The sequence below is a fragment of the Candidatus Neomarinimicrobiota bacterium genome (assembly GCA_021157965.1).
Taxonomy (GTDB): Bacteria; Fidelibacterota; Fidelibacteria; order Fidelibacterales; family Fidelibacteraceae; genus Fidelibacter.
The window spans coordinates 1-81,821 of the sequence record JAGGVO010000004.1 but is presented as its reverse complement, the minus strand read 5'-3'; the positions used below and the strand labels follow the sequence as shown (position 1 = coordinate 81,821).

The window sequence follows — 81,821 nt, the reverse complement described above, 5'->3', positions numbered from 1 at the left end:
TCTACCCTCTGAATACACGTGGGAATATCGTGTTGAGGTGAGTTCACAATCGTTGAAACCGGGTGAAGGCAGATTTTTACATCCGGTATTTTAAGGGCGTCGGGGAGAAGTTTTCCTTCGATCCAGGACTGAATTTGTCCGGTCTTCAGCAAAGCAGGCATGCGGTTGTGAATACGGGTCAAATCATTCCGGGCATCGGTTGTGATAATGGTGAAAGTATACAAAGGGGACATATCCGCAGTATTCCATACATCCCAAAGACCGGCCAGGGGCAAAACAGATCTCTCTGTGGGATAAATGTACCACGGTTGTTTTCCTGAACCAATCCGTTGCCATTCAAAATAACCGCTGCTCAGCACCACACACCGGTTATGGGCAATAAGATGACGGTAAGCCGGTTTATCCCTTAGGGTTTCGATTCGGGCATTGATCATGCGGGATGCAAAACTCTCATCCTTTGCCCATTTTGGAATGAATCCCCACCGGAAAGCATCAAGGAGAATCCGCTTCTCCTCTTTCCATAAAACAGGTGCAAATTGCATGGGTGCTACATTATAGCGGGGCAATGTCAGGGGATAACGATACTCAAACCACTCCCCCCCGTTCAGTTCCTCAACAATCACATCCTTTGTAAATGCCAGGGCAAAGCGGCCGCACATTTTACTCTCCTTTGAGCCAGTCTTCCATAAAACGGTAGATCTGTGGATCCTCCTGTCCCAATCGCCAGAAACAAACACCCTGCAAACCCAGTTCATCGGCGATGTCCAGTTTTTTCCGCACGCTGAGACCATCTTCAAAATACACCGCTTCCCCCTGAATGTAGAAAAAGGGCTGATTATATGCATTTCTTTGGACATGGGATTCCGGCAGTCCGGCCGCTTTCAGAATATCCACCACTTCAGTCCAGAAAAGAGCATGTTCCCCATCCACCTTACCCCGGTGACCATACAAAGGCAGGGCCATCACAAGCTTTTCAGGCGGTATGCCTCCAGAATCACTCGTAGCAAAGCGCATGACGTTCCGGACCCAGGTATAGTCCGAATGATAAGGTGGAACGGGTTTTCCCCAATGATTATCATAACACATGATCCGGACAAGATCCGCTGCTTCCCCGATGGCTCGATAATCCTGTCCGCCACCGGTTTGAAGTTTCGGTTGGAGGGTCACCGACAGGCCAAGTCCGTATGAATGGAGCGTGTCTGCCAATAAGCGGACAAAGGTAGTAAAATCGTCCCGTTCAGCCGGATTAATCCCTTCAAAATCCAAATCCACCCCTTCAAAGCCAAACCATAACATTTGCTGGGCAATACGATGGATTTGCTCATCACGGATATCCGGATTGAGAATCATATCCCGGACAATGGAGGATCTGTAATCTGCTCCCAGAGAAGGATATATGGCGATGGAATATTTATAGGATATTTTCTGAACAGAGCGAACCTCCCGGTCCGGATTCCAGTGAATACTCCCGTTTTCTACAATCCGGTACGCCATAGGTGATATGTGTGTGAATAGATAAACATAGTTTGTAAAACTTTCGATTCCTTCCTTAAAAACCGGTGTACTGATCCACGCACTCACTGTTTTCCGCTGTTGTTTTATTGGAGAGAGGTAGAAGTCGGAACTCACATTGCCGGATGGTATGCCGATTCTTCCGGTACTTTTATAGCCAACCCGGTTACAGGTGAGAAATTTCCGTCCCGGACCATCGACAATGTAAAAAAGATACCTTCCGTCATCCTGAATTCTTTGCCTGCCGACAATTGTGTCCTGCCTGAAAAGGGTTACAACCGCTCCGCAAGGGCCATTCCCCTGGATTTTGACCCTCGTTTCACTCCATGCCGGAGGAAAATGGCAAAAAATCAGCAGAAAAAAAACAAAAAGGTGATTCTTGAAGTGTGTCATATAAGATAATTTATAGAAGACATACAAGGAAGTCACTAAACTTTGAGTTCTCATCATTTTCTTTTAGATTCCGTCCGGAACAAGGAGACGGAATGTCACTTTTTTCTTTGTTTGTTATTGCTGTCGGACTCGCTATGGACGCCCTGGCCGTATCTGTGTCAGGAGGTTTGAATCTTGAGAAACACCACTTGGGAAAATCTCTGAAGATGGCGACATTTTTCGGTTTTTTTCAGGCCGGCATGCCGGTTATCGGTTACTTTGCCGCGTTTGGATTCAAATCCTATATTGAGCATGTGGATCACTGGATTGCTTTCGGACTGCTGGTTTTTATCGGTTTAAAAATGATTCGGGAAGCTTTTCATGAGATTCCGGAGGGGGAAAAAACCGATCATTTTGAAACCCGTACCCTTTTAATTCTTGCCGTTGCCACCAGCATAGATGCTCTGGCTGTAGGTATCAGCTTTGCCTTGCTGGATATACACCTGCTGACAGCCGTGCTGATGATTGGGATAACCACCTTCATCCTCTCTTTTCTGGGGGTATTTATCGGCTACCGCGTTGGATGTCATTTTAGCCGGTGGGCCGATGTTGTCGGGGGCGTGATTCTGATTGGGATTGGTCTTCATATATTAATAGAGCACATGGTTAAGATTTAAGTAACGAATGATGAGCCGTAGCAATCTGCCGGAGTTTTTCGCACATCACCTGCAATAAAAGTGGCTTTTTTCTCAGGAAATTTCTTTAAGAATTCTTCCCTGAGCCTGCACCGGATATCGATTCCCGTCACATGGTCCCGGCTTTTCAGTTCACCACACAGTTCCACGGCTGTATGTCCGCCGCCGCAGGCGATATCCAGAATCCGGTCGCCATGAATTTCTTTTAAATTTATCATCACACGCCTTCCGGGAGAATGGACCGGAATCAGGGATAAAGGTTGTCCAATTTTTTTGGGGAATTTTCAGAAGGCAAAAACCACTCCGCTTCCCGGCAGCAACCATTCCTCTTCAGGTGTAATCAGGCGGATCGTTCCCTTTTTACGGTGAATCTCCGGCTGACCTGCAGGAAAAAAAGGAATTACATCCATGGACGGAACAACTCCATCAAAATCTACTGAAATTTCTGCTCCCCGGGTAAGTCCGGTAACATAAACCGTCAGCTGATGGGATGATTTCGGATAATAGGTTCGTGTATTGATGGTAAAACGGACCTGTTTTCCTACCAGTCTATGCAGTTCTTCATGGGTACAGGTAAGTTCCAGACAGGTCCCGGAACCTTTGCTTTGGTATATCAGATCCAGATCATCCACCCGGACCGAGGTGACAGTAAAGCTCTGGTCGTCTGGCCGGAGCGACCCGTCCAAAAGCCAGCGGTATTCCACGTCATCCCTGCGGAAATAAGCTTCCAGTTCCCTTTCATTTCCGGCACAGGCAATGATAAAATAGTCACGTTCCAGTTGTTTTCTGAAAGAGAGCTCCGTATCGATCTGGAAATATTCTCCGGCGAGACTTTTTTCCAAGGGTTGGGAAAAACGAAGGCGGTGGTAGAAACGGTTCCGGTGAAAGAGGGGGCGGGATTCTTCCCGGAAAAGACGTTGCAAAACCGTATCAAAAATCAGCCGGGCAATATCCCGGTTTCCCGTCTTTTCCCCGATAGCCGATTCAATAACCCGCGATAATTCCTCAGGTTCGTAGTCACTGGAAATGAATTCACGCCGGGCAAGGGGACGCGCTTCAATGATATCACCGTCCTTTAAATAAAAGCGCCGGGCTCTGCGTCCAGTCTGGCACAAAAGTTCATAAGGAGATCCGTGATAGGATTTGCACAGGGTTTCCACCCGGACTCCGGGGTGTTCATCTCCGAAAACAACGACTTCGTCCCCCGGCCGGACCTCCTCCGGTACGGAAGAAATATCCACAGCCGTCATATCCATGCTGACTTTTCCAATCACAGGGCATGGTACCTGATGAATCAGAAGGGTTCCCCTGTTGGATAACAGATAATCATAGCCGTCGGCGTATCCTATGGGGACAATGGCATAGGGAGTTTCTTGTTGGGCAATATAGGTCCGGTTGTAACCGACAGATTCTCCCTTTTCAACCCGGTTTACGGATGATACACGGCTCTTGAAGGTCATCACCGGTTTAAGACTGATCTTTTCGCAAAGGGATGTATCGGTGTAAATCCCATAGGATAAAAGCCCAAGCCGGAACAAATTACTTATATCATCCGGACAATTCACCAGTCCGGCACTGTTGGCGATATGAATCCATGGCGGATGTTCAGGGATTTTTTTCAGCAATTTCTTGAATTTATTCAGTTGATATGCCGAATATTCGGGGTCGTTTTCACTGGATGCATAATGAGTGAAAAGTCCGTTAAAACAAAGTCCTTTGATGTGAATCAGCTCCCGGATAAGTGTTTCTGCCTTTTCATAACGAACCCCGCTGCGCCCCATACCTGTATCCACATTCACATGAAAAGGGAGAATTTTTCCTTTTTCACGGGTTACACGTCCCAAAATCTGACCGAAGTGAAGGTCACCGATGGTTGGGGTCAAATCATATTTCAGGATAACCGGAATTTCTTCCATCAAAGAGGGCGATAAAATCAGTATCGGAACCTGAATTCCCTGAACTCTCAAAAGTCTGCCCTCATCAGCATTGGCCACACCCAGCATCGCGGCCCCCTGCCGGATGGCTTCCCGGGCAATCTCCACGGCACCATGTCCGTAAGCATCGGCCTTTACAATCTGCATAAAGGACGCTTTTTCCGGCATAAAACGCCGGAGCTCACTGAGGTTATGGATAAAATGATCCAGGGAAATTTCAATCCAGCTTCGTTCAGTTTTGGTCCCGTTCATGACGAAATTTACACAGCTCTTGCCATCCAGTGCACAAAAAAGGTAGAAAGATGTCCCTGTCAGAAAAATCACATATTGCAATTACGATTTATCTGCCTCAAATTCCGTTAAATTCTGATAACCCTGTCAATAAGATGGATGTATGACACAAATCCGGCGAGAACTCAGCATGAGTCATGTTTTAAGCATCATCATCGGGACCGTCATCGGGTCGGGGGTTTTCATCAACCTTCCCATTGTTCAACGGGCTACAGGAAGCCCCCTGCTGGCTGTTCTGGCCTGGTTTATCGGCGGACTCATCTGGCTTCCTCAAATTTTTATCCTCAGTGAAATGGGCACAGCCTATCCGAAACAGGGATTTGGATATCTGTACCTTCAGAAAGCCGGGAGTCCGTTTCTCGCCTTTTTATATGTCTGGACCGTCTTCTGGACCAGTGATACGCCTTCCATTACTATCCTGTCCATGGCATCCGTTGCCGCACTGGATATTTTTTTCCCCGTCCTCACAGATTCTATCTGGACACGTATTTTTGCCATTCTGATTGTTATCGTTCTTACGCTGGTCCATATTAAAAGTGTCCGCCAGGGTGGTCGGCTCCAGCTGGTTTTGACAGTCTTGAAAATCTCCCCCCTTATCCTGTTGGCTTTTATCGGACTGGGTTTTCTGAATTCAGACACGCTCTTTTTCTATCCTGAGGGATTTACAAAGGGTGAGACCATGGGTTGGTTTTCTCTCCTGGCCGGCGGGGTTTCGGCTACAATCTGGAGTTATGCCGGTTTTCCAAATATCCTCTACATGGCCGGTGAAATCAAAAATCCCCGAAAAACCCTTCCCAAAGCCCTTTTGGGAAGCACCATCTTCGTTACCCTTACGTATACAGCCGTTGCCTTTGCCACCGGCGCCATTGTGCCCCACGAGGTGTTGGTTGCCATCTCGGGGGGATTTGCCAATCCATTCCGGTACCTGCCCTTTTTTGCCGCCTTTGCAGGAGGATTTCTGGCCATTGCCGCCTTTATCTCTATGGTGGGAGCGACCAATGCCTGTATCATGGTCCAGCCGAGAATTCAATACGCTATGGCTAAAGATAAACTTTTTTTCAGTGTTTTCGGAAAACTCCACCCCCGATTCGGTACGCCTTACATGTCCATTCTCCTCCAGTCGTCCATAGCCATCCTTCTTATTTTTACACCCGGCGGCATCGGCAACTTACTTGGCTATTTTACCCTTTCTTACATTCTCCAGAATCTTCTTGTGTATGCTTCCATTTTCTGGTTGAAACAAAAGGAGGATTACCACCCGTCTTATCATGCACCGGCATGGCAAATCATGGCTGCTTTGTCCGTTCTTTTTCAACTGCTTCTGTTATATGGGACCTTCAAAGCCTATCCCATCAGCGGCATTCTGGCGGCTGCATGTCTCATTCTGACAGGCGCTCCGGTGTATGCCTATTTCCATAGCCGCCAAAAAAGGAAAGCCGAAACCATTTGATCTCCCGGATGCATGATTGTAAATTTGTTTGTAGCCATTTTAAAACAATGCATAAAAAGATAACAACACTACTACTGCTTCTGCTCACCACCACAGCCTTTGCCCAAATGCCGGATGTGGTTGTCAGAACGCTGGAAAATAAAAATATCCATCTGCGGGATTACGTAGGCGAACCCCGCCTTCTCCGCCCGAACGCACCCCGGTATGGAGCGATTCTTATTTTTTTCAGGACCGATGATCCCACCCTTGAATCCTGGTTTGACAAAATCAATGATCTTATCAAAGAAACCAACACCCCAAAACGGAAGTTTTTCTATATCGCCGTGGATCAGGATGCTGAAGTTCTGAACTCATTCAAGAAATCCCGCAAGCTTTCTGCTCCCCTCTATATGGATGTATTCAATGTGTATGCCAGTCTTCTCGAGAGGGTACCCGGCATCCTGACATCCGGCCCGGGGATTGTAATCTATCAGCCGGACGGGACTTTTGTGGAAAAATTCGTCCCCTTTCAAAGTTATCAGACTGACAATCTTAAATCTGCCATAGGTCGCCTTCCCTGAACCGACGCTTTTCAAATTTGTTTTAAGCTGCCTTTATCATAAATTCCGGTCGTGAAACCAACACAAAAAATACGAGTAGGCGTTTTTGGCGTCGGGAAATTCGGCACCTATCACCTGGAAAACTGGCTGGCCATCCCCGAAGTCACGGTGGTTGGCTTCTGCGATATCGATCCCCAAAAACAAAAAGAGATTCCAAAAAAATATCATATCCCTTCCTATACTCACGACGAACTGATCGATTTGTGTGATCTGGCAGATATCGTGGTACCGACCATATCCCATTACGAAATTGCTAAAAAAGCACTGCTTGCCGGTAAACACGCCTTTGTGGAAAAACCCTTCACCGAGACACTGGCTCAGGCCGAAGAACTCATTTCTCTCACAAATCCTGATAAAGGGCCATTTTTAACCGTGGGATTCATTGAACGATTTAATCCCATCTTCAGGAAAGTGCTGAAATCTTTTCACCTGAAACCGGTCTTCATTGAATCTCACCGTCTGGGACAGTTCAATCCGTTCCGGGGAACGGATGTACCGGTTGTGATGGAATTGCTGATCCATGATATTGATATCCTGCTTCACATCGTCCGGAGTCCCGTCTCGGGGATTCGTGCTTCCGGATCGCCTGTATTATCCCCCCGGACCGACATCGTCAATGCCCGTGTGGAATTTGAAAATGGTACTGTTGCCAATCTCACCTCGAGCCGGATATCTCCAAAAAAGATGCGAAAAATGCGTTTCTTCCAACCCAGCGGATATGCCTCTATCGACTTTATGAGCCAGAGTGCCGATTTATATCAGCTTGAAGAGAGCTCAAAAACGATTGCCAAAGACAGCGAACGGATTATGGTGAATATTCCCAAAGATTTTGAAAAAGGCTTCCGTTACCAAAAACTGACAGCCGATAAAGAAAACGCCCTTCAGACGGAACTCAGGGAATTTGCCCGAACCTGCGCGGAAGGCACACCCCCGGTCGTGAGCGGGATGGATGGCTATCAGGCACTCAAACTGGCCATAGACATTCAAAATGCTGTAATGGCCCATTATAATAAATACTCTTCCGACCGGTAGATATGACCGCACACTCCAAAGCCCATGAAAACATCCGTTCTTTTTGTATCATTGCAGGGGATCATTCCGCCGACGAACCCGGTTCACGTATTATTCGTGCCCTGAAAAAAGCCTGTCCCGGGTGTTCAGTCTTTGGTATCGGCGGAAATCAGATTGCCGCTGCTGGAACGGAACTTTTATTTCACTCCAGGGACACGGGATTCATGGGGTTTTATGAAATCCTTATAAATATTCCCTTTATCCGTACCATGTTCAAAACCGTCAAAAAAACCATCCGGACGCGAAAACCTGACGGTATCCTTCTGATTGACTACCCCGGATTTAATCTGAAAATCGCCAAATGGGCCCATAGACGAAAAATTCCGGTTTTCTACTATATCGCCCCCCAAACCTGGGCCTGGAAAGCAAAACGAAACAAACAAATCAAAAAGTACGTGACCCATCTTTTTACCATTTTCCCATTTGAGGAACGCTATTTCAGTCAATTCGGCATAAAAACAACCTTTGTCGGGCACCCCTTGGCAAACCGGATTTTGTCCGCCCAATATCCTCCATTGGAAAGCTTAAATCTGCCGGTAGATCCCACACTCCCTATCATCAGCATCCTTCCTGGGAGTCGAAAACAGGAGCTGATCCGGCATATTCCCATACTGAAGGACGCAGTGGAAATCCTCAAGAAAAAATTTCCCACATGGCAGTTTGTCATATCTAAAGCGTCCTCCATTGATGACAGTTTCTGGCAGAATCTGTGCCGTGATTTTCACATTCCCGTCTACACCGGCGATGTAAACAAATTGATGGCCAATTCCAGCGTCATTGCCGTCTGTTCCGGAACCGCCAGTCTGCAGGCAGCCATTCACAACAAGCCTATGGTTATTTTTTACAAGGCGGCAGGACTCACATATCATTTGGGACGGCGACTGACAAAGATGCGTTTCATCGGAATGATTAATATCCTGGCCGGTCAACCACTCGTGCCGGAGCTTTTGCAACATGAATTTACGGCTGAACGCCTGGCCCGGGAAATACAGGCACAAATGCTGACCTTTTCCCAGCGAACCATCAAACGGGTGCAGATAGAAAAACAAATCCATCAACTCCGGGTAAAACACGGCAGCGATAAAATTGTGGAGCTCATAATGCAGGATATCCGGTCATGAACTTCTATAGCAGATTGGCCGAAGCATACATCTGCAGGCGTCACAGGGCTTTTGATTCAGGAAAAAAAGAGATCAAGCGAGTTGACACACCCATCCTGTCCACCGGGAGCCTGACACTGGGAGGTGCCGGCAAATCGCCTTTGACACACTTTATCGCCAAGCTATTGATATCCCAGGGAGTATCACCGGCCATTCTCAGCCGTGGTTATGGCAGACAATCCAGGGGTGTGCATGAAGTGCACCTGTCCGGTAATCTTTCCAAGGATGCAAAACAGTTCGGAGATGAACCGGTCATGTTGAAAAGCCTTTTGCCCCATATCCCGGTTGTTGTGAGTCAGGACCGCTATGACGGCGCCCGGTTTCTTGAACAAAGATATCAACCCCGTGTGATTGTTTTGGATGATGGATTTCAGCACCGCCGTCTGCATCATGATCTGGATATCCTCATCTTCAAGAAAAATTTTAAAGGAATGAAGGCCTCCTATTTCCCTTTTGGGGATCTGAGGGATTCTTTGAGCCGCCTAAAGAAAGCAGATTTCATATTTCTGGAAGACGGAGCATCTCAAAAAGTAACGGAATTTTTATCCTCACAGGCAGCCGTAATTCCCTACACGCTGACCTATTCTCTGGATAAACCAATCCGGCAGACAGGCTCTATCTGTGCTTTCTGCGGTATTGCCGGGCCGGACCGTTTTCAAGAAACACTCCAAATGCTGAATATCCATCCCCGCATATTTATCCCTTTCAGGGATCATGTCAACTATAATCCGGCAAAGCTCAAACGGCTGATCCGTACAGGATGTGAAACCTTTGTTACAACCCAAAAGGATGCCGTAAAACTGCCGGAATCATTTTTAAAGACACACGATGTTCATCTGGTTATCATGGATATCGTTCCGGACATCCCGGTGGATAAACTTATCATGAATCAGTTCAAGCTCAAATAGTCTCTTTCGGAATGCGATAAGAGTGAAATAATTAATTTAGATAAAGTGTACACCTTTTTTTTTCAATTCCTTCCGGATAACGAGAAATTGATTATCATCCAGGGCTTTCACCGCCTGAAGGATAAGGGAAACGGAAAATCCTTCTTCCAAAGCATCCCGGATGGTGTATGCCACACAGATATCCGCAGCCAACCCGCAAACATGGAGTTCCCGGCATCCCTTTTCCCTGAGATAACCTGTTAGTCCGGTGCGCTTAAGGCGCCCGTTGTCATAAAAACCGCTGTAGCTGTCAATACCCGGATCCGTTCCTTTGCGAATCACTGCTGACACGGCATTCATATTCAGGTTTGGATGGAAATCCGCGCCTTTCGTCCCCTGCACACAATGGTCCGGCCAGAGAATTTGCTCCAATCCATCCAGATTAATCGTTTCGAAGGGTTTTTTATCCTTGTGATGTGACGCAAAACTGATGTGATTCCAGGGATGTCAGTCCTGTGTGACCACAACGGTTTCATACGATTCAATCATGGTATTGATCACCGGAATAATCCGGTCACCCTCGGGGACTTCCAGGGCGCCTCCCGGCATAAAATCATTTTGGGGATCTACGATCAACAGAGTTTTCATCATCTTCCTCCCTCAGTCGTGTGTATCAAAGTATCCCGGATTTCTTTCAGAGAATCACTGATGCCGATTTTATAGATGTGGGGATTGACAAAGCGCTTGTATTCACCGGGTAACCGGTTAATTTGTATACACCATCCAGGGCAGCATCCGGAGCTCCTGTGACCAGGCTGGTTCCGATTCCCAGTAAATCCACCGGAGCATCCTGTTCGACCAGACTTTTCACGATGATTTCATCCAGCTGGTTGGAAACAGCAATCTGCACATAATCCAGTCCGACAGCATCCAGGCGTTTACGACATGCTTTGGACAGCCAGGCCAGATCGCCACTATCCAGGCGAATGCCCTTCAGCCGTTCTCCTCGCTTTTCCATCTCTTTCGCCAACTGAATGGCATGGGGCAGTCCGCTTTTCAGGGTATCATAGGTATCCAGCAAAAGGATACAATTTTTGGGGTGACAACGGGCATATTCCCGAAAGGCTGTCAGTTCATCGGAATAACTCTGGATAAAAGAGTGGGCCATGGTCAGTTCATATAAATCTGTATAGCTTCCGGAATAGTGTATCATAAAATATCCCTTGCTTTCTCCTTATAAATGTGCAGATCGCCCGGACTAAAAAGCACAAAGCGAATCAGCCGAATGCTGTGTAAACCATGGAGCGATTGTTTTATACAATGTAGAACTACGTCTGCAGCATCATCGATAGGATAACCAAAAACTCCTGTAGAAATAGCCGGAAAGGCAATGGAACGGATGTGCTTTTCTTCTCCCCGTTTTAAAGCATTCAGGTAACATCGTGAAAGCAGTTCATCCTCCGGTTTATCCGCACCGTATACCGGTCCAAGACAATGGATCACAAACTTATTCGGAAGGTTGAAGGCTGGTGTTATGACGGCTTCCCCCGGCAGGATTGGAACAAATGGTTTGCAAGCCTCTGCAAGCTTTGGCCCCGCGGCACGGTGAATAGCTCCTGCCACACCACCTCCCGGTATCAATCGGGCATTGGCTGCATTAACAACAGCATCTATATCTTTTTGAGCGGCTATATTTCCCTGAAAAATTTCTATGATCACATGATTTATAATTTTCTTTATAAGTCACCTCGGTTTTAATGTAGGGCAAACACATTTCACTCTTAAGAAAGTTTGTATTAAAAGTAGAATCCGAATTTTAACAATTCAATATTTCCATAACGATCACGGGTTAAACCAATTTCATCCTTCTCCAGCTCTTCATAGCTATCAAACACATAAATCCCAACATAAAAACTCCACCCCCAATAAAGGCCATACTCAGAAAAATAACGGGCTCCCACGCCAAAAGCCGGTCCATATCTGTTGATGCTTCGCATGCGATTGGATAATTGTCCTTTACCATACTCATTGGCATACCGGAAATTGACACTTAGATAGATACCTTCCTGTTTCTCTTGCAGGTAAAAACGGGGTTGTATGTCAAAAATGACAGCTTGATATTTTGTTTCTGTTTCATTTATATATTGATAAGGAAATGCTATTTCAAGAAAATTTGTTACATTAAAACGTGTAAATGTCCCAGTTATCCAGATGTCGCCGGTTGTAGACATTAAAAGACCCGCCATGTTTATTTCTACACCATATCTTTTTTTATCCAACGAATCTTTATTAACAGAAGTAATCGCATCTTTTTTATTCATTCCCAAAAGAGAACCAGGCAATATCTGAATAAAAAATATAATAACCATAAATTTTTTTATCATCTCAAAGCCCTTTAAACTATTTACGAATTGATAAAATCAGATATCTTTTTTTATCCTCTCCGCAAAATTCTGAATTGCTTCAAAATCAATTTGAGAAACAGTTTTATCCACACCTGAAATTTTTTTGATAATTACCCGCTGGAGAAAATTCATTTTATCCATGAGGAATTCCCCTCCGAAACAACCGTGAGCGATGGCATGTTTTTTCAGTGTCTCGGGATACACAGCTTCAAATTCATCCCGGGCCTTGTGGTCTTTCTCCATACAGCAGATAAACAATCCAAGCTTCTTTTGTAGAATCACAGATTGATATTGGGCAAGATATTTTTTGATTCTCCCCTGAATCCGGCCGGCATGGATGGATCCTCCTACAATGATGACATCAACGTTTTCAGGATCCGGCGGTGTTTCCTTTTTGATATTCACAGAGCGGACTTCATGGTTTTCCAGGTGACGGGTTAACAAATCCACGGCTTTTGCCGTTGTCCCATGGGTCGTGGCGTAAATAATGAGAATTTTCATACATCATCTCCTGAATTCACATATTCCTGACTGTTAAACAGATTTTGACGTAAGATCCTTACACCTTATCTGAATCCTGGCTTAAAACCTGTCCAGCCAGTTCACGGATCCGCTTTTTATAGGACTCCGGTGCCTCTAACTGCCCCCACCCCATTTGCATCTGAAACATCCCATCGTATGCCGAATCATGAAAAGAGCGGATCCGGTGTGGAATACCCTCCTTATTCAACACATCATCCAGAATCTGTGCTTCGATCTCATTGGTAAAACGGTATATGGAAATCATGTTGCCGGAATCACTGTCCATTTGATCTTTTATCATCTGAAAATACCTCACAGTCGTTATTTGAATTTAGCGTAAGTTCCGGGTGTTTTCGAGGACATTTTTTTCATACCCCGAAAGGCACTGCGGATTATTCTCGTCTCCCGGGAGATAATAAATACACTGTATATTGCCGGAATTGTGCACCGGGTGCATGCATCCCGGAGGAATCTGCCGCAGGGACTGCAAGCGGTGCATTGGGTGCTTACCTTGTAAAGTATGGGTCCCCGAACCCAAATTACATGGTATTCCGCCAGGAAGATGCCCTGAACCGTCCATCGGAAATTCATGTCAGGACAGAGAGTTCTAAAAGCCCACAGATAAACATCCGCGTAGGTGGACAAGTCATTCCCTTCGGTAAAAGAATCATTTCAATATAAAAAAGAAACAGAATAAAAAAAGGGGGATCATAATCCCCCTTTTTCATTTGTTATATTTATTCCTTTCAGACATTGAGGCCCTTTTCCTCAAACTCATTCAGGGCTTTAAGCGCTTGCGAGCCATACACGATAGCCGGGCCGCCACCCATGAGAATCGCCACACCGATCGTTTCCACAATCTCTTCACGGCTGGCACCTGCTTCCAGGGCATCGTGGACATGGTAGGATATACATCCGTCACAACGCACGCTGATACCAATAGCCAGGGCTATCAACTCTTTAATCTTCGTACTCAGAGCCCCTTCAGCAAAGCTTGATTCATGAAGCTGTACAAAAGCCTGCATCACTTTAGGGCTCTCTTTTCCGTATTTTTCCATGAGCTTACGAACTTGTTCATTTAGTTCCGGATAACTGTGTACCATAATTTTACCTCATTTGTTTATAATTAAGACAGATACCACAAAAAACGTTACAAATAATTATTTCTCAACATCTGTCAGGTGCTACTTAACAAGATTGCCATTTTTCCATACATGGTGGAGGTTCAGATTCTGGTCGACGAGAAGAAGATCGGCCACAGCCCCGGTTTGAACATAATCATGAAAAGGGTGAGTTCCCAGAACCCGGCAGGGATTTTCGGTAACCGACCGCACAGCTTCTTCCAACGTACAACCCGTATACCGCATAAAGCGGGCTGCTATGTCCAGAACACTCAGGCTGGTCCCGATAAGTCCGTGGTCGAGGACATCGCGGGCTTCTCCATTTTGAGCCCGGAATGCCTTGCCCTGATACACATACTCCCCATCCGGAAGACCTGTACTCAGCATCCCGTCTGTAATGCATACACATCGTGAATAACCCAGAAGGGAAGCAAGGAATCTGACCATCCGGGGTGACAGATGCACACCATCGGAAATGATTTGCACCGAGGCACGGGAATTCACAATTTCCGGAATGGGCCCTGTTTCCCTGTGATGAATGGGACGCATGGCATTGCATATATGGGTCACATGATCGACACCTAATTCCAATGCCTGCCGTGTTTCTTCGGCAGTAGCATTGGAATGACCCAAAGAGGTGATTACATCCCGGGATTTCAATTCCCTGATCAGGGATTCCGTCTTATCAATTTCCGGTGCGATTGTCATCATTTTCAGGGCATTTCCGCACGTTTTCATAATATCTTCGAGGATATTTTTCTGATAGGGAGCAATCCGGTCCGGCTGGATTCCCCCTCGCTTTTCCGGCGAGATAAAAGGCCCCTCCAGATGAATCCCTTTCATGCCGGGGCACCGGCCGGAATCAAACAGATCTCGGAGGACTTGAAGATGATTGTTCGGACCATCCGGGAGGTAAAAAGTTGTAGCAAGATACGATGTGGTCCCCAGGCGGGTCAGCATGAAATCTGCCTGAATCAGTTTCTCCGCTTCCCCGCAACTAAAATCTGCTCCGCCGGCGCCATGGACATGAAGGTCCGTGAATCCAGGAACAAGGAAATGTCCGCCACCGTCCATACCCTCTTTCTCAGCCGGATCAGCTGGATATACATCCATAACCATACCGGATTCCAGCCGGACATGAACCGGATTTTCCTCATAAAAAACGCGGACATTTCGTATAAGCATCATAACCCTTTCTGTATGATGATCGGAATGATATACATCTCTCAGGGGTTCTTAAAAACCGAAACCGGCACTGAAAGCATGGACATCCCCGAAATTTCCGAACTCCTGAAATCCATAATCAAAAACAAAATGGGTTTTGCCCAGGGAGGTTCTGATACCGATGCCGGCAGTGAGTCCCCGTTCATCATAATTTATAAGATATCCGGATCGAACGAAAAAGCTTTTATGCAGGGCATATTCCATTCCAAACTTGATCCGTTCCTTAAAATCCCGGGGATGGAGGGATTCAACTCCAAAGCGCAGGGTATGGGCATCCACCATATCCGGGGCAAGGAGTGTCATCAGATTCATATCTGCACTGAAACTAACCCGGAAAGGCATGGGAAATTTTTCCCGTTCAATTTGAATTTCCCGGGAAAAATTCTGGATGACGGCACCGAAACGTATCCCATAAAAACCGAACGCGTAGGTTGTACCGATATCAATGGCCGGTGCCCCCTGGTTATAATCCCGATCAATAATGACGAGGGTCGTATCTGACAAATTTCTACCCTCTGTCGCAATTTGGGCGGTCCCGTAATCCTGGTAAGCATATTTGATGCGCAATCCATAGGAAAACCTGTCGCTGACCCGTTGAGAAAGGGTGAGTCCCGCAACCCAGGCAGAAGGTGAAAAAACCCCAGTTTCCACAAACCCATCATCATTCTCAGCTCTGCGAGTCCCGTGAAAATCACCGTAATCCATGGACATATAATCCACACCAAAGATCATATTCATGGGACCTCTCAGGGCGGCACTGACAGAACTATATCCCATATCTGCAATCCAGGTGGTCCGGGAAAGAGTGACATCGGCCCTTCCGGGCATCCAGGCTATGGCCGAGGGATTGGAATAAACACCGTCTGCACCGGTGAGTCCGAGGACTCCGTTATCGCCCCGTCCCAGGGCCGCAGCGGACACGGGATTTTCCAGGAACCGGAATCCCACCTGCGCTTTTTTCTCCACGCCTGCCAAAGACGCCGGTGACAGCAATCCGGCCAGGATCAACATTGTGAGCCATAAATGACATATATTTCTTTTTTTCATCGTTTCACCTGTCCTTTTATCGGATAACCACAAATTTGACGAACTGGTCATCCAGTTTATTTCCATCCACATCTTCAGCATCCGTGACGGCAAGGATATAAATCCCCGTACTAATGTACTGATTGGTACTCGTTCTCTGATTCCAGATAAGTTGATCGGTCCCGATATGGTCAAAGTGTGTAACTTCGTCACCGGTTTCCGTATAAACTGTTAATGTACATTTATAGGGTAGTCTTGCAAACATCAGCTGATTGCTTTCGCCGGGGAAATTGAGAATACCGGCATCCACAGAATAGGGATTGGGAACCACACGAACCTCTTTCGATGTGGCCAATCCGGCTTTGAAGGGCCGTGCCGGAAGTTGTGAACGGTTTACATAACGTGAACTTTCCAATTTCTGGCCGGGATAAAGCCCGAAAGTGTTCTGGCTTCCATCATCCATTGCCGTTACCGCATAATAGTAGGAAACACCCCGAGTAACATCTGTATCGATATACTGCGTTTCATTCCGGTCCTTGGTTTCATAAATCAGCTCCCAATTTTCCTTGGAAACCAATTCAGAGGGAGCACCGACAGTTGCTTCACCCCGCTTGCGATAGACCCGCCAGGCATACCAGTCGTCCACACCCGTGTCCGGGTCGTTATAGTAACTTGCATCCGGATAAGACCATTCAACAATCACCTGGTCTGCGTCACTGGTCACTTCCAAATCGGGCGGAGGTGGCGGATCCGGGACATTCAAACCATTTTTATAAGCCCAATATGCCCGGTTCATGACTTTAGCCAGAGAATCCTTACCGGTAAGAATTGCCGCTTCTTTTTCTGCATCCGTGATTTCACCGTTAAACCAGGCCCTTCCCACGGAATCAGCAGCTTCCCGGGAAAGGGAACCGACACCAACGGCATACACGGCACAGATAGAATCCTGAATACCCTGTTCATGATCCAGTGTGAGGTCATAGGGACCAATGGTGATAAAGCGCATGGGACCTTTTTGTTTTCCTGAAGCTGCAATAAATCCCTCGGTGATGGGATCGAGTGGGAACCGGCCCCGATTGTCTTCTCCAATGTAGGTATCCCGGATTCCCGGATCGCCTCTGCCCCATAAGTCGTTCACAATATCCGCATGGGGTATGGCATAGGGTTGAGACACATCGTCAGCCGTCATATCGAAGGTGTTTTTTGAGGAATAAAGCAGAGCATATCCCGGAATCTGCGGGGAATGGAGATAACCGGTTTCCCGATCCGGATCACCTGTATCATCGGCACTTAACGTAATGACACTATCCGGATTGGATTTGTTTTTATAAACCTCTCCACCCGGCGTTTTGGCATCCCAGTAATAGGCTATTTTCAGGGTATCCCGGGGTGCATCGGAAGCAAGAGTCACAGGAGTGGCAAACCAGCTGTCCAGATCATCTTCCCCCTCATACGCAAAATAGGAATGGGCCATATACTCGCCGGCTTTGCTTGGGCCGAAACTAAAAGATATGGGCCACCATAAACGCACGGATTGCGATGGAAAGAAATCGGAAGAGTCAGGATTCTCAATGGGTCGCATGGTTTCGCCGGTGAATTTATACGTGGCCTTGTAGATGATGTAGTCCTGATGATTGGGATTACTGAATGCATAGACCTGCACTTTACTCCGAATGCCGTAGGCTCTCAGGATATCCTCCCATTCAGCCACAATATCGGCATTTAAATCCGGATCCACATCCCATGTGTAATCCTGATTCTGGCGGACACCATCGACAGTTACATAAGGGGTCCGGTAGCGCCTTTTCTCCCAGGAGTAGTCATTTTTTCCCTTATTCACGCATTTGTAGGGAATGATTTTATGCTGACCCGTCTCATCGGTAAAGCCGTTATCGTCAGGACAGACAGGATTAAATATCTGGTACAACATCTGGGAATGCCAGTTATCCGCAGGATAGTACCATTCCTCCGTCTGTTCCGGGCCGGTGCCGGTCAGCATCCAGCTATACTGATTTGTAAACTGTCCCTCCCCATTCACCTTGTTCATCGTCAGGTTGATCTTATTGACATTGATGAACATGGGAGGTCCGGTAAAATTTTTCTGGGCATTCAGATCAGGTGCCAGAAAAAGCAATACCAGGAGCAGGGAAAGGAAAGAATAGGTATACTTTATAAATATGTGTTTCATATGACCCCCGATTATTTAAAAACTGAATGAAATATTAGCCACAATCCGGCGGGGATTCAGGAATATAGGTGCATCGAACCAGCCGGTGTCGATATGATCCTTATCCCATTCGCCCCATTTATCATCGCCGTGTTCTTCTCCCTCTTCAAAGGGAAATTTGAGAGATTCCTGATACCGGGAATACTGGGCTGTATTCATGCCGCCGATATAGAGGCGTTTCTGATTAAGCAGATTAAAGACCGTCACACCAATTTCGCAGGTCAATCCGTTAATATTGATATCTTTGGTCAGTTTGGTGTCTACATTGGTATAATCCACCACATCCGCCTTAAACTGTTCACCTGTAACCATATCCTGCTTGATAACAATTTCTCCGCGATCATCCCAGTTTCCGCGGAAATTCAGATGCCATCCGCCCAGGGGATAAATACCCATCATGGGGAAACCGAATTTTTCCGGAGAATGAAATGTCAGACTGATATCCGCCTTGGGATAGGATTCCACTGTGGAAATATTGGCTGTTCGGCTTGCCTCACCAGCCGTCACCTGGTTTTCATAGACATAACGTAAACCACTTTGTCCCCAGCTTTTCAGCATATAATCCAAATTAGCCCAGAAGGTAAACCATTTCCCGTAATTCTTTTCAAAACGGAGTTCAATTCCTCTGACATCGGAAAAGGCATCAGGAAAATATTTGGTGATGGCATAATCTTCCCAGTAGTTCACATATGTCCGGGGTAACGGATCATTTTTCACATCTTTGTAATAGAGAACAATATTGAAAAGGTACTGTCGTAAGAGCTGCTGTTCGTATCCAAATTCATAGGACACCGTTTTACCAAAGGGGAGTCCGGGTGAAGGAATGTTGGCATAGTCCACGGCAATGGATTGATTATAGAGGAAAGAGTAGGACGGTCTTTGATAAAAATGTCCGTAATTGAAGTACATTTTGCTGCCCACGGCAATGGGGTAAGAAACGCCCAGGCGTGGAGAGAGTTTGAACTGAGATTCCACACCCTTTGTAGGCCATCCGGGCGGTTCTTCCAGCATATCCCTGAAGACTTTCCATCGTTCAAAGGAGCCCCAATCGCCGGGGATATATTCATACACAAGGTTATAAAATGCAGCATAATGGGAATCAAAGGGATGGGAGAGTTTATAGGATTTTCGCATGGGGTTAAAATAATCCCCCCTGAGTCCGATCATGGCGATCAGTCCCTCAAATTCCATTTTATCCTGAATATACAAGGCTGCTTCAATGGGATTAATGGTATAGTACTGCCAGGTATCCGGAGTAAACATTTTTTTAGACTGGAGCCAGGTTCCGGCATAGACTTTAGAATGGGTATAGTTGAAAACGAACCCTGTTTCCACCTCATGGTTTCTGCCGATTTGTACTTTCAGATCACCTTTTAACGATGAGTTGACGGAATAAGACGAATCCACATTCTGCAAGCCGCCATAAATCCAGAAATAGTCCGTAATATCTTTACCCCAGTTTGTGGAAGCATAAGGAGTACCGATTTTGGGATAATTCAGGATATACAGTCCCGAATCCAGTTTAACCCAGGATTTGTTCAGAGAGGTATCGGCACTCATACTGTACACATTGTGGTCCTGATAGGTAGCCTGGGCTTCGAGAGTAAAGAAAGCCCGGGGAGAGAGGGTATGGTTGATTTTAAAACCACCGAGGAACCAGTCCTGATCAATATACATCAGACGACTCCGGTTAAACATATTCTCCAGATTGCCACCCAGAATCCGGGCCTGTTGATACGTGGACTGGTTATTGTTATTAAGAAAACCATATCTGAGAGTATTATCCTGCAGCACGCCGCCGGCTGTAGATGGTCTGCTGCTGCTGTTACTTTCCACCCGCGCATACATGGCATTCACAGAGATTTTCGTTTTTTCCGTCAACCGGGTAGTAATTTTGAGATGAGTGTTCCAGTCCCGGTATGCATCCCGGGGACCTAAAGGATAAGCAAACTGGGATTGTTCATATTTTCCGGCCAGCATAAACGTTGACCGTTCAAAAATTTCTCCCAGAAAAGGAATCCAGGCACCCGGGACAGGTCCGGTTAAGGTTCCTTCCATATAGAAGTCCGGCTTGTTGTAAATTTCATTGGTCGGATGCTGGAGAAGCCACAACTGACGTTTTTGTTCCGGTGTCAGTTTGGCATCCAATCCGATAATCTCATAATTAGCTCGTCCTTCCCGGGTGTTATCCCAACCTCTGAAGGATTGAAATTCATTGGGGATGAGTCCACTGGTGTCATTCCGTGTACCGATATACGCCCATCCGTTTTCAGTTGTATCGGCAAAAATCCGGTAAATCAGAAAATCCTCATCCCACGGGTTTTGACCAAAGTAACGTTTTTGGCCTGCCGGGGTGTAATTAAAATTCCCGGCAAAGGAATAGCGTTCCCGCGAGCCATCTTTCGTCACAATATTTACGAGTCCGCTTCGGAAACCACCGTATTTAGCCTCAAATCCCCCGGTCATCACCTGCATTTCCTCCACAGAAGAGGCGTTAATGGCGAGATAGGCATTACCGGACCGGGGATCCCGGGAACTGATGCCGTCAATCTGAACATCTGTCTCGCGAATATCACCACCCCGAATACTCAGGCCGGTTCCTTCATCACCGGCAACCAATTCAATTCCTTTCATACTGCCGATAAATTCATCCATCCGCATGACCGGCATGGCGTCAATCCTGTCGGCATCCACAATTTCCTGACTGGAAGCCACATCAGCCCGGACCACGTCCCTCTCGGCCATGACCGTTACCGATTGCATTTCCAGAACCGTCTGGTCCAGAGGAAAATCAACCGTGATGGTCCTGTCCATATTTACCCGGACACCCTCTTTTTTCAATTCGGTATACCCGACCATTCGGGCCGAAATCGTATAGGTCCCGGGGGGGACATTCAGGATAAAATAGATGCCATCTTCCCCTGATGCTGCTCCGAGAACATCATCCAGTGGAACCATCTTATCATTGAGTTCCTGATGGGTTATTATCACATTGACGCCCGGCAAGGGTTCACCCGTCTGTCTGTCATACACCCTGCCTGTTATCTTACCCGATGCGGCATGTAAAATACCGGCAAGGAAGATACCAAACAGAAACAGGTACACTGTACTACGACTTTTACGTTTCATACATACTCCAATTCTCATTGATTATTTATTGTCAATGATCACATCTCATGCAATCTTCAGTTACATGATAATGGCCCTGAAACATTTCCAGACAGCAAAGTTGCGTTTTCCGGTACTATCTGTGTGTTTAGTTGGATTTTTTTGAATTGTGACCGGCAACAAAAGGATTGAAGCTGATCTTATTTAAGATACTTGGATTTCCCCATTGTGTCAACAGCTAATTTTAAAAGCCGTTGAATTATTTTTTCCATGTCGGATATCCACGGTTCTCTTCATAAATAATAATTGATTAATTCGCTGTTAAGTCCTACCTTGACGCACAAATTCAGGATTGATCATGATTGACCATGTTTTGGCTGTGGACATCCGTTCAGATGCCGTATCCGTCTCTGTTGTCAACAAAGAGGGGAAATGGTATTTCAGGCGGAAAAAGCATTATTCCGAACGGACAGGACTTCAGGTTTTGTCTTGCATCGGGGATCAGATTGCTATTGTTTATGAGCAGGCCAGGGAAGCCGGAATTGCAATCCGTTATGCCGGTATCTCGGTCCCCGGTATCTATAATGATGTTAGCGGAGAAATCTGGGCACCCAATATTCCCGGATGGCGCAAATTTCCTATTCGGGAAAAGTTGATTGACCTTTTTCCTCCAAAAACTTCCATTCACATTATGGCGGACCGATGTTGTTGCATCTTAGGGGAAACCTGGCAGGGGAATGCCAAGGGCATCAAAAACCTGGTTTACCTGCACATTGGTGCCGGCATTTATGCCGGATTGCTCGTGGACGGACAAATCCTCCGGGGCAATGATCATATTGCCGGGGCCGCAGGGTGGACTGCCCTGTCTCCTTCTTTTCATCCCGAATACCGGACAAGGGGATTCCTCGAATATCATGCCTCGGGGAACGGACTCGTGAAAATTGCCAAAGATCTCATCAACAATGCTCCAGGCTATGAAGGAGTCCTTTTATCCAAAGGTGAACAATTCAATATGCAGGATGTTTTCAATGCCTACAAGGAACGGGATACTATAGCCATCAGCATCATAAACCAGGCTATACAGTTCTGGGGAATGGCAATTGCCAATATGATCAGTCTGCTGAACCCTGAGAAAGTCATCATCGGTGGGAGCCTTTTTGGGCCAGCTACCCAGTTTATCAGCCGCATCCGGGAGGAAATGGCCAAATGGTCCCAACCTTACTGCCTGAAAAGTGTCAGTCTGGAACCGACTACCCTGGGCGGGTCAGGAAGCCTTATCGGTGCCGCCCGACTGGCATTTATTGAGAGTATGGAAGATGAGACGTTAAAACGTTGAGAGGGTTGCGGGTTGGGTTAGAACACAGGCATTTATAAAATTCTTATCTCACTATATAGGAAGATGTTTATACGTATATCCCCCCGGGGATAAAATAATCCCGACCGCAATCAAATGCAAGTTTATATTATTTTTAATATATTGTGTTTTTATCTCTTCGTGCTTTCGTACTCTTATCTCTCCGGACTTAAATCCGGTGCAATCTTTCTCCTCAACTCACCGTCTCCCCCTTTCTCCATCATTCCCTCACTCCGCCTCCCTCATCCGAGAGGCAGATCATGAATAATGCTTCAGCCGTTCCGTCAAGAGTCGGTTCGTTCGTGGCATAATCCCCAATCAGGTCATGGTATACCACTATCTTACTCTGAAAGTCTTTATAGGGCTCCTCATCCGGTATTTGGATATATGCGTGATGCAATTTATGGGTAGATAAATAGAGAGGTCCATCCAGGAGTCCGCCCGGTGTTTTAATTCCTTCCAGGCTTAACATGGAACCATGTGCATTCTGTGGCGTGACAATTCCTACATCAATCACCTGACTCACCCCCCAGGGATTTTTCCCGAATATCCAGTCCCGTGTATCGGCCGCCAGTTGACGAAACCGTGTGTCACCGGTCATCCGTTCATACAGGATGGATTCAACAACCAATGCTGAGGCCAGATTATTGGAGCACCAGATAAATGGGTGTCCCACATTCCAGGGGTACATTTCCGCACGCTTATGAACCGCACTTAGTTCTTTGCGGTAAAAATCCTCCAGAATATCCTGAAAACCCTCATCAACACATCCGTGAAGCACATAATGGCCCACATTCATGAATGGGTAGTATTCATAATGCCGGGCTGTATCCTTTCCAAACCAGGAGTCGGTTCCCGCCTGCAGGGCATAATTCTTCGCTTCTTCAAGATAAGTGGAATCCCCGGTTGTCAGGTACAATTCTGCAGCGCCCCATTCCATATCGTCGGCCCATGTGCTTTCATGATAGCGATAGCCGGCCTTATGGGGTACTCCTTCCTGGCTGCCGGGTTGTTTTTGCCCCATGAGGTAGACTTCTTTTCCGGCTTTTAAAAATATCTCAGCCTGCCCCGGCTGATTCAGGTCTTCTTTCCAGATACGGGCCGCCCTGGCCATAACAGCAGCATACCGGCCTGCTAAATTTGCCAGTCCCGTGGAAGTATTGATAAATCTCCCCAGTCCCTGGGGCTTGCCGGTGGCATAATAGACAACCCGGTAACTCTCGGGTCCCCACCCGTAATCCGATGAATCCTTGTATGGATACTTAAAACCGATATGATCCCGGTCATCGGCAATCTGATGAAAAAGTTGATCCGGTTCGGGGTGCATTCTCAGCATCCAGTCCAACCCCCACTTCGCTTCATCAAGTATATCCGGAATACCGTTCGGAAAAGGCTGTCCCAAAGCGTTTACCTTATCATTAAACCGGACCTCTGTTTCACTATAGGCCAGTAAGAGTCTGCCAATCGTATTGCCGCTGGTCATCATGTACTGCAAAAGGTCTGCCGCGTCGTGCCAGCCGCCAAAGACATAAACAAAGGTCCCGTCCGACATAGGACCGTAGGCAGTCCGCCCGTCTTTTGTGTGGCAGACTTCATCCAGAAAAGGATTATACCCGCATCGCTGCTGTCGGATATATCCCAGCATCTTTTCACGGGCTTCTGAATAGATCCCCGATTCCTTTATGGAAAATGTATGGGAGCGAATATCCGTCCCTGCCAGTTCAATCCAATATTCTCCCGGTTCCTGCAGCGTGGAAAAATCTATTCTGTAATGAAAAGGAAATTGTCCAAAAGCCCCTTTATTTTCCGTTACTTGTCTTTTTAATACTGTTTTCTGAAAAAGCTTTTTCGTTTTGATTTCCACCGCCCGCCCCGACAAATCTTCTTTCGAAAAGAGGATGGCAGTCTTTAACCCTTCCGCATGATATCCCAGTTGATTAATCCGAAAATAAACCTCAGGCCCTGAAGCCCCCTTCAGGCTCACCAGAAATATGGCAAGCATCAAAGAAAGATGTAATATGCGTTTCATGAGAAACCCTCTTTTTTTAACATTATTTACGAAATGGCTCAAATAGCACTGAACCCGTTTCAGGACGATGGAAAATCATTAACTGAAGATTGCCGTTGAATATATAACCATCAGTCCATCCTTTCCACACAATTTTATTCGTCAGCAAAACCGTAAGGATCGGCAGGGACATTTTACTTGACAGATTGGGGCATTGTGAATAATTTAGCTTTAACGGAATTTTCATAGACCCTGTGTTAATTCCGAGAAACAAAAACACTTACTTATCCTTTCCGGTTTAAAAAAGTTGCGGGGTCCGGAAGTTTCCGGAGAGTTTTATCGTTAATCTGAAGATTCAGAGAAAGGGAAATAATGAAATCCATTGGCGTTGATCTGGGGGGGACAAAAGTCAAAGGCGCCCTGATAGACGAAGAGGGAAAAATACTGTCCGAACATTATGAATTGCTGGCCGGTCGCTCTGGTGAAGAAGTTGTGGACCTTATCAGGCAGACCATTCAGCGACTGACAGATCGTATCAATATAAAAGATGGTGATCTGGCCGGCGTAGGTGTTTGCGTTCCCGGTATTGCAGGTCCATACCGGGAAACAGTATGGGCTCCCAATATCCCCGGATGGGATGAACTTCCCCTGGTATCTCTGTTAAAAAAATATCCGGCTTTGAAAGATACCCCGGTTTTTGCCGATGGCGACAGGACATGTTGTCTTCGGGGAGAGGCAATGCACGGGAATGCCGCCGGAACCCGCAATGCTGTATTTATCACTGTTGGAACAGGTATTGGTGCAGGCATCATGGTGGATGGTCACGTATTAAGCGGTTTTAGTGCCATATCAGGCGCAACCGGCTGGATGGCTCTGGAACGTCCTTACAAGGATAAATTCAAAGCGATGGGATGTTTTGAATACTACGCTTCGGGAGACGGACTTTCACGAAGCGGCAAAGAATACATGGAAAAAAATCCGGAATATCAGGGATATTTCAGATATCAGGACGCTCCGCCCAAATCAGAGGATATCTTTGCACACTATGATTCCGGTGATTCACTAAGCCGCTTTGTTCTGAATCAGGCCATAGAACTCTGGGGGATGGCAGTTGCCAATTACGTAAGCCTTTTCAATCCGGAAATCATCATTTTCGGCGGCGGGGTTTTCGGCCCCGCTGTCCGCTTTCTGCCGGATATTTTAAAGGAAGCAAAAAAGTGGGCACAACCCATTGCCATTCAGCAGGTTACACTCAAAGCTTCCGCCCTGGAGGGAAATGCAGCCTTATATGGTGCTGCTGCCCTCCCCTTTGATAAAAACATAAAGGAGAACCAATCATGAAAAAATCCATGCTGCAAATTCTGGCAGCGTATGCGGGAATGCTTCTATTTGGTATTGTGATGATATCCTTAGGAACGGTGAATACCTTTCTATCTGAACAATTCGGTCTGACAAATGCTCAACTGGGAAGCCTGGCTGCCTTATTGCCGGCCGGTATCCTTTTGGGAAGCCTTGTTTTTGGTCCCTTTGCCGACCGCTTCGGATATAAGTATCTGCTGATCATCAGCACCCTTCTGGTATCTGCAGGGTTTTGGATGATGGTTGCCACGGAAACTCTTTTACCTGTCCAGGCAGCATTCTTTCTTATCGGATTGGGCGGCGGTGCCATCAACGGAGGGACCAATGCCATGGTTTCCGATATCAACACAGAAAATAAAAGTTCTGCCTTGAGCCTTTTGGGTGTCTTTTATGGAATCGGAGCTCTGGGGATGCCTTTATTAACCGGCCTCCTGATGAAAATTTGGAGTCTCGCACAGATCATCCGCTTTGTGGCACTCTTTCTCATCATTCCTGTCATCTACTTTCTGATCATCCCCTTTCCCCCGCCTAAACACACGGATAAACTTCCCGTATCCCGGCTGAAATCCTTTTTCAGGGATGGTATTCTGATCGGGTTGGGATTTATTCTGTTTTTTGAAAGTGCTTTGGAAGGCATGGCCAATAACTGGTCTGCTGCATATCTGACTCATGATCAGGTAGGACTTTCCCGGACAAATGCCGTTATGTTTCTCACCTTTCTGGTGGCATCCATTACCGCCGGACGGCTGATCCTGGGCTGGGCCCTCCGGAAATTATCCCCGGTGAAAGTTCTCTATATTTGTTTTACCCTTATTCTCTTCGGCAGTATCGGACTTCAGTTTACCGGATCGGCCATACTCTATTCTGCCCCGGCAGTTACGGCTGCTTTTTCACTGATTCTGTTAGGACTGGGGTTTTCTGCCGGATTTCCGGTAATCTTGGCGAAAGTAGGCGAACGGTATCCCGAATTAAGCGGATCCGCTTTCAGTTTTGTCCTGGTAATTGCCCTGTTGGGAAACATCCTTCTGAATTATTTGACTGGAATACTCACCAATTCTTTCGGACTTACTTATTATCCGCTCATGCTGATACTCAGTGTGATCATCATGTTTGGTCTTGCCATTGGAATTTTTAACGTTCAAACAAAAAAGGAACAGTGATATGTTAGCAAAAGAATGGTTAAAAAATGCGTATGAAGTGATGAATGCTATTGAGAATACCCAGATGGATGCCATCCGGAAAGCAGCCGAAGCCATGGCCGATACCATCGAAGCAGGACGTTGGGTCCACACATTCGGATGTGGGCATGCAACCCTGCCCATCGAGGAAATGTACCCCCGTATCGGAGGATTTGTGGGATTCCATCCCATTATTGAACTTCCTCTCTCCTTTTTTACCCATATTGTGGGAGATATGGGTGTACACCAATTTGTTTTTCTGGAACGGGTGGAAGGTTACGGCACCCAGATCATGGAAGGCTACAATTTTGATTCACGGGATTGCATGTGGATATTTTCCCATTCCGGCGTGAATGCCGTGAACATTGATGTTGCCCTGAAAGCCAAGGAGAAGGGAATGAAACTGATTGTCTATGGAGCACAAAAAGCGGCTGAAGGACGGACAACCAAACATTCCTGCGGAAAAACCATGTTTGAATTGGCGGATATTGTAGTTGATTCCTGTGCCCCCGGTGAAGATGCAACCGTCCCGCTGAAAAACCATCCGGACAAAATCGGACCCGTTTCTACAATCGCATTCGTCACGGCTGTATGGATGACCATCACAACGGTTGCAGAAATATTGGCAGACAGGGGCGTAAAATTGTATATTCACCCAAGTCATAACGTGGGTGATCCCGGGGCTCATGACAGGCTGAATGAAGCCCTGAAAGAATATAAAAAACGGATTGTTGGCGTTTGACGCCCCATTGAAATTCTTTGTGTTGAGGCTGTCTTATCCCCTCCCCCCAAACCATAAGGCAGTCTCAGCACTTTTTTATTAAAGGGGGATTTCCATGAAACGAGTGATCAGTATTGATCTTTTCCGCGGACTTACTATAGCCCTGATGATCTTTGTAAATGATGTGGCTTCCGTGCCGGATGCACCGGGATGGCTGCATCATGCAGGTGCCAATACCGATGGGATGACCTTGCCGGATCTGGTATTCCCCGCCTTTCTCTTTATTGTAGGGATGGTTATACCTATAGCCCTTGAAAAACGAATGTCTCATGGCATTATTCCCTCAATCAGACATATCGGCGAACGAAGCCTGGCTTTAATCATTATGGGGGTTATGATGCTGAATTCCGGTGCGTATAATCCTCATATTGCCCTGCTCCCCAAAACACTCTGGCAACTGCTGATGTATACTTCCTTTTTTATGATTTGGAACATCTGGGAAGACAGACCCAAAGTAAAACAATATATTCCAAAAATCGGATGGATTCTGCTCCTTTTCCTTGCCATAACCTACCGCCGGGGCGATATAGCCAACAGCCAATGGCTCCGGACAGGCTGGTGGGGTATATTGGGACTCATTGGATGGGCTTATGCCGTGGCTTCCCTGATTTATCTGTTTTTTAAAGACCGTGAAGACATCATCATCCTCAGCATGGGGTTTTGCATCCTTCTTTTCATTGGTGAAGTATCCGGCCGGTTCGATGCCCTTCAGCCCCTTGTGGATTTTATTCACCCGGGGAAATTTATCGGGACCCATGTGCTGATTGTTCTGGCAGGACTCTATGCCGGCTTGCAACTGAAAAAGGGACAGGGTATTATCCTGAAACATTTGCCGGGTGAAGCCTTCGGATTATGGCTTGCCGGCTGGTTATTGCACAAGGTGTACATCGTTTCTAAAATTCAGGCAACTCCTGTGTGGGGACTCTGGAGCGCAGCCCTGTGCGTCTTGATTTTTCTGCTGATTTATCTTGTCACCGATGTAAAAGGCCTGAAAAAATGGGGCAAACCCCTTCAACCTTCGGCACAAAATCCCCTCACAGCCTATTTGCTTCCGGCTGTTTTCTATATTCTTTTTGATACCCTGGCGATTCCGTATTTTCAATGGGGGCATATCCATGCCGGTGTGGGTATCATCAGAGCCTTTCTCTTTACAGCTTTTATATTGCTAATAACTCACTTGCTTACCCGGTATAAAATCAGAATCAAGCTCTAAATGATATTTATCAATGTGATATTTTAGATTCTATACTTCTTTTTTTGAATCTCAGATTGATTTAAATTAAATAAATGATTAAAGATCGTTACAAATCCCTTGTTTCATTTTTGAATAAAGTGGTTGGAATTACAGCCATTTTTGCCCTTTTCAGCCTGATGTTTGAAAGAACACATTATGCGGCACCATATTTACTCTTTTTCAATAAATTAAATGCCGGAATCCTGATTCTGTTTATCAGCGATGTCATCATTAAAATTCTCATTTCAAAAAATAAATTTCAGCACATAAAAGGAAATTGGTACGATTTCATTGTTTTTATCCCCCTGTTTCAGCATTATCCTTTCATCCATGATGACGCCTTGTCAATCATCCTGAAACAGATCATCATCATCGTCATGATTTTTTCTCGTTTGCGGAAAGCCAGGAGTCTTATCAGCAATCTGGGCCTTCACCCCGCTCGGCTTATGATTCTCTCCTTTTTTCTGACTATCTGTGCCGGCGCCGTAGTTCTGACGCTCCCCATAGTTACTACATCCGGCGTTCAAACACCTCTTGTGGATGCCATGTTTACCTCTACATCGGCTATATGCGTCACGGGATTGATTGTCCGGGATACCGCCACGTGGTTTAATACCATCGGTCAAAGCGTCATAGCTATTCTTATTCAACTCGGCGGGTTGGGAATCATGACCTTTTCCGTATTTTTAGCTCTTGTCGGGGGTAAAAGGATGAGCATCAAGGACAGAACACTGGTCCAGAATGTTCTGGATAATGATACGCTTTCTGACGCTTTTCGAATCATCTTTTTTATCATTAAACTGACATTTATTGTAGAGTTTATCGGGGCTGTTGGACTTGTTTTTGCCTGGCGGGATTTTTACCCCACCTGGGGGCAAACCATCTATCATTCCGTCTTTCACTCCGTATCTGCTTTTTGCAACGCCGGATTTTCGACAAATACAGACAGCTTGATGCCTCATCGGTTTGATCTGGCGACAAATTTTATTATAGCCGGCCTGATTATCATTGGTGGACTTGGCTTTTTGGCTTTGAGAAATATAACCACCGCTTTTCAAAAATTGTTTTCCGGGAAGAAAAGCCGCATCCCCCGTTTGAAAGTACAAACCCGAATTGTCCTTCGAGTTACCTTTATTCTGATTGTAGCAGGTATGGCAGGAATTTACCTTTTTGAAAGACAGCATTTCGGGACAGACTCCACACGAAATGCCCTGCTGCTCTCCTTTTTCCAATCCGTAACGACACGAACCGCCGGCTTTAATACGGCACTAATCTCCACTATGTCTTCACCTACCCTGCTCCTTATGATTTTTCTCATGTTTATCGGCGCATCTCCCGGCTCCACAGGCGGCGGATTAAAAACCACTACCTTTGCCGTTTTATGGCTGACCATGATCCGGGGAGTGACGTCCAAAAACAATCTGGAAGTCATGAAACGGACCATCTCTGCCGATACCATTCAAAAAGCACTGACAGTCCTTTTATTCTATTTGGTTTTTATCGGAGTCCTTCTCCTGGCACTGGTCTATGTAGAACCTTTTCCTTTCATGGATATTCTATTCGAAACCATCAGCGCCGTAGGAACAGTGGGACTATCCACCGGAATTACCGGGGATTTATCCAATACCGGTAAAATTTTGATAATGATTCTGATGTTTATCGGACGGCTGGGTCCCCTGACCATCGGATATGCCCTGGTCTTCGGCAATAAACCTCAAAATTATACCTATGCCGAAGAACACATTATGATTGGATAGAGTTTTTAAAACTGGAGTAAGATTATGCGAAGTATAGCAGTCATCGGTTTGGGGACCTTTGGAAGAACCTTGGCACTGGAACTGACAGAACATGGTGCTCAGGTGATTGCCATTGACATTAATAAGGATCAAATCGAAGCCGTGAAAGAATCGGTTACCTATGCCGTTGCTTTGAATTCCATGGACAGAACAGCCCTGGAGGGTATCGCCATTAAAGATGTGGATCTGGCCGTTGTCTGCATCGGAGATGACGTGGAAGCCAATCTGCTCACGACACTCCTGCTGAAAAAAATGGGTATTAAAAAAATCTGGGCCCGGGCGATCAATGACCTTCAGCGGGAAATCCTCCGAATCATGGATATCGATGAGATTGTCAGCATTGAAGAACAAATGGGGAAAACAATTGCCCGGGGACTCATATCAAGCAATGTAACGAAATTTATCCCTATATCCGAAGGCCATAGCATTGCCGAAGTGAAAATACCCGATAAATATATCGGAAAAACGCTGGTGCAGATGAATCCCCGGAAAAATTACAATGTGAACATTGTAGGTATCAAACGCTATATACCGGATATTACCGAAGAAGGAGACAGAACTTTTCGGGAGGAATACAATGATGTCCCATTACCTACGGAAAAACTACAGGAAGGTGATATCCTTCTTGTTGCCGGTTCAGATGGGAATATTGAAAAATTCGCAAAGGATTAACCATGAAGAAAAAAAAGGAAAGAGACAGGAGTTTTAAACTGCCTTTGAAGATTCTCTGGTTCTTTCCGGGGTTGACAGGTTTAGGAGGATTGATTGCAGCCATTTATCTGGTTGATACCTTTTCCTTGTTTTTCTTTGTACTCGTTATTACTCTTTTATATATCGGCTTTTGGATATACTTAACTCTTCGCATTTTCCGGTTTAATAAGCGACTTGTCAATTATTTTCGTCGTCTTCTATCCGGAGATTTTTCCACAGGTATACACGATATTTCCTGGATAGACGACGAGATAACTCTGATTACAAATCTGGCAACCAAGGTGGCAGAACATTTGGAAACGTACGACACATTACGGGCAGACCGAACAGCCCTGAGTCTCCGGGCTCTGGAAGTCCTTTTCAGACGGGCAAGCCGGAAAATAATTATGGCTGATTTTGACAAATCGGTTTTCAAATTTACAAAACCCCTTCAGCAAGCTTTTGGTGTTGAACAGGATATATTCAGCTTTAATGTGATTGAAAAACAACCTAATAATGAACGTTTTTTTCGGCAATTCTTACTGGCGGCCCTGAAGGATGCCCAGGTCAAAGAATTTACAGCCACGCTGGAGCTGCCAATCAGGAATTCCTCCCTGGAACTTAAATTCAAGTTTGTTCCCATAAAAGACCGGTCCGAAAAGGTCCGTATCGCCTTTTTATATGTCGATAATCCAGACGACGACCCGGACGATTAAAAAATAGAAATTATTCATTCATTTTTATTCAGGATGGAATAGCTTTGTCCAGAAGGTTGAAAGTGTACCCCCGCTTTTTCAATACCTGTATCAAAGAATCCAGTTGATAATAAAAGGGGTCGGGCCTTTCAGGATGAACACCAATATGTAAAAGTAATATAAACCCGTTCAACCCGTTGTCTTCCTCATAATTTAGAATCCGTTCAAAGATGGTATCCGACGGGATATAACGGTTTCCCATGTCCGGGATGGTATAATCGGCATTTGAATAGGTGCCTGGACTGAAATTGACCAGAACAAGTCCTAATTCCTTTGTCCAGCGGGCAATTTCTTCGTTATACCATTCATAAGACGGCAGATAATAAGGTGCCTCTTCTTTTTGGATGCCAAAGCGGAACATCTCCCGGTAATTGTTCAGCACATCCCTTTCAAATTCTTCCCGGCTGACCAGGGTGGAATCGCGATTTTCCCAGCTGGCATATAACAAGTGCCTGTCAGAATGAGCTCCCAGGTAATGGCCATCCTCCCGCAATCCCTCAATGATGGGCTGGAAATCAGGGTTCCTATAGAAATTGCCCGTCAGAAAAAAAGAGGCTTTAATGCCATATTTGTCCAAAACTTCACGAATAACCGGTCCACCGTCGGCATACTCATCGCCCGTAAATACCAGATGGATTTGTTTCTGACTGGTGTCAGTCCGTGTAACAGCACCATGGCTGTATACCAGTGCTTTGTCTTGTTTAGATGCCGTACATCCGGCATAAACAAGCAATATCATTATCCAAATAGTCCAATTTTTCACTATAACCTCTCCGGGATACTTCATTTATTTGTGCTGCACATGATCCCTGGCATGAACCCATGTCATGACAAAACCCAGGGTGAGAGCCAGGCAAAAAGAGATTCCCCATTCGGCCATCGCCGTGCCATGAGTAATCCAACTGTAGAAAAATGTCACAATAACATTAACAATAAAAGTTACCGTGAAAATTCCGGCAAAATACACAAGAATTTTTCTCACGTTCATCATACCTCCTTTATGACAATTTTTTATTGGGAAAAACGATAGTGAAAGTCGTCCCCTTTTCATTGAAAATGTGAACCTCCCCATGAATCTGGGCTGCCAACAGATGGACAATACGTAGCCCCAGAGTGTCAGACTGTAATACGTTGACATCATGATTCAACCCTATACCGTCGTCTCCGATGACAAGTTCCAATTTTGAGTCTTCCAACGGGTGAAAAAATATATGAATTTTACCCTTGTTGCGATTTGGAAAAGCGTGTTTTAAAATATTGGTCACTAATTCATTGATGATTAATCCACAGGGGATTGCCGTATTAATATCCAGGTAGACCGAATCCACCTGAATATCCGCCTGGATATTCTTTTCCAGGTTAGTTGCCTGTAAATAGTGCCGGATAATAGTTTCAATATAATCTTTCATGTCTATCCGGGAAAAATTATCGGATTTATAGAGCTTTGCATGGACCAGACTCATGGAAAAAATCCGGTTGCGGATTTCATCAACGGCTTTCAATGCGTCCTCTTTCGTCCGGATATACCGCCTTTGCATATTCAGAAGGCTGATGATCACATTCAGATTATTCTTAACCCGATGGTGAATTTCCTTCAGGAGAATCTCTTTTTCTTTCAGATTATTTTTTAATTGGATATCCACTGTCCGGAGTTCGGTGGTATCCATACTGACTCCTTTTATAATAACCACTTCACCATTTTCAAGGACCGGAATCAGTTTGTTGTGTATATAACGGATGTATCCTCCGGGAACCACAATCCTTAATTCGACTTCAACAGGGGCTTTCTTCTTTTTGATAGTCTCCACAGTCGCCAGAAGCAAATGCTTGTCTTCAGGATGGACAACATGGACAAAATTCTCATATTTCAGCGTTTCAGATTGCCGGGAGAGACCAAAAACAATGGGGGTGTTTTCCGACCACGAAGCCTTATCGCTTTTCAAATCATATTCCCAGCTTCCCATACGGGCAATTTCCTGGGCAATATGGAGCGAAGTTTTGCTCTCCCTGAGGCGTTTTTCCATCAGTACACGCCGTTCTTCATTTCCAAGTAAGAGCCCCATCAACAGGGTTGCCACCGGAAATACAAGCATCACCGGTTTCCAGATACAGGCAATGGTGTTCAATGCCACTTCCCAGGGCAGAAGGAGCTGGCTGGCAAGCATGAATATGTGGGCAACAATTCCAACGCGCAATAAAGTCCATGGACCCATTTTGAGAGGATCATTATGCCAGAGTTTGCGAAATATCAGGCCGGTACCGGCACTGGTAATGATTGTTGCGATTCCTGCCATGGTTCCCGGGCCACCAATAAGTGTCCGGTATGTGGCGGCAATCAGCACAGATACCAGGGAAGTATATCCTCCACCGAACAATCCGGCCAGTACAAGCACAATGGATCGTCCATCATAGAAAATCCCCGACTGATAATGAACCGGCAGATTCATTCCGGCCACGGATATAATGCCAAATAACAGTCCTTTTAACAGTTTATTTCCAATGGACCCATCCCGGCGATAATGTACAACTACACTATAAAGCGAAGATAAAGCAATCAATAAAGCGGCATTGAAAATAAGCTGTACAATCATTGAGGAATGCCTTTCGGTTATTTTTAAGGGAAATTTATATAAAACGACAGGATAATTCCCAATATTTTACATAATCATCACATATTAAATATATATTTCATATCTTATCCCTGTTTAGCAGCAAATCCCGCTCCGGAAGGGCCACTGTTTCCAGATGCCAGGAGCTATACCCATCCGAACCAAAGGTATCCTGAATGAAGTTAAAAGTTTTCATCAGACGGATTTTTTCCACTTCGGCTTTATGGACATGCCCTGAACGGATTACAGAATGACTTCTAAGTGAATCAAGGATACAGGCAAAAAGATTTTCTTCCAAACCCGAAGCGTGAAATGGAGGATACCAGATAATACTATCCGGAAAATCTTCACTGAGTACGGCTGCCCCGATCTTTCTGACTTCTCCCCCACCGGTATACAAAACCGTTTTCACGTCCAATGAGTGGGGTAAAGAGCTGTAATAATAAACCAGATCTTTTCTGCTTTTCAATGAAACAAGTTTTTTTATATGGGGAAATGTTTTCAGAGATTCGGGGAAATCAAGAGGTGCCGAATCTGTATCCAGCAATTTAAAGGGGATCAGTTGAAGGGATTTCCAACGGATTTTCGGTACCTTGCTGAATTTATGAATCAGGTGATCACATTCCACCTCATAAGAGGCCATCAAACCTCCGGGAAAAATATCTCTTGCCGGCACATGGCGGACCGATATCTGTCTGAAGTTCATGGACCCTAAAAATTTTTCCAGCATCATATCCGGTCGTAAAACAGAGCACCGGACCTTATGGATTCTAAAATTTCGGGATAAAATGCGAACAAAAGGGACAATACAATGAGTGGCAAGGTCCAACCGGTATAGTTCTTTCCGGTATACAATCAAATCAAGATACAGGTATTCTCCCGGAGTATAGGATTTCCATCCGATTTCACCATATAGTCTGTCCTGTATGGTTATCAGCCATCGGGATGTCGGGGATCCGGACCATTTATCTACAACTGCTTTCTTAATGTGTTCCCTGCTTATGTGCTTCCATGCCGGATGGGTTTTTCGCATGTTCCATATTAAAGATATATGATTTTCCCGCACCGGAACAAGGGTTAGAGATTTAGGAAAGGAAAGAGTTGAATTCATGGTAAATAGGGTTTCTTCAGATATTTTTCTGCTTCCAGGACAGCCCGGGTTGTCTCTTTGGAATCCATAACCCGCTGATAATACCTAAGGGCTTTTTTACGATTCCCCTGAAGATCAGCCATTTGTCCGATTTTCAAAAGAGACCGGTTTTTCTGCCATTGATATTCAAAACAATAATTTTTTATGACTGCCTGAAACAGTGATTCAGCCTTTTGAAAATCGCCTTTCTCCATAGCATATACCGCCTGGACATATTTTTTTCTCAGTCCCCATACCCTTTTTCCCCCCTCACTAAGCCAGGTTGTATATTTGTCAAAATCCCCGAGGACTTCATCAGCCGGGTCAAAGTGGCCTGACAGAATCAGGGCTTCGGCATACAAAGAGCGGTTTTCAAGATTCCCGGGGTACTCTTTCAGCAGCTCCTCACCTATTGTGAGGGCTTTCGGATAATCACACATTTCATAGGTATAAATCAACAGAAGCAGGTGACCCGCTTCGGCTTTTGAACGTTCACCCCGATTCCAGGTCTGCCAAAAATAACCGAGTCCTCTCCGGATAGCTTCTTCAGCATCAATCACCGCTCCGACCACAGAATAATGCTGTGCCATAATACCGCTGTAAAACTCGTATGTCCCCATGGCGATAAGAGCATCCGTCAATGTAGTATCCAGTCCGTACGCCGTTTTAACCTTCTCGATTCCCCTGTAACCGTGATAATATCCCTGTAAATATTTATTCCCGGCCATATATACCTGTGATTTAAGTCCCAACAATGCTCCGTAATACATGAGAATATCGGCATATTCCGGATTTTTTTTATCCAGTGCTTTATCAAATACACTTTTTGCCTCTTCAACCCCATTCATGAGAAACTCATTTGCTTCCCGATACTGACCGTTGATTTTCAGCTTCATATATTCTGAATTCAAAAGGTAAAATATCCTCACAGGTTCGGGGACGTCTGCTTTTCTGAACAGAGATTGACCTTTGGAAAACTGATAATTCTGTATATCATGAACACCTTTTACTAAAAGACTGTCAGCCAACATGTGGCAGGGCAGTAAAGCAAAAAAAAGAGCCAGAACGGTTAGTGTACGGATTTTCCGGCTCATTTATAACGCCGGTTCGGATTGGGGACATTCACATCGCTGGGCACAATCCAGGCACCGGGATACCCGTTTTGACGGGCTTTACGTTCGACATCCATGGCATCAAGATCTCTGAGAAAATCCCCGACTCTCACTTTATAATAGGGGGATTCAAACACGATATAAACGGGCTGGTTGAAAAATTCCACGGCTCTGTCCGCCACATTTTCTGCCTGATTCACATCCTGGGTGGATACAATCTGAACGCGATATCCTCTCCGGACGGTGACGGAATCCTCAATATTCAGGCCTGTTGTATCCCGGATATAATCGATGATGGTTGAATCCGAAGCCTGAACAGTCTGATAGGAAAAAACCCGGTTATCTTTCAGGGTTTCAGGATCAATCCATTCATTCTGCCTGACCTGCGCAAAGGCAACCTTTATTATCAGCAAAAGGATAATACTCAATCGACCCATCAAATATCTCCAATCTGGTTTTGTTTAATCCAGCCTACCTTGTCATCATAATAAGAGACTTCCACCCAATCAGTCCCTGCTTTGTCCAGAATACGCACCTTCGATCCCTCATGGAGCATAAACAGGGTATTGGCCGCTTCCTGTGGAGCACTTTTCACTTCAACCTCTTTGTTTAAAAGAATACCAAAATGGTGGGTTTTATCATAATGACGTGTATGTAAGGAAAGGGACAGGCTGATGATAAACAGGATTGAGATTAAGAGGATCAGGGGATTTGAAAGGCGTTTCAACCAACGTTTTTTATAAAGTTTCCGGGAAATAAAAAAGAGGATAAGGCCGCTCATTAAAAAATATCCGGACAATCGAAAACTGAAGGATGCCCCCAGCATATCCCTCAGATCCCACCAGAGTTGGATAGGGAAAAATGCCTCAGGAAGCACCATTTTATCCGTAATCCGGAGCCTTGCCAGAGCCAGGTTGTGATTCACCTGTGTGTCTCTCGGCCGGATTCGTTTTGCTTTTTCCCAATACCGGATAGCTTGTCCGGTCTGACCAAGCCTGTAATAACAATTTCCCATATTGTAGTAAAGTTCAAAGCTTATCCGGCCTGTTTCGGCAATTTCTTCATAAAGGTCCAGAGCCAAACTATACTGTTCTGATGAATAATATGAATTAGCCTTCACAAAAAGACGTTCACGCTCTTCCTCCTGTGCAAACAGGGTCAAGGGGATGAGAATCAGCAAAATCAGATATTTGATATGCAACCTCATCTCTTTTTCTCCAGAAGACGAATCAAAGCCAGCATTTCCTTTTTCAATTGATGTGCTTTCGTAATTTCTGTTTCAGACGGTAAATAATTCAAAAATTCCACCTCTTTCCACCAGTTGTCAAACCGCTGCAAAAGGGTATCATCATCGATTTTTTTGCGGCAGTATGCCATCACGTCACTTCGGGTCAGATTTTGCCGACTGTGGCCTTTTTTATCTGCCACATACCGGGCAAAAAGTTTCGGAAGCATCATGATGATCTCTTCGGCATTCTCCGGTAATTCCCGGACAGCGGCTTCCAGGATTCTGTAAGCCGCTTTTTTTCTCACATAAGCCGGATTTCTTTCAAGGAATTTCTTCGTACAGGAAAAAATGGCCCATACAAGGCAAATCAGAAAAGATATAACGTAACCGGTCCAATCCACAGCACGAATAGTATTACGGGAATCTTCAGAGATAATCCGCCCTTCCTTGAGCTGAATAAAACGGATATCCTGAGACAAAAGTTCCACTTCCCGGCGGCTGAGCCCCTGCTGTTTTTCCCGTATCAGATGGGTATTGGGCGTTACCGTTAAAATCAGGTCGGAAACCATCTGCTTCTTATATTTTCCGTCTTCCGGAGAAAAATAGGAAAATTCAACCGGTTCAAAATAATAGGTCCCCTGATAATTGGGAATGATCACATACTCCCATGTTTTGCTGCCGGTATATCCCTGATCGGTCAGGCGGACCTTTTCCTGATTCTCCGGCTCAAAAACCATGAACTGGTCCGGAAATTCCGGCTTGGGAAATGTAAAATTCTTAAAATTCCCCTTTCCTTTCACTTCAATCTTTAAAGTAACAGCTTGATTTTCTTCAGTTTGTACTGTATCAAAAGCAGCATTCAGGGTAAACGACCCCACGGCTCCCGTAAAAGAAGCCGGCGGATCAGACGGCAGGGGACGGATATTCAGGATCAGCTCAGGTGATACCACATCCACATTTCTCAATTGGATACCCATGCCAAAAGGGTCATCAAAAATGGAGCGCCTGCCCTGGCGGGGACTTTCCACTTCCAGGCGAATAACCTGGGACGGGATAGTGTCTTTGCCGCTGATAGCCGGTGTGAGAATCACCTGCTGCAAAACCGCCGTCTGGTAGGATACTCCCTGCACTGTTTCAGTCCTGACTACAGGATTTCGCGGAACCGGCAGGAAATCGGTCAGATATCCTGTAAACAGGGTTTTATCCACGTGGTAATTCCGGATATTTTCACGAAAATAAATTTTATAAGATAAGACAAAGGGCTCCCCTACATAAGGGGTGCGGGTTGAGGGAAGGAGCTCAAAATAGAATGGTTTCAAACGAGTCTGATCGGCCCGGGTATCAGGAATGCCTTCTGGCTCCCGGACCCTGATAGTCACCGGTTCAGTTTGAAAGGACTGCCGCTTATTCTGAAATGTGTAGGATGGGATGGTCAGCCGGCCCGTTTTCAAAGGAGCCAGGGTATAAGTCACAGAATACACTTTCATGGACTGCCCGTTAATCCAGGAATACTGGTTTGATTTTGACGGACCGGATATGACGCTAAAATCTTTAAGGCGGGAAACATCCGGGTCGGGATTGCCGGAAAAGTTCTCAAAGGTGAATGTCAACAGGAACCGTTCTTTCAGAGAGATTTCATTTTCTGAAACAGAGACACTCACACGGGGGGTGGCAGCGACAAGAATTCCTGTTCCCATGACTCCTATCAGAAGCCCTGCAAAAACCCTGATACATAATAAAAACAGTTCTTTTTTTAAAATAGCCCTGCTCACCAGTCTTTCTCTCTTTCAATCTTTGACTTTTGGTACCGGTATCTGAGAATTTCTTTCATGGCTTCTTTTTCTTTTTCCCGCATGGCATCCAGTAAATTTACCATTTGTTGACGGGTGAGTTCCTCTTCTTTTTGCTCCGGCCGGGATTCTTGTTGCCGGGGTTGAGATTCTTCCGGCTCTGCCTGATCCTTGCCCTTTTTTTCCTGCTGGTTTTGATTTTCTTTATCTTCACTCTTTTGCGAATCTTGTTGATTTTCTTCGTCCGGGGATTTTTGTTCCTTTTCTTTTTCCTGTTTTTCTTTCTCCTTCTGATCCTGGCGGTTGGATTGTTGATCCTGCTGTTGCTGGAGCTGAGCCTTGATAAGCTCGTACATCACTTTGCTGTTGATATCCCGGGGATTGAGGAGAATAGCCTGTTCAAAGGCTTTTAATGCTTCATCAAGCTTTCCCTCCTTTGCCTTCAGGTGTCCCCGGTTATACCAGGTTTTTGCCAGGAACTCAGGATCTTCCGAATATCGCATTGTCTTGTCAAAATGAGTGGCTGCCAGGTCCGAGCGACCGGCCTTCAGGGCAGATGTCCCTGCATTGTAGTGTAATACCTTATTGTCCGGCTCATCCTCAAGTCTTTTCAAATAATAGGCGAGAGAGGTATCGTACTTTCCTTCATAAAATGCATTCAATCCCGGATCGGCTCCCCAAAGGACTGTTGCCAGGAAAAGCTGTATCACCACGAAATATTTACATCGTTGTGTCTGCATCATTCCTTTTTCCGTTTTCCGGTATTAGTCCACTCACAAGAAATAAAAGTAATGCCAGACCTAAAAAGATCTGAAACAGTTGTTTAAACTGACCATATTCATGGGTTTGAAATACTTTTTTATCGAGTTTGGAAATATCGTTGTAAATCTGAAGCAGGGGATTTTCCACATCCGTAAGACGCAGGTATTCCCCGCCGGTGGCATGGGCCATTTGCCAGAGGGCATCCTCGTTCAGTTGTGTGATAATCACTTTGCCCGATTTGTCCCGTTTATAATCTGCCAGTTGACCGTTTTTATATACCGGGATGGGGGCCCCTTCAAGGGTTCCCACACCGACCGAATAGATGATCACACCCTTACCGGCTGCTTGTTTCACTGCTTCTTCAATTTGTTTTTCGTGATCCTCACCGTCACTGATCAGTATCAGGACTTTGTGCTTATCATCTTTTTCGGGAAAAGCACCGGTTGCAACGGTAATGGCATCGGCAATAGCCGAGCCCTGGACAGGCAGCAGGTTTACATCCATCACATCCAGAAGCATGCGGGCGGCCCGGTGGTCCAGAGTCAACGGGCACTGAAGGTGGGCCACACCGGCAAATCCCACCAGACCTACCCGGTCCCCTTTTAAAACAGAAAACATTTTGACAATCTCAAGTTTTGCTCTTTCAAGCCGGGAGGGTTTCACATCGGCCGCACTCATACTCTGACTCAAATCCAGGACAACAAGAATATCCACTCCTTCCCGCTGAACTTCCCGGATTTCCGTCCCTACACCCGGTCCGGTCAGGGCAAAAATACACAATGCCAATCCTGTATATTCCAGAAAATAAATCATTTTCCGGCGGGTCGGATTAATATGAATAATGCGTGGATAAGTTTTTGAATGGAAAAAAACTTTTCTATGCCGTTTCCAGCGCGACGTATCCACCGACCGGATCATCATAAGAAAGGGAATCAGTAATAGAAGCCACAATGCCTGGGGATGTGTCAGTTCAATCATGGCCGCACCCTCCACAATACACGACCCAAAATCCACCCAAGAATAAAGAGAATCAATGCCGGTATCAAAAAGCGGTAAAAGAGTTCCTCCCAGTCAGTAAATTGTGAAACTTTTATCTCTGTCTTTTCCATTTCGGAAATATCCTGCCAGATCTGATTTAATTTATCTTCCGTATCGGCCCGGAAGAAGGTTCCGCCGGTTTTTTCGGCAACTTCCGTTAAAAGTTCCTCATTGACTTCAATTTGGACCGGTATCATCCGGTGGCCAAAGAGGGGATCATCCACCGGCATCCTCACCTGTCCATGCATACCCATGGCGATGGTATAGATTTTAATATCAAATTCCCGGGCAAAATCCGCTGCCGTCAGCGGATCAATTTCCCCGGCATTGTTATCCCCGTCGCTGAGAAGAATGATGATTTTGCTTTTTGCATCCGAATCCCTCAACCGGTTTACACCATTGGCAATAGCCAGCCCGATAGCCGTCCCGTCCAGGTTTTCCGGAATGATCTGTACATCCTCAATCATCCCGTTTAAAACATCATAATCCACCGTGAGGGGACACTGGAGAAAGGCTTCAGCTGCAAAAACAACCAGCCCGATGCGGTCTGTGGTACGTCCCCGGACAAAATCCATGGCAACCTGCTTTGCGGCTTCAAGTCTGTTGGGCTTAAAATCCACAGCCCGCATGGAACCGGAAATATCCAACGTGATCATGATATCTATCCCGGGCTGGGTCAATTCACGGGTTACATTCCCTCGTTGCGGCCGTGCCAGAGCCACAATCATCAGGATAAAAGCCGCATATTTTAAAATCAGGGGAATTAGGAGTTTTATAGGATACCCGGGGGCAAATTTTCGGAGTGAGACCAGAGTTCCGATACGAAGGGTAAAGCGCCTTGAAAAACGACGACGGAATTCCGTTATAATCAATGGTATCAGAAGCAGCAGAGAAAAGAAAATTTCCGGATTCTGAAATCTGAACATATTTTCCTTGAATCGTTATTATCCACCATACAAATCCTCAGGTGAGGATTGATTCACTGTTCCGGTCAATTCCGGGACATTTCAATCGTATGACCTAAACGCAAAATAGTTCCTTCATCATAGGCTCTGCCAATTATCTGACATCCTACAGGCAGTCCCCCTTTTCCAGGCTTTCCGGGAACACTCAGAGCAGGCAGACCGGCAATATTTACAGAAACAGTAAATATATCGCTTAAATACATTCTGAGTGGATCGTTGATATTCTCACCCAGTTTAAAAGCCGTTGTCGGTGTTGTGGGGAGCATGATTCCGTCCAAATCATTCAGCAGCGTGGCAAATTCCCGGGCGATTAAAGTACGGACCTTCTGTCCCCGGGCATAATAAGCCTCATAATAGCCGGATGAAAGAACGTAGGTTCCCAGCATAATCCGCCGTTTAACTTCCGAACCGAATCCCTTTGAGCGGTTTTCGGCATAACAGGAAAAAAGGTCATCGGTGCCTGTCTTCTGATTCACGCCATACCGAATTCCGTCAAACCGGGCCAGATTACTGGATGCCTCGGCCGTTGCCAGGATATAATAGACGGCAATGGCATAATCGGCATATTTCAATTCAATTTCCCGAAACATGACTCCGGCTTTTTCCAGAGTTTCCACCGCATCCCGAAAGGAATCCATCACATCCGGATTCACTCCTTTTTCAAGCAAATGCCAGGGAATGCCCAGAGTCAGTCCGTTCACTCCCTCATCCAATGCACGAACATAATTCCCGACAGGAACGTCGGCAGATGTGGAATCCCGGGGATCTTTCCCCGCAATAACTTCCAGGAGTTCCGCAGACTGTCGGACTGTCCGGGTAATGGGACCGATCTGGTCAAAGGAGGATGCAAAGGCCGTGAGACCATAACGGGATACCCGACCGTATGTGGGTTTGAGTCCCACCGTGCCCGTAAACGCCGCCGGCTGGCGGATTGATCCCCCTGTATCCGATCCCAGAGCATAATCTACGAGCCCTGATGCCACTGCAGCAGCCGAGCCGCCACTGGAGCCTCCCGGAACACGTGTTTCGTCAACAGGATTTTTTACGGCTCCTTCGGCGGAATACTCATTGGAAGACCCCATAGCAAATTCATCCATGTTTGTCTTACCAAAAATGACTCCTCCGGCAGCCCGGATTTTTTCAATCACCGTGGCATCATAAGGGGAACGGAATGTCTTTAAAATCCTGCTTGCACATGTAGTTGGCAAACCATGCACATTGATGTTGTCTTTGACTGCAATGATTTTCCCTGATAACGGGCCCTGAATAGCCGCCTGTTCTTCAAGATGTTTCCGAAGCCACGCTTTATCCACGGTGACAAATATGGGATTGTCGGACTGGCTTACCGCCTCAACCAATTCGTAAATGTGATCCTCTGCTGAACGTTTCATAAATCCCCGGTTTTCTTAACCCTTTTTCTCTTCTTTACGACTGTCCTGTCCAGCGGACTTTTCCGCCTTATTCTCCTCTTCATCATCCCCGACATTTTCCAGTTCGTCCTTTACGTCATGTGCCGCTTTTTTAAACTCCCGAAGGCCCTTTCCAAGTCCTTTGGCCAATTCAGGGAGTTTTTTCGGACCGAAAATCAATAGAATGATCACCAGGATAATAATGAGTTCCCATGGACCGAAATTCATTGTAACCTCACTTTCATCGTGTATATTTTAAGATATAAAACCCAAATACAATCCCCAAAAGACTCACCACATTCATCCGAAGTATGAGAGAAAAACTGAATTCAATGATACTCAGATCAATGGTCAGGGGATTTGTAAAACCAAAAGCATATTTCTTCAAAAGGAATTCCCTTACCACACTCTCGGGCAGAATCATTCCGAACAATTCACCAAGTATACCGCCGATGATGGCACCCAACAAGATAATTCCCAATGCTTTTCCAACCGAAAATTTTTGTTTCATTGATCTGTCCTCAACACATTGAATAAGTTTGCTCCGGAAATATCACCGATAACCTCATCAACAACCCTTTCAGGATGCAAAAGAAAAGCTGCAACCGGATATTTCTTGAATCCTACTCCCAAAATCCGCTCGTCTGCTTTGGAAACCACGATGGAATTTATGGTATCATCCCGGGAAAATGAATGAAATCTATAGGATTCAGGCCAGCTCACCTCTTCATTTATATCATACCGGGTAAGCCAGAAATTAGTATTATCGGTAATAATGGAAGAGCCGGCCGAAGGCCTTTTTTTGTCCTTGAGAGGAATGAGATCCGCGGTAAGTCCCTGGCTTGCTTTAATAAAATAATATCCTTCGGCAATGGCTAAAACCGGTTTATAATTCCTTATGACGTGGGCGATCAGATGACTGTCCTTTACATCGGAATACCCGGGAACATATAATCCGCCGGGTATGAGGAGTGCCGAGATTTCATCGGGGTTCCAGTTCCCGCTTTCCAGAAACACCGCTTTCTGACCGCAACAATTCCGGACAGCCCAGTACAGGTCGTGATCTCCGCTGGCGCCCGGATATTTCAGTATACCGATTTTTTCCATACGCTTACCTTACCTTTTGAAAACTTCTGCTGATTTATTTTCTGCCTGAAGGCTTGGCCAGGACAAGTTCGCTGTTGATTATTTTTTGATTCCGCCAGATTTCCAGATGGATCACATCTCCGGTTTTCAGGTAATTTTCATTGATAACCCGGTAAATATCCCGTGTATTCGTAATAGGTATATCATTGACTTTCCGGATAATATCTCCGACTTTCAGGCCGGCCTTATGGGCGGAACTGTTTTTCCGGACATCCGTCACAATGACACCCTGTTTAAAGGGTAAATTCAAATAGGCTGCTATATATTGATCCAGGGTTTGCACGCTGAGACCGGTTTCAAATCCCCTTTCTACATATCCACTACGGATCAATTCATCCACGACGGTTTTCATTCTGTTTACAGGGATGGCGAAGCCTACACCGACAGATCCTCCAACCTGACTTCCTCCTGTAAAAATAAAGGTATTAATGCCGATCATCTCGCCGTGGACATTCACAAGGGCACCTCCGCTATTACCCGAATTAATACTGGCATCAGTTTGGATCATTTCCTGATAGACCCTTCCACCGGCCTGTTCTCCGAAATTGACATTTTTCGAACTGACAATACCAATGGTTGCCGTGGGCTGATTGCTTATATCAAAAAGTCCGAAAGGATTTCCCAAAGCCACCACCCATTCCCCGATGATCACGTCATCACTGTCACCAATTTCAATGTTTGGAAGGTCCTTAGCCTCAATTTTCAAAAGGGAAATATCGGTCAAGTCATCTACACCTACAACCTCTGCAGGATAACGGGCACCACCACTAAGAGTGACAATCACCTTTACGGCATTCTTTCCCACCACATGGGCATTTGTAATGATGTATCCGTCGTCACTGATAATTACCCCGCTTCCCATACTTTTCACTTCCCGTTTATAAAGCTGTCCGGGAAAAAGCAGATTCCACAACGGATCATTATGGACTGTTCCGGGCGATAGAGCCCTGATTTCCGTCACATGAATACCGACTACTGCCGGTACACACTTTTCAATGGCATTCGTGATGGCATTCCGGCGGCTTTCCGTTACCTGTTGATTCAGATTGTCCGACTTTTGCGGACCGATAAATTGCGCCGGAGCTGATATCACAGTCATCAGAATAAGGGTTATACAAATGAGCCTTTTATCTTTCAGCATTATGATACTCCTGACCATTGCCATGTAATCTGCGGATTATAAATGACTTCCTCAAGCACTAATCCCCGGGCAGGGGCCGTAACAGCCCCTGAGCCATGGTTATGCTTCTTCAGAATGTTTTCAAAATCTTCAACCGTGTATCGCCCCTTCCCCACTTCTACCATGGTGCCGGCAAGAGAGCGGACCATGGAATGAAGAAACCGGTTCGCCTGCACTGTGAAAAACAGTTCCGAACCTATAACGTGCCATCCGGCAGTCTGAATATCACATTTTTTGTTTTCTGTTTCTGTCTGACTCAGGCAAAAGGATGTAAAATCATGTTCACCGGATATGACAGGCAGGCACTGTTTCATGGCAGATACATCAAGAGATTGATAGATCTGCCAGGCAAAACGGCGTTTTAAAACCGTAATTCCGTTGAATATCCTATAAGTATATCGCCGTGAAACAGCATCAAAACGGGCATGAAAGGTATCGTCCACCCGGGAAACCCCTATGATGCGAATATCTTCCGGCAAATAGCTGTTTAAAGCCATCCCCAGTTTATGGCAAGGAATTTTATCCGGCAGATCGGCATGAAAGATTTGTCCTGCTGCATGGACTCCAGAATCCGTCCGTCCGCTGCCAACAATACGTATATCCAGTTGATAAAGGGCAAGAAAAGCTTTTTCAATGGCCTCCTGAATGGTGGGCTGATCCGGTTGAAGCTGAAACCCGCAATAGGCGGTCCCTTCATATTCCGTGCGAAAGGCAAAACGTTTAAGAGCCATATTCTCCGCTCCTGCCGAACCCGCGGGTGGTTAAAGCCACCGACAATTGATCCACACGTTCAAAAGATCCTATAAAGAGGGGAATAATAAGAGATATGTAATAACGAACCTGTTTCAGAAGGCCCTTCTCTTTTTTAATCCCCAGAATCCTGTGGACCTGGATCAGTGACCGGTACTCGTCACGAATAACCCGAAAATACTGCATTCCGATAAAAAGTCCGGCAGAAAAAGGATGCTGTTTCCCGTCCCTCTTCAACAAACGGTTTTGCAACCTGGCGGACAATCCATCCATATCGGAAAGGGGATTATAATTGAACATCAGGGCCACCACTCCCATGACATTCAGGTTACGGAGCGTAAAATATCCGGCTACAGACCACAACTGCTTTTCCCTGAAAGCACCCCAGTAATCACCAACTCCGATCCGGAAAAAAAGATGAACACCAAGGGTGATTAAAAGAAAGGGAGACATGGATATGAGAAAACGGCCGATTCGGCTGGGATTGGGAGCAAAAATAATCAGGGGAATGAGCATCAAACTGAAAATCATCTGGTAAATAACTCCCGGAAACCATACGGCGATTAACATGGCAAGAAAGAGAAGAGAATACATATTTTTATACTTTGTCGGTTTCTTCATGGGTTCAGGACAATGGACAGGTTGATTGAGGTTTCTTCCGGGGTTATTTGTAAAGAGGATTCCATGGAACGGCTCAGATAGGCAACATCCAACACACTCACAAGACGATTGAATATCATCCCGCCAATCAAAAAGGTCATCCGGTGGTCTGTCCTGTCTTTCCGGATCCGGATATCCCTGAATGTGTTGGCATGATCCAAAGATTCCCAATTCCAGGCATACTGTTCATCATAGATTTTATCAGGCATCCTGTTTTCAAGCATCTCTTCCCGGTGATCCTCCCAACTCAGGTAACTGCCCATATCCACCCAATACTGGGAACTTCCATAAAAAGATGCCGCACCGGAATGGGCTTCGGCATAATGAACCATATCGTCATGCTGCACATCCCTGTACAGATACAAACCGGCATAGGAGACCCAGAGTGCAGCTTCAGCAATTATGAATCCCCGCCCTCTGCGGGATGCGTCCAGACTATGTTCACCCCAACCGGGAAGGATCAGACTTTTTAATATGGCCCTATTATCTGATGCGTGGACAATACTCATCAACATGAAAAAGAGAAAGAGACACTTTTTGAAAATTTTCACGGAATCCTCACTTCTTTATTTAAAAGCGGATGAAAAACAAACCCAGAATCACCAGATTGGTCACTGCAAACCACAGTGAAAAATTCCGGATCTGTTTAAGAACGATTTTTCCGGCGACAGGTTTCAGATAAAAAACGCCGGCTAAGACCGGACCTCCGGATTTATTTTCCAAAAGAATTTCATACCGGATGGAATCGGACAAATCCGTCATCATCAGAGAACCTTTCCAGTCTGCTGCCGTAGAGTCTTCCACCAGCAAATAATCCTGTTCATTCAATGTTTTGCAGACCTTTTCAAGATATGGTGTATCGGGCGGGAAGTAAACCCGCTCCTTCTCATCTGCGGCAAAAAGCAGAGAAATTGCCAAAAGCATACCTAAAAGCATCTTACGGGTCATTGCGATTCCTTTTTACCGGCCACAGGGGAGTGAGCAAAACCCCCATCAGAACTCCGCACAGGATAAAGGCAAAAGTATTTCCGGACTTCACATAAGGGCTTTGCATGTCAGGGACCGTCATTCGGACATCCAGGATGCCACGGGTATTCAGGGGAAGTTCTTTCAGGATGCGTCCCGTATGGTCGATGGCCATGGAAACGCCGGTATTGGCACAGCGGATGACGGGTCTTCGGGTTTCAACGGCACGAAAAATTGCCTGAGAGGCATGCTGATAAGGTCCCCAGGAATCTCCAAACCAGCTGTCATTGGTCACCAGGATGTGATATTCACCTCCGTTCCGGATTTTTATCAAGGCCTCCCGGGAAAATACCGATTCATAGCAAATCATGGGAGCCAGGGTAACATCCAGAGAATCAACTCTCAGCAACGGTTCGTTTTTTCCGGCAGTAAAATTCCCCTGTCCCAGATTCAAACGGGATAAGCGGGGAAATACATCGGACAGGGGGATATACTCCCCGAACGGAACCAGTTTTTGTTTGTTATATTTTCCACTAATCCCCTGTTGAGGTTCAAATACATACAGGCTGTTTGTTACATAGACCTTGCCGTTCCGGACAAAATAGTCGGGGACCCCGGAAATCAAAACACAGCCTGTTTCCCGGCTTAATTCTTCCAGCATGGATCGGTACTTAATCTGAGTCCGGATATAGACGGGAGTGGCGCTTTCAGGCCAGACGATGATATCCACACTATCCACCCCCGGTGCCCGGCTGAGGGATATCATGGTATCAAAAATTTCATCCCGCCTTTCTCTTTCCCATTTTTCGTGAGAATCATAATCCGGCTGTACCAGCCGAAAAACATGGGATTTAGCAGGCTCGTTCTGTTGATACAGCCGAAAAATACCATAGGTATAGGGGACAATCAGGAAAATTCCCAAAAGGACATAAAAAATTTGCCGGATTCCCCGGTATGCCGGGACCTTCATCAAAAGACAGAACAAAAGGGTGTTCACAGATACCAGAAGAAAGGAAATGAGAAAGGGTCCCCCCAGATCAGCCATCTGAATAAAGGGAAGGTTGGCCGTTTGACCATTCGCCACAAGGACCCATTGAAAGCCCAGGGCTCCAAATGAGCGGATAAATTCCACAACAGTCCACACAATAGGAAAGACAAAAAGGCCTAATCCTCCATGGCGACGGATATACAGGACAGTTATCCAGCCCATCACTCCGTAATTCAAAGCAAGAAAGGCGGCGGCCATCAAGGCAGACAGGGTGACAAGCCATACAGAAGCCCCGCTGTTAAAAGCAAGCCAGTGGACCAGAACCAATGAATAGATAAAACCGAAAAAATAGCCCCGGGCAAAGCCTTTTTCCGGCTCCATGTAAAAGACATACAGGAGGGGAAGCAGGGCAAAATATCCCAGGATCCAGGCATTGACCGGTGGAAAGGTCATGGCCAAGGCCAGGGCTGATACAAGAATCAGGATTTTGTTTTTCAGGGTGCCTTTCATCGTTTCAATCCGTAATCAAGATATTCCTGTAAAATGATCCGTGCAGACATTTGATCAACAAGGCCCTTGTTTTCCGAAGGTTTGAGCCCTTTCTGACGGAGGATATTTTTTGCTTCGACACTGGTAAAGCGTTCATCCCATAGAGTTACGGGGACGGAGATACGCTTTTTCAGGGCCTCAACAAAGCGGTCCACTTCCAGGGTTTGACGGGTTTTAACCCCCCGGAGTCCCAGGGGATATCCCACCAGTACCTGGCTTACATCCCATTTTACGATAAGATTTTCAAGTGCCTGTAACAGCAAATCCTCCTCATCCACCTGCAGAGTATCCAGCGGGGTTGCCACAACATTGAGCGGATCTGAAAGGGCAAGTCCCACCCTTTTATGACCATAATCCACGGCCAGAATTCTACTCATGGCTATTCAACGGGGTTTTCAGATATTCTTTGAGAATTTTTCCCGGTTTGAAATGGGTCTTCCTTCGGGGGGGTACGTGGACAATTTCATTGGTTCGCGGGTTCCGTGCCATGGGTTTCGCCTGGGTGGGTTTCACTTCAAACACGCCAAAATTCCTGATTTCAATGCGGACTTTCTCCGCCGTTTCGTCCATCAGCAGCTCCCGGAGGACAGAAAAAAGTCCGTCCACCATCTCTTCTGCAACATAGAGGTTTAAATCCATCAGGTTCTGCAATTTTACGGCAACGTCTTTTTTTGTGTACGTTATTTCAGTCATAATCCCTTCCTAAATACGTTCAACCGAGAGAATCCCGGGAATTTTCTTGATCTTTGCTATAATCCGTCCGGCATGACGGACATTTTCCACCATTATGGCCACCTGTCCCCTGGCCAGTTTACCTTCCACATCAAAATTTACGGACAACATATTGGTATTCATTTCACGAATTACTGCCACAATATCATACATCATGTTCTTACGGTCTTCACAAATGATATTGAGCCGGACAATAAAAGTTCGCCCGCTTTTCAAATCCCAGGTAACGTCAATCAGCCGATCCTGTTCAGACTCAATTTTCGGAATGTTTTTGCAGTTGCTGCGATGGACCGTAATGCCCCGCCCCCGGGTAATAAAGCCGACAATATCATCACCGGGGATGGGATTACAACATTTGGCAAACTGGACCATCACATTGTCCAGGCCCTGAACGGTCACCCCCTGGGTTGTCCGGGTAAAGGGACGGAGGATTTTTGCCACGGTAAATTCACTATCACCGGGTTTTCCCGAATCATCCAACAGGGTATTTACCACATCCCTGAGTGTCAGATCCCCCTTTCCCAGAGCCTGGTGAAACAGATCCAGGGTTTGATAACCCATTTCCTGATATCGTTCCCTCACCTCTTTGATCTTATCCGATTTCTTCAGCCGCCGGAGTCCCTTTTCCAGGATTTCTTCACCCAGCTTAACACTCTGTTCAAATTCATTCCGCTGAAGCCATTTGCGGATTCGGGAACGGGCTTTATTGGTACGGACGTATTTCAGCCAGTTATAGCTTGGGCTGTGGTTGGCGGATGTAATAATTTCTATCTGATCACCACTGCTCAATTCGGTATTCAGAGGAACAATTTTGGCATTGACCTTGGCACCGATGCACCGCAGACCGATTTCCGTATGAACGGCAAAGGCAAAATCAAGGGCTGTGGATCCTTTGGGAAGACTGATCAGGTCCCCCTTGGGCGTAAAAACAAAAATTTCATCCTTGAAAAGGTCGATCTTCAGGGTTTCCATAAAATCCGACTCATTGGCTGAATCGGATTTAAGCATGTCAACAAGATCTCTGAGCCACTGAATATGTTTATCCAGACTGTCATCATTTTCCTTGGATTCTTTGTACTTCCAGTGTGCCGCAATACCCACTTCCGCCTTTTTGTGCATCTCATGGGTCCGGATCTGAATTTCAATCAGTTTTCCTCCCGGACCGATAACCGTTGAATGAACGGATTGATACCCATTGGATTTGGCATTGGCGATAAAATCGCGGAAACGCTCGGGGATCGGTTTAAATAACTGATGGATATACCCCAGGGAACCGTAACATTCCGCCACAGTGTTTACAATTACACGGATCGCCAGAACATCATAAATTTCCTCAAAGGGCTTGTTCTGTTTTTTCATCTTGTTGTAGATGGAGTAAAAATGCTTCAGGCGTCCAAAGATGACGGCTTCGATTCCGTTTTCCCGGAGTTTTTTATCGATAAGTCCGGTAAAATTATTGATATAGGCTTCCAGTTCTTCCCGTTTGGCACTGACTTTCTTTTCCAGGAATTTAAAAATCCGGGGTTCCAGATATTTCAGGGCCAGATCTTCCATTTCCATTTTCAGGCGGTACATTCCCAAACGGTGGGCTAAAGGTGCGTAGACATCGCGGGTTTCAATGGCAATACGCCGTTGCTTGACCAGGGGCAGAGATCCCAGGGTGCGCATATTATGAAGCCTGTCTGCAAATTTGATAATGAGCACCCGGATATCTTCTGCCACACCCAGAAGCATTTTCCGGAAATTTTCAGCCTGCTGCTCCTGTTCGCTGTTGAACTTGATACCCCCGATTTTGGTGACGCCTTTCACTAAAAAAGCAATGGTGGGAGAAAATTCTTCGGCAATAATTTCCTCGGAAATGGCTGTATCCTCCACCACATCGTGCAACAAGGCGGCACACAAGGTAATGGTATCCATAGATAGATCCGTCAGAATCAGGGCTGTATTGTAGACATGTTCGAAGTACGGTTCACCGGAACGCCTGAACTGTCCCATGTGGGCATTTTGGGCAAATTGATAAGCTTTCCAGAGGAGGGGGATATCGTTATCGATATTATCATTATATTTCCTGACAGCATCCAGAAGCACCAAAAACTTCTTGGGATAATTTTCAGGGTCCGCTTCTGTCAGGGTCCATGTCATCAGAATGCCTCATCAATATCATAATCCCCAGCCGGTGCATTTTCAAAACGGGTGAGATGTTTTTCAAAGGTGAGGGGAATTCTTCCGATCGGGCCATTACGCTGTTTGGATATGATAAGTTCCGCTTTGCCTTCATGTTCCGGGTCTTTGGAATAGACTTCTTCCCGGTAAACGAACATTACAACATCGGCATCCTGCTCAATGGCTCCGGATTCCCGCAAATCGGACAGGTGGGGTCTGTGATCACCGGACCGGGAATCCACGGCACGGTTCAGCTGGGCAACAGCTATAACGGGGATATGAAGCTCCTTGGCCATTGCCTTGAGTCCCTGACTAATGGAGGAAATTTCCTGTTCCCGGGTAGAGGAACGGCTTGTAATGCCCCGGGCAATCTGAAGGTAATCCACAAACACAATATCGAGTCCCTTTTCCATTTTCAGGCGTCGGGCCCGGCTGCGGATATCCATGATGCTCAGACTGGGTGTATCATCCACATAAATTTCAGATTCATGTAATTTGGACGCTGCCTCAATGAGAGTGCTCCACATTTCATTGGGAATACGACCCTTCCGGAGTTTCTGGTGGTCAATACTGCTTTGCATACTTAAAAGACGCAACACAAGCTGTTCATTAGACATCTCGAGGGAGAAAAAACCCACTTTTTTCTTATAATCCACAGCCATGCGACGCATCATGCTTAAACTGATGGCAGTTTTACCCATGGAAGGTCGGCCGGCGATGATAATCAGATCCGACGGCTGAAACCCGGATGTCATTTTATCCAGACCGATAAAACCGGTGTGGAGTCCGATTACATCCTGATCATGATTTTTCAGACTCTCAATATGATCGATAGTGCCATGGATAATCTGATGAATGCCAACAAAATCAGACGGAGCAGACTGGGATTTCAGTTTATAGATTTCCTGCTGGGCCTGATCCAGAATCGCTTCCGCTTCTTCTTCTTCATTGTAGGCATCGGTCACCATCCGGGTCGAGACAGAGATAATATGGCGCAGGATGGATTTGTTTTTTACAATAGAAGCATAATAATCAATATTAGCTGCCGTGGGCATGGCTTCCGCCAGGTTGGAAACATAATAGGCACCGCCGCATTTTTCCAGGTGCTTCAACTGAGAGAGTTTCTCCGTAACGGTAAGCTGATCAATGGGTTTGCTTTCATTGTACAGAATCACCATGGCATGAAAAATCAACTGGTGAGATTCCCGGTAAAAATCATCTTCAGAGAGCAGTTCAATACCCCGGTTTGCAGCGGCATCATCCAGCATCATAGCCCCCAAAACAGCCATTTCCGATTCAATGGACTGTGGAGGGATACGTGTTACATTTTCCTGAGCCATGTTAATCCTTTAAATACATTTCTTTCAGTTTCTCAAAATCACGGAAATACTCTCCTTCCAGGCCGGCATTCCGGAGAATTGCCGCGGGATGATAAAAGGCACACAGAGGAACACCATGGTATTCGAATGATTGTTTTCGCATGGATGTGAGAGATGTATCGGACGGAAGCCGAAGCAGGGTTCTGGCGGCAATCCGTCCCAAAGCTACAATCACCCGGGGGTTCAGCAATTCAATCTGACGATGAAGATACGGCTCGCATAAAGCGATCTCATCAGGAAGAGGATCCCGGTTCCCCGGCGGGCGGCACTTCAGTACATTGGTGATAAAAATCCTGTCCCGGTCCAGACCAATATGGTGCAGGGCTTTATCCAACAGTTTACCTGCCCGGCCGACAAAAGGAATTCCAGTTTCATCTTCCACAGCCCCCGGTGCTTCACCAACAAATAAAATGTCCGCGTCAGGAGAGCCGTCCCCAAAAACAAAATGTTTCCGGGTTTGGGATAAAGCACATTTCGTACACTGCTCAATGGATTGGCGATACAGGTCCAGTTCAGTCATCTTTTTATCTCTGTTTACCAAAAGTTCTGCTCCGAATACATCCCGAACATACGTCAGGTATGAACGTATTCTTTTTTGAGGACTTTTTGGATCCATAATTATTATCCGGCAATCAATGAAAGAATTTTCTTTGCCAGTTTCCGTTTAGACATTAATGGTATTTCAACACGCAAGCCATCCTTTCCCAGTATGATACACTCATTGGTATCATGTCCGAAGGCTGCGCCTTTTTTTATGGGGTTATTGATTACAATAAAATCCAGGTTTTTTTCTTTCAGTTTGCGGAGGGATGCTGCCTCTTCATCTTTGATTTCCACACTGAATCCCACCAGAATCTGATCTGTTTTTCTTTTTCCCATCTCCCGGAGGATATCAGTAGTGGCAGATAGCTTGATCTGCGAAGGAATAGCTTGTTTTTTAACTTTTCCTTCCTGTTTTTCCGGGCGGATATCTTCCACTGCCGCAGCCATCATCACCAGGTGAGCTTTTTCATAACGGGACAACAGTTCATGGGCCATTTCATCGGCCGTATTCACCCGGATTGTCGTATACGGACCTTCAGCTTCAATATTGCCCGGCCCCAGAACCAATGTCACCTCGGCTCCGGCCAGGGCAGCAGCCCGGGCCAGGGCTATCCCCATTTTTCCTGAGGAAGGATTTGAGATGAAACGAATATCATCCAGGTATTCCCGGGTAGGTCCCCCGCTGACTAAAACCTTTTTTCCCTTCAGCATTCCCCTGAAGGTAAAATAGTCGTTCATTTCAGCAAGAATTTCCTTTTCATCCGCCAGTCGCCCTTTCCCTTCTCCTTCAGTCCGGGAAGCAAGAGGACCGGTTTCCGGTTCAATAATCCCGTAACCGGCATCGAGGAGCGCTTTCCGGTTTTTCCGGAAAAAGGGATTCTCATACATACGGGTATTCATCGCCAGGGCAAAAAAGCATTTTTCAGGAGCAACCGCCAGAATCATAGTACTTAACAAGTCGTCCCCAATGCCTGAAGCGGCTTTACCCACAATATTGGCCGTGGCGGGGACAATCAAAAGCATGTCTGCAGCAGCGACAAGATCAATATGGCGAGTTGACACCTTTCCTCCCGATTTCCACATACTGGTAAGAACCGGTTTGTCGGTAAAGGTCTCGAAGGTCAAAGGAGTCATAAATTCCAGGGCATGTTCCGTCATGACCACCTGTACATTACAGGCATAATCGTGTGTGAGTCTGCGGACGAGGGATGCCGCCTTGTATACGGCGATCCCGCCCGTTATTCCCACAAGAATCCTTTTTTCTCTCAGGGCATCCATTAAATCAGATGATCATCCATATCAAACATGGTTTCGTCTTCCAAATCTTCATACCCTTCATCAGGATCACTGTATTCATATTCAATTTCCTGATCGGCATACTGACGCATAGCCATGGTTGTTGGCTTTTCCAGGCTGTCGAAGTCGAAATCATCGTACAAAGCTTCCTGTTCAACTTCTTCTTCCCCTTCAGATACCTGATAGGGACGGAGTGTGAATTTATCAGCTCGCCGCTGGTTGATCTGACGCGCCCGTTTTGCCATAACAATGATTGCTTCAAAGATATCTTCGGGTCTGTCACCTTCGTATTTGAATCCATCTTTTGACATTTAGCACCTTTCCTTTATCTGTTTGATCAATGTTTCTGTTTTATGGACTGCCTTTTCAAGCCGTTCGTTGATAACGACTTCATCAAATGCATCCTTCATCGCTGTTTCCAGGGAGATCCTGGAAAGACGTTTTTCTATCTGTTCCGGCGTTTCGGTTTTCCGGTTTATGAGTCTTTCCCTTAATAGATTCACATCCGGGACTTCAATAAAGATGGAGAGGGATTGTTCCGGATATTGTTTCTTAATACTCATGGCACCTTTGACATCCAGGTCAAAAATGCACACCTTCCCATCTTCCAGAGCCTGACGAACCGGTTCTGCCGGGGTACCGTAATATTCACCGTGGACCTCTTCAAATTCGAGCAGTTTCTTTTCACGGATCATGTTCTGAAAAACATCCCTTGACACAAAGTGATAATCTTGTCCGTCCACTTCCCCTGTCCGGGGTCGGCGGGTTGTTGCCGAAACAGAAAAAAACCAGTCAGGATGACGTCGCAAGAGTTCCCGAATGATGGTTGTCTTGCCTGCACCGCTGTGAGCGGCAAAAAGAATGAGTACACCTTGTTTCATTGGATATTCTGAACCTGCTCACGAATTATTTCGATCCGGTTTTTAATTTCCACTACCCGCTGGGAAATATCGGCATTAGCTACCTTATTCCCCAGGGTATTCACCTCGCGATGCATTTCCTGAAGGAGAAAATTACACCTTTTCCCCACGGAATCCTGTTCATTCAGGTATGCTTTGAATTGGAGCAAATGGCTTTTAAAACGCTGGATCTCTTCAGAAACATCCAGTTTATCAGCGAGAAGGGCAATCTCCTGATACATCCGGGCTTCATCCAGGGTGTACTGATTCATCAGCTTTGCCACCCGCTCCTCCATGGCAGTTACATGTTGGTCCAGATTGATCTGCCGGAGTGAATCAATCTTATCGATTTCACGGGACATACTTTGCAGGTCCCGTTCAAACTGTTCTTTCAGGTATTCCCCTTCCTGTCTTTGCATGGCTTCCAGATGGGCCATGGCCGTATCGGTTGTATTCAGGATTGCTTTAGCCAGTGCTTCTTCTTCCACGGCTGTATCCATCAGTTCCACCACATCCTCCCGGGAGAGAATATCGGTGACGGTGAGTGTACCCTCCACATCAAATTTTTCTTTGAGGATACTTTTCAGATCCAGAAGGTTTCGGAGGAGTTTCTCATTCAATTGAAAGTAACTGATTTCACCGGTATCCCCCGTCAGATTCAGGATAAAAAGAATTTTGCCTCGTTTCAGTCTTTTCGTCAGATAGTCCCGGATGGGATTTTCAAGGAACGCGACTTTTCGGGGAATCACGGTAACGACATCCAGATACCGGCTGTTCACGGATTTCACTTCCACCGTGAACCGGATGCTGTGATAGGTACCTTCTGCTTTTCCGAAACCTGTCATACTGAGCATATCCGGGTCTCCGTCTTTTGGGGCAGAAAGTTAAGTATTTTTCCGTTACCAGGAAACGGAATTCATTTGTTTTTTAATGATTTATCCCGGGACCTGCCGGAAAATTTGTCAAATAATACGGGCGAAGCTACTAATAATAAAAGAAAAAGATGTTGGTAAATGATTTATTCCATTATTAAATTTTCAAGCTTGAAACGCAGTCCCGGAAATGTTTTGAGCACAATCACGGTGGCTCCGGGTGAAGAGAGTCACACAAACGGAGGAATTCGATTTGAAAACGTATACGGCAAAACCGTCAGAGATCGAACGAAAGTGGTTTATTGTTGATGCCACGGATCTGGTTTTGGGTCGCTTATCCAGTGAGGTTGCCCAGATATTGAGGGGCAAACACAAACCCACATTCACCCCCCACATGGATACGGGGGATTTTGTCATTATCATCAATGCGGAAAAGGTACGATTAACAGGAAACAAGGAGTCGTACAAGCAATATTTTCGTCATACAGGATATCCGGGAGGTACCCGGTATACATCTCTGAAGGTGTTGCGTTCAAGCCATCCTGAAGAGATCATCACCCGTGCCGTCAGGGGCATGCTTCCCCACAACCGTCTGGGCCGTCAGCTGATCAAGAAGCTGAAGGTATACAGCGGGCCTGAGCACCCGCATCAGGCGCAAATGCCCGAAACCCTGAATTTAAAAAAGGAGTTGAGTGACAATGCTTAAGAACGAATATATTGCCGTTGGACGCAGAAAATCAGCAGTTGCCAGGGTACGGCTTCGTCCCGGTACCGGTAAAATCACAGTCAACAAACGGCCTCTTGAAGAGTATTTCGGACGTGAAACATCCCAGATGATTGTAAGGCAGCCGTTGGAGTTAATCAAATTCGGGAACGCTTATGATATCATTGTCACCGTTCAGGGTGGAGGTCCCACTGGACAAGCCGGCGCGGTCCGTCACGGACTGAGCAGAGCTTTGACACTTGTGAATCCCGAAGCACGGCCGGTATTAAAATCCGCAGGTTTTCTGACCCGTGATCCGCGTCGTGTTGAACGGAAGAAATACGGTCTGCGTGGCGCCCGCCGTGCATTCCAGTTCTCGAAACGTTAACCGTCTTTTGGAGATCTCATGAATACAATTACCATTGAAACATTATTAGGAACCGGTGCCCATTTTGGTCACCTGGCTTCAAAATGGAATCCTGCCATGAAAGATTATATCTTCATGGAAAAGAACGGGATTCATATAATTGATTTAAAAAAAACCATTCAGGCTATGGAAGAAGCGGCTGAATTTGTCAGCAACCTTTCCCGCCAGGGAGGCGAGATCCTCTTTGTCGGGACCAAGAAGCAAGCCCGTTCTGTCATTGAAGATGAAGCCATCCGCTGCAAGAATCATTATATCACCGAACGCTGGCTTGGCGGGACTCTCACCAATTTTATCACCATCAAGCGGTCCATCCGGAGGATGATGCAGCTTCAACGGGACAGTGAAAATGAAGAGGCATGGGCCAATCTGACGAAAAAAGAGATTTTGGGACTGATGCGGGAAAAGGAGAAGCTGGAATCCCTGCACCGGGGAATCAAGGATATGAAGAAACTTCCCGATGCTCTTTTCATTGTGGACACGGTTCATGAAAAGATTGCCGTCGCAGAAGCCCGGAAACTGGATATCCCCATTATTGCCCTGATTGATACCAATGCCGATCCGTCGGTCATTGATTATCCCATCCCGGCCAATGATGATTCCATCCGGACCATTCAGCTGATTACCCGTCGCCTGGCCGACGCCGCCCTGGAAGGAAAAAGCAGCAAAAAAGAGAAAGCTGAAGAAAAAGCAGAAAAAAAGATTGAAACAGCCCCAAAAAAAAGACATCAGAAACCTGTTGAAGCTAACGTAGAAAAAGAAACGGTAGCAGATGTGGAAGAAGTTGAATAAAAAGGAGTCGCGAATATGACCATAACAGCCGCAATGGTAAAAGAGCTTCGGGATAAAACCGGTGCCGGAATGATGGATTGCAAAAAAGCTTTAAATAAAACAGATGGTGACCTTGAGAAAGCTGTTGATTATCTTCGTGCGCAGGGAATCGCCAAAGCTGAAAAGAAAGCTTCCCGCGCCGTAAACGAGGGGTTGATCCATGCCTATATTCATCAGGGCAGCAAACTGGGGACATTGGTCGAAGTCAATTGCGAGACTGATTTTGTGGCAAATACCCCGGAATTTCAGAATTTCGTAAAAAATGTGGCAATGCAGATTGCCGCTTCCGCCCCCCTGGCCGTTACCCGGGAAGATGTGGCCCCTGCAGTGATTGAGCGGGAAAAAGCCATCTACAAGGAACAGGTGATCAATCAGGGAAAACCGGAACATATCGCCGAAAAGATAGTCACAGGTAAACTGGAAAAATTCTATAAAGAAAATGTCCTCCTTGAACAGCCCTTTTTCAAAGATCCTGAAAAAACAGTTGAGACATATCTGAAAGAGACCATTGGCAAACTGGGTGAAAACATTCAGATCGCCCGTTTTTCACGGTTTGTTTTGGGAGAAAACAACTAATTCATCTCACATAAGTAAAGGAGTCTGTTGTGTCAGACCTTCCTTACCAACGGATTTTATTAAAGTTGAGTGGAGAGATCCTTGCCGGTGAAAACGGGACAGGGATCGATCCCTCTGTTGTCTCCTATTTTGCCAGAGAGATCAAAACAGTTGTCGACGAAGGCCTTGAAGTCTGCCTGGTTATCGGCGGGGGAAATATTTTCAGAGGCGGCGCCAACACCCGGAATATTGAAAGGGTGGCCGGCGATTACATGGGAATGCTGGGAACTGTAATCAATGCTCTGGCGATTCAGGACGCCCTGGAAAAATCCGGTATCCCGACCCGGGTTCAGACGGCCATCAGTATTACACAGGTTGCCGAACCTTTCATTCGCCGGAGGGCCCTGCGTCATTTGGAAAAAGGACGGGTGCTGATTTTTGCCGCAGGGACAGGGAATCCTTTTTTTACTACGGATTCGGCTGCAGCTCTACGTGCTGCCGAAATGAATGTAGATGCCCTGTTGAAAGGAACAAAGGTAGATGGCATCTATGACAAGGACCCTGTAACCCATTCAGATGCCGTACATTATACAACTATCAGCTATGAAGAAGCTATTGAACGGAATTTGAAAGTCATGGATCTGAGTGCCATCGCCCTTTGCCGTGAAAATAAAATCCCTATTATTGTTTTTAATTTCAAAAAACCGGGACATTTACTCAGAGTCATCAAGGGTGAACCAATCGGAACAATCTTAGGAGGTTAAGAATGCTGGAATCATTGTACAAGAAATGCAAAACCAAAATGGATAAATCCGTTGAAGTGATTCGTCATGAGCTGGCATCCATCCGGACAGGTCGGGCTTCAACAGCCTTACTGGACGGAATCAAGGTGGAATATTACGGCAATCCCACTCCCCTGAACCAGGTTGCCAATATTACAGTCCCCGAAGCAAGACTCCTGGTGATTCAACCTTGGGAGAAGAACATGCTTCCCATAATTGAAAAAGCGATTCTGGCCAGTTCCCTTGGACTCACGCCTGCAAATGACGGACAGGTTATCCGCCTCCCCATTCCCCCCATGTCTGATGAACGGCGGAAAGATCTCTCCCGTGTTGTGAGCAAGATAGCCGAAGAAGGACGGATCAGCATCCGGAATGTCCGCCGGGAATTCAACGAACATATCAAGAAAATGGAAAAAGATGGCGATATTTCAAAAGACAATGCTGCAGACGGACTGGATGAAATTCAGAAAATCACAGATGAACATATTGCTAAAATTGATCAAATTTTCGAAATGAAAGAAAAAGAAATCCTGGAAGACCATATTTGACCGATACATTTCATCTCAAAATCAGTTGAATCATACATTCTCCGAAGACCTCTGAAAAAATAAATAAAAAGCCCCGCGAAGTATTTTGCACGGGGCTTTTCAATATATTGTTCTTTCCTGCACAAAAAACACAACATCAAAGACGATTGAAAAAAATGATAATTTGAGTTTCTTCAAATCTTCCCTCGGCATCTGTAAATCATTTAAACAATCCTCAATGTACGGCATGATTCAGCTATTCAGAGAGCGCTTCAGGCGGGTTGACACGAATATCCGGAGGATGTTTCGTCCGATTACTTTTCCTCTTCTTTATAGTCCACATCCACGATATCCTCTTTCGGGATATCATTCCGGTATGGATCCTGCTCCGATTTCCGACACCGGATAGATGGATTTTTCTGATGTTTTTCCAGCCATCGAATCAGGTCGGGCCTGATCCAGCGCCGGTAGACAATGACCATCACATAGATGGCGATAATATATCCAAGAAGTCGTGTCATGACGGTTTCCTCACCGGCCGGTATAATTTGGTTCCCGCCGGTGGTTTTTGAATGGTTTTCAAGATTTCCGCTAAATCGTCCTCATTATGGACGAAGTCTATATCTGTTGTATTAATGATAAGCAGGGGAGTTTCATTATATCTGAAAAAAAACTGATTATACATCTGATTCAGTGCTTCAATATACTCCTCATCTATGTTTTTTTCAAAATCCCGTCCCCGTTTGGCAATATTTTTCATCAGGCGTTCCGTATCCGCCTGGAGGTAGATAACGAGGTCCGGTTTGGGAATTTGCCGGATCAGAAGATTCAGCATCTGATCATACAGCATGAGCTCCTTTTCGTTCAGATTGAGATAGGCAAAGAGCTTATCCTTAATGAACATATAATCTGTTACCAGATTTTTATGAAAGAGCTCCGTCTGAAAAAGTTCCATCTGTTGACGATACCGGCTTAACAGAAAAAAAATCTGTGTCTGAAAAGCATACCGGTCCCTGTCGTTATAAAAATCACTGAGAAAGGGATTATCCTCAAATTTCTCCAATATCAGGCGTGCATTAAGGCGTTGTGCAAGAATTCTTGCAAGACTGGTTTTACCAACACCGATAACCCCTTCAATAGCAATATAATAGGCAGGTCTTTGCATTCAGATTTTCTCCACTCGTGATTGATCAGGACACTCGTTTAAAAAGTCCCGAATTGTTTTTTCCGTCCCCGGTACGGTATAATTTAAAGCAATTTCCCCCATAGGCTCTAATACAAATTTCCGTTCTGCAAACTCCCTGTGGGGAACTATCAGATTTTTCTGACAGATTGTTTCATCGCCCCAAAATAAAATATCAATATCCAGAGTGCGGGGAGCATAACGTCGTTTTGAATTCCGGACACGTCCGAATGTTTCTTCTGTCTGGTGGATGATTCTTAGAAGGACCCGGGGAGACAAGCGGACGGCAAACCGGGCTACGGCATTGATAAAATCGGGCTGATTTGCATCATACAACGGTTCCGTCCGGTAAAAAGAACTCATTTGAATCAGAGAGATACCATCCCGGGATGTCAATGCCTCTATGGCCTGTTGAATGGTCTTTCGCACATCACCTAAATTTCCGCCAAATCCCAGAAAAACATGGCTATCAGATAATCTCATCGTGTAATTTCAACTTCCACTGTATCCAAAACCCCTTTGATCGGCACATTCGGCTTGCGAATCCGGGCCGTTACTTTCAGCACTTTCGGATATTTCTCCTTAATGGATTTACACATCTCACCCGCCAGGGCCTCAATCAGATAATATTTCCTGGATGTCACCAGGTCATAAATCAGGTTATAAATGGATTCATAATTCACGGTATCATGGAGTTTATCCGTTTTGATGGCATCCTGTAAATCACAGGCCAGTTCCAGATCCACTTCAAAGCGTCCCCCCCACTCTTTTTCATAGGCTTCCACCCCGTGAAATCCATAAAATACCATATTTTTCAAACGAATTATATCGTTCATCGTTTTCCCCAGTTCAGTTTCTGTCGTAACACATTGAAATAGCTGTAATCCGAACACCGGATGAGCCTGATTTTATGGTTTGCTTTCCGAATAATGATCTCTCCGGTTTTGCTCAGACGTTCCACATGCTGACCATCGGCTGTCAGATAGGCACCCTGGGGGACTTCCTCAAAGGTAATCCGAATTGTCCGCCCGGCATCAATAACCATGGGCCTTTGGCTCAGGGTGTGGGGACAAATGGGATTGATGATAATGGCGGGCACATCAGGTGTGAGAATTGGTCCGTTGCTGGAAAGAGAATATGCCGTGGATCCTGTCGGGGTGGAAATAATCAAACCATCCGACAGGTAACTGTTCATAAAATCCCCGTCAATTTCCACTTTCACTGTCATCATTCGGGGAGAAAGTCCTTTGAACAAGACTATATCATTGAGTGCATATTCGCAGGTACACCCTTTACCATTGCGGATTTCACCATCCAGCACCATCCGATCATCCAAAAGCATTTCCCCCTGAAGGATTTTGTCCATTTTTTCCCGGTAATCATGACGGGACAATTCCGCCAGGAAACCCAGTTCACCCATGTGAAAACCCAGAATGGGAATTTCACGCTGACCGATACGCCGAGCCGCATCCAGGATAGTTCCGTCTCCGCCGAAGGTGATAATGGCCTGGGACATTGCCAATAGTTTTTCTTGGGGTGAATGCCTGTAAGAAGAAAGTGCCGGGATGTTTTGAACAATCTCCTCATCCAGAGTAAATTCAACCCCTTTTGAGTCAAGATAGGCACAAAATTCTTTCAGGATAGGACAAATATCCCGGATTTTCCGGCTGTTTGCCACCAACCCGAAATGTGAGAATTTATTCAAGGTTTTTTTCCTTTTCTTCGCTCATTTGTTCCGATATCACCTGCAGTTTTTTCCGGGCATCCTCCAGGACTTTCCGGCAAGTTTGACTCAGGGATACCCCTTCCTCGTAGAGCGTAAGCATCTCTTCCAGAGGGACATCCTCCGTTTCAAGCCGCTTCAGAATCGCTTCCAGTTTAGCCAGGGATGCTTCAAAACTTTCTTTCTTTTCCGTCATAATCACTCCGAATTAAGGACTTCCCCCCGGAAATCACCGTCGTGCATCACCACGGTGAAACGGTCTCCGGGACGGGCATCATTTTTAGATGTATATGCTTTGCCATCAGGACCTTTTATCACAGCATACCCTTTTTTCATGACTTCTTTAGGATGGGTGAGTCGGAGGGTTGTATCCAGATGTTGCCAACGATGCCGGATTTCAGTGAAAGCCCGGTTGGTTTCATGTCTCAGTCGGCGTGTCAATCCGTCTATTTTTTCGGCATACCGGTTAATGGTTGTACCGGGCAGGCGTGTGGTATAGCGGTCGGATAGATAATGAAGGCGATCTTCCGCCTGGCGTAGGACATTTTCGGCAGCGCCTGTCAGGCGTGCTTCAGCCTGATTCAGGTACAAAATAATTTCCTTCCAACCCCTGCAGGCAATTTCAGCGGCATTCGTTGGTGTGCTGGCCCGGTAATCCGCCACAAAATCCAGGATGGTAAAATCCGTTTCATGACCGATACCCGAAATGACGGGTATGGGATAATTATAGATATAGCGTGCTAACATTTCCTGGTTGAATTCCCACAGATCTTCCATGGAACCTCCCCCCCGGATGATCAACACCAAATCCACATCCTGCATGAGAAGAATCTTTTTCAACGCCTGGATGACAGATTCTGCCGTTCCATTACCCTGCATGCGGGCAGGTACCAGCCACCGGTTCACATGAGGAGCATACTGCAGAAATATCCGTTCGGCATCCTGGAGGCCTGCCGCCGTTTCGCTGGAAATAATGGCAAGATTCCGGGGGTACAGAGGGATTGGCTTTTTATGTTCTTCATCAAAAAGGCCCTCTTTGCGCAACTGTTTTTTCAGGGCTTCAAACTGTTCATACAAATTTCCCACGCCGGCGGGCTGCATGCTGTCCACAGACATTTGATAACGTCCATGGGGCGGATAAACACTCAGGCGGCCGGAAACCACTACATGATTTCCCACATCGGGACGAAATTTCAGAGAACGGGTATAAGTCCGCCACATCACACAGGGAAGCACAGCCCCTTCATCTTTCAGGGTAAAATAGATATGACCGCTTCCATGATATTTAATCTCGGATATTTCACCTTCCAGGGTAAAAAACCCCATAGATTCCAGGCGGACTTTGATAAGCTGGGTTATGTCTGATATGGTATAAATTTTATCCATCAAAACAAAGGCAGCACCTCTGGGCTGAATATCCGAAAAAGTGCTGCACGCTCTTCGTCATGTCTGAATCGGAAAAATGTGCCGGGACCCATCGGATATCCGGCATGATTCATCAGTTCTTACGTTTTTTATGACGATTTTTTCTGAGACGCTTTTTCCGTTTATGATTACGGATCTTCCTTTTTTTGCGTTTTTTTCCACAAGGCACGAATCGTTCTCCTTATCTTGAATGTTTCATGTTTTTGTCGACTGCTTCTTTCAGCATTTTTGAGGGTTTAAAGACAGGCACATAGCGCTCAGGCACCGGAACCGCTTCTCCGGTTCCGGGATTTTGCCCGATTTTGGATGCCCGTTTTTTCACACTGAAACTTCCAAATCCTCTGAAATCCACTCGTTTTCCTTCCATCAGGGCATCGGAAACGGTGGACAGAAATCCGTTGATGACAGCTTCCGTTTCGACTTTTGTCAGGCCGGTCGCCATAGAAATGATATCGACAATATCCGCTTTCGTCATGATACAACCCCTCTTATTTATATATCATCTGAGGTGACGGGGACGGTACCAAGGAACCGATCCACCGGCTTATATCACCAAAGACCACATCGTAAAATGTAATCTTTTCCTTTTTTGGGCGAATAATGGACGGCTTATCTTTCAGGTTTAACTGCCGGGTCAGATCTTCAATTCCATCCTCCACGGTGCCCAGATGGTCTATAAGTCCAAGTTCCAAAGCCTGGCGGCCGGTATAAACCTTGCCGTCGGAAAGTTTTTTCACTGTTTCCTTGTCCATAGACCTCGCATCGGCAACAGCAGATATAAACTGGTCATACACATCATTCACCAGTTCCTGATAATAACGCCTGTCCTCTGTTGTAAAATCCCGGTAGGGTGAACCGGTATCCTTGTATTCACCGCTTTTCACCACATGCATATCCACACCGATTTTATCCATAACCTCCGTCCACTGGGGAAAATCCATGATTACCCCGATACTTCCGGTCAGGGTTCCCGGCAAAGCATAAATGGAATCCGTCGCCAGGGCAACATAATACCCGCCGCTGGCACCCAAAGAACTAAGGACGGAGATAACGGGGTAACCGTATTCTTCTTTAATGCGTTTTACGGCATAGTAGAGTTCCTGGGATGGAGCCGTTCCGCCGCCGGGACTGTTAATATGGAGAATAAGGGCTTTCAGATCACGGATGGAGCTGATTTCCTCCAAATCTTCAAGGATTGGTTCTGCGTTCAGGATGGCTCCCTGAATCTTAACAATACCAATCAGGTTGCCCCGTGTGAGGGAAACTCTCGTCCTGTCGTGACGGACAAAGGTATTGAACATCAATACCGCAGCAATAAAGAGCAGCGCTGTAATAATCCAGTCACTTCGTTTCATCGCAGTTTGATTTTATCTCCGGGATATATACGGGACGGGTTAATCCCCGGGTTTAATTGCTTTAACCGGTTTACGGAAACACCTGTCTTCCGTGAAATCCGGTGGAGGGAATCCCCTCGCTGCACTGTATAAATATCACTACCGGCCCGGGCAATGTTACTCCTGGGAATCCATAAGACCAGTTTTTGTCCGGGATAGATATATTGCCCGTAGCGAAGACCGTTCCAATGCCGGATATTGGAAGCACGGGTCCCATAGCGTTCGGCAATGTGTCCCAGAGTATCGTTCTTACGTACAGTGTAAATAATTTTTTCGTTATTTGAAGAATAATCCGGCAGGGACTGGGATGAAGCAACTGTTTCGCTGTACCCGGGATTTGGAATGGTCAGGCGTTGTCCGATAATAATGGGCTGATTGTTCCTGAGCCGGTTGGCTGTCATAATATCCCGGATCGGCACATTATACAAACGGCTGATGCGGGTCAATGTATCACCCCGACGGACAACATGAGTCGAATACTGGACCGTGTGGACCGTATTAAAAGATTCCAGTGCATTGCTGACCGTTTCCCGTTTTCCTTTCGGCAAACGAATGGTATAGCTGTAGTTGGGAGTGGAATGACGGCGAAGATCAGGATTTAACTCTTTCAGTTCCTGATATTTGATCCCTGCCACGCGGGCTATACTTTCCAGTTCAACGCTTTTATCAATGGACAGGGTGTCATAGGTCCAGTAATTGGGTTGGGTTTGAGGGACGGTAAACCCATAAGCCTGCGGATCCCGGGAAATGATGGCCGCAGCCAGAAAGGTGGGGACATAGTTCCGGGTTTGTTTGGGCAGGCTGTACATTTTCCAGAAATCCCGGGTCCGGTCCCGCTGAATTGCCCGGTGAATCCGTCCCGATCCTGCATTGTATGCTGCCATAACCAGATACCAATCTCCGAATTCATTGTACAGGTCTTTCAAATGACGTGCAGCTGCATCGGTGGCTTTAACCGGATCCCGGCGTTCATCCACCCAGTAATCCCTCTTCAAACCATATAACTTCCCCGTGGAATACATAAACTGCCACAAACCCATGGCCCGGGCATAGGAATAAGCATTGGTCTTAAAACCGCTCTCAATCATGCTCAGGTAAATGAGTTCCTCCGGCAGGTCATATTGCTTTAAAATCTGTTTGAAAAGAATTTCATATTCACCCATCCGGTTCAACCAGGCCTGAAAACTTTCCCGGCCCTGATTCTGGAAAAAACGAATCAGGCTTTCCACCCGGGAATTGGAAATGATGGGAATGTGCCCGTCCCGGTCGTCAATGACCTTGAAATTTTCAATGTTCATATCTTCAGCCAGATATTCCATGGATTCCCTGAGGTCACTTACGGAAAACTGGTCGTGAAGAGAGACCGCTTCCGGTGCAAAATCATGAAAATCATGAATCAATCGTTCCGTGAAATGGGTCATTTCCTCATATTGGATGGGATCAAGGTTATTGAAGACTTCGATATCGGACAGAGCTTCAAAGGTAAGTTTAAGTTGAAGCTGAACTTCAAAGGTATCGGCAAAATGCTCGGCAATCAGGGCGTTTGCGAAATGAATTTTCGCCTCATTAAAGAGGGCTTCAAAACGGTCTGCTTCATAGAACGTTTCAGCCAGAACCGTAGTATCGGTATAAACTGAATCAACAGATTCCACTGCTACAACAGGTTTTTCAATAGGATCGTCCAGGACTTCATGGGTAGCATACGCGTGGGCAAAAACAAAAACCGGGACACATATACTCAGGATCAATTTCGAAAACGTCTTCATAATACCTCATATTTCAGCAAAGGAAGATACCTGTAACTACTCAGAAAGTCAACGATTATGGGCGACGACCTGTCATTCTTTTTCTTACATTTTTTTCAGAATGCCGGTGGTGGATTTCCCCTCATAATAGGGTAGTGTCAACACTTTTCCGCCCCAGCTGACAACTTCCCGGGCACCGACGATGGTATCCGGTGTATAATCCCCGCCTTTGACGAGAATATCCGGTTTTAACCAGGTGATAATTTCAAGAGGGGTTTCCTGTGAAAAGGGAACCACCAAATCCACCGCCGAAAGAGCCAAAAGGATTTCAGCCCGGTCATTTTCATTCTGGACCGGCCGGCCGGGACCTTTCAGTTTCCGCACGGATGCATCCGTATTGAGACCGATGACCAAATGATCCCCAAGAGCAGCGGCAGCGGTCAGATAGCGGATGTGCCCCACATGAAGAATGTCAAAACACCCGTTGGTAAAAACAACCGTCTGCCCGTTTTGCTGCCAGGCACGAACCTGCTCACGGGCATTAGTCCAGATATCTTTCAGTTCTTCGGGAATCACACATCCTCCTTCTGATTGCACAGGGGACACAGATCTGCCAGATCCTGTGAACAAAAACGTTCATAAATATACAGAATTCCCTGCTGGTTTACCCACTTTCTCCGTAGTGAATTTTTTTTATCCACGCCATGCCGATTATAGAAACGCCGGGAGAGTCTGTATTCACCGACAGATACTGTTTCAATCCACTTCAGGATTGCATCCCGGATGCCGGCATTCGGCTCTATGGATGCCAGCAACACCGGGATCAGGGCATTCATGGCAAGTTCAACGGAAAGAGTCTCTCCCGGTTCCCGGCAATCAGCAGACCCGGACTGGAAAAAGCAGTGCCAGAAACGTTTGGAAACGCCTTTTTTCCCGAGCTGTTCCATACAATATGAAAAGATGGATTTCCCATACAATTTTTTCAAAAAAGCCGCCAGCCATGCCAGTCGATTTTCAGGGTACGAGGCAGGCCGAACGCCCAGGCGGACCCACCGGAGCTCTTGTGGTACCTGCAGATGCGAATATCTGTCGCTCAAGTGATTCGCATCATTGAATCCTGCCAGGTATTTCAGCAGGGGATCAATCTCTCCCTTACCCATTCTTCCTGATAAATAATCCTCCCAGGGAAAGGATAAAAAGAGCCGGTTAAAGGAAGAGCGGTTGGCTTTTAATCCGGAAGACTGAAAGAGTCCCCACCAGCAAAGCAGATCCAGACTGAAACGGGTCCGGCGCCGCCGGATATAATCCACCTTAAGATTCAGCCGTTTAAAACCAAATCTTTGCAGAATCCTGAAAAATTCCTCCTGATTTTTCCGGAAAGGATTACAGACGGATTCAAAGGGGATATCACTCAATGTCTCATAGTCTGCCAAACATATCGGGATCTGTTCTCCCCGGCTGTTCACGACAACCCGGGAATGGTCTATCCGGGAAAAAATCACATGGAGCACAACCCGGTTGTAGGCCGGATCCCGGTGATGCCCATGATGATACCAGTCCCCGTTTTGGTAATGGATTTCAATATCCCCCTCCCGGATTGCGTCTCCGATAAAAAGCAGGGCATCTCTGAAATCCGGGCCTTCATGGCGGTTCCAGCTCCCGGGACTGACAACCTGAATCAGATCGCCGTCGAGAGTCTCCAGCTTTTGTTTCCATAATGATGTCACCCAAAGCTTCTGAAGTCTTTGCTCAGAAATATATACCCGGTCCGGTTCAAACAACTGGGAATACAATTCAAATTTCACGGCAGATAGTTCTGTTTTCTCAAAAATTCCTTAAAGAGTGTCTCTGTTTGCTGCAGAAGCTCATCCCGGTCCTCAACAGAGAGGTTCCTTGTCTCCAGGGGAGGTAAAATATCCATAAGGATCCTTCCCGGCCGGACCCACAGGGATCCGACAGGTGTCATATCCCCTGCCCCCCGGAGAATAACCGGCAGGATGGGAAGTTGATGTTCCAATGCCAGGACAAAAGCCCCCTTTTTAAAGGGGAGAATTTTTTTTCCACCGTGGCGGGTTCCCTCGGGAAATACACAGATGGAAAGGCCGTGTTGCCGAAGTTTGACAAAGGTGGAATTCATGGATTCAATGGCTTCATCGCTTTTGGTCCGATCCACAAAAGGAAAGAGAAGTTTTTTCATGACGAATCCCACCAGGGGTAATTTCAGCATGCCGATTTTGGAGACCATTCGGAAATTGAGGGGGATTTTGGCAAAGATAACAAACACATCCAGAGCACTTTCGTGGTTACTGACAATAATATAGGAGGATTCGCGGATATTCTCCCGGCCGTGGATTTTCACCCGGATTCCTGCCGTCAGGAGATTCCACCGGGCCCAAAAACGGACAATTCTGTTAAAGACGGGATGTTTAAAAGGAAAGGGAATGATAACAAGGGATGCCAGTCCGCAAAAGAGGGTTGAAACAAGCAGATTGGTGACAGACCACAGGGACCGTAAAATGGTGAGGAAACGGAGTATCATAGCATCTCCGGCTTGGCGTGTGTCGAATCTATGCGATGGTGTCAAAGCCGGTATAGTTTTTTAGAGCTTCCGGAATGCGAATGCTCCCGTCTTTGTTCTGATAATTTTCCAGGATTCCAATGAGGAGCCGCGGAGTAGCCACACCCGAACCGTTCAGGGTATGAACAAAATGATTCTTGCCGTCAGTATCCTTGAAGCGGATCTGACTTCTTCGGGCCTGAAAATCCTCGAAATTGCTGCAACTGGAAACCTCAAGCCATTTTTCTTCCGCCGGGGACCAGAGCTCGATATCATAGCACTTTGCGGCGGCAAAACTCAGGTCGGCGGAGCACAATTCCACCACCCGGTACGGCAGTTCGAGTCTTTGTAAAATCACTTCGGCATGTTCCACAATCTTTTCCAGTGTTTCATAGGACTCGTCAGGATGGCAAAACTGGACCAGTTCAACCTTATTAAACTGATGCAGGCGCTGAAAGCCCCGTGTATCCTTGCCATAAGATCCGGCTTCACGGCGGAAACATCCCGAATAAGCGGTATATTTGACGGGAAGGTTTTCCAGGGGGATAATTTCTTCCCGGTGAATGTTTGTGACCGGCACCTCAGCCGTGGGAATCAACCACAGGTCATCATCCTCCAGATAATACATGTCATCTGCCATTTTCGGTAACTGCCCTGTCCCGGTGGCACTGGCGGAATTGACCAGAAACGGAGGATAGATTTCCGTATAGCCATGCTCCTGTGTATGCACGTCGAGCATAAAATTCAACAAAGCCCGTTCCAGCCGTGCACCTTTGCCAGTATATAAGGGAAATCCGCTCCCGCTGATTTTGGCTCCCCGGTGAAAATCAAAAAGCCCCAGGGATTCCCCCAATGTCAGATGGTCTTTAGGTTTAAAGGAAAAGTTCCGAAAAGTTCCCCAGCGGCGGATTTCCACATTATCCTTTTCCGTCTGTCCCACGGGGACTGATTCATGGGGAGTATTAGGCAGACGGATCAGGTGATCACGGATTTCTTCCTGCAATTCCATAATCCGCTGATCGTTTTCCTTGATTCGGGCACTGACCTTGCGCATTTCCTGAATTTCAGCAGACGCATCCAGTTTCTGCCGCTTTTTATCATTAATCTGTCGTGTAACCGTATTTCTCAGGTGTTTAAGATCATCGGTTTCTTTACTCAATTCCCGGTGATGTCTGTCTTTTTCCAGAAGGGTTTTCAGATCGGCGTCCACATTTTTTTTGCGAAGGGCTTCTGCAATCCGTTCCGGTTCCGCCCTGATCACATGAATATCCAGCATGCATTCCTCACTTTTTCAATTTTACAAATTTAAGGAATAATTTAAGGAATCACAGACGAAAGTTAAAAATACAAATAACAATTTTATACTTTACTTTATTTTTTGATTTAACCGGAAATCCCGTAAAAGGATTTTAAAATGCTTTTTATCGCTTTGTTTTCAGAAAGGTGTTCACTTTATCAGCGACATACCGGATATCATCCTCGCTCAGGTACTGGTTCATGGGCAGTGAAAGGACCCGTTGTGCGGTTTCGGCGGCTACAGGTGTAGGAAATCCGTGAAGCTTGAGTGCTACAATCGCAGGCTGTTTATTCAGAGGAATGGGATAATGGACAGCCGTGGCAATGCCCTGTTCAGCCAGGTAATCTTTGAGAGCATTCCGGTGATCTGTTTTGATGGTATATTGATGATAGATATGGGTATTTCCGGGGACAGTCACCGGTGTTTCCACCGAGGGATCAAGGTATTTTTTATACCACATTGCTCTTTCCGCCCGCAGCTTGTTCCACCCTTTCAGATATTTGATTTTTACATTCAGGATAGCCGCCTGCAAAGAATCCATCCGGCTGTTGAGACCGATGAGGTGATGCTCATACTTATGGGCCTGACCGTGATTGGCAATCAGAGCACAGGTTTCCGCAAGGGAGTCATCATGGGTAATCAGTCCGCCGGCATCACCATAAGCTCCCAGATTTTTACTGGGAAAATAGGAAATCGTGCCAATATCTCCAACGGTCCCGGCAAAATGTCCATTTTGAGCAGCTCCGATAGCCTGGGCTGTATCCTCGATGACTTTCAAACCGTATTTTTCTGCGATTTTCATCACCGGTTCCATGGGAACCATCTGTCCGAAGAGGTGGACAGGAATAATCGCCTTTGTTTTCTCCGTGATCCGTTCTTCAATGAGGTCCGTATCCATCAGACATGTATCGGAACGGATATCGGTAAAAACGGGCACAGCACCGGTAAAGGCAATGGTTTCCGCCGTAGCCACAAAGGTAAAGGGCGTGGTTATCACTTCATCTCCAGCCTTGATACCCAGGGCTTTCAAAGCAATCAGCAGAGCATCGGTCCCGTTGGCACAGGGAATGTGGTGTTTCACACCCAAAAGGGACTGAATATGGCCGCTCAATTCATCCAGTTGGGGTCCCATAATAAAGCGAGCTGAAGTCAGCACCTCTTCCAGGGCCGGCATGAGTTCCGGTTTCAATGTTTTAAATTCTTTTTGCAAATCCAGCAGGGGGATATTCCGTGACATAGACACCTCTTATTGTCCCTTTGCCGTAAAGACGGTGGCAAAGGTATTCATGATAATTTTAAAATCCAGTTTCAGGGACATATTTTCCAGATAGTAGAGATCATATTCCAGCTTTTTTTTCACATCCTCGAAGGATTCGTCGTATTTATGCATGGTTTGGGCCCAGCCTGTAATCCCCGGTTTCATTTTCAGCCGGTGGCGATAGAGGGGAATGGTTTTAATGAACTGATCCACAAAAACAGGCCGTTCGGGTCTGGGGCCTACAAGACTCATATCTCCCTGCAACACATTAATAAACTGGGGGATTTCATCCAAGCGGGTCTTCCTGAGAAAATATCCCACACGGGTAATCCGGGGATCCTTTTTCTGAGACCAGACAGGCCCCGTTTCTTTTTCTGCATCAGGGATCATGGTGCGGAATTTGATCATTTTAAAGATTTTTCCGTTTTTTCCCACCCGTTCCTGCCGGTAAAAAACAGGGCCTGGCGAATCAATATATATAGCCAGAACAATCAGAGGAAAAAACGGAAGGAGAATTAACAGTGTTATGGAAGAAACCACCACATCAAGCAGGCGCTTGAAAGCCTTTTCCCATTGGGGCATAAGCTGAGGGAAAATATCGATGAGGGGAAATCCGTAAATCTGGTTTGTCCGGGCCTGACCGGAAATGATGTCGTACATATCCGGGATGATTTTTAGTCCCACATCCATGCGTCCCACTTTATCCACCACATCCAGCAGCCGCTCATGATTCCCCGTATCGAAAGCAATCACCAACTCACCGATATGCCGGCTCCGGATAAGATCAGGCAGTTCTTCCAAATCCCCGATCACCTCCACATTTTTGTAGGTCTTTCCGATATTGTCAGGGTTCAGTGTCACAAAACCGACAATTTTATAGCCAAGAGCAGGGTATTGCTTGATTTTGTCATAAATGTTAAAACCGAAATCATTATAACCCACAATCAGTGTCGGTGTGAGCCCAATCCCCCGCTCAAAGCGTTTTCTTTGGAGGGTGATAAAAAAAATCCTTCCCAGGGATGTAAGAATGGATAAGAGGAACCAGTAAATCAGCAGGGTCAGACGGGTGGAAACAATGGGGTGGTTCAAATCGAAAGTAATCAGAAAGAGAACGATCATCCCAAAGAATATTGTTTTAAAGACCCGGAAATTTTCATCGGTCCGGGACGGTGCCAGAGGAAAACTGTAAAGGCCATTCCAGAGAAAGATAATAAGCCAGTAAAGGTAGAGCACGGTTGCCGGCAGAATCAGATCTGTGGTATAAAGCTCGATGGGACTGTTAAAAAGATTCAGTTTAAAGCGGAACAGATATGTGATATAGAGTGCAGCCACGGAAGCAAGGAAGTCAGAAAGCATGGTATTGATGACCAGCCGGGATTTTCTCATGATATCAAAACCTTTTTTATTTGTTCCGTTATTTTTTGGGCGGCCTGACCGTCCCCGTAATAATGCTCCCTTTCATGATCCGGGTGGAATGAGTGGATCGCCCGGGTAATTTTATCCGGATCGGCGCCGGTAATCACGTTATACCCGGCTTCCACCGTTTCAAGCCATTCCGTCTCAGTCCGGAGGGTGATACAGGGTTTGCCCATGAAAAAAGCTTCTTTTTGTACACCTCCGGAATCGGTGAGAATTTTCAATGCATGGTTTTCCAATTGGAGCATATCCAGGAAACCCACCGGTTCTATAATTTTCAGGTGTTTTGCTTTGGACAAAATATGCCGGCTTTCAGGATGATTCATCACTTTTTTGGTTCGGGGATGGCATGGAAAAACCACAGGCCATGGACTCCCGGCTACAGATTTCAGGATGGATAAGAACGTTTCGGGATCATCTGTATTGGAGGGACGGTGAATAGTCAATAATAGAAACTCTTTATTGGCCAGTCCCAATGAACGGACAATATCCGATTTCTGTTCCGAAAGGGGCAAAAAATGCAGACAGGCATCGTACATCACGTCGCCGGTGAGATAAGTATTTGATGTCATACCTTCTTTACTCAGAAGTGACACGGCATGTTCCGTAGGACAAAAAAGGTGGTCGGCAATGCGGTCGGTGGCGATACGGTTAATTTCTTCCGGCATGGACCGGTTAAATGAACGAAGTCCGGCTTCAATATGCCCCACCGGAATTTGAAGTTTTACCGCGGCCAAAGCTCCGGCAATGGTGGAATTGGTATCACCGTAAACCAGAACATAATCCGGCTTTTCTTTTATCAAAACCTCTTCAATGGCAGCCAGCATCCTGCCGGTTTGTTCGCCGTGGCGTCCCGAACCGATATTCAGATGATAATCCGGTTCAGGGATGCCCATGTCTTCAAAAAATACACGGGACATATTCCGGTCGTAGTGCTGGCCGGTATGGATGATTATTTCTTTAAAATATTTCCGGAGAGCCAGTGCCAGGGGAGCTTCTTTAATGAACTGAGGTCTGGCGCCGATAATTGTCGCAATGGTATATGTCATAGAATGATTGTCTCTTTCAATACAATGGAGAATATACTGTGATTTAAAGTTTTGTACCAAAACTTTAAGAGTTGAGAGTGATGAGTGGAGAGTAGTGAGTTAGAGTTTTGAGTTGAGAGTTGGGCTAAGTTTGTTCGTTGTGTTTTTGATTATATACTTTACAAGATATTTTACGGGATAAGTATTAACATTTGAAGAAGACCTTTTATTGCCATCATTGAATATATGATATTTAATATTATTTTGAATCTGTGTCTTAGATTAATTATCTTAATTTCATGGCTAAAAGTATTATTGCTGAAAAGACGTTGGATTTCTCGGTGAATGTTGTCAAGGCATCCCAATTTTTAAATCAGGAAAAGTATGAATATGATATATCTCGTCAACTTAAAAGAGCCGGAACATCTATTGGAGCCAATGTATCAGAAGCTCTGAATGCTTCATCCCGGAAAGATTTTATTCATAAAATGACCCTTGCTTTAAAAGAAGCCAATGAAGCCTTCTATTGGATTTAAATATTAAAACGGACGGATTACAATCATGAAATCATATCAAACCTGGAAAATCCCTGCCATGAGATCATAAAAATCTTGAGATCCATCATTCTCACATCAAAAAGCCGCCTCAATCATTCCACCCCAAAAACATAGCCAAAAATTAAAACCGTTTTAAACGCAATAAACCAAACTCAAAACTCTCAACTTGGACTCACAACTCATCACTCTCCACTCTCAACTCTTCTGGAATTTTTCAATTAATCGCTGTACAAAATATTTCCGCGTAAAGGATTCCCGGATCACAGCATAGCCTGCCTTGCCCATGGCCTTGCACTTTTCCCGGTCGGCCGCCAGATTGCTCAGGGTCCTGGCCAGATCGTGCGCATTATGATCGGGAGGTAAAACCACACCGCATTGATGATTCGTGATAAAATCCGCCGCCTCACCGGGAATGTTGGTCACCAATGGCACTTTCCGGGCCAGGTATTCAAACATTTTGCTGGGAAGGGCATTGGTAAACAGATCCACATTCTTCAGCGGTACGAGTCCAATATGGGCGGCACTGATGATAGAGGGCATTTCAGACCGTGCCTGGGATTCCACAAAAATGACATTTTTCAATTGATTCTTTTGTGCTTCTTGTTCCAGTTCGGCCTTTTTAACCCCATCCCCCACAAAAACAAACATAATCTCTTCATTGGACTTCAGCAATTTTGCCGCATCGATAATCCGGTCCAGTCCCTGGGCAATACCCATATTCCCGCTGAAGAGGACCACAAATTTTCCTTCGATGGCATTTTGAAAAAAAACCGGCCGGGCAGGTTCGGTGAGCATAAAATCCGGCACCCCGTTGGGAAGATCTACAAAATCCGGTTCCTGTTTTATTTTACCCGTTATCCGTTCCCTGAAACCGGGAACAGCCAGAGATATAACTTTCGCGCCCTTGTAAACCCACCGTTCCAGTCCTTCCAGGATACGGATAAAAAACCGGTTCTTCATGGCATCCAGTTCAATCACCGAATCAGGCCACAGATCCCGCACATCCAGAATATAGGGTATTCGCCGGAGCCGGGAGATGATCCGCCCTGCCACAGCCGTGGTTAACGGCGGCGAAGTCACCCAGATCACATCCGGTTTATCAATCCATAAAGAGCGCCAGATTCCCGAGAGCATGAATGAAAGGTAAAAAAAAGACCGGTCTTTATTGGTAGAGCGTTTATTTACCATCACCCAGGACCGGTATACGTTGATCCCGTTCCAGATCTCCACATTTTTGCTTTTCACATTCCGGCGGATAAAGTAGGCCGGGCGTTCACACACCACGCTGACCTTAAAGCCTGCATCCTTTAATAAAAGTGCGTAATCACTCATCCGGGATGCAGCAGCGCCGGCTTCCGGAGGAAAATACTGGGTAAGAATTAAGACGTGGGGGGATAAATTCATGAAAGACGGGTCACTTTATTTTCGGAGAGATGATAGGTTTTACCGCAGCTTGAACATATTGCCTTACCCTTTTCATCAAATGTAAGCCGCTTGGCGCATTCACACACCCAACCGATGCGCCGGGCGGGAATACCCACCATGAGGGCATGATCGGGAACATCTTTGGTAATCACCGATCCGGCACCGATAAAGGCATAGCGGCCGATAGTAATGCCACAGACGATGGTGGCATTGGCCCCGATAGAGGCTGATTTTTTTACCAGGGTTTTATGATAGAATTGTGAACCCCGCTGGGGAAATTCACTCCGGGGATCGAGTACATTGGTAAAGACCATGGAAGGACCGCAGAAAACATAATCCTCCAGTTCCACCCCTTCATATACACTCACATTATTCTGAATTTTTACATATTTCCCGATAACCACATTATTGGCAACGTTCACATTTTGTCCCAGGGTGCATCCCGGACCGATTTTCGCCCCTTTCTGAATATGGGAAAAGTGCCAGATCTTTGTCCCTTCACCGATTTCAACCCCTTCATCCACATAAGATGATTTATGAACAAAATATTTTTTATCTTCAGGCATACATGCTCCGTATTCAGAGAGGCAGGCTGACCCGTTTACCGGTTTTGGCGGATTGATAAATAGCCAGGATAAGTTCCAGGGATTTTCGTCCGCTACGGCCGTCTGTATTGGGTTCGCTCTCCCCTTTCAGGACCTTGATCACATTTTCATAATAGGGAATGTGCCCGAACCCGTACACATTGGGTGGATTGTAATTGCTTTTTTCAATAATGGCATCATCGTCATCATATTCGGCAAAGTCCCATTTCTCGATTTTATTTATGGCTATACCCCCAACTTTTACGGTTCCTTTTTCACCGATCACCGTTATTGATCCCTCAAAATTTTTCGGATACGTCAACATGGTTACATTCATATTACCAATCACGCCATTGCGGAAACGGAGGATGGCAGAACCTGTGTCTTCAGCTTCAATATGGCGGGCCAGGGTAGCTGTTTCAGCCATCACGTGGTCCACGGGACCGATAAGCCACTGAAGGGCATCCACATAGTGGGAGGCCTGGTTCATAAAGGCGCCGCCGTCAAATTCCCAGGTCCCCCGCCACTTGGCCATATCATAGTATTCCTGGGGACGCATCCAGAACACATTGCTCTGGACCATATAAATCTGTCCGAACCGGTCTTTGTCCAGAGCCCGTTTCAGCAGTTGCATGGTCGTGTTCAGGCGGTTTTGTTTCACGACAAACAGGTTGACTCCCTCATGATCGCAGGTATGAATCAACTCATCCACGGAAGGCAGAGTAATGCCCATGGGTTTTTCCGTAATTACATGACAGCCTGCCTTTGCCGCCTGAATACCATGTGCCGGATGGAGGCCGCTGGGTGTACAGACGGACACCACATCAATATCCCCCCGGTTCAGCATTTCAGAATAATCTGTGTACCAGTCCACCCCCTGCTCTTTTCCCGCCGTTTCTGCCTGTTCTTTCACAATATCACACACGGCTACCAGCTTTAAATCATCCGGAAAGTGTTTAATGGACGCAAAATGGTTTTTAGAAATCCGTCCGCAACCGATAAGGGCAATATTCAACATATTTCAACCTTTTCTTTCAACATGCTTCAATATCATTTGTCTGCTGATTTAACGGAGTAATTTAGTAAATATGGAGAGGATAAGATAGAATTCTTTCGAGGGAACGAGGGAGAAAATTCCTCCCGCCGGGTTCGCAGAGACGCGGAGAAAGAAAAAATACTAAATACATTACATTGCGCATCCTCTCTTCGCTCCTTGCTATTCAATCGACTATCAACTGTAACTCATGGCTGTCGACTATCAATTCCGGATACTCCGTAATACTCTGAGATAATATTTTCTGGTTATTAATTTTGTATAATTAATATGATTAAAATAGCCTTGATAATAACAAATACAATGGATATAATAAACAAAGATATAAAAACACCCCCTTAATCACTCCTTCTTAGCGGATTCTCTCTGTTGAATGTAAAAGGGTTTTCGTTCGTTATGATTCAAACAAGATGGACTAAGTAAATAAAC

General features: G+C 46.0%; 86 protein-coding genes and 2 pseudogenes. 22 read left to right on the top strand and 66 right to left on the bottom strand.

Annotated features, from left to right (window positions below; translation table 11 throughout):
• Together J7K63_00605 and J7K63_00600 are read right to left on the bottom strand one after the other, a co-directional pair.
• A partial coding sequence (locus J7K63_00605; GenBank protein MCD6233527.1) for an SOS response-associated peptidase occupies positions 1–659 on the bottom strand: 659 nt, incomplete at its 3' end.
• Between the two features lies 1 nt (position 660).
• The gene (locus tag J7K63_00600; protein ID MCD6233526.1) at positions 661–1,905 is read right to left on the bottom strand and encodes a hypothetical protein; all 1,245 of its coding nucleotides are present in this window, start codon (positions 1,903–1,905) and stop codon (positions 661–663) included.
• 92 nt (positions 1,906–1,997) lie between these two features.
• Between J7K63_00600 and J7K63_00595 the strand changes: the two genes are divergently transcribed.
• Complete coding sequence (locus J7K63_00595; GenBank protein MCD6233525.1) at positions 1,998–2,561, top strand: manganese efflux pump; 564 nt, start codon at positions 1,998–2,000, stop codon at positions 2,559–2,561.
• Here the strand turns inward: J7K63_00595 and J7K63_00590 are convergent.
• Both J7K63_00590 and alr read right to left on the bottom strand, forming a co-directional pair.
• Entirely contained in the window at positions 2,558–2,797 is a 240-nt protein-coding gene (locus J7K63_00590; GenBank protein ID MCD6233524.1) for a methyltransferase domain-containing protein, read from the bottom strand. The two genes, J7K63_00595 and J7K63_00590, sit on opposite strands and share 4 nt — an antisense overlap.
• Positions 2,798–2,863: 66 nt before the next feature.
• Positions 2,864–4,846 (bottom strand): alanine racemase, encoded by a 1,983-nt coding sequence (alr, locus tag J7K63_00585; GenBank protein MCD6233523.1) that lies wholly within the window; start codon positions 4,844–4,846, stop codon positions 2,864–2,866.
• 61 nt (positions 4,847–4,907) lie between these two features.
• Between alr and J7K63_00580 the strand changes: the two genes are divergently transcribed.
• From J7K63_00580 to lpxK, 5 genes are read left to right on the top strand one after another with little or no spacing between them, the layout of a single operon-like run.
• On the top strand, positions 4,908–6,254 hold the full coding sequence (locus J7K63_00580; protein MCD6233522.1) for an amino acid permease: 1,347 nt from the start codon (positions 4,908–4,910) through the stop codon (positions 6,252–6,254).
• A gap of 47 nt (positions 6,255–6,301) precedes the next feature.
• A complete protein-coding gene (locus J7K63_00575) occupies positions 6,302–6,814 on the top strand; it encodes a hypothetical protein (GenBank protein ID MCD6233521.1) in 513 nt (170 codons plus the stop codon).
• Between the two features lie 51 nt (positions 6,815–6,865).
• Positions 6,866–7,885 (top strand): Gfo/Idh/MocA family oxidoreductase, encoded by a 1,020-nt coding sequence (locus J7K63_00570; protein MCD6233520.1) that lies wholly within the window; start codon positions 6,866–6,868, stop codon positions 7,883–7,885.
• Between the two features lie 2 nt (positions 7,886–7,887).
• Positions 7,888–9,045, top strand: coding sequence for a lipid-A-disaccharide synthase (lpxB, locus tag J7K63_00565; GenBank protein ID MCD6233519.1), 1,158 nt, complete (start codon positions 7,888–7,890; stop codon positions 9,043–9,045).
• Positions 9,042–9,992, top strand: coding sequence for a tetraacyldisaccharide 4'-kinase (lpxK, locus tag J7K63_00560; GenBank protein MCD6233518.1), 951 nt, complete (start codon positions 9,042–9,044; stop codon positions 9,990–9,992). The genes lpxB and lpxK overlap by 4 nt, the downstream gene beginning before the upstream one ends.
• A gap of 36 nt (positions 9,993–10,028) precedes the next feature.
• On the opposite strand, the pseudogene pncA reads toward lpxK, so the two are convergent.
• From pncA to J7K63_00530, 6 genes and pseudogenes are all read right to left on the bottom strand, one after another.
• A pseudogene (gene pncA / locus J7K63_00555) lies at positions 10,029–10,619 on the bottom strand (bifunctional nicotinamidase/pyrazinamidase).
• Positions 10,619–11,184 (bottom strand): annotated as a pseudogene (locus J7K63_00550) (hypothetical protein). The pseudogenes pncA and J7K63_00550 overlap by 1 nt, the downstream one beginning before the upstream one ends.
• Positions 11,181–11,711, bottom strand: coding sequence for a macro domain-containing protein (locus tag J7K63_00545; protein ID MCD6233517.1), 531 nt, complete (start codon positions 11,709–11,711; stop codon positions 11,181–11,183). Before J7K63_00545 ends, J7K63_00550 begins: the two are co-directional and overlap by 4 nt.
• Before the next feature lie 56 nt (positions 11,712–11,767).
• Complete coding sequence (locus tag J7K63_00540; protein MCD6233516.1) at positions 11,768–12,355, bottom strand: hypothetical protein; 588 nt, start codon at positions 12,353–12,355, stop codon at positions 11,768–11,770.
• Positions 12,356–12,391: 36 nt separating this feature from the next.
• Complete coding sequence (locus J7K63_00535) at positions 12,392–12,877, bottom strand: flavodoxin (GenBank protein MCD6233515.1); 486 nt, start codon at positions 12,875–12,877, stop codon at positions 12,392–12,394.
• 58 nt (positions 12,878–12,935) lie between these two features.
• Positions 12,936–13,163 (bottom strand): DUF2007 domain-containing protein, encoded by a 228-nt coding sequence (locus J7K63_00530; GenBank protein ID MCD6233514.1) that lies wholly within the window; start codon positions 13,161–13,163, stop codon positions 12,936–12,938.
• Here J7K63_00530 and J7K63_00525 point away from each other — a divergent pair.
• Complete coding sequence (locus J7K63_00525; GenBank protein MCD6233513.1) at positions 13,151–13,579, top strand: PhzF family phenazine biosynthesis protein; 429 nt, start codon at positions 13,151–13,153, stop codon at positions 13,577–13,579. The two genes, J7K63_00530 and J7K63_00525, sit on opposite strands and share 13 nt — an antisense overlap.
• A 65-nt stretch (positions 13,580–13,644) precedes the next feature.
• Here the strand turns inward: J7K63_00525 and J7K63_00520 are convergent, their stop codons facing one another.
• The 5 genes from J7K63_00520 to J7K63_00500 form a co-directional block, all read right to left on the bottom strand.
• Positions 13,645–13,923, bottom strand: a complete 279-nt coding sequence (locus tag J7K63_00520) for a carboxymuconolactone decarboxylase family protein (GenBank protein MCD6233512.1) — start codon at positions 13,921–13,923, stop codon at positions 13,645–13,647.
• 159 nt (positions 13,924–14,082) lie between these two features.
• Positions 14,083–15,207, bottom strand: a complete 1,125-nt coding sequence (nagA, locus tag J7K63_00515; protein MCD6233511.1) for an N-acetylglucosamine-6-phosphate deacetylase — start codon at positions 15,205–15,207, stop codon at positions 14,083–14,085.
• 48 nt (positions 15,208–15,255) lie between these two features.
• Positions 15,256–16,290 (bottom strand): PorV/PorQ family protein, encoded by a 1,035-nt coding sequence (locus tag J7K63_00510; protein MCD6233510.1) that lies wholly within the window; start codon positions 16,288–16,290, stop codon positions 15,256–15,258.
• 16 nt (positions 16,291–16,306) lie between these two features.
• A complete protein-coding gene (locus J7K63_00505; GenBank protein ID MCD6233509.1) occupies positions 16,307–18,457 on the bottom strand; it encodes a hypothetical protein in 2,151 nt (716 codons plus the stop codon).
• Between the two features lie 15 nt (positions 18,458–18,472).
• Positions 18,473–21,625 carry a TonB-dependent receptor gene (locus J7K63_00500; GenBank protein MCD6233508.1) on the bottom strand — a complete coding sequence of 1,051 codons (3,153 nt, stop codon included), beginning with the start codon at positions 21,623–21,625 and terminating at the stop codon, positions 18,473–18,475.
• 337 nt (positions 21,626–21,962) lie between these two features.
• Here J7K63_00500 and J7K63_00495 point away from each other — a divergent pair, with 337 nt between their 5' ends.
• Positions 21,963–22,940, top strand: a complete 978-nt coding sequence (locus J7K63_00495) for an ROK family protein (protein ID MCD6233507.1) — start codon at positions 21,963–21,965, stop codon at positions 22,938–22,940.
• A 238-nt stretch (positions 22,941–23,178) separates the two neighbouring features.
• On the opposite strand, the gene J7K63_00490 is transcribed toward J7K63_00495, so the two are convergent.
• Positions 23,179–24,987 (bottom strand): glycoside hydrolase family 9 protein, encoded by a 1,809-nt coding sequence (locus J7K63_00490; GenBank protein MCD6233506.1) that lies wholly within the window; start codon positions 24,985–24,987, stop codon positions 23,179–23,181.
• Between the two features lie 351 nt (positions 24,988–25,338).
• Between J7K63_00490 and J7K63_00485 the strand changes: the two genes are divergently transcribed.
• From J7K63_00485 to J7K63_00455, 7 genes are all read left to right on the top strand, one after another.
• Positions 25,339–26,307 carry an ROK family protein gene (locus J7K63_00485; GenBank protein ID MCD6233505.1) on the top strand — a complete coding sequence of 323 codons (969 nt, stop codon included), beginning with the start codon at positions 25,339–25,341 and terminating at the stop codon, positions 26,305–26,307.
• A complete protein-coding gene (locus J7K63_00480) occupies positions 26,304–27,485 on the top strand; it encodes an MFS transporter (protein MCD6233504.1) in 1,182 nt (393 codons plus the stop codon). The genes J7K63_00485 and J7K63_00480 overlap by 4 nt, the downstream gene beginning before the upstream one ends.
• Position 27,486: 1 nt before the next feature.
• A complete protein-coding gene (locus J7K63_00475) occupies positions 27,487–28,245 on the top strand; it encodes a sugar isomerase domain-containing protein (protein ID MCD6233503.1) in 759 nt (252 codons plus the stop codon).
• A 94-nt stretch (positions 28,246–28,339) separates the two neighbouring features.
• Positions 28,340–29,497 carry a DUF5009 domain-containing protein gene (locus J7K63_00470; GenBank protein ID MCD6233502.1) on the top strand — a complete coding sequence of 386 codons (1,158 nt, stop codon included), beginning with the start codon at positions 28,340–28,342 and terminating at the stop codon, positions 29,495–29,497.
• 74 nt (positions 29,498–29,571) lie between these two features.
• Positions 29,572–31,275: a hypothetical protein gene (locus J7K63_00465; protein ID MCD6233501.1), complete on the top strand. Its 1,704-nt coding sequence runs from the start codon at positions 29,572–29,574 to the stop codon at positions 31,273–31,275.
• 24 nt (positions 31,276–31,299) lie between these two features.
• Positions 31,300–31,986 carry a TrkA family potassium uptake protein gene (locus tag J7K63_00460; protein ID MCD6233500.1) on the top strand — a complete coding sequence of 229 codons (687 nt, stop codon included), beginning with the start codon at positions 31,300–31,302 and terminating at the stop codon, positions 31,984–31,986.
• Between the two features lie 2 nt (positions 31,987–31,988).
• Positions 31,989–32,720 carry a hypothetical protein gene (locus J7K63_00455; protein MCD6233499.1) on the top strand — a complete coding sequence of 244 codons (732 nt, stop codon included), beginning with the start codon at positions 31,989–31,991 and terminating at the stop codon, positions 32,718–32,720.
• A 28-nt stretch (positions 32,721–32,748) separates the two neighbouring features.
• Here the strand turns inward: J7K63_00455 and J7K63_00450 are convergent, their stop codons facing one another.
• From J7K63_00450 to J7K63_00305, 30 genes are all read right to left on the bottom strand, one after another.
• A complete protein-coding gene (locus tag J7K63_00450) occupies positions 32,749–33,498 on the bottom strand; it encodes a polysaccharide deacetylase family protein (GenBank protein ID MCD6233498.1) in 750 nt (249 codons plus the stop codon).
• A gap of 48 nt (positions 33,499–33,546) precedes the next feature.
• A complete protein-coding gene (locus J7K63_00445; protein MCD6233497.1) occupies positions 33,547–33,747 on the bottom strand; it encodes a hypothetical protein in 201 nt (66 codons plus the stop codon).
• A gap of 10 nt (positions 33,748–33,757) precedes the next feature.
• Complete coding sequence (locus J7K63_00440; GenBank protein ID MCD6233496.1) at positions 33,758–35,350, bottom strand: PAS domain-containing protein; 1,593 nt, start codon at positions 35,348–35,350, stop codon at positions 33,758–33,760.
• 97 nt (positions 35,351–35,447) lie between these two features.
• Positions 35,448–36,401, bottom strand: a complete 954-nt coding sequence (locus J7K63_00435; GenBank protein MCD6233495.1) for a hypothetical protein — start codon at positions 36,399–36,401, stop codon at positions 35,448–35,450.
• A gap of 74 nt (positions 36,402–36,475) precedes the next feature.
• The gene (locus J7K63_00430; GenBank protein MCD6233494.1) at positions 36,476–37,591 is read right to left on the bottom strand and encodes a tetratricopeptide repeat protein; all 1,116 of its coding nucleotides are present in this window, start codon (positions 37,589–37,591) and stop codon (positions 36,476–36,478) included.
• A complete protein-coding gene (locus J7K63_00425; GenBank protein MCD6233493.1) occupies positions 37,588–38,046 on the bottom strand; it encodes an SPOR domain-containing protein in 459 nt (152 codons plus the stop codon). Before J7K63_00425 ends, J7K63_00430 begins: the two co-directional genes overlap by 4 nt.
• Positions 38,046–38,816 (bottom strand): tetratricopeptide repeat protein, encoded by a 771-nt coding sequence (locus tag J7K63_00420; GenBank protein MCD6233492.1) that lies wholly within the window; start codon positions 38,814–38,816, stop codon positions 38,046–38,048. The genes J7K63_00425 and J7K63_00420 overlap by 1 nt, the downstream gene beginning before the upstream one ends.
• Positions 38,813–40,534 carry a protein BatD gene (locus J7K63_00415; protein MCD6233491.1) on the bottom strand — a complete coding sequence of 574 codons (1,722 nt, stop codon included), beginning with the start codon at positions 40,532–40,534 and terminating at the stop codon, positions 38,813–38,815. The genes J7K63_00420 and J7K63_00415 overlap by 4 nt, the downstream gene beginning before the upstream one ends.
• Positions 40,535–40,605: 71 nt before the next feature.
• Entirely contained in the window at positions 40,606–41,370 is a 765-nt protein-coding gene (locus tag J7K63_00410; protein ID MCD6233490.1) for a tetratricopeptide repeat protein, read from the bottom strand.
• The gene (locus tag J7K63_00405; protein ID MCD6233489.1) at positions 41,348–42,367 is read right to left on the bottom strand and encodes a VWA domain-containing protein; all 1,020 of its coding nucleotides are present in this window, start codon (positions 42,365–42,367) and stop codon (positions 41,348–41,350) included. Before J7K63_00405 ends, J7K63_00410 begins: the two co-directional genes overlap by 23 nt.
• Positions 42,364–43,353 carry a VWA domain-containing protein gene (locus J7K63_00400; protein MCD6233488.1) on the bottom strand — a complete coding sequence of 330 codons (990 nt, stop codon included), beginning with the start codon at positions 43,351–43,353 and terminating at the stop codon, positions 42,364–42,366. The genes J7K63_00405 and J7K63_00400 overlap by 4 nt, the downstream gene beginning before the upstream one ends.
• A 65-nt stretch (positions 43,354–43,418) precedes the next feature.
• On the bottom strand, positions 43,419–44,783 hold the full coding sequence (gene gatA / locus J7K63_00395; GenBank protein ID MCD6233487.1) for an Asp-tRNA(Asn)/Glu-tRNA(Gln) amidotransferase subunit GatA: 1,365 nt from the start codon (positions 44,781–44,783) through the stop codon (positions 43,419–43,421).
• 15 nt (positions 44,784–44,798) lie between these two features.
• A complete protein-coding gene (locus J7K63_00390) occupies positions 44,799–45,029 on the bottom strand; it encodes a twin-arginine translocase TatA/TatE family subunit (GenBank protein MCD6233486.1) in 231 nt (76 codons plus the stop codon).
• 13 nt (positions 45,030–45,042) lie between these two features.
• Positions 45,043–45,312 (bottom strand): DUF4321 domain-containing protein, encoded by a 270-nt coding sequence (locus J7K63_00385; protein ID MCD6233485.1) that lies wholly within the window; start codon positions 45,310–45,312, stop codon positions 45,043–45,045.
• Entirely contained in the window at positions 45,309–45,908 is a 600-nt protein-coding gene (locus J7K63_00380; protein MCD6233484.1) for a hypothetical protein, read from the bottom strand. The genes J7K63_00385 and J7K63_00380 overlap by 4 nt, the downstream gene beginning before the upstream one ends.
• Before the next feature lie 34 nt (positions 45,909–45,942).
• Positions 45,943–47,088 carry a trypsin-like peptidase domain-containing protein gene (locus J7K63_00375; protein ID MCD6233483.1) on the bottom strand — a complete coding sequence of 382 codons (1,146 nt, stop codon included), beginning with the start codon at positions 47,086–47,088 and terminating at the stop codon, positions 45,943–45,945.
• Complete coding sequence (truA, locus tag J7K63_00370) at positions 47,088–47,858, bottom strand: tRNA pseudouridine(38-40) synthase TruA (GenBank protein ID MCD6233482.1); 771 nt, start codon at positions 47,856–47,858, stop codon at positions 47,088–47,090. Before truA ends, J7K63_00375 begins: the two co-directional genes overlap by 1 nt.
• A complete protein-coding gene (locus tag J7K63_00365) occupies positions 47,848–48,498 on the bottom strand; it encodes a hypothetical protein (protein ID MCD6233481.1) in 651 nt (216 codons plus the stop codon). The genes truA and J7K63_00365 overlap by 11 nt, the downstream gene beginning before the upstream one ends.
• The gene (locus tag J7K63_00360; GenBank protein MCD6233480.1) at positions 48,495–49,088 is read right to left on the bottom strand and encodes a hypothetical protein; all 594 of its coding nucleotides are present in this window, start codon (positions 49,086–49,088) and stop codon (positions 48,495–48,497) included. Before J7K63_00360 ends, J7K63_00365 begins: the two co-directional genes overlap by 4 nt.
• 19 nt (positions 49,089–49,107) lie before the next feature.
• The gene (locus J7K63_00355; protein MCD6233479.1) at positions 49,108–49,485 is read right to left on the bottom strand and encodes a hypothetical protein; all 378 of its coding nucleotides are present in this window, start codon (positions 49,483–49,485) and stop codon (positions 49,108–49,110) included.
• Positions 49,475–51,001, bottom strand: coding sequence for an apolipoprotein N-acyltransferase (gene lnt, locus J7K63_00350; protein ID MCD6233478.1), 1,527 nt, complete (start codon positions 50,999–51,001; stop codon positions 49,475–49,477). The genes J7K63_00355 and lnt overlap by 11 nt, the downstream gene beginning before the upstream one ends.
• Positions 50,998–51,417, bottom strand: coding sequence for a Holliday junction resolvase RuvX (gene ruvX / locus J7K63_00345; GenBank protein ID MCD6233477.1), 420 nt, complete (start codon positions 51,415–51,417; stop codon positions 50,998–51,000). The genes lnt and ruvX overlap by 4 nt, the downstream gene beginning before the upstream one ends.
• Complete coding sequence (locus tag J7K63_00340; GenBank protein ID MCD6233476.1) at positions 51,410–51,733, bottom strand: integration host factor subunit beta; 324 nt, start codon at positions 51,731–51,733, stop codon at positions 51,410–51,412. The genes ruvX and J7K63_00340 overlap by 8 nt, the downstream gene beginning before the upstream one ends.
• Before the next feature lie 9 nt (positions 51,734–51,742).
• Complete coding sequence (locus J7K63_00335) at positions 51,743–53,914, bottom strand: bifunctional (p)ppGpp synthetase/guanosine-3',5'-bis(diphosphate) 3'-pyrophosphohydrolase (protein ID MCD6233475.1); 2,172 nt, start codon at positions 53,912–53,914, stop codon at positions 51,743–51,745.
• Positions 53,914–55,275, bottom strand: a complete 1,362-nt coding sequence (gene dnaB, locus J7K63_00330) for a replicative DNA helicase (GenBank protein MCD6233474.1) — start codon at positions 55,273–55,275, stop codon at positions 53,914–53,916. Before dnaB ends, J7K63_00335 begins: the two co-directional genes overlap by 1 nt.
• 1 nt (position 55,276) lies before the next feature.
• Positions 55,277–55,930, bottom strand: a complete 654-nt coding sequence (locus tag J7K63_00325) for a uracil-DNA glycosylase (protein ID MCD6233473.1) — start codon at positions 55,928–55,930, stop codon at positions 55,277–55,279.
• A 5-nt stretch (positions 55,931–55,935) separates the two neighbouring features.
• Positions 55,936–57,135 (bottom strand): bifunctional phosphopantothenoylcysteine decarboxylase/phosphopantothenate--cysteine ligase CoaBC, encoded by a 1,200-nt coding sequence (gene coaBC, locus J7K63_00320; GenBank protein ID MCD6233472.1) that lies wholly within the window; start codon positions 57,133–57,135, stop codon positions 55,936–55,938.
• Positions 57,135–57,464 (bottom strand): DNA-directed RNA polymerase subunit omega, encoded by a 330-nt coding sequence (locus J7K63_00315; GenBank protein MCD6233471.1) that lies wholly within the window; start codon positions 57,462–57,464, stop codon positions 57,135–57,137. Before J7K63_00315 ends, coaBC begins: the two co-directional genes overlap by 1 nt.
• Complete coding sequence (gmk, locus tag J7K63_00310) at positions 57,465–58,034, bottom strand: guanylate kinase (GenBank protein ID MCD6233470.1); 570 nt, start codon at positions 58,032–58,034, stop codon at positions 57,465–57,467.
• On the bottom strand, positions 58,031–58,906 hold the full coding sequence (locus J7K63_00305) for a YicC family protein (protein MCD6233469.1): 876 nt from the start codon (positions 58,904–58,906) through the stop codon (positions 58,031–58,033). Before J7K63_00305 ends, gmk begins: the two co-directional genes overlap by 4 nt.
• Before the next feature lie 271 nt (positions 58,907–59,177).
• On the opposite strand from J7K63_00305, the gene rplM reads away from it, so the two are divergent.
• The 6 genes from rplM to frr are packed head-to-tail and all read left to right on the top strand — an operon-like array spanning position 59,178 to position 62,767.
• Complete coding sequence (gene rplM, locus J7K63_00300; GenBank protein ID MCD6233468.1) at positions 59,178–59,630, top strand: 50S ribosomal protein L13; 453 nt, start codon at positions 59,178–59,180, stop codon at positions 59,628–59,630.
• Positions 59,623–60,015, top strand: coding sequence for a 30S ribosomal protein S9 (gene rpsI / locus J7K63_00295; protein ID MCD6233467.1), 393 nt, complete (start codon positions 59,623–59,625; stop codon positions 60,013–60,015). Before rplM ends, rpsI begins: the two co-directional genes overlap by 8 nt.
• 18 nt (positions 60,016–60,033) lie before the next feature.
• Positions 60,034–60,843 carry a 30S ribosomal protein S2 gene (gene rpsB, locus J7K63_00290; GenBank protein MCD6233466.1) on the top strand — a complete coding sequence of 270 codons (810 nt, stop codon included), beginning with the start codon at positions 60,034–60,036 and terminating at the stop codon, positions 60,841–60,843.
• Between the two features lie 15 nt (positions 60,844–60,858).
• Positions 60,859–61,458, top strand: coding sequence for a translation elongation factor Ts (gene tsf, locus J7K63_00285; protein MCD6233465.1), 600 nt, complete (start codon positions 60,859–60,861; stop codon positions 61,456–61,458).
• Between the two features lie 29 nt (positions 61,459–61,487).
• Complete coding sequence (locus tag J7K63_00280) at positions 61,488–62,201, top strand: UMP kinase (protein MCD6233464.1); 714 nt, start codon at positions 61,488–61,490, stop codon at positions 62,199–62,201.
• Positions 62,202–62,203: 2 nt separating this feature from the next.
• Positions 62,204–62,767: a ribosome recycling factor gene (gene frr / locus J7K63_00275; protein MCD6233463.1), complete on the top strand. Its 564-nt coding sequence runs from the start codon at positions 62,204–62,206 to the stop codon at positions 62,765–62,767.
• Between the two features lie 293 nt (positions 62,768–63,060).
• Here the strand turns inward: frr and J7K63_00270 are convergent, their stop codons facing one another.
• From J7K63_00270 to wecB, 17 genes are all read right to left on the bottom strand, one after another.
• On the bottom strand, positions 63,061–63,267 hold the full coding sequence (locus J7K63_00270) for a hypothetical protein (GenBank protein MCD6233462.1): 207 nt from the start codon (positions 63,265–63,267) through the stop codon (positions 63,061–63,063).
• On the bottom strand, positions 63,264–63,911 hold the full coding sequence (locus J7K63_00265; protein MCD6233461.1) for a deoxynucleoside kinase: 648 nt from the start codon (positions 63,909–63,911) through the stop codon (positions 63,264–63,266). Before J7K63_00265 ends, J7K63_00270 begins: the two co-directional genes overlap by 4 nt.
• Positions 63,912–64,412: a 2-amino-4-hydroxy-6-hydroxymethyldihydropteridine diphosphokinase gene (folK, locus tag J7K63_00260; GenBank protein ID MCD6233460.1), complete on the bottom strand. Its 501-nt coding sequence runs from the start codon at positions 64,410–64,412 to the stop codon at positions 63,912–63,914.
• Positions 64,409–64,765: a dihydroneopterin aldolase gene (folB, locus tag J7K63_00255; GenBank protein MCD6233459.1), complete on the bottom strand. Its 357-nt coding sequence runs from the start codon at positions 64,763–64,765 to the stop codon at positions 64,409–64,411. The genes folK and folB overlap by 4 nt, the downstream gene beginning before the upstream one ends.
• Entirely contained in the window at positions 64,762–65,634 is an 873-nt protein-coding gene (locus J7K63_00250) for an NAD(+)/NADH kinase (GenBank protein MCD6233458.1), read from the bottom strand. Before J7K63_00250 ends, folB begins: the two co-directional genes overlap by 4 nt.
• Positions 65,627–65,848, bottom strand: coding sequence for an exodeoxyribonuclease VII small subunit (gene xseB, locus J7K63_00245; GenBank protein MCD6233457.1), 222 nt, complete (start codon positions 65,846–65,848; stop codon positions 65,627–65,629). The genes J7K63_00250 and xseB overlap by 8 nt, the downstream gene beginning before the upstream one ends.
• Before the next feature lie 2 nt (positions 65,849–65,850).
• Entirely contained in the window at positions 65,851–67,038 is a 1,188-nt protein-coding gene (xseA, locus tag J7K63_00240; protein ID MCD6233456.1) for an exodeoxyribonuclease VII large subunit, read from the bottom strand.
• Positions 67,039–67,258: 220 nt separating this feature from the next.
• A complete protein-coding gene (locus tag J7K63_00235; GenBank protein ID MCD6233455.1) occupies positions 67,259–67,552 on the bottom strand; it encodes an integration host factor subunit beta in 294 nt (97 codons plus the stop codon).
• A gap of 13 nt (positions 67,553–67,565) precedes the next feature.
• The gene (gene sppA, locus J7K63_00230) at positions 67,566–68,432 is read right to left on the bottom strand and encodes a signal peptide peptidase SppA (protein ID MCD6233454.1); all 867 of its coding nucleotides are present in this window, start codon (positions 68,430–68,432) and stop codon (positions 67,566–67,568) included.
• Entirely contained in the window at positions 68,429–70,237 is a 1,809-nt protein-coding gene (locus J7K63_00225) for a LysM peptidoglycan-binding domain-containing protein (GenBank protein ID MCD6233453.1), read from the bottom strand. The genes sppA and J7K63_00225 overlap by 4 nt, the downstream gene beginning before the upstream one ends.
• Positions 70,238–70,321: 84 nt before the next feature.
• Positions 70,322–70,792 carry a D-glycero-beta-D-manno-heptose 1-phosphate adenylyltransferase gene (gene rfaE2 / locus J7K63_00220; protein ID MCD6233452.1) on the bottom strand — a complete coding sequence of 157 codons (471 nt, stop codon included), beginning with the start codon at positions 70,790–70,792 and terminating at the stop codon, positions 70,322–70,324.
• Positions 70,789–71,943, bottom strand: a complete 1,155-nt coding sequence (locus J7K63_00215; GenBank protein ID MCD6233451.1) for a DUF2851 family protein — start codon at positions 71,941–71,943, stop codon at positions 70,789–70,791. Before J7K63_00215 ends, rfaE2 begins: the two co-directional genes overlap by 4 nt.
• Before the next feature lie 74 nt (positions 71,944–72,017).
• Entirely contained in the window at positions 72,018–72,755 is a 738-nt protein-coding gene (locus J7K63_00210) for a 1-acyl-sn-glycerol-3-phosphate acyltransferase (GenBank protein MCD6233450.1), read from the bottom strand.
• A gap of 28 nt (positions 72,756–72,783) precedes the next feature.
• Complete coding sequence (serS, locus tag J7K63_00205; protein MCD6233449.1) at positions 72,784–74,049, bottom strand: serine--tRNA ligase; 1,266 nt, start codon at positions 74,047–74,049, stop codon at positions 72,784–72,786.
• Positions 74,050–74,194: 145 nt separating this feature from the next.
• Complete coding sequence (locus J7K63_00200) at positions 74,195–75,307, bottom strand: DegT/DnrJ/EryC1/StrS family aminotransferase (GenBank protein ID MCD6233448.1); 1,113 nt, start codon at positions 75,305–75,307, stop codon at positions 74,195–74,197.
• Between the two features lie 9 nt (positions 75,308–75,316).
• Entirely contained in the window at positions 75,317–76,714 is a 1,398-nt protein-coding gene (locus J7K63_00195) for a sugar transferase (GenBank protein ID MCD6233447.1), read from the bottom strand.
• Entirely contained in the window at positions 76,711–77,793 is a 1,083-nt protein-coding gene (wecB, locus tag J7K63_00190; GenBank protein ID MCD6233446.1) for a UDP-N-acetylglucosamine 2-epimerase (non-hydrolyzing), read from the bottom strand. Before wecB ends, J7K63_00195 begins: the two co-directional genes overlap by 4 nt.
• Positions 77,794–78,071: 278 nt before the next feature.
• On the opposite strand from wecB, the gene J7K63_00185 reads away from it, so the two are divergent.
• Positions 78,072–78,308 carry a four helix bundle protein gene (locus J7K63_00185; GenBank protein MCD6233445.1) on the top strand — a complete coding sequence of 79 codons (237 nt, stop codon included), beginning with the start codon at positions 78,072–78,074 and terminating at the stop codon, positions 78,306–78,308.
• A 216-nt stretch (positions 78,309–78,524) separates the two neighbouring features.
• Here J7K63_00185 and J7K63_00180 read toward each other — a convergent pair whose 3' ends face one another.
• The 3 genes from J7K63_00180 to J7K63_00170 are packed head-to-tail and all read right to left on the bottom strand — an operon-like array spanning position 78,525 to position 81,356.
• Positions 78,525–79,733: a glycosyltransferase family 4 protein gene (locus J7K63_00180; protein ID MCD6233444.1), complete on the bottom strand. Its 1,209-nt coding sequence runs from the start codon at positions 79,731–79,733 to the stop codon at positions 78,525–78,527.
• The gene (locus J7K63_00175; GenBank protein ID MCD6233443.1) at positions 79,730–80,320 is read right to left on the bottom strand and encodes an N-acetyltransferase; all 591 of its coding nucleotides are present in this window, start codon (positions 80,318–80,320) and stop codon (positions 79,730–79,732) included. The genes J7K63_00180 and J7K63_00175 overlap by 4 nt, the downstream gene beginning before the upstream one ends.
• Positions 80,321–80,333: 13 nt before the next feature.
• Positions 80,334–81,356 carry a Gfo/Idh/MocA family oxidoreductase gene (locus J7K63_00170; GenBank protein MCD6233442.1) on the bottom strand — a complete coding sequence of 341 codons (1,023 nt, stop codon included), beginning with the start codon at positions 81,354–81,356 and terminating at the stop codon, positions 80,334–80,336.
• Positions 81,357–81,821: the final 465 nt, after the last annotated feature.

Excerpts from the sequence above, each read along its gene's own strand:
- J7K63_00375 (MCD6233483.1), bottom strand. The coding sequence starts at position 47,088 with ATGCTGAAAGATAAAAGGCTCATTTGTATAACCCTTATTCTGATGACT.
- J7K63_00270 (MCD6233462.1), bottom strand. The coding sequence starts at position 63,267 with ATGACACGACTTCTTGGATATATTATCGCCATCTATGTGATGGTCATT.
- J7K63_00420 (MCD6233492.1), bottom strand. The coding sequence starts at position 38,816 with ATGAGGTTGCATATCAAATATCTGATTTTGCTGATTCTCATCCCCTTG.
- gmk (MCD6233470.1), bottom strand. The coding sequence starts at position 58,034 with ATGAAACAAGGTGTACTCATTCTTTTTGCCGCTCACAGCGGTGCAGGC.
- J7K63_00465 (MCD6233501.1), top strand. The coding sequence starts at position 29,572 with ATGATTAAAGATCGTTACAAATCCCTTGTTTCATTTTTGAATAAAGTG.
- J7K63_00485 (MCD6233505.1), top strand. The coding sequence starts at position 25,339 with ATGAAATCCATTGGCGTTGATCTGGGGGGGACAAAAGTCAAAGGCGCC.
- tsf (MCD6233465.1), top strand. The coding sequence starts at position 60,859 with ATGACCATAACAGCCGCAATGGTAAAAGAGCTTCGGGATAAAACCGGT.
- J7K63_00490 (MCD6233506.1), bottom strand. The coding sequence starts at position 24,987 with ATGAAACGCATATTACATCTTTCTTTGATGCTTGCCATATTTCTGGTG.
- J7K63_00445 (MCD6233497.1), bottom strand. The coding sequence starts at position 33,747 with ATGAACGTGAGAAAAATTCTTGTGTATTTTGCCGGAATTTTCACGGTA.
- J7K63_00590 (MCD6233524.1), bottom strand. The coding sequence starts at position 2,797 with ATGATAAATTTAAAAGAAATTCATGGCGACCGGATTCTGGATATCGCC.
- J7K63_00335 (MCD6233475.1), bottom strand. The coding sequence starts at position 53,914 with ATGACATGGACCCTGACAGAAGCGGACCCTGAAAATTATCCCAAGAAG.
- wecB (MCD6233446.1), bottom strand. The coding sequence starts at position 77,793 with ATGACATATACCATTGCGACAATTATCGGCGCCAGACCTCAGTTCATT.
- J7K63_00385 (MCD6233485.1), bottom strand. The coding sequence starts at position 45,312 with ATGAAACAAAAATTTTCGGTTGGAAAAGCATTGGGAATTATCTTGTTG.
- lnt (MCD6233478.1), bottom strand. The coding sequence starts at position 51,001 with ATGAAAGGCACCCTGAAAAACAAAATCCTGATTCTTGTATCAGCCCTG.
- J7K63_00435 (MCD6233495.1), bottom strand. The coding sequence starts at position 36,401 with ATGCGAAAAACCCATCCGGCATGGAAGCACATAAGCAGGGAACACATT.
- J7K63_00390 (MCD6233486.1), bottom strand. The coding sequence starts at position 45,029 with ATGAATTTCGGTCCATGGGAACTCATTATTATCCTGGTGATCATTCTA.
- J7K63_00305 (MCD6233469.1), bottom strand. The coding sequence starts at position 58,906 with ATGCTCAGTATGACAGGTTTCGGAAAAGCAGAAGGTACCTATCACAGC.
- coaBC (MCD6233472.1), bottom strand. The coding sequence starts at position 57,135 with ATGGATGCCCTGAGAGAAAAAAGGATTCTTGTGGGAATAACGGGCGGG.
- J7K63_00470 (MCD6233502.1), top strand. The coding sequence starts at position 28,340 with ATGAAACGAGTGATCAGTATTGATCTTTTCCGCGGACTTACTATAGCC.
- xseB (MCD6233457.1), bottom strand. The coding sequence starts at position 65,848 with ATGACGGAAAAGAAAGAAAGTTTTGAAGCATCCCTGGCTAAACTGGAA.
- rpsB (MCD6233466.1), top strand. The coding sequence starts at position 60,034 with ATGAATACAATTACCATTGAAACATTATTAGGAACCGGTGCCCATTTT.
- sppA (MCD6233454.1), bottom strand. The coding sequence starts at position 68,432 with ATGAAACGAAGTGACTGGATTATTACAGCGCTGCTCTTTATTGCTGCG.
- J7K63_00495 (MCD6233507.1), top strand. The coding sequence starts at position 21,963 with ATGATTGACCATGTTTTGGCTGTGGACATCCGTTCAGATGCCGTATCC.
- J7K63_00405 (MCD6233489.1), bottom strand. The coding sequence starts at position 42,367 with ATGATTGAACTGACACATCCCCAGGCATTGTGGCTTCTATTACTGATT.
- J7K63_00400 (MCD6233488.1), bottom strand. The coding sequence starts at position 43,353 with ATGTTCAGATTTCAGAATCCGGAAATTTTCTTTTCTCTGCTGCTTCTG.
- folB (MCD6233459.1), bottom strand. The coding sequence starts at position 64,765 with ATGAACGATATAATTCGTTTGAAAAATATGGTATTTTATGGATTTCAC.
- J7K63_00180 (MCD6233444.1), bottom strand. The coding sequence starts at position 79,733 with ATGAATTTATCCCCCCACGTCTTAATTCTTACCCAGTATTTTCCTCCG.
- J7K63_00580 (MCD6233522.1), top strand. The coding sequence starts at position 4,908 with ATGACACAAATCCGGCGAGAACTCAGCATGAGTCATGTTTTAAGCATC.
- J7K63_00365 (MCD6233481.1), bottom strand. The coding sequence starts at position 48,498 with ATGAAGAAACCGACAAAGTATAAAAATATGTATTCTCTTCTCTTTCTT.
- J7K63_00430 (MCD6233494.1), bottom strand. The coding sequence starts at position 37,591 with ATGAGCCGGAAAATCCGTACACTAACCGTTCTGGCTCTTTTTTTTGCT.
- serS (MCD6233449.1), bottom strand. The coding sequence starts at position 74,049 with ATGCTGGATATTCATGTGATCAGGGCGGAACCGGAACGGATTGCAGAA.
- xseA (MCD6233456.1), bottom strand. The coding sequence starts at position 67,038 with ATGGATAAAATTTATACCATATCAGACATAACCCAGCTTATCAAAGTC.
- J7K63_00480 (MCD6233504.1), top strand. The coding sequence starts at position 26,304 with ATGAAAAAATCCATGCTGCAAATTCTGGCAGCGTATGCGGGAATGCTT.
- lpxK (MCD6233518.1), top strand. The coding sequence starts at position 9,042 with ATGAACTTCTATAGCAGATTGGCCGAAGCATACATCTGCAGGCGTCAC.
- J7K63_00475 (MCD6233503.1), top strand. The coding sequence starts at position 27,487 with ATGTTAGCAAAAGAATGGTTAAAAAATGCGTATGAAGTGATGAATGCT.
- gatA (MCD6233487.1), bottom strand. The coding sequence starts at position 44,783 with ATGAAACGTTCAGCAGAGGATCACATTTACGAATTGGTTGAGGCGGTA.
- J7K63_00595 (MCD6233525.1), top strand. The coding sequence starts at position 1,998 with ATGTCACTTTTTTCTTTGTTTGTTATTGCTGTCGGACTCGCTATGGAC.
- lpxB (MCD6233519.1), top strand. The coding sequence starts at position 7,888 with ATGACCGCACACTCCAAAGCCCATGAAAACATCCGTTCTTTTTGTATC.
- J7K63_00195 (MCD6233447.1), bottom strand. The coding sequence starts at position 76,714 with ATGAGAAAATCCCGGCTGGTCATCAATACCATGCTTTCTGACTTCCTT.
- dnaB (MCD6233474.1), bottom strand. The coding sequence starts at position 55,275 with ATGGCTCAGGAAAATGTAACACGTATCCCTCCACAGTCCATTGAATCG.
- frr (MCD6233463.1), top strand. The coding sequence starts at position 62,204 with ATGCTGGAATCATTGTACAAGAAATGCAAAACCAAAATGGATAAATCC.
- J7K63_00460 (MCD6233500.1), top strand. The coding sequence starts at position 31,300 with ATGCGAAGTATAGCAGTCATCGGTTTGGGGACCTTTGGAAGAACCTTG.
- J7K63_00315 (MCD6233471.1), bottom strand. The coding sequence starts at position 57,464 with ATGTCAAAAGATGGATTCAAATACGAAGGTGACAGACCCGAAGATATC.
- J7K63_00200 (MCD6233448.1), bottom strand. The coding sequence starts at position 75,307 with ATGTCACGGAATATCCCCCTGCTGGATTTGCAAAAAGAATTTAAAACA.
- J7K63_00340 (MCD6233476.1), bottom strand. The coding sequence starts at position 51,733 with ATGACTGAAATAACGTACACAAAAAAAGACGTTGCCGTAAAATTGCAG.
- folK (MCD6233460.1), bottom strand. The coding sequence starts at position 64,412 with ATGAGATTATCTGATAGCCATGTTTTTCTGGGATTTGGCGGAAATTTA.
- J7K63_00425 (MCD6233493.1), bottom strand. The coding sequence starts at position 38,046 with ATGGGTCGATTGAGTATTATCCTTTTGCTGATAATAAAGGTTGCCTTT.
- J7K63_00380 (MCD6233484.1), bottom strand. The coding sequence starts at position 45,908 with ATGGAAAAAATCGGTATACTGAAATATCCGGGCGCCAGCGGAGATCAC.
- rpsI (MCD6233467.1), top strand. The coding sequence starts at position 59,623 with ATGCTTAAGAACGAATATATTGCCGTTGGACGCAGAAAATCAGCAGTT.
- J7K63_00210 (MCD6233450.1), bottom strand. The coding sequence starts at position 72,755 with ATGATACTCCGTTTCCTCACCATTTTACGGTCCCTGTGGTCTGTCACC.
- J7K63_00575 (MCD6233521.1), top strand. The coding sequence starts at position 6,302 with ATGCATAAAAAGATAACAACACTACTACTGCTTCTGCTCACCACCACA.
- J7K63_00235 (MCD6233455.1), bottom strand. The coding sequence starts at position 67,552 with ATGACGAAAGCGGATATTGTCGATATCATTTCTATGGCGACCGGCCTG.
- truA (MCD6233482.1), bottom strand. The coding sequence starts at position 47,858 with ATGGCTCTTAAACGTTTTGCCTTTCGCACGGAATATGAAGGGACCGCC.
- J7K63_00225 (MCD6233453.1), bottom strand. The coding sequence starts at position 70,237 with ATGAAGACGTTTTCGAAATTGATCCTGAGTATATGTGTCCCGGTTTTT.
- J7K63_00175 (MCD6233443.1), bottom strand. The coding sequence starts at position 80,320 with ATGCCTGAAGATAAAAAATATTTTGTTCATAAATCATCTTATGTGGAT.
- ruvX (MCD6233477.1), bottom strand. The coding sequence starts at position 51,417 with ATGAGTAGAATTCTGGCCGTGGATTATGGTCATAAAAGGGTGGGACTT.
- J7K63_00450 (MCD6233498.1), bottom strand. The coding sequence starts at position 33,498 with ATGATATTGCTTGTTTATGCCGGATGTACGGCATCTAAACAAGACAAA.
- J7K63_00505 (MCD6233509.1), bottom strand. The coding sequence starts at position 18,457 with ATGAAACACATATTTATAAAGTATACCTATTCTTTCCTTTCCCTGCTC.
- J7K63_00455 (MCD6233499.1), top strand. The coding sequence starts at position 31,989 with ATGAAGAAAAAAAAGGAAAGAGACAGGAGTTTTAAACTGCCTTTGAAG.
- J7K63_00535 (MCD6233515.1), bottom strand. The coding sequence starts at position 12,877 with ATGAAAATTCTCATTATTTACGCCACGACCCATGGGACAACGGCAAAA.
- J7K63_00410 (MCD6233490.1), bottom strand. The coding sequence starts at position 41,370 with ATGATGCAGACACAACGATGTAAATATTTCGTGGTGATACAGCTTTTC.
- J7K63_00520 (MCD6233512.1), bottom strand. The coding sequence starts at position 13,923 with ATGCAGGCTTTTGTACAGCTTCATGAATCAAGCTTTGCTGAAGGGGCT.
- J7K63_00415 (MCD6233491.1), bottom strand. The coding sequence starts at position 40,534 with ATGGGAACAGGAATTCTTGTCGCTGCCACCCCCCGTGTGAGTGTCTCT.
- J7K63_00325 (MCD6233473.1), bottom strand. The coding sequence starts at position 55,930 with ATGGATCCAAAAAGTCCTCAAAAAAGAATACGTTCATACCTGACGTAT.
- J7K63_00265 (MCD6233461.1), bottom strand. The coding sequence starts at position 63,911 with ATGCAAAGACCTGCCTATTATATTGCTATTGAAGGGGTTATCGGTGTT.
- J7K63_00500 (MCD6233508.1), bottom strand. The coding sequence starts at position 21,625 with ATGAAACGTAAAAGTCGTAGTACAGTGTACCTGTTTCTGTTTGGTATC.
- J7K63_00170 (MCD6233442.1), bottom strand. The coding sequence starts at position 81,356 with ATGTTGAATATTGCCCTTATCGGTTGCGGACGGATTTCTAAAAACCAT.
- nagA (MCD6233511.1), bottom strand. The coding sequence starts at position 15,207 with ATGATGCTTATACGAAATGTCCGCGTTTTTTATGAGGAAAATCCGGTT.
- J7K63_00510 (MCD6233510.1), bottom strand. The coding sequence starts at position 16,290 with ATGAAAAAAAGAAATATATGTCATTTATGGCTCACAATGTTGATCCTG.
- J7K63_00355 (MCD6233479.1), bottom strand. The coding sequence starts at position 49,485 with ATGACCCGTAAGATGCTTTTAGGTATGCTTTTGGCAATTTCTCTGCTT.
- J7K63_00600 (MCD6233526.1), bottom strand. The coding sequence starts at position 1,905 with ATGACACACTTCAAGAATCACCTTTTTGTTTTTTTTCTGCTGATTTTT.
- J7K63_00530 (MCD6233514.1), bottom strand. The coding sequence starts at position 13,163 with ATGATTTCCATATACCGTTTTACCAATGAGATCGAAGCACAGATTCTG.
- J7K63_00440 (MCD6233496.1), bottom strand. The coding sequence starts at position 35,350 with ATGATTGTACAGCTTATTTTCAATGCCGCTTTATTGATTGCTTTATCT.
- J7K63_00185 (MCD6233445.1), top strand. The coding sequence starts at position 78,072 with ATGGCTAAAAGTATTATTGCTGAAAAGACGTTGGATTTCTCGGTGAAT.
- J7K63_00540 (MCD6233516.1), bottom strand. The coding sequence starts at position 12,355 with ATGATAAAAAAATTTATGGTTATTATATTTTTTATTCAGATATTGCCT.